114 protein-coding genes and 1 tRNA gene (2 of these 115 cut by a window edge) are annotated in these 109727 nt (G+C 65.1%); 67 read left to right on the top strand and 48 right to left on the bottom strand.

Features of this window, described 5'->3' with window-relative positions:
- From acnA to ACXAJV_RS00300, 3 genes are all read left to right on the top strand, one after another.
- Positions 1 to 1972, top strand: partial view of an aconitate hydratase AcnA gene (gene acnA / locus ACXAJV_RS00290; protein WP_475080609.1) — the 3' portion only. Its footprint begins 704 nt before the window's first position; the window shows 1972 of its 2676 coding nt (coding positions 705–2676); its start codon lies off the left edge, out of view; it ends in the stop codon at positions 1970 to 1972.
- Between the two features lie 121 nt (positions 1973 to 2093).
- Entirely contained in the window at positions 2094 to 2849 is a 756-nt protein-coding gene (locus tag ACXAJV_RS00295) for a DUF1223 domain-containing protein (protein WP_475080611.1), read from the top strand.
- Positions 2850 to 2925: 76 nt separating this feature from the next.
- Complete coding sequence (locus tag ACXAJV_RS00300; protein WP_475080613.1) at positions 2926 to 5070, top strand: DUF3857 domain-containing transglutaminase family protein; 2145 nt, start codon at positions 2926 to 2928, stop codon at positions 5068 to 5070.
- A gap of 26 nt (positions 5071 to 5096) precedes the next feature.
- On the opposite strand, the gene ACXAJV_RS00305 is transcribed toward ACXAJV_RS00300, so the two are convergent.
- Together ACXAJV_RS00305 and ACXAJV_RS00310 are read right to left on the bottom strand one after the other, a co-directional pair.
- Complete coding sequence (locus tag ACXAJV_RS00305; RefSeq protein ID WP_271187123.1) at positions 5097 to 5648, bottom strand: ActR/PrrA/RegA family redox response regulator transcription factor; 552 nt, start codon at positions 5646 to 5648, stop codon at positions 5097 to 5099.
- A gap of 40 nt (positions 5649 to 5688) precedes the next feature.
- A complete protein-coding gene (locus tag ACXAJV_RS00310; protein ID WP_475080616.1) occupies positions 5689 to 7011 on the bottom strand; it encodes an ActS/PrrB/RegB family redox-sensitive histidine kinase in 1323 nt (440 codons plus the stop codon).
- A 147-nt stretch (positions 7012 to 7158) separates the two neighbouring features.
- Here ACXAJV_RS00310 and ACXAJV_RS00315 point away from each other — a divergent pair, with 147 nt between their 5' ends.
- Positions 7159 to 7785 (top strand): SCO family protein, encoded by a 627-nt coding sequence (locus ACXAJV_RS00315; RefSeq protein WP_475080619.1) that lies wholly within the window; start codon positions 7159 to 7161, stop codon positions 7783 to 7785.
- A 45-nt stretch (positions 7786 to 7830) separates the two neighbouring features.
- Positions 7831 to 9096, top strand: coding sequence for a polyhydroxyalkanoate depolymerase (locus ACXAJV_RS00320; RefSeq protein WP_475080621.1), 1266 nt, complete (start codon positions 7831 to 7833; stop codon positions 9094 to 9096).
- A 112-nt stretch (positions 9097 to 9208) separates the two neighbouring features.
- Here the strand turns inward: ACXAJV_RS00320 and ACXAJV_RS00325 are convergent, their stop codons facing one another.
- Together ACXAJV_RS00325 and ACXAJV_RS00330 are read right to left on the bottom strand one after the other, a co-directional pair.
- Positions 9209 to 10783 (bottom strand): hypothetical protein, encoded by a 1575-nt coding sequence (locus ACXAJV_RS00325; RefSeq protein WP_475080624.1) that lies wholly within the window; start codon positions 10781 to 10783, stop codon positions 9209 to 9211.
- Between the two features lie 104 nt (positions 10784 to 10887).
- On the bottom strand, positions 10888 to 12879 hold the full coding sequence (locus ACXAJV_RS00330) for a transglycosylase domain-containing protein (protein WP_475080626.1): 1992 nt from the start codon (positions 12877 to 12879) through the stop codon (positions 10888 to 10890).
- Positions 12880 to 13006: 127 nt separating this feature from the next.
- Here ACXAJV_RS00330 and ACXAJV_RS00335 point away from each other — a divergent pair, with 127 nt between their 5' ends.
- The 3 genes from ACXAJV_RS00335 to ACXAJV_RS00345 all read left to right on the top strand — a co-directional run bounded on the left by ACXAJV_RS00335 (position 13007) and on the right by ACXAJV_RS00345 (position 13970).
- Complete coding sequence (locus ACXAJV_RS00335) at positions 13007 to 13420, top strand: hypothetical protein (protein WP_475080629.1); 414 nt, start codon at positions 13007 to 13009, stop codon at positions 13418 to 13420.
- Between the two features lie 48 nt (positions 13421 to 13468).
- Complete coding sequence (locus tag ACXAJV_RS00340) at positions 13469 to 13645, top strand: DUF1328 domain-containing protein (protein ID WP_475080631.1); 177 nt, start codon at positions 13469 to 13471, stop codon at positions 13643 to 13645.
- A gap of 136 nt (positions 13646 to 13781) precedes the next feature.
- Complete coding sequence (locus tag ACXAJV_RS00345; RefSeq protein WP_271187133.1) at positions 13782 to 13970, top strand: hypothetical protein; 189 nt, start codon at positions 13782 to 13784, stop codon at positions 13968 to 13970.
- Here the strand turns inward: ACXAJV_RS00345 and ACXAJV_RS00350 are convergent.
- Entirely contained in the window at positions 13964 to 15844 is a 1881-nt protein-coding gene (locus ACXAJV_RS00350) for a cation:proton antiporter (RefSeq protein WP_475080634.1), read from the bottom strand. The two genes, ACXAJV_RS00345 and ACXAJV_RS00350, sit on opposite strands and share 7 nt — an antisense overlap.
- Positions 15845 to 15912: 68 nt before the next feature.
- Between ACXAJV_RS00350 and ACXAJV_RS00355 the strand changes: the two genes are divergently transcribed.
- Positions 15913 to 16122, top strand: a complete 210-nt coding sequence (locus ACXAJV_RS00355) for a hypothetical protein (RefSeq protein ID WP_475080636.1) — start codon at positions 15913 to 15915, stop codon at positions 16120 to 16122.
- Here ACXAJV_RS00355 and ACXAJV_RS00360 read toward each other — a convergent pair.
- Positions 16119 to 16658, bottom strand: coding sequence for a hypothetical protein (locus ACXAJV_RS00360; protein WP_475080638.1), 540 nt, complete (start codon positions 16656 to 16658; stop codon positions 16119 to 16121). The two genes, ACXAJV_RS00355 and ACXAJV_RS00360, sit on opposite strands and share 4 nt — an antisense overlap.
- A gap of 62 nt (positions 16659 to 16720) precedes the next feature.
- Between ACXAJV_RS00360 and ACXAJV_RS00365 the strand changes: the two genes are divergently transcribed.
- Complete coding sequence (locus ACXAJV_RS00365) at positions 16721 to 17737, top strand: glycerophosphodiester phosphodiesterase family protein (protein ID WP_475080640.1); 1017 nt, start codon at positions 16721 to 16723, stop codon at positions 17735 to 17737.
- Between the two features lie 84 nt (positions 17738 to 17821).
- Here the strand turns inward: ACXAJV_RS00365 and ACXAJV_RS00370 are convergent, their stop codons facing one another.
- Entirely contained in the window at positions 17822 to 18034 is a 213-nt protein-coding gene (locus tag ACXAJV_RS00370; protein WP_271187138.1) for a cold-shock protein, read from the bottom strand.
- A 325-nt stretch (positions 18035 to 18359) separates the two neighbouring features.
- On the opposite strand from ACXAJV_RS00370, the gene ACXAJV_RS00375 reads away from it, so the two are divergent.
- The 5 genes from ACXAJV_RS00375 to ACXAJV_RS00395 all read left to right on the top strand — a co-directional run bounded on the left by ACXAJV_RS00375 (position 18360) and on the right by ACXAJV_RS00395 (position 22548).
- Positions 18360 to 18665, top strand: coding sequence for a hypothetical protein (locus ACXAJV_RS00375; RefSeq protein WP_291882241.1), 306 nt, complete (start codon positions 18360 to 18362; stop codon positions 18663 to 18665).
- A gap of 225 nt (positions 18666 to 18890) precedes the next feature.
- Positions 18891 to 19913: an aspartate-semialdehyde dehydrogenase gene (locus tag ACXAJV_RS00380; protein WP_475080643.1), complete on the top strand. Its 1023-nt coding sequence runs from the start codon at positions 18891 to 18893 to the stop codon at positions 19911 to 19913.
- Between the two features lie 148 nt (positions 19914 to 20061).
- On the top strand, positions 20062 to 20982 hold the full coding sequence (gene rarD, locus ACXAJV_RS00385) for an EamA family transporter RarD (RefSeq protein WP_475080645.1): 921 nt from the start codon (positions 20062 to 20064) through the stop codon (positions 20980 to 20982).
- A 101-nt stretch (positions 20983 to 21083) separates the two neighbouring features.
- Positions 21084 to 22046, top strand: a complete 963-nt coding sequence (locus ACXAJV_RS00390; protein WP_475080647.1) for an alpha/beta fold hydrolase — start codon at positions 21084 to 21086, stop codon at positions 22044 to 22046.
- Positions 22047 to 22305: 259 nt separating this feature from the next.
- On the top strand, positions 22306 to 22548 hold the full coding sequence (locus tag ACXAJV_RS00395) for a hypothetical protein (protein ID WP_475080650.1): 243 nt from the start codon (positions 22306 to 22308) through the stop codon (positions 22546 to 22548).
- Between the two features lie 235 nt (positions 22549 to 22783).
- On the opposite strand, the gene ACXAJV_RS00400 is transcribed toward ACXAJV_RS00395, so the two are convergent.
- From ACXAJV_RS00400 to ACXAJV_RS00410, 3 genes are all read right to left on the bottom strand, one after another.
- Positions 22784 to 23113, bottom strand: a complete 330-nt coding sequence (locus tag ACXAJV_RS00400) for a VOC family protein (RefSeq protein ID WP_475080652.1) — start codon at positions 23111 to 23113, stop codon at positions 22784 to 22786.
- Positions 23114 to 23348: 235 nt separating this feature from the next.
- Positions 23349 to 24488 (bottom strand): serine hydrolase domain-containing protein, encoded by a 1140-nt coding sequence (locus ACXAJV_RS00405; protein ID WP_475080654.1) that lies wholly within the window; start codon positions 24486 to 24488, stop codon positions 23349 to 23351.
- Between the two features lie 65 nt (positions 24489 to 24553).
- Complete coding sequence (locus tag ACXAJV_RS00410) at positions 24554 to 25411, bottom strand: PfkB family carbohydrate kinase (protein ID WP_475080657.1); 858 nt, start codon at positions 25409 to 25411, stop codon at positions 24554 to 24556.
- Positions 25412 to 25466: 55 nt separating this feature from the next.
- On the opposite strand from ACXAJV_RS00410, the gene ACXAJV_RS00415 reads away from it, so the two are divergent.
- Positions 25467 to 26315, top strand: coding sequence for an HpcH/HpaI aldolase/citrate lyase family protein (locus ACXAJV_RS00415; RefSeq protein WP_475080659.1), 849 nt, complete (start codon positions 25467 to 25469; stop codon positions 26313 to 26315).
- Positions 26316 to 26399: 84 nt separating this feature from the next.
- Positions 26400 to 26753 (top strand): arsenate reductase (glutaredoxin), encoded by a 354-nt coding sequence (gene arsC / locus ACXAJV_RS00420; protein WP_475080662.1) that lies wholly within the window; start codon positions 26400 to 26402, stop codon positions 26751 to 26753.
- Positions 26754 to 26768: 15 nt separating this feature from the next.
- Here arsC and ACXAJV_RS00425 read toward each other — a convergent pair whose 3' ends face one another.
- The gene (locus ACXAJV_RS00425; protein ID WP_475080665.1) at positions 26769 to 27293 is read right to left on the bottom strand and encodes a GbsR/MarR family transcriptional regulator; all 525 of its coding nucleotides are present in this window, start codon (positions 27291 to 27293) and stop codon (positions 26769 to 26771) included.
- Between the two features lie 170 nt (positions 27294 to 27463).
- Here ACXAJV_RS00425 and ACXAJV_RS00430 point away from each other — a divergent pair, with 170 nt between their 5' ends.
- On the top strand, positions 27464 to 27844 hold the full coding sequence (locus ACXAJV_RS00430) for a hypothetical protein (RefSeq protein ID WP_475080668.1): 381 nt from the start codon (positions 27464 to 27466) through the stop codon (positions 27842 to 27844).
- Here the strand turns inward: ACXAJV_RS00430 and ACXAJV_RS00435 are convergent.
- Complete coding sequence (locus tag ACXAJV_RS00435; RefSeq protein WP_475080670.1) at positions 27831 to 28733, bottom strand: hydrogen peroxide-inducible genes activator; 903 nt, start codon at positions 28731 to 28733, stop codon at positions 27831 to 27833. The two genes, ACXAJV_RS00430 and ACXAJV_RS00435, sit on opposite strands and share 14 nt — an antisense overlap.
- Positions 28734 to 28853: 120 nt before the next feature.
- Between ACXAJV_RS00435 and ACXAJV_RS00440 the strand changes: the two genes are divergently transcribed.
- From ACXAJV_RS00440 to rimM, 11 genes are all read left to right on the top strand, one after another.
- On the top strand, positions 28854 to 29399 hold the full coding sequence (locus ACXAJV_RS00440; protein ID WP_475080672.1) for a peroxiredoxin: 546 nt from the start codon (positions 28854 to 28856) through the stop codon (positions 29397 to 29399).
- A 152-nt stretch (positions 29400 to 29551) separates the two neighbouring features.
- Positions 29552 to 30073, top strand: coding sequence for an alkylhydroperoxidase, AhpD family (ahpD, locus tag ACXAJV_RS00445; RefSeq protein ID WP_475080675.1), 522 nt, complete (start codon positions 29552 to 29554; stop codon positions 30071 to 30073).
- A 131-nt stretch (positions 30074 to 30204) separates the two neighbouring features.
- Complete coding sequence (locus ACXAJV_RS00450) at positions 30205 to 30501, top strand: hypothetical protein (protein WP_475080678.1); 297 nt, start codon at positions 30205 to 30207, stop codon at positions 30499 to 30501.
- Positions 30502 to 30610: 109 nt separating this feature from the next.
- Positions 30611 to 31888, top strand: coding sequence for a dicarboxylate/amino acid:cation symporter (locus ACXAJV_RS00455; protein ID WP_475080680.1), 1278 nt, complete (start codon positions 30611 to 30613; stop codon positions 31886 to 31888).
- 61 nt (positions 31889 to 31949) lie between these two features.
- On the top strand, positions 31950 to 33197 hold the full coding sequence (locus ACXAJV_RS00460; RefSeq protein WP_475080683.1) for a glycosyltransferase: 1248 nt from the start codon (positions 31950 to 31952) through the stop codon (positions 33195 to 33197).
- A gap of 81 nt (positions 33198 to 33278) precedes the next feature.
- Complete coding sequence (locus ACXAJV_RS00465) at positions 33279 to 33581, top strand: hypothetical protein (RefSeq protein ID WP_475080685.1); 303 nt, start codon at positions 33279 to 33281, stop codon at positions 33579 to 33581.
- Between the two features lie 190 nt (positions 33582 to 33771).
- Positions 33772 to 33960: a hypothetical protein gene (locus tag ACXAJV_RS00470; protein ID WP_475080687.1), complete on the top strand. Its 189-nt coding sequence runs from the start codon at positions 33772 to 33774 to the stop codon at positions 33958 to 33960.
- A 120-nt stretch (positions 33961 to 34080) separates the two neighbouring features.
- Positions 34081 to 34782 carry a class I SAM-dependent methyltransferase gene (locus tag ACXAJV_RS00475; protein WP_475080688.1) on the top strand — a complete coding sequence of 234 codons (702 nt, stop codon included), beginning with the start codon at positions 34081 to 34083 and terminating at the stop codon, positions 34780 to 34782.
- Positions 34783 to 35019: 237 nt separating this feature from the next.
- Positions 35020 to 36576 (top strand): signal recognition particle protein, encoded by a 1557-nt coding sequence (gene ffh, locus ACXAJV_RS00480; protein ID WP_475080690.1) that lies wholly within the window; start codon positions 35020 to 35022, stop codon positions 36574 to 36576.
- A 39-nt stretch (positions 36577 to 36615) separates the two neighbouring features.
- Positions 36616 to 37062 (top strand): 30S ribosomal protein S16, encoded by a 447-nt coding sequence (rpsP, locus tag ACXAJV_RS00485; protein WP_475080692.1) that lies wholly within the window; start codon positions 36616 to 36618, stop codon positions 37060 to 37062.
- Positions 37063 to 37260: 198 nt separating this feature from the next.
- Entirely contained in the window at positions 37261 to 37806 is a 546-nt protein-coding gene (gene rimM, locus ACXAJV_RS00490; RefSeq protein WP_475080695.1) for a ribosome maturation factor RimM, read from the top strand.
- Between the two features lie 11 nt (positions 37807 to 37817).
- Here rimM and ACXAJV_RS00495 read toward each other — a convergent pair whose 3' ends face one another.
- Complete coding sequence (locus ACXAJV_RS00495; protein WP_475080698.1) at positions 37818 to 38327, bottom strand: hypothetical protein; 510 nt, start codon at positions 38325 to 38327, stop codon at positions 37818 to 37820.
- 126 nt (positions 38328 to 38453) lie between these two features.
- Between ACXAJV_RS00495 and trmD the strand changes: the two genes are divergently transcribed.
- The 3 genes from trmD (at position 38454) to ACXAJV_RS00510 (ending at position 40554) form a co-directional block, all read left to right on the top strand.
- Positions 38454 to 39194 carry a tRNA (guanosine(37)-N1)-methyltransferase TrmD gene (gene trmD / locus ACXAJV_RS00500; RefSeq protein ID WP_348509545.1) on the top strand — a complete coding sequence of 247 codons (741 nt, stop codon included), beginning with the start codon at positions 38454 to 38456 and terminating at the stop codon, positions 39192 to 39194.
- Positions 39191 to 39583, top strand: coding sequence for a 50S ribosomal protein L19 (gene rplS / locus ACXAJV_RS00505; RefSeq protein ID WP_291882159.1), 393 nt, complete (start codon positions 39191 to 39193; stop codon positions 39581 to 39583). The genes trmD and rplS overlap by 4 nt, the downstream gene beginning before the upstream one ends.
- Positions 39584 to 39843: 260 nt before the next feature.
- A complete protein-coding gene (locus ACXAJV_RS00510) occupies positions 39844 to 40554 on the top strand; it encodes an NAD-dependent deacylase (RefSeq protein ID WP_475080703.1) in 711 nt (236 codons plus the stop codon).
- A 161-nt stretch (positions 40555 to 40715) separates the two neighbouring features.
- Here ACXAJV_RS00510 and ACXAJV_RS00515 read toward each other — a convergent pair whose 3' ends face one another.
- Positions 40716 to 41126 (bottom strand): metallopeptidase family protein, encoded by a 411-nt coding sequence (locus tag ACXAJV_RS00515; RefSeq protein ID WP_475080704.1) that lies wholly within the window; start codon positions 41124 to 41126, stop codon positions 40716 to 40718.
- An 89-nt stretch (positions 41127 to 41215) separates the two neighbouring features.
- Here ACXAJV_RS00515 and mmcB point away from each other — a divergent pair, with 89 nt between their 5' ends.
- Positions 41216 to 41665, top strand: a complete 450-nt coding sequence (gene mmcB, locus ACXAJV_RS00520; protein WP_475080707.1) for a DNA repair putative endonuclease MmcB — start codon at positions 41216 to 41218, stop codon at positions 41663 to 41665.
- A 202-nt stretch (positions 41666 to 41867) separates the two neighbouring features.
- Here the strand turns inward: mmcB and ACXAJV_RS00525 are convergent, their stop codons facing one another.
- From ACXAJV_RS00525 to ACXAJV_RS00555, 7 genes are all read right to left on the bottom strand, one after another.
- Positions 41868 to 42557, bottom strand: coding sequence for a DJ-1/PfpI family protein (locus ACXAJV_RS00525; protein WP_475080709.1), 690 nt, complete (start codon positions 42555 to 42557; stop codon positions 41868 to 41870).
- 2 nt (positions 42558 to 42559) lie between these two features.
- Entirely contained in the window at positions 42560 to 43555 is a 996-nt protein-coding gene (locus ACXAJV_RS00530; RefSeq protein WP_475080711.1) for a GlxA family transcriptional regulator, read from the bottom strand.
- A 252-nt stretch (positions 43556 to 43807) separates the two neighbouring features.
- Complete coding sequence (locus ACXAJV_RS00535; protein WP_475080712.1) at positions 43808 to 44188, bottom strand: VOC family protein; 381 nt, start codon at positions 44186 to 44188, stop codon at positions 43808 to 43810.
- The gene (locus ACXAJV_RS00540; protein ID WP_475080715.1) at positions 44154 to 45230 is read right to left on the bottom strand and encodes a DUF4340 domain-containing protein; all 1077 of its coding nucleotides are present in this window, start codon (positions 45228 to 45230) and stop codon (positions 44154 to 44156) included. The genes ACXAJV_RS00535 and ACXAJV_RS00540 overlap by 35 nt, the downstream gene beginning before the upstream one ends.
- On the bottom strand, positions 45227 to 47074 hold the full coding sequence (locus ACXAJV_RS00545) for a Gldg family protein (protein ID WP_475080717.1): 1848 nt from the start codon (positions 47072 to 47074) through the stop codon (positions 45227 to 45229). The genes ACXAJV_RS00540 and ACXAJV_RS00545 overlap by 4 nt, the downstream gene beginning before the upstream one ends.
- Positions 47071 to 47814 (bottom strand): ABC transporter permease, encoded by a 744-nt coding sequence (locus ACXAJV_RS00550; protein WP_475080719.1) that lies wholly within the window; start codon positions 47812 to 47814, stop codon positions 47071 to 47073. Before ACXAJV_RS00550 ends, ACXAJV_RS00545 begins: the two co-directional genes overlap by 4 nt.
- A complete protein-coding gene (locus ACXAJV_RS00555; protein WP_475080722.1) occupies positions 47811 to 48560 on the bottom strand; it encodes an ABC transporter ATP-binding protein in 750 nt (249 codons plus the stop codon). Before ACXAJV_RS00555 ends, ACXAJV_RS00550 begins: the two co-directional genes overlap by 4 nt.
- Before the next feature lie 303 nt (positions 48561 to 48863).
- Between ACXAJV_RS00555 and ACXAJV_RS00560 the strand changes: the two genes are divergently transcribed.
- On the top strand, positions 48864 to 49199 hold the full coding sequence (locus tag ACXAJV_RS00560) for a DUF2794 domain-containing protein (RefSeq protein WP_475080724.1): 336 nt from the start codon (positions 48864 to 48866) through the stop codon (positions 49197 to 49199).
- 264 nt (positions 49200 to 49463) lie between these two features.
- On the opposite strand, the gene ACXAJV_RS00565 is transcribed toward ACXAJV_RS00560, so the two are convergent.
- A complete protein-coding gene (locus ACXAJV_RS00565) occupies positions 49464 to 50234 on the bottom strand; it encodes a Bax inhibitor-1/YccA family protein (protein WP_475080726.1) in 771 nt (256 codons plus the stop codon).
- A 211-nt stretch (positions 50235 to 50445) separates the two neighbouring features.
- Between ACXAJV_RS00565 and thpR the strand changes: the two genes are divergently transcribed.
- Positions 50446 to 50985 (top strand): RNA 2',3'-cyclic phosphodiesterase, encoded by a 540-nt coding sequence (gene thpR / locus ACXAJV_RS00570; RefSeq protein ID WP_475080728.1) that lies wholly within the window; start codon positions 50446 to 50448, stop codon positions 50983 to 50985.
- Here the strand turns inward: thpR and ACXAJV_RS00575 are convergent.
- From ACXAJV_RS00575 to ACXAJV_RS00590, 4 genes are all read right to left on the bottom strand, one after another.
- Positions 50970 to 51446 (bottom strand): low molecular weight protein-tyrosine-phosphatase, encoded by a 477-nt coding sequence (locus ACXAJV_RS00575; RefSeq protein ID WP_475080730.1) that lies wholly within the window; start codon positions 51444 to 51446, stop codon positions 50970 to 50972. The two genes, thpR and ACXAJV_RS00575, sit on opposite strands and share 16 nt — an antisense overlap.
- Positions 51446 to 52084, bottom strand: a complete 639-nt coding sequence (locus tag ACXAJV_RS00580; protein WP_475080732.1) for a histidine phosphatase family protein — start codon at positions 52082 to 52084, stop codon at positions 51446 to 51448. Before ACXAJV_RS00580 ends, ACXAJV_RS00575 begins: the two co-directional genes overlap by 1 nt.
- Positions 52085 to 52194: 110 nt before the next feature.
- Positions 52195 to 53331: a sensor histidine kinase gene (locus ACXAJV_RS00585; protein WP_475080734.1), complete on the bottom strand. Its 1137-nt coding sequence runs from the start codon at positions 53329 to 53331 to the stop codon at positions 52195 to 52197.
- A 205-nt stretch (positions 53332 to 53536) separates the two neighbouring features.
- On the bottom strand, positions 53537 to 54769 hold the full coding sequence (locus tag ACXAJV_RS00590; RefSeq protein WP_475080735.1) for an argininosuccinate synthase: 1233 nt from the start codon (positions 54767 to 54769) through the stop codon (positions 53537 to 53539).
- Positions 54770 to 55242: 473 nt separating this feature from the next.
- On the opposite strand from ACXAJV_RS00590, the gene glsA reads away from it, so the two are divergent.
- Genes glsA through pyrF form a run of 3 tightly spaced genes read left to right on the top strand, consistent with a single transcriptional unit; the run spans position 55243 to position 57918 of the window.
- Positions 55243 to 56520: a glutaminase A gene (gene glsA, locus ACXAJV_RS00595; protein ID WP_475080737.1), complete on the top strand. Its 1278-nt coding sequence runs from the start codon at positions 55243 to 55245 to the stop codon at positions 56518 to 56520.
- A gap of 60 nt (positions 56521 to 56580) precedes the next feature.
- Positions 56581 to 57207: a LysE family translocator gene (locus ACXAJV_RS00600; protein WP_475080739.1), complete on the top strand. Its 627-nt coding sequence runs from the start codon at positions 56581 to 56583 to the stop codon at positions 57205 to 57207.
- A gap of 9 nt (positions 57208 to 57216) precedes the next feature.
- Positions 57217 to 57918 carry an orotidine-5'-phosphate decarboxylase gene (gene pyrF / locus ACXAJV_RS00605; RefSeq protein WP_475080741.1) on the top strand — a complete coding sequence of 234 codons (702 nt, stop codon included), beginning with the start codon at positions 57217 to 57219 and terminating at the stop codon, positions 57916 to 57918.
- An 88-nt stretch (positions 57919 to 58006) separates the two neighbouring features.
- Here the strand turns inward: pyrF and ACXAJV_RS00610 are convergent, their stop codons facing one another.
- The gene (locus tag ACXAJV_RS00610; protein WP_475080743.1) at positions 58007 to 58597 is read right to left on the bottom strand and encodes a hypothetical protein; all 591 of its coding nucleotides are present in this window, start codon (positions 58595 to 58597) and stop codon (positions 58007 to 58009) included.
- 90 nt (positions 58598 to 58687) lie between these two features.
- A complete protein-coding gene (locus ACXAJV_RS00615; protein WP_475083260.1) occupies positions 58688 to 58885 on the bottom strand; it encodes a DUF1674 domain-containing protein in 198 nt (65 codons plus the stop codon).
- A gap of 88 nt (positions 58886 to 58973) precedes the next feature.
- On the opposite strand from ACXAJV_RS00615, the gene htpX reads away from it, so the two are divergent.
- The 7 genes from htpX (at position 58974) to ACXAJV_RS00650 (ending at position 68260) form a co-directional block, all read left to right on the top strand.
- Positions 58974 to 59870 (top strand): zinc metalloprotease HtpX, encoded by an 897-nt coding sequence (gene htpX, locus ACXAJV_RS00620; protein WP_475080746.1) that lies wholly within the window; start codon positions 58974 to 58976, stop codon positions 59868 to 59870.
- A 52-nt stretch (positions 59871 to 59922) separates the two neighbouring features.
- Positions 59923 to 61221 (top strand): RsmB/NOP family class I SAM-dependent RNA methyltransferase, encoded by a 1299-nt coding sequence (locus ACXAJV_RS00625; RefSeq protein WP_475080749.1) that lies wholly within the window; start codon positions 59923 to 59925, stop codon positions 61219 to 61221.
- Between the two features lie 72 nt (positions 61222 to 61293).
- Positions 61294 to 61953 (top strand): ribulose-phosphate 3-epimerase, encoded by a 660-nt coding sequence (rpe, locus tag ACXAJV_RS00630; protein WP_475080751.1) that lies wholly within the window; start codon positions 61294 to 61296, stop codon positions 61951 to 61953.
- 17 nt (positions 61954 to 61970) lie between these two features.
- Positions 61971 to 63725, top strand: coding sequence for a heparinase II/III family protein (locus tag ACXAJV_RS00635; protein WP_475080753.1), 1755 nt, complete (start codon positions 61971 to 61973; stop codon positions 63723 to 63725).
- Positions 63722 to 65656, top strand: a complete 1935-nt coding sequence (locus tag ACXAJV_RS00640) for an SDR family NAD(P)-dependent oxidoreductase (protein WP_475080755.1) — start codon at positions 63722 to 63724, stop codon at positions 65654 to 65656. Before ACXAJV_RS00635 ends, ACXAJV_RS00640 begins: the two co-directional genes overlap by 4 nt.
- A 63-nt stretch (positions 65657 to 65719) precedes the next feature.
- Positions 65720 to 67315, top strand: a complete 1596-nt coding sequence (gene purH, locus ACXAJV_RS00645) for a bifunctional phosphoribosylaminoimidazolecarboxamide formyltransferase/IMP cyclohydrolase (RefSeq protein WP_475080756.1) — start codon at positions 65720 to 65722, stop codon at positions 67313 to 67315.
- A 72-nt stretch (positions 67316 to 67387) separates the two neighbouring features.
- Entirely contained in the window at positions 67388 to 68260 is an 873-nt protein-coding gene (locus tag ACXAJV_RS00650) for a dienelactone hydrolase family protein (RefSeq protein WP_475080758.1), read from the top strand.
- Here ACXAJV_RS00650 and ACXAJV_RS00655 read toward each other — a convergent pair.
- The 4 genes from ACXAJV_RS00655 to ACXAJV_RS00670 form a co-directional block, all read right to left on the bottom strand.
- Positions 68251 to 73176, bottom strand: coding sequence for an NAD-glutamate dehydrogenase (locus ACXAJV_RS00655; protein ID WP_475080760.1), 4926 nt, complete (start codon positions 73174 to 73176; stop codon positions 68251 to 68253). The genes ACXAJV_RS00650 and ACXAJV_RS00655 overlap by 10 nt on opposite strands.
- 508 nt (positions 73177 to 73684) lie before the next feature.
- Positions 73685 to 74236, bottom strand: a complete 552-nt coding sequence (locus ACXAJV_RS00660; RefSeq protein ID WP_475080762.1) for an isochorismatase family protein — start codon at positions 74234 to 74236, stop codon at positions 73685 to 73687.
- The gene (locus ACXAJV_RS00665) at positions 74233 to 74856 is read right to left on the bottom strand and encodes a GNAT family N-acetyltransferase (RefSeq protein ID WP_475080764.1); all 624 of its coding nucleotides are present in this window, start codon (positions 74854 to 74856) and stop codon (positions 74233 to 74235) included. Before ACXAJV_RS00665 ends, ACXAJV_RS00660 begins: the two co-directional genes overlap by 4 nt.
- The gene (locus tag ACXAJV_RS00670; RefSeq protein WP_271187199.1) at positions 74853 to 75212 is read right to left on the bottom strand and encodes a hypothetical protein; all 360 of its coding nucleotides are present in this window, start codon (positions 75210 to 75212) and stop codon (positions 74853 to 74855) included. Before ACXAJV_RS00670 ends, ACXAJV_RS00665 begins: the two co-directional genes overlap by 4 nt.
- Before the next feature lie 354 nt (positions 75213 to 75566).
- Here ACXAJV_RS00670 and ACXAJV_RS00675 point away from each other — a divergent pair, with 354 nt between their 5' ends.
- Together ACXAJV_RS00675 and ACXAJV_RS00680 are read left to right on the top strand one after the other, a co-directional pair.
- Complete coding sequence (locus ACXAJV_RS00675; protein WP_475080767.1) at positions 75567 to 76553, top strand: LysR family transcriptional regulator; 987 nt, start codon at positions 75567 to 75569, stop codon at positions 76551 to 76553.
- Between the two features lie 7 nt (positions 76554 to 76560).
- On the top strand, positions 76561 to 76947 hold the full coding sequence (locus ACXAJV_RS00680; RefSeq protein WP_475080770.1) for a helix-turn-helix domain-containing protein: 387 nt from the start codon (positions 76561 to 76563) through the stop codon (positions 76945 to 76947).
- A gap of 128 nt (positions 76948 to 77075) precedes the next feature.
- On the opposite strand, the gene ACXAJV_RS00685 is transcribed toward ACXAJV_RS00680, so the two are convergent.
- Positions 77076 to 77150 (bottom strand) — tRNA-Gly (locus ACXAJV_RS00685).
- Between the two features lie 120 nt (positions 77151 to 77270).
- On the opposite strand from ACXAJV_RS00685, the gene ACXAJV_RS00690 reads away from it, so the two are divergent.
- From ACXAJV_RS00690 to ACXAJV_RS00715, 6 genes are all read left to right on the top strand, one after another.
- Positions 77271 to 77792 (top strand): prolyl-tRNA synthetase associated domain-containing protein, encoded by a 522-nt coding sequence (locus ACXAJV_RS00690; RefSeq protein WP_475080772.1) that lies wholly within the window; start codon positions 77271 to 77273, stop codon positions 77790 to 77792.
- A gap of 159 nt (positions 77793 to 77951) precedes the next feature.
- The gene (gene trxA, locus ACXAJV_RS00695) at positions 77952 to 78866 is read left to right on the top strand and encodes a thioredoxin (RefSeq protein ID WP_475080775.1); all 915 of its coding nucleotides are present in this window, start codon (positions 77952 to 77954) and stop codon (positions 78864 to 78866) included.
- 11 nt (positions 78867 to 78877) lie between these two features.
- On the top strand, positions 78878 to 79078 hold the full coding sequence (locus ACXAJV_RS00700) for a Trm112 family protein (protein ID WP_348509460.1): 201 nt from the start codon (positions 78878 to 78880) through the stop codon (positions 79076 to 79078).
- Positions 79078 to 79380: a gamma-butyrobetaine hydroxylase family protein gene (locus ACXAJV_RS00705; protein ID WP_475080778.1), complete on the top strand. Its 303-nt coding sequence runs from the start codon at positions 79078 to 79080 to the stop codon at positions 79378 to 79380. Before ACXAJV_RS00700 ends, ACXAJV_RS00705 begins: the two co-directional genes overlap by 1 nt.
- 45 nt (positions 79381 to 79425) lie before the next feature.
- The gene (locus ACXAJV_RS00710; RefSeq protein ID WP_475083262.1) at positions 79426 to 80379 is read left to right on the top strand and encodes a Gfo/Idh/MocA family protein; all 954 of its coding nucleotides are present in this window, start codon (positions 79426 to 79428) and stop codon (positions 80377 to 80379) included.
- 55 nt (positions 80380 to 80434) lie between these two features.
- A complete protein-coding gene (locus ACXAJV_RS00715) occupies positions 80435 to 80953 on the top strand; it encodes a DsrE family protein (protein ID WP_475080780.1) in 519 nt (172 codons plus the stop codon).
- Here the strand turns inward: ACXAJV_RS00715 and ACXAJV_RS00720 are convergent.
- Complete coding sequence (locus ACXAJV_RS00720; RefSeq protein WP_475080782.1) at positions 80950 to 82224, bottom strand: UbiH/UbiF/VisC/COQ6 family ubiquinone biosynthesis hydroxylase; 1275 nt, start codon at positions 82222 to 82224, stop codon at positions 80950 to 80952. The two genes, ACXAJV_RS00715 and ACXAJV_RS00720, sit on opposite strands and share 4 nt — an antisense overlap.
- Before the next feature lie 107 nt (positions 82225 to 82331).
- On the opposite strand from ACXAJV_RS00720, the gene ACXAJV_RS00725 reads away from it, so the two are divergent.
- The 5 genes from ACXAJV_RS00725 to xth all read left to right on the top strand — a co-directional run bounded on the left by ACXAJV_RS00725 (position 82332) and on the right by xth (position 88046).
- Positions 82332 to 84746 carry an FtsK/SpoIIIE family DNA translocase gene (locus tag ACXAJV_RS00725; RefSeq protein WP_475080785.1) on the top strand — a complete coding sequence of 805 codons (2415 nt, stop codon included), beginning with the start codon at positions 82332 to 82334 and terminating at the stop codon, positions 84744 to 84746.
- 66 nt (positions 84747 to 84812) lie between these two features.
- A complete protein-coding gene (locus tag ACXAJV_RS00730; protein ID WP_475080788.1) occupies positions 84813 to 85505 on the top strand; it encodes an HAD family hydrolase in 693 nt (230 codons plus the stop codon).
- An 81-nt stretch (positions 85506 to 85586) separates the two neighbouring features.
- Positions 85587 to 86255, top strand: a complete 669-nt coding sequence (locus ACXAJV_RS00735; RefSeq protein ID WP_475080791.1) for a LolA family protein — start codon at positions 85587 to 85589, stop codon at positions 86253 to 86255.
- A 333-nt stretch (positions 86256 to 86588) separates the two neighbouring features.
- Positions 86589 to 87197, top strand: coding sequence for a hypothetical protein (locus ACXAJV_RS00740; RefSeq protein ID WP_475080793.1), 609 nt, complete (start codon positions 86589 to 86591; stop codon positions 87195 to 87197).
- A gap of 36 nt (positions 87198 to 87233) precedes the next feature.
- Complete coding sequence (gene xth / locus ACXAJV_RS00745) at positions 87234 to 88046, top strand: exodeoxyribonuclease III (protein WP_475080795.1); 813 nt, start codon at positions 87234 to 87236, stop codon at positions 88044 to 88046.
- A 177-nt stretch (positions 88047 to 88223) separates the two neighbouring features.
- Here xth and ACXAJV_RS00750 read toward each other — a convergent pair whose 3' ends face one another.
- Positions 88224 to 88910: a response regulator transcription factor gene (locus tag ACXAJV_RS00750; protein WP_348509475.1), complete on the bottom strand. Its 687-nt coding sequence runs from the start codon at positions 88908 to 88910 to the stop codon at positions 88224 to 88226.
- A 255-nt stretch (positions 88911 to 89165) separates the two neighbouring features.
- Here ACXAJV_RS00750 and ACXAJV_RS00755 point away from each other — a divergent pair, with 255 nt between their 5' ends.
- Positions 89166 to 89666, top strand: a complete 501-nt coding sequence (locus ACXAJV_RS00755; RefSeq protein WP_475080799.1) for a L,D-transpeptidase family protein — start codon at positions 89166 to 89168, stop codon at positions 89664 to 89666.
- Here the strand turns inward: ACXAJV_RS00755 and ACXAJV_RS00760 are convergent.
- Complete coding sequence (locus ACXAJV_RS00760) at positions 89663 to 90340, bottom strand: YggS family pyridoxal phosphate-dependent enzyme (protein ID WP_475080801.1); 678 nt, start codon at positions 90338 to 90340, stop codon at positions 89663 to 89665. The genes ACXAJV_RS00755 and ACXAJV_RS00760 overlap by 4 nt on opposite strands.
- Before the next feature lie 49 nt (positions 90341 to 90389).
- Here ACXAJV_RS00760 and ACXAJV_RS00765 point away from each other — a divergent pair, with 49 nt between their 5' ends.
- Positions 90390 to 90974, top strand: a complete 585-nt coding sequence (locus ACXAJV_RS00765) for a thiamine phosphate synthase (protein WP_475080803.1) — start codon at positions 90390 to 90392, stop codon at positions 90972 to 90974.
- On the opposite strand, the gene ACXAJV_RS00770 is transcribed toward ACXAJV_RS00765, so the two are convergent.
- Together ACXAJV_RS00770 and ACXAJV_RS00775 are read right to left on the bottom strand one after the other, a co-directional pair.
- Positions 90946 to 91413, bottom strand: coding sequence for an NtrZ family periplasmic regulatory protein (locus tag ACXAJV_RS00770; RefSeq protein ID WP_291882012.1), 468 nt, complete (start codon positions 91411 to 91413; stop codon positions 90946 to 90948). The genes ACXAJV_RS00765 and ACXAJV_RS00770 overlap by 29 nt on opposite strands.
- Positions 91414 to 91516: 103 nt before the next feature.
- Complete coding sequence (locus ACXAJV_RS00775; RefSeq protein ID WP_475080806.1) at positions 91517 to 92665, bottom strand: porin; 1149 nt, start codon at positions 92663 to 92665, stop codon at positions 91517 to 91519.
- 357 nt (positions 92666 to 93022) lie between these two features.
- Here ACXAJV_RS00775 and ACXAJV_RS00780 point away from each other — a divergent pair, with 357 nt between their 5' ends.
- Genes ACXAJV_RS00780 through holA form a run of 4 tightly spaced genes read left to right on the top strand, consistent with a single transcriptional unit; the run spans position 93023 to position 97710 of the window.
- Positions 93023 to 93523 (top strand): DUF3576 domain-containing protein, encoded by a 501-nt coding sequence (locus ACXAJV_RS00780; protein WP_475080808.1) that lies wholly within the window; start codon positions 93023 to 93025, stop codon positions 93521 to 93523.
- Between the two features lie 32 nt (positions 93524 to 93555).
- Entirely contained in the window at positions 93556 to 96135 is a 2580-nt protein-coding gene (gene leuS, locus ACXAJV_RS00785) for a leucine--tRNA ligase (protein ID WP_475080811.1), read from the top strand.
- Between the two features lie 7 nt (positions 96136 to 96142).
- Positions 96143 to 96661: an LPS assembly lipoprotein LptE gene (gene lptE / locus ACXAJV_RS00790; protein ID WP_475080813.1), complete on the top strand. Its 519-nt coding sequence runs from the start codon at positions 96143 to 96145 to the stop codon at positions 96659 to 96661.
- Positions 96658 to 97710, top strand: a complete 1053-nt coding sequence (gene holA, locus ACXAJV_RS00795; protein WP_475080815.1) for a DNA polymerase III subunit delta — start codon at positions 96658 to 96660, stop codon at positions 97708 to 97710. The genes lptE and holA overlap by 4 nt, the downstream gene beginning before the upstream one ends.
- Positions 97711 to 97832: 122 nt before the next feature.
- On the opposite strand, the gene ACXAJV_RS00800 is transcribed toward holA, so the two are convergent.
- From ACXAJV_RS00800 to ACXAJV_RS00825, 6 genes are all read right to left on the bottom strand, one after another.
- Positions 97833 to 98762, bottom strand: coding sequence for a ParB/RepB/Spo0J family partition protein (locus ACXAJV_RS00800; protein ID WP_475080817.1), 930 nt, complete (start codon positions 98760 to 98762; stop codon positions 97833 to 97835).
- Positions 98759 to 99604: a ParA family protein gene (locus tag ACXAJV_RS00805; protein ID WP_475080820.1), complete on the bottom strand. Its 846-nt coding sequence runs from the start codon at positions 99602 to 99604 to the stop codon at positions 98759 to 98761. The genes ACXAJV_RS00800 and ACXAJV_RS00805 overlap by 4 nt, the downstream gene beginning before the upstream one ends.
- Complete coding sequence (gene rsmG / locus ACXAJV_RS00810; RefSeq protein WP_475080822.1) at positions 99594 to 100217, bottom strand: 16S rRNA (guanine(527)-N(7))-methyltransferase RsmG; 624 nt, start codon at positions 100215 to 100217, stop codon at positions 99594 to 99596. The genes ACXAJV_RS00805 and rsmG overlap by 11 nt, the downstream gene beginning before the upstream one ends.
- Complete coding sequence (mnmG, locus tag ACXAJV_RS00815; protein ID WP_475080824.1) at positions 100218 to 102077, bottom strand: tRNA uridine-5-carboxymethylaminomethyl(34) synthesis enzyme MnmG; 1860 nt, start codon at positions 102075 to 102077, stop codon at positions 100218 to 100220. It abuts the gene before it with no gap.
- A gap of 124 nt (positions 102078 to 102201) precedes the next feature.
- The gene (mnmE, locus tag ACXAJV_RS00820) at positions 102202 to 103518 is read right to left on the bottom strand and encodes a tRNA uridine-5-carboxymethylaminomethyl(34) synthesis GTPase MnmE (RefSeq protein WP_475080826.1); all 1317 of its coding nucleotides are present in this window, start codon (positions 103516 to 103518) and stop codon (positions 102202 to 102204) included.
- Positions 103519 to 103521: 3 nt separating this feature from the next.
- On the bottom strand, positions 103522 to 103785 hold the full coding sequence (locus ACXAJV_RS00825; protein WP_475080828.1) for a DUF6489 family protein: 264 nt from the start codon (positions 103783 to 103785) through the stop codon (positions 103522 to 103524).
- 49 nt (positions 103786 to 103834) lie between these two features.
- Between ACXAJV_RS00825 and ACXAJV_RS00830 the strand changes: the two genes are divergently transcribed.
- Positions 103835 to 104539 carry a dienelactone hydrolase family protein gene (locus ACXAJV_RS00830; RefSeq protein WP_475080830.1) on the top strand — a complete coding sequence of 235 codons (705 nt, stop codon included), beginning with the start codon at positions 103835 to 103837 and terminating at the stop codon, positions 104537 to 104539.
- A gap of 57 nt (positions 104540 to 104596) precedes the next feature.
- Here the strand turns inward: ACXAJV_RS00830 and ACXAJV_RS00835 are convergent, their stop codons facing one another.
- On the bottom strand, positions 104597 to 105229 hold the full coding sequence (locus ACXAJV_RS00835) for a glutathione S-transferase family protein (protein ID WP_475080832.1): 633 nt from the start codon (positions 105227 to 105229) through the stop codon (positions 104597 to 104599).
- Positions 105230 to 105372: 143 nt separating this feature from the next.
- On the opposite strand from ACXAJV_RS00835, the gene ACXAJV_RS00840 reads away from it, so the two are divergent.
- Together ACXAJV_RS00840 and ACXAJV_RS00845 are read left to right on the top strand one after the other, a co-directional pair.
- Positions 105373 to 106251, top strand: coding sequence for a glycerophosphodiester phosphodiesterase family protein (locus ACXAJV_RS00840; protein WP_475080834.1), 879 nt, complete (start codon positions 105373 to 105375; stop codon positions 106249 to 106251).
- Positions 106252 to 106316: 65 nt separating this feature from the next.
- The gene (locus ACXAJV_RS00845; RefSeq protein WP_475080836.1) at positions 106317 to 107294 is read left to right on the top strand and encodes a quinone oxidoreductase family protein; all 978 of its coding nucleotides are present in this window, start codon (positions 106317 to 106319) and stop codon (positions 107292 to 107294) included.
- A gap of 201 nt (positions 107295 to 107495) precedes the next feature.
- On the opposite strand, the gene rho is transcribed toward ACXAJV_RS00845, so the two are convergent.
- From rho to hemH, 3 genes are all read right to left on the bottom strand, one after another.
- On the bottom strand, positions 107496 to 108800 hold the full coding sequence (gene rho, locus ACXAJV_RS00850; protein WP_475080838.1) for a transcription termination factor Rho: 1305 nt from the start codon (positions 108798 to 108800) through the stop codon (positions 107496 to 107498).
- Positions 108801 to 109029: 229 nt separating this feature from the next.
- Positions 109030 to 109488, bottom strand: a complete 459-nt coding sequence (locus tag ACXAJV_RS00855; protein ID WP_475080840.1) for a CopD family protein — start codon at positions 109486 to 109488, stop codon at positions 109030 to 109032.
- On the bottom strand, positions 109485 to 109727 hold the final stretch of the coding sequence (gene hemH, locus ACXAJV_RS00860; protein WP_475080842.1) for a ferrochelatase. It continues 810 nt past the right edge of the window; 243 of the gene's 1053 nt are visible here — the last part of the coding sequence; its start codon lies off the right edge, out of view — the gene reads right to left on this strand; it ends in the stop codon at positions 109485 to 109487. The genes ACXAJV_RS00855 and hemH overlap by 4 nt, the downstream gene beginning before the upstream one ends.

Genomic DNA, 109727 nt, shown 5'->3' on the forward strand with positions numbered 1-109727 from the left:
AGCCGCGATGCTGGGCCAGCCGGTCTCCATGCTGATCCCGGAAGTCATCGGCTTCGAACTGACCGGCAAGATGCCGGAAGGCGCCACCGCCACCGACCTCGTGCTGAAGGTCGTGGAAATGCTGCGCAAGAAGGGTGTGGTCGGCAAGTTCGTGGAATTCTACGGCGAAGGTCTCGATCACCTCTCCCTGGAAGATGAGGCGACGATCGCCAACATGGCGCCGGAATATGGCGCGACCTGCGGCTTCTTCCCGGTCGACAACGAAACGCTCGAATACCTGCGCGCCACCGGCCGCGACGACAAGCGCGTCGCGCTGGTCGAGGCCTATTCGAAAGCCCAAGGCATGTTCCGCCCGGACTACGCGGAGGCTCCGGTCTTCACCGACACGCTGCACCTGGACATGTCGACGATCGAACCGGCGGTCTCCGGTCCCAAGCGCCCGCAGGACTGGATCGAGTTGTCCAAAGCCGCCGAAGGTTTCGCCAAGACGATGGCAGAAGAGTACGGCAAGGGCGACGAGCTGGACAAATCGGCACCGGTCGAAGGCGAGGACTATGTGTTCACCAATGGCGATGTTGCCATTGCCGCCATCACCTCCTGTACCAATACGTCCAACCCGTCCGTCATGCTGGGCGCCGGCCTGGTGGCCCGCAACGCGCTGGAAAAAGGTCTTACGGTAAAGCCCTGGGTGAAAACTTCGCTCGCTCCGGGGTCCCAGGTCGTCACCGACTATCTGGAAAAGGCCGGCCTGCAGGACGACCTCGACGCGCTGGGTTTCAACCTGGTGGGCTATGGCTGCACCACCTGTATCGGCAATTCCGGCCCGCTGCCGCCGGCGATCTCCAAGACCGTCAATGAGAATGATCTCGTGGCGACCTCGGTGCTTTCCGGCAACCGCAATTTCGAAGGCCGGATCTCGCCGGACGTGCGTGCCAACTACCTGGCCTCGCCGCCGCTGGTCGTCGCCTACGCCATCGCCGGCTCGCTGAAGGTCAACCTGACCAGCGACCCGCTCGGCCAAGACAAGGACGGCAATGATGTCTATCTGAAGGACATCTGGCCGACCTCGGCCGAAGTGGCCGAGGTGGTGCGCTCCGCAGTGACGCCGGACATGTTCGCCAAGCGCTATGCCGACGTGTTCAAGGGCGACGACGCCTGGGCCGGCATCGAGGTCTCCGGCGGCCTGACCTATGCCTGGGATCACACCTCCACCTATGTGCAGAACCCGCCCTATTTCGAAGGCATGACGATGGACCCGGAAGCCCCGGGCGATGTCGTCAACGCCAAGATCATGGGTCTGTTCGGCGATTCCATCACGACCGACCACATCTCGCCGGCCGGCTCGATCAAGGCTGACAGCCCGGCGGGTCACTACCTGCAGGAACGCCAGGTACCGGTTCTGGAGTTCAACTCCTACGGCTCCCGCCGCGGCAATCACGAAGTAATGATGCGCGGCACCTTCGCCAACATCCGCATCAAGAACAAGATGCTGGACGGTGTGGAAGGCGGCTTCACCAAGAAGGATGGCGAGCAGAAGTTCATCTACGACGCCTGCATGGAATACCAGGCCGAGGGCACGCCGCTGGTCGTGTTCGGCGGCAAGGAGTACGGCACGGGTTCGTCGCGTGACTGGGCTGCCAAGGGCACCCGCCTGCTGGGCGTGAAAGCCGTGATCGCCGAGAGCTTCGAACGTATCCACCGCTCCAACCTGATCGGCATGGGCGTGCTGCCCCTGCAGTTCGAGGACGGCCAGTCTTGGGAAGCCCTGGGCATGACGGGCGACGAGACGGTCACCATCAAGGGCGTTGAGGCCCTCGAGCCGCGTGCCGAGATGGAGATCGAGATCACCTTCCCGAACGGCGACAAGAAAGTCGCCAAGGCCCGGGCCCGGATCGATACCGAGAACGAGCTCGAATACTTCCGCAATGGCGGCATCCTGCACTACGTGCTGCGCAATCTGGCGCGGGACTAGGGGTTTTGCGGGCGGGCACGCAAGGCCTGCGGGCCCGCCCCCTTCCCTCTCACCGGCCCCTCTCGACGCCGTCACGTCCAAGTGATTGGCGCGCCCGGGCCGGGGTGATTATCTAGACAGCATGCGACAGCTGGTGTCCCTCTTCTTTGCCCTGGCGACTGCCGGGCCTGTCTTGGCCGGCGAACCGGATACGCGCGAAACCGCGTGCTGGTCGGAACGGCCGGTGCTTGTGGAACTCTTCACCAGCCAGGGCTGCCCGCTCTGCCCCGATGCCAACCGCTATCTGGGCGAGCTGGACCGCCACGAAAACGTCTTCACCCTCGCTTTCGCGGTGTCCTACTGGGATATGTATGGCTGGACCGATACCTATGCGCGGCCGGAATATGTCCAGCGCCAGCGCATGTACCTGCCCAGTCTCGATGTCAGCCGCCTCTACACGCCGCAATTCGTCGTCGATGGCATCACCGACGCACCGGGCTGGAACCGCGACAAGGTCTCCGGTGCCGTCAATGAACGCCTGTGCGCCATGCCGGACAGCCCGGTCATCCGTCTGGAAGATGGCCCGTTCGGCTCCTTCATGGTGTATCTGGACGGCGAAGCGCCGGAAGAAGAGCTCGATGTCTGGCTGGTCGCCTACGCGCCGGGCTGGGCCATGGTCGAGATCGGAGCCGGCGAGAATGAAGGGCTCGACATGCCGCACTACAACATGGTCAAGAGCCTGACCTATCTGGGCTCATGGTCCGGCGGCGAAGCCACTTTCATGGGCGAGAGCTTCCGCCGTTATGGCACGGTGGCCATTGTCCAGGGCGCAGGCGGCGGCCCGATCTACGGCTACGCCCAGGCCGAACCTGAAGACGAGGATGGACGGCAGCACTAGAGGCATTTGCGCTAATTTCAGCTTGAGCCCACCCAGTTCGTCGCCCTAAAGTAGTGCGGAGCCGGGGGGATACGGTATGTGGTGGCGTGTTGTTGCAGGTGTTGTGCTGGCGATTCCGCTGAGCATAGGGGCGGTTTTCGTTGCAGAGACATTTCAGCGCGGCCTGTCGGCAAACACTCTGGAAGACCGTGATGTCCTGCGTCCGCTGAGATTCGCCGAAGCCCCGGATCCCGAAGTCAGCTTTGCGCCGATACCGGACTTCGTCGTCGAGATCGATGTCCCGGCCGCAACAGAGCACAACAAGACCCCGCCCGACGGCGTTCTGCCTTTGCTGTTCGACTATCAGTTCTTCGCAGGCCCTCGCCACGCCGATCACTTTCATCGCCAGATCGTCGATACGGCAAACCAGGCCGGCGCCGACGCGATATCCCAGATCTCGATCCCGTTCGATCCGGCGCGCCAGTCCGTCCAACTTCATCATCTCGTGCGGACGCGCGACGGTGTCGCGGAAACACTGAACGACTCGGTCCGGCTTGAATTTGTTCGTCCGGACAGCGGACGGGAAACCGGCATGTTCAGCGGGCAGGTCACGGCGCTTCTTCGCGTACCGGGAATGCGCGCAGGCGACAGACTCGAGCTGGCCTACACAATCCGCGATCAGTCCCCGGTCACGGGACATCGCTACACGCTGGCGATCTCCTATGCTGATCAGATGGTTCTGTATGATCAGGTCCATGTGCGCTCTTCCTGGCCTCGCGGACCGCTGAATTTCAGCGGCCATGGCGGAGCGCCCGAAATGAGCGAGACGCACGAGAACGGGCGCACGATATTGTCATACGGTCCCGGACCGGTGGAGTTCACAGAGCCGGATTATCTGACCCCGCCCTGGCGTTACCCCTACCCCATCTGGGTCGGCACCCAGTACGAGAACTGGCATGAGGTCGCTGAGTGGGCCGCCGAGCTCTTCCAGCCGGTGAGCGATCCCGATGTCGACGCACTTGCGCAGACAATCATGCAGGCCCACCCGGACGAGGACGAGCGCATTATGGCCGCGTTGCGCCACCTGCAGTCGGAAATCGATTATTTTGCGATCATGCTGGGAGAAGGTGGATACCGCCCCCTTCACCCGGCGGAGACGCTGCGGTTCTCTGAAGGTGATTGCAAGGCGAAGACTCTCCTGCTGATCTCCCTGCTGCACGCAATGGGCATCGAGGCCGAAGCTTCGCTGGTCAGCACCACGACGGGCCGGGGTCTGGACGTCCTGCCTCCGACCCCACAGGTCTTCGATCATGTCATCGTCACGCTTGCCCGGGGCAATCGCCGCTACTGGCTGGATCCGACCGGCACCCCCCAGCACGGCAATCTGAGGGACCAACACCCCCTGGCCTGGGGATATGCGCTTATCGCAAACGACAACAGCTACGCCCTCACACAGGTCGAGCGTCCACTCGATCGTGTTCCCTTCCTCGATATCGAGGAGCGCTTCTCGATCGCTTCAGCTGATCGCGACGACCACCGGGCCGTCCTGCGCACGGAATGGATCTATCGGACCGCGATGGCCGACCTGATGCGCGCCGCCGTGGACTTCAACGGAGAGGATACCGTTCTGGCCGGAATCAACAGTTTCTACGCGGCTCGCTTTGCCGACATGACGCCCATTGGAGAAGCGACCCTGGAGGAAGATCCGGAATCCGGACATCTTGTCTTGTCTGCGGAGTATCAGGTCGAACTGTTCGACTTCAGCGCCGAGGACGCCCCGGAACCGACTTATGTCTTTGTTGCACACGGCCCGTCGCGTCAGATCGTCATGGCACCGCTGGAGAACCGGGAGGCCCCGCTTGCCATGCCCTATCCCTACGATGTGCGGCACCGCATCGTCATCAACCTGCCGGAGGGGGCAGAGGGCTGGATTCCCGACAGTGAGGAAGCGCTGGAATATGCTGCGGACCTGACCGTCGAGAATGATGTATTCGAGCTGATGGATGAGCGCCGCTACCACGCCGAACAGACGGTGCTGACGGCGCGAACCCGCGTCATGTCACCCGAAATCCTGCCGGAGCACTTCACCCGGGTTGGCAATGATCTGCAGACGGCAGACCAACTCGCCTTCATCGTCCTCGGCGAGCACATCAATGTCGCGATGGATCCGGGGCGCACACGCGGCCTGGTCACACCCAGTGCGCCGCCCATCATTCCGGGAGTGGCCCCGGCGAGACGATAGGGGCTGGAAGCGGCTGCGCTCTGATCCTAGCGCGGTGCGCGCTTGGCGAGGATGCGTTGCAGGGTGCGGCGGTGCATGTTGAGGCGGCGGGCGGTTTCCGACACATTGTGATCGCACAGTTCGAACACGCGCTGGATATGCTCCCAGCGGACCCGGTCGGCCGACATCGGGTTTTCGGGCGGTTCCGGCTTGTCTTCCGGATGGGCCAGCAGGGCCTTGATGATATCGTCGGCGTCGGCCGGCTTGGACAGATAGTCGACGGCGCCCGCCTTCACTGCAGCAACCGCCGTCGCGATATTGCCGTAGCCGGTAAGCATGACGACGCGGCAGTCCGGCCGCGAGGCGTGCAGCGATTTCACGACATCCAGGCCGTCGCCATCCTGCAGGCGCAGATCCAGAACCGCAAAGGCCGGCGGGTTGTTGCGCGCAACTTCCTTGGCCTCGTCCACGGATCCAACGGCGGACACAATGAAACCCCGGCCCGTCATGGCGCGGCCCAGCCGAGTCCGGAAAGGCGCATCATCATCGAGAATGAGCAGGGATTTGTCTTCGGGAAGCTGGTATTCGATCTCGCTCACACGTCCGTCCTCGTCATTATTCCGGTGTGCACAACCTTCACTAGCCCAGAGCGGGCGGAGCCTCCACCTCTTTGCGCGGCCAGCGGATCGAGACCACTGCGCCGCCCTGTGGGCCGGCATTGTCGAAACGCACCATGCCGCCGGAGTTTTCGATCATCGTCTTGGCAATGAAAACCCCCAGGCCGAGCCCGCCCTGACCCGGAGTTCCCGATCGGGTCGTCGTATAGGGTTCACCGATCCGCGAGAGAATATCGGGCGAGAAGCCGGGCCCGTCATCGATCACGCGGATATAAACATTGCCCGGGTCCCAGCGCCCCTCGACGGTGACGCGCGTATCGGCGAAATCGACGGCATTCTCGATGAAGTTACCGATGCCGTAGAGGATTTCCGGCATGCGCCGCAGGACGGGCGGTTCGGATCCCTGCCCCTCGGCGAGCTGCACCTCGACCATCGGCCCGAGACCGCGCAACGGCGCGCTGGCCTCTTCCAGCGCCGCCAGAAACTCGAGCCGGTCGTGACGGATATCGCTGACCGAGCGCTCCTGGCTGAGCCGTTTGAGAATGTCGCGGCAGCGGCGGGCCTGGGCGACCATCAGCTCGGCATCCTCGCGCAGAAGTTCATTGTCCTTGAGATCGCGCAGCATTTCCTTGGCCGTCAGCTGGATCGTGGCCAGGGGCGTGCCCAACTCGTGGGCGGCTGCGGCGGCCAGTGCGCCCAGGGCCGACAGGCGCTGCTCCCGCGAGAGCACGCTCTGCGTGGCAGCCAGCGCCGTAGCCATGCGCTTGCCCTCCTGGCTGACACGCCAGGAGTAGACAGCCGTGAAGGCGATCGAGATGAAGATGGCGGACCACAGGCCCAGAACATAGACGCCAGGCAGATGGATCTGGTCGCCGGCGAACCAGGGTAGCGGCAGGCTCCAGAGCCACATGGCGCCGGTACCGGCCATCGCCAGTGCGCCCACGCCGATCGACCAGCGCGGCGGCAGCGCGGCGACCGAGATCATCACCGGCGCGACGAGCATGATCACGAACGGGTTCCATAACCCGCCGGTCAGCATCAGCAGGATGCAGAGCTGGATAACGTCATAGCCCAGCTGGGCAAAGGCTTCCCAGTCCCGGGCAAAGCGTTGCGGCGGCACGGAAAGCGTCAGCCAGGTATTGATCCAGGCGCTGGCCAGGATCACGCCGAGGCAGAAGCCGATCGGCAGTTCGAAGCCGACCACGAAGTGTACGAGAAGAACAGTGAGGGTCTGACCGGCAACGGCCAGCCAGCGCAGCATCACGAGTGTGCGCAGGCGCAAGCGTCCGAAAACCGGGGTCAGCTGGGCGTCGCCGCCATATGGATCCCAATCGGTATCAACCATTCAGACCTCCCCCAGCAGCGGGCTGGCATGGACAGACGGGGCAAGCGCGCTTACCTTCGCATCTGCAACATTCCCTTCCGGCGAGGCTTATCATGCTTCGTCCGAGTCCGGATAGACACACGCACCGGACCCACAGATGGAGCGTCCATGCCGCGTCCCGTGATCTGGCTGCTGATTGCAGCCCCGGCCACGCTTATGATCGTGTTCTTCATTCTGGTCCTCACCCGGCCGGGCGCCGAAGCGCCGCGCCAGGCGGGTGTGCGCATCAGTGGCGAGGCCGATATAGGCGGCCCCTTCACCCTGGTCGACCAGACCGGGGCAACGGTCACCGAGGCCGATTTCCGCGGCAAGGCGATGCTGATCTATTTCGGCTACACCTACTGCCCCGATATCTGCCCGTTCTCGCTGCAGGTCATGGCCGCGGCGCTCGACCAGATGGAACCAGAAGAGCGCGAGCGGATCCAGCCCGTGCTGATCACCGTCGATCCGGAGCGCGACACGGTCGAACAGCTCTCCCAGTACGTCACGTCGCCCGCCTTCCCGGACGGGCTGGTCGGGCTGACGGGAACAGAGGAGCAGGTCGCCGAGGTCACCTCGGCCTACCGCGTGGTCTATCGGCGCGCCGGCGAGGGCGACGATTATCTGATGGACCACTCGTCCATCGTTTACCTGATGAATTCCGAAGGGGAATTCGTCGATGTGTTCACCCATGGCACCGACCCCGCCGCAATGGCGTCGCGGCTGCAAGACTTCCTTGAGGAAGAGGACGCATAGTCCCCGGTCCTGAGGGGGTCGCAACAACGCGCCTGAGGAGACGCCATGCTGTACTCCATGTATGAATTCAACCGCATCGCCATGACGCCCTGGCGTGCCGCTGCCAATGCCACGCGCCGCACCCTGCGCGCGCCGTGGAATCCGGTCGGCGAGACGATGGCCGGGCGCACGATCGCGGCCGCTGCGGAATTGTTCGAAAGCGTCACCCGGCGCTATGCAAAGCCGGAATGGATGATCGACAGCACGCAGATCAATGAGCGCTGTGTCGGTGTGTCCGAGGAGATCGTCTGGTCGAAGCCCTGGTGCGACCTTTTGCATTTCGAACGCGATCACGACGCGCTGGTAGCCGCACGCGGCAATGACACTCCTGATCCCAAAGTGCTCTTTATCGCACCCATGTCGGGTCACTACGCAACCCTTCTGCGTGGCACTGTGGAAGCATTCCTGCCCGATCACGAGGTCTACATCAGCGACTGGGCGGATGCCCGAACGGTACCGGTCATCGACGGCCGCTTCGATCTCGACGATTTCGTCGCCTATGTCCGCGAGATGATCACCGAGCTTGGCCCCGATGTACACGTCGTTGCGGTCTGCCAGCCCGGCCCGCCGACACTCGGTGCGATTTCGCTGATGGCCCAGGACAATGATCCGGCCCGCCCGGCTTCGATGACATTCATGGGCTCGCCGATCGACACCCGTCTGTCGCCGACCGTGCCGAACAAGCTGGCCGAGGAGAAACCCTTCGACTGGTTCTCCGGCAATCTGATCCACACGGTACCCGCGCCCAATCCCGGCGCTTTCCGGCGCGTCTATCCCGGCTTCCTGCAGCTGGCCGGCTTCATGAACATGAATCTCGACCGCCATGTCGACGCGCACTGGAACTTCTTCACCCATCTCGTCGAGGGCGATGGCGACAGCGCCGAGAAACACCGCACCTTCTATGACGAATATCTCGCGGTAATGGACCTGTCCGAGGAGTTCTACCTGCAGACGATCAGCGACGTGTTCCAGGGCCACAAGCTTGCGCGCGGCGAGCAGGAGCATCACGGCCGCCGGGTCGACCCGTCGAAGATTGTCGACGTCGCCTTGCTCACCGTGGAAGGCGAGAATGACGATATTTCCGGCATCGGCCAGACCCAGGCGGCGCACACGCTGTGCAGCGGTCTGGAAGAGGGCCTGCGCATGGACTGGATCCAGCCGGATGTCGGCCATTACGGCGTCTTCAACGGCCGCCGCTTCCGCGAACATATCGCGCCGAAGATGAAGGCCTTCATGCGCGAACAGGGTGCCGCCGCGCTCGCCCGCCGCTGAACGCACCGGGACGGATCCCGACTGACACGCCTTTTCGGCAACGCCACCATGAACACAAAAGAGGCGCCCGAACCATATCCGGGCGCCTCCATGTTTCCTGCCGGAGAAGCGCTTACTGCTGCGCTTCGGCGCTGAACGTGATCCCCAGCGCATTGTAATCGAACGTGTCGTTCTCGACCTGCTCGGCAATCGTGCCGATGCTGACCGGTTCCGGCGGCGTCACATCAATGGTCAGGCTGCCGCCGTTATTGATGAACTCGGTGAGCGCACCGGACAGTTGCGAAAGCAGCGGACGCGGGATTTCCGGCGGCGCGGACATCATGCCAATGCCGACCATGGCCGCAGCCTGCATCCGCAACTCATCGGTCGTGATGCCCTGGGCTGCGGCGCCGGCTTCAAGGGCCCGCTCGAGCAGGGACTGATCGACGATGCGAAGGGACATATTGTGCAGGATGATCGGTGCCATCATCTCCAGAACGGCATCGGCGTCTTCGGACGGCGCTTCCTTGGCGCCCTCGCCAAAGCGTTCGGCCATTTCCGGCAGGGCGGCATAGTATTCGTCATACCCGCCGAAATCCTGCGCGAACTCCATGCGAACACCGTCACGCAGTTCCAGATAGTTGTCGCCGACGGTCTGCATCCGGCCGGTGCTCTCGTCATAGACGGCACTGGAGGCCATGCTCAGCTCGAGGCTTTCATAGCCCAGCATGCCGATCGCGGTGGCGACCTGGGCACCGGCTTCCTGCGCCGCGTCCGGAACGATACGGGCGGAATCAAGCGCGAAGTCCCATGTATAGCGGGATCCGGCCTTGTCGATCGTGCCGACCAGATTATCGAGTGCAAAGCCGACGCCTTCCGCCGACCCTTCGAGCCCGCGCATGGCAAACCGGTCGAACAGGTCCAGCTGCGGCGAGAAGGCAGTGCGGTAATACGCACTCATCACCTCATCCTCGCCGGCCCCGCTCGCCATCGCTTCCATGAGTTCGGAATAGGCGCTGGACTGGAAGCCGGTCACGGACAGCTCACCCAGACGGAAACTCACGGGCGCGCCTTCGGACACGGCGTCTACGGAGACATTCATCAGCGCCATCCGGCCCAGCTCGACATCACCGAAGTCCTGCAGGACGAATTGTTCAACGGAAACGTCGAACGGGCCTTCGCCGTCATCGCCCTGCGCGCTCAAGCCTTCAAAGCCGAGGGCCTCGAAGCGATAGGCCGACCAGTCAGGATCCAAGTCGTCCTGTCCCGACAGCATGCGCGCCAGATCGGCCGCCATCGCTGTATTCGGGCCGTCGACCGCAATACGGGAAATTTCCACGCGGCTGTCATCGGCATCGACCATCGACAGCCCTTCGATCACGAAGGCATCGAACACCACTTCGTCATCGGCATTGATGCGCGGCGCCTCGAAGATCATGCGCGCGATGTTCATTTCCTCGGGGCCATCGACATCGACGCCCTCATTGTCGATATCGAGATCGCGGATCACGACATCGGACAGGATGTAACGGCCACCCGACCAGGACGCGTCGGCATAGCTGAAATCTTCGCTGGTGCTGCCGATGAGGCCCATACGCGTCAGCGCGGCCTCCGCATCGGCACGGCTCTGGGCCAGGGTGCTGCCAGCCGGCAATGCGGTCACGACCAGGCCGGACAGGGCGAGTGCGGGCAGAAATTGAAGTCTCATGAGTCCCCTCTTTCGATGACAGGAGTTCGTACCGGTCCCTCGGCTCGCAACCTAGCACCGTGCCTGCGCGACGTCCTGCGAAACTGGTGTGACTTTGCGGGGGATTACTCGCTGTCGGGTCCCCCCAGCCCCGCCAGGAAAGCGGCGATCGGGTCCCGCGGCTCCTCACGCTCGGCCGGGGTGGTCACTGCTTCGGCCTCGCCAGGCAGCGCTGCGACGGCCGGTCTGTCTCCGTCGGGGCGCGAATGCCCGCTGGCCAGGCCGCCGCGCGGCGCCGACTGCATGTAGGCGCTGAAGATCAGAGCCGGCGGGCCACCACCCGTGGCGTGATCGGTCGGCGCATTGTCGTCATTGCCGGTCCAGATAGCTGTGACCACGTCGGCGCCATAGCCGGCAAACCAGGCGTCGCGGAAATCATTGGTCGTACCGGTCTTGCCGCCGGTTTCCAGTGCCGGCACTGCCGCATTGCGGCCCGTGCCCCAGACCACGACAGCGCGCAGCAGATTCTGCATGCGCGAGACCGTACGCGCATCCAGCACCCGGCGATCGGCCGGTGGCGGGGTCTCGAACACCAGATCGCCCGCTTCGGTCTCGATGGACAGGATGCCGAAGGGCGAGACCCGGTAGCCGCCGTTGGCGAAGGGCGTATAGGCGCCAGCCAGCTCCAGCGGCGTAACTTCATAGGCACCCAGCGCCAGCGAGCGATCGGCCCGTATCGGGCTTTCCATGCCGAGCCGCCGCGTCAGGCGGGCGACGTGGCCGCGGCCGGTTTCCTCGGCAATCTGCACGGCAATGGAATTGGAAGAACGGGCAAAGGCCTCCCGCAGGGTCATCTCGCCACGATAGGTGTCGTTGTAGTTCTGGGGTTCCCAGTCGCCAACGCGCACCGGCCGGTCATCGCGCACATCGTCCGGCGACAAGCCGGCCTCGAAGGCCGAGGCATAGACGAAGGCCTTGAAGGCCGAACCGGGCTGACGGCTCGCCAGGATCGCCCGATTGAATTGCGAGCGGACATAGGAGCGCCCGCCGACCATGGCGCGCACCGATCCGTCATGCGCCAGCGAAACCAGCGCACCCTCACTGACACCGGCGGCGCGGGCCGGGTCGGCCAGCACGCTTTCCAGAGCGGCTTCAGCGGCGCGCTGGGCATCGACGTCAAGCGTGGTGTGAACCACCAGATCGCCATGGCTGGGGCCGGCGATTTCTCGGACGGACGGGAAAATCCAGTCGATGAAATACTGCGCGCCCGGGCTCGATGCGCCGCGCGATACGCGGATCGGTGTGCTGGCGGCCGCGACACGCTCGGCCTCGGTGATGCGGCCCGTCTGCATCATCAGGTCAAGCACGACCGTAGCCCTTGCCGCGGCACGGCTGGCGTCGTTGACCGGGCTGTAGCGCGAGGGCGCCTTCAGAAGCCCGGCGAGCAGCGCGGCCTCGCCCAGCGACACCTCGCTGGCGGGCTTGCCGAAATAACGCAGCGATGCGGCTTCGATGCCATAGGCTCCGCCGCCGAAATAGACGCGGTTGAGATAAAGCTCGAGAATTTCGTCCTTGGTGAACCGGCTCTCCAGCCAGAAGGCGAGCATCATTTCCTGCAGCTTGCGCCGCCAGGTGCGCTCGGGCGAGAGGAAGAGGTTTTTCGCCAGCTGCTGGGTCAGGGTCGACCCGCCCTGCACGATATGACCGGCCCGGATATTGGCCAGCATCGCGCGCGACAGGCCGATAACATCGACCCCGGGGTGGCTGTAGAAGCGCCGGTCCTCGACCGCCAGCACAGCATCGACCAGGTAGGGCGGCAGGTCTGCCACCGTGACTTCGTGACCGTGGGCCGATCCGCGGCGTGCGATCAGTCGGCCGCGATGATCCAGGAAGGCGATCGTGGACGAGCGCTCGACGGCGGCCAGGCTGGACGTGTCGGGCAGATCGCGCGCGACCGTTACCAGAAGGGCGGCAACAGCCAGGGCCCCGACGACACACAGGGCCGCAAAGACCCGCCATAAGGGCAGGCCCGGCTTGCCGCCACGCCGGCGCCTGCGGCGCGCGGGCGCCGGGCGGGCGCGATCGGCCGCAGGGGCATTTCGGGGCCGGCGGGCCATGGCATTTCCTGTGTGAATCCGGACGCCCTATCTGCCGCCGGCAGGGTTAATTCCCCATGAATAGCCGGTGGCAGGGAACGCCTCGCGCAGCTGCGCGTTGATTGATCGAGCGGCAAGGAGGCCCGTCATGTCCAGGCTGACACACTTGGCCAGCGCCGCGCTGGGAAGCCTGCTGATCGCAGGTTTTGTCCAGCCCCCGGTGCTCGAATTGCGATATCGCCCGCCAGAAACGGCGACCGCGATGCCGGTTTCGACCGCCACACTCGAAGCCCTGTCCGTAACGGACAGGACCGGGGTCGCCCGCGGTCACGTCATCACCGTCCTGCGACGGCCCGATGACAGCATCGCCGCTCTGGAAATCGCCTGGACGGGACCGGACGCCATGCCGGGCATGACGATCGAGCACGCAGTCGGCTTTCTCGACTATCGGCCGGACGCCAACACGATCGTCGCCCACCAAAGCTGGTCCGAACTCGTGGCCGGATACCGCGCAGCCCGCGTGGAACCGGCCCCGGAACCGCCGCGCGCCGGCACGATCTGACGCCGCCGGGTCCGTCACTGGATAAGAAGCTAGAAAAAGGAGTCCGTCATGCTCAGCTGGGCAATTCTGTTCTTCATTTTTGCGGTCGTCGCCGCTGTTCTGGGATTCGGCGGGATGGCCAGTGCTTTTGCCGGCATCGCACAAATCCTGTTCGTGGTGTTCCTGGCGCTGTTTGTCCTGGCGCTTGTCGCCCGGGCCATCCGCGGCCAGTCCCCGCCCGCCTAAACCGGACCGGCCATAAAAGGCCGGCTGGAAGAAAGACGCGCTCCGGGTCATCCGGGGCGCGTTTTTTGATGATCAGGCGGACTTGCGCAGGGCGGCGGGGGACGTCACCATTGGGGCTCCACAAGGGGTGCTTCCAATGACCGTAAAGCGTGTGTTTCTGGTGTGTGCGGCGCTGCTGGGCGCGGCAAGCCTGTCTGGCTGCGTCATCTATGAAGGCAGCGACGCGGTTTGCCCCCATGGCGACCCCAATGCGGACAACTGGCCCTATTGCGGCGGCGCCCGGCCGGGTGGCTCGCAACCGGTCGACGACTTCCCCGACTACTGACGCGCCGGACCGGTGGGCTCGCCGCTCTCCGCTCTGTCGTCGCGTGGCGGCGCGAAGCTGACGATCACACTTCCCGGTGCTTCCGGCGGCTCGCGCCCCGGCCCCAGCAGGATGAGTGTGCCGTTCGGCTGACGCGCCAGAACCAGGTCGGCATTTTCGTCCAGGTCCTCGAGATAGCGCGACAGCGGGTATTCCTCGGTCAGGCGCGTGGTGCGGAATCGCCAGCCGCGCCACCAGTCCCGCGCCAGCCCGTCATAGCCCCGGCCGCGCCGGATCAGGGTCCGGCCCCGGGCCGTGAACGCGATCGAGCGGGGATCGTCCTCGCCCCGCTCTCCCTCGTCGAGCCCTTCATGTGCCGACAGCTGGTAGACGCGCGACCGGCCCAGTTCGGGCGCATAGTCGATACAGACCAGGGCGTTGTAGGCATCATTGGGGGAGGCCGCGATCAGGGCCGAGAAACGCGACGGCTCCAGCCGCCACTCCGCAGCCTCTGACAAGACCTCACCATAATAGACATCATGCCCGTCCAGCCGGGCAGCCCGGAGGCGGCGAAAGCTGGTATCGGCGACCGTGTGCGGCACCTCGATCTTCTTCAGCACGCCCGCAAGACCCAGGCTCCAGGGATTGGCGCCGACGATCAGCAGTTTCTCCGGACCGGACTGCGACAGCCCGAACAGCCGGGCCAGCGGCGTCACGGCAAAGCCGCAGCCGACAACGCTGGCGAACACGGTGACGAAGACCAGCGGCGCCAGGATCGCCGCGTCCTCGCGGCCGGCCTCGACGAGCTCGGCGGCCAGGTGCCCGGCGGTTGCCGCCGCGACCACGCCGCGCGGCCCGATCAGGCCGACAAAGGCCGTTTCGCGCAAGTTCAGGCCGGAGTTCAGGGTCGCGAGAAAGATGCCGAGCGGCCGGGCAATCAGGATCAGCACCACCACGAAGGCCGCATGCCGCCAGTTCAGCTCTGCCAGGGCCGACGGGGTAAGCCCCGCAGCGAGCACCACGAAGACACTCGCGACAAGAATGGAGGCGATACCTTCCTTGAAGCGGCGCATCTCCTCAATCGAGGCCAGCCGGGAGTTGGCAACGACAAGGCCGAACACGGTCACGGCGACCAGGCCAGTCTCGTGCGCCAGCGCCTCGGCGGCGGAAAAGCAGACGAGCACCGAGGCCAGCACGAGCGGCGCCTTCATCTGTTCCGGCACCCAGCCGCGGCGGAAAGCCCGCGACAGGCCGAAACCGAAGGCTATGCCCAGCCCGGCCCCGATCACCGCGCCGAAGACCAGCGCCCCGGCTGCGCCGGCCCAGTCCTGGCCCAGCGCGGTCTGGCGCACGGCCTCGAACACGAACACGGCGGCGAGCGCGCCGATCGGGTCGTTGACGATGCCTTCCCATTTGAGAACCGAGGCGATGCGCGGCGGCAGGTTTGCCTGCCGCAGCAACGGCAGGACGACGGTCGGCCCGGTGACAGTCAAAAGCGCGCCGATCATTGCCGACAGGTCGAGCGCGAGGCCCGCCACATAGTGCAGCGCCAGTGTCGCCAGAATGCCGTTGAGCGGCACGCCCAGCAGGACAAGCCGCCAGACCGGTTTCGACACGCCGCGCAACTCGCGGAAATTCAGGGTAATACCGCCCTCGAACAGGATCACCCCGACCGCCAGGGCAATCATCGGCCGCAGATACCCACCGAAACTCGCTTCGGGATTCAGAAGCGGCGTGCCGGTGATGAGGCTGAAGACCGGCCCCAGCAGGAGGCCGGCGCCCATCATCAGCACGATGGACGGCCAGCGCAGGCGCCAGGCGAGCCACTGGGCGGCAACGCCTGAACCGGCGATGAGTGCGATGGTCAGGGTGAGGTCAGGCGGTGCGTGCATCATGGCGGCGTTGTTAGCGCGTTTCGAACCCGCCGTCGCCTGTGCGACGGCATACAGTCGGGGAGGCTGTCATGACCACGTTACCGCTCGAGTTCCAACTCGCCCTCGTTTCCTTCGCCGCGGCCCTGCTGATCGGCGGGCCGGTCACCCTGATCGGCGCATCGAACCTTGCCACGGCGGCACGCATTGCCGGCGGCGTGGTGCTGCGACGGCGGATGATGTCCGGGCTCGCGGTTACGCTTGCGAGCGGTGCGGGCCTGGCATCGGCCTGGCCCTTCTAGCCCTCGTCCTGTTCGGCCGGATCGTTGTGCAGGAAGTCGAAGCCGATGGACTGCCCGCCATAATCGCCATGCTCGAAGAGATCGGCGGCATCGCCGAACCAGCGCACCAGATGCGCGTGCAGCCGCTCGAACAAATCGAACAGCTCGGTGTCCGAGACCGGAAGGCCGATATCGAAGACCGGCCCGTTGGCGATGGCGATCTCCATGTGGTGCCCCTTCTTGGCGCAGGTCAGGACAAGCCGTATCCAGTCGCCCGTGCGCGACACCTTCACGGCGAGGCCGAAACTGATCGGTCCCAGCGGCAGGAAACCGGTTCCCGAAACCGAAAAGGCGCCGGAGCGATAGGGTTGGGGCACCCAGGCGCCCTGCGGCGGCACGAGGTGCACGCACACGCCCTTTTCATCGCCGAGATAACGGCAGAAGCCCGCCGACACATTCTCGGCGACACTGCGCACAATCGCATAATTGTCCAGGCTCAGCCGGCCATATCGCTCGGCCGCTTCGGTCAGCGTGTCGAAACGCGACTTGTCGCTCATTTGTCACTCCTCATGCCGCAAGGCTCGCGCTAGTGTGCCGCGCAACGTACGGGGAGGGGAAGATGCGCCGACACATCATTCTGGCCGGACTGGCCTTTTCGCTGACTGCCGGACTGGCCGCCTGCGGCGAGGAAGACACGGCAGCGCCGATGCCCTGGCAGACCCTGTCCGGCGAACCGCCCCTCGTGATTGCCCATCGCGGTGCCAGCGGCGAACGGCCGGAGCACACGCTGGCGGCCTATGAACTGGCTATCGAACAGGGCGCTGACGTGATCGAGCCCGACCTGGTGATGACGGCGGATGGCGTGCTCGTGGCCCGGCACGATCACTATCTGTCCACCACGACCGACATTGCCGACCGCCCCGAATTCGCCGATCGCCGCCGCGAGCTCGACGGCCGGGCCGACTGGTGGGTGGAGGATTTCACGCTTGCCGAATTGCGCACCCTGCGGGCCATCCAGCCCTGGCCCCAGCGCGATGCCGGCTTCAATGGTGAATTCCAGATTCCGACCTTCGAGGAGGTTCTCGACCTCGCCGCGGAACACGGCGTGCCGACAGAGCCCGAGGTGAAAGCCCCCGGACACTATGTCTCGATCGGTCTCGACCCGCTGCCCGAGCTCGTCCGCATCCTGCGCGCGCGCGGGCTCGACAGCGCCGATGCGCCAATGACCATCCAGTGTTTCGAGCCGGACTTCCTGGCGCGGCTGAATACCGAGATCGACACGCCGCTGGCGATGCTGGTCTTCCCGATGCAGGAGCTCGACCCGTCCGCCGACCCGCTGCAACCGAGTGTCGGCCTGGACGATCTGGCCGTCTTCGCCGATGCCGTCGGGCCTGCCAAGAGTCTGGTCATCACCGAGGCGGGTGAGGATACCGGCTTTGTTGCCCGCGCCCACGCGCTGGGCCTGGAGGTTCACCCCTGGACCTTCCGCGACGATGTCCCGCTGTCCGGGGACGTCGATATCGCCACGGAGCTGGAGCGCGTCTACCGGCTGGGCGTTGACGGCGTGTTCGCCGACTTTCCGGCCACCGCGGTGGCGGTGCGCGACGCCATGACCGGCGAACCGGCCGGCGAATAGGCTCCGGCCAACAGATAATCGGCAAAAGAAAACGGCGTGGAGATTGCTCTCCACGCCGTTCGATCTTCTGGATCCTGCTGCGCCTTAGTCGGCGTATTGCAGGTTGATCGCCTTCGGTCCCTTGCCGCGACGGTCCGGTTCGGTCTCGAAGGAGACCTTTTGGCCGTCGTTCAGCCCCGGCAGGCCAGATGCCTGGACAGCGGAGATGTGCACGAAGACGTCATTGCCGCCCTCGTCCGGGGTGATGAAGCCAAAGCCTTTGCTTTGGTTGAAGAATTTGACCGTACCTGTGGCCATGGGGAACCTTCCCTTGAATGCGTGCCCTGCGTGCGGGCATAGAAAAAATGCAATGTCAGCGCCCTGACACTGGTATTACGGACGTAGAAAGTCGGGGAAGGCTGAAGTCTAGGTGTCCGACGTGACCCCCTCACGGGCGCCACCGGGTAGGCGATCAGAATTCCGTCCGGCCTCTGGGGCCGCCCGTCGCCGCGGATATGCGCACGGATTTGCTCACAACGCAAATGAAACTCTTGTGGCATACGCAACAAAACCTTGCCGCCCACGCCAGTCCATGCAGCCGTGGCGGCTTGACCCCGCCGGAGGATCGCCTACTCCTGCGCGGATGAGCCGACGCCGCTTTCTCGACCGCACCCATCGCCAGCGCGACCGGCAGCGCCAGTCAGCCGGAGGCTTCAACCCCGGCGCGATGATCCGTCTGGCCGGTTTCGGGGCCGCCCTGATGGTCGGTGTCGCGGTCTATATCGGCTTCGCCCGCCAGGGCGAGACGATCTATGACGGCCGCTGGGGCGTCCTGCAACGGCTGATCACGCCGCTCTTTCTGGGCTTCAACGCACTCGATCTGATCGTCCTGCTGCTCGTCGGCCTCGTCGCCTGGCGCATCTGGTTGCGCATGCAGAAGACGCGCTAGCGCCATCCCTCGGCCAGACAGCTCGACACCGGCAAGAACACCCCACAAACCCGCAAAAGTGAAGTCGATCCGCCCACGCGACCGCCCGAAGATCGGGGGTAGCGAAAAATTTTACCCGCAACCCCGCTTTCCCTGAACTCCGCCCTAGCCTTGCCTCAATGAGGGGTTTAAGGCGTCACCTGTCGGCACGAGATCAACTCCGGGCATGCTGAAAGGTCAGTCAAGATGGGCGTGAAAGTCGCGGTTTTCGGTGCAACAGGTGCGGTGGGCAAGGAGATGCTCACCATTCTGGCGGAACGGCTGTTCCCCGCCGATGAAGTGTATGCACTGGCGACCCGCAAATCCATGGGCATGGAACTCTCCTATGGCGAGAAGACGCTGAAATGCCAGGACGTGGAAACCTTCGACTATTCCAAGGTCGACCTCGTCCTGATGTCCGCCGGTGGCGAGCCGTCGAAGGAATGGGCGCCGAAGATCGCCAAGGCCGGCGCCATCGTGGTCGACAATTCCTCGGCCTGGCGGATGGATCCGGACGTGCCGCTGGTGGTGCCCGAGGTCAATCTGGACGCCCTCGACGGCGTCAGGAAGAAGGGCATTGTCGCCAATCCGAACTGCTCGACCATCCAGCTTGTCGTCGCCCTGAAGCCGATCCATGACCGTGTCGGCATCAAGCGCGTCTCCTGCGCCACCTACCAATCGGTGTCCGGCGCTGGCCAGGAAGGCATGGACGAGCTGTGGACCCAGACCAAGGGTATCTACGTCAACGACCAGCCGACGCCGCAGAAATTCACCAAACAGATCGCCTTTAACGTCATCCCGCACATCGACGTCTTCATGGAAGACGGCGCCACCAAGGAAGAGTGGAAGATGACGGTGGAGACGAAGAAGATCCTCGACCCGAAGATCAAGCTCTTCGCCACCTGCGCCCGCGTTCCGGTCTTCGTCGGCCACTCGATCGCGGCGCATCTGGAGCTGGAAGACGAGATGTCGGCCGATGAGGCCCGCGCCCTGCTGCGCGAAAGCCCCGGCCTGATGGTGATCGACAAGCACGAGGACGAGGGTTACGTGACGCCGGTCGAATGCGTCGGCGAATTCGCCACCTTCGTGTCGCGCGTCCGCGAGGACCCGACGGTCGAGAACGGCCTCGCCCTGTGGGTGGTGTCGGACAATCTGCGCAAGGGCGCCGCCCTGAATGCCGTGCAGATCGCCGAAGGCCTGCTCAACAAGGGCCTGCTGAAAAACAGCTGATCCCGGCTACTGCCCGCCCGGCTCCATCCCGGAGCCGGGTGGCAGGCCTATACCGCGAGCGGCGGCATAGCGGACATGCGCAGGAAACGGGTCGCATTCCCGCAACGCGCATCCTATGTGCTGGAAACGCCGCGCGAGGGAGTGCCGCATGTCGTCCGAGCAGAATACCGACATCCGCCCCGCGCTCGCGGCCGGCCTGTCCAGTTATCTGATCTGGGGCGTGGCACCGCTCTTCTTCCAGGCGCTGGATTTTGCGAACCCGTTCGAGATTGTCATGCACCGTATCATCTGGGCGGTGCCAATTCTGGCGCTTGTGCTGGCGGTCTCGGGCAAGATGCGCCAGGCGATTGCCGTCCTGTCCGACCGCCGGACAATCCTGACACTGGTGGGCACCGCGGCCCTGATCTCGGTCAATTGGTGGATCTTCATCTTTGCGGTGAACTCCGGCCACGTGCTGCAGGCTTCGCTGGGCTATTACATCAACCCGCTGATGAGTGTGGCGGTGGGCGTGATCGTCCTGCGCGAACCGCTCGGCCCCTTCCGCATCGCCGCCATCGTGCTGGCTGCGCTCGGCGTGGCGAACCAGATCGTTGCTGTCGGCCAGGTGCCGTGGATCTCGCTGGCGCTGGCTACCTCCTTCACCGCCTATGGCTATCTGCGCAAGGTCGCAGCCGTTGACGGCCGGATCGGCCTGTTCTGGGAAACCTCCTTCAACCTGCCCATCGCGATCGTCGGGCTCACCATCCTGCAGCTGAACGGGCTGGGTCATTTCCAGGAGAGCCCGGTCCAGGCGCTGATGCTGATGGCGGCCGGTCTGGTGACGGTGGTGCCGCTGCTGCTCTACGCCATCGGCGTGCGCGGGCTGCACCTGTCGACCATGGGTCTGCTGCAATTCATCGCGCCCTCCATGCAGTTCGCCATCGGCGTGATGGGCGGTGAGACCTTCACCGCCTCCCACCTCGTCACCTTTGCCTTCATCTGGGCCGGTGTCGGCATGTTCGCCTACTCCACCCTGCGGCGGCAGAAGAAGCGGGCCATCGCCGCCGAGGCCCAGGCGGAAGCGGAATAGTCCATCCGGCTGCGGCCTTGACCAAGCCGAGTGCCTGTTCTCTCCTGCGCCGCAACAATAATCGCCTGATCCCCAACACGTTTCAGGACCGGAGAGGCCCGATGACCGATTTCCCCCCCGCCACGCGTATCGCCACGAACGGCATCACGCTTGCCGTTCACCTTGCCGGACCGGAGGACGGGCAGCCGCTCATCCTCGCCCATGGCTGGCCCGAACTCGCCTGGTCCTGGAAGAACCAGATCGGTGTGCTGGCCGAGGCCGGCTACCGGGTGATCGCACCCGATCTGCGGGGGTTTGGCGGGTCGGACTGTCCCGAAGACGCCGATGCCTACGATATCGACACGCTGGTGGGCGACCTGACCGGCCTGCTCGACGCGCTGGGCCATGAGACCGCCGTCTTCGCCGGCCATGACTGGGGCGGGATCATCGTCTGGCATGCCGCCATGCTGGCTCCGCAGCGGGTCGCCGGCGTCATCGGTGTCAACACGCCCCACCTGCCCCGCGGCGCCGAACCGCCGACGCACTATTTTCGCGAAGTCGGTGGAGAGGATCACTACATCCTGCGCTTTCAGGAGCCGCGCTATGCGGAAAGCCGGTTCGAAGGCCGCGAAGACGATTTCTTCGCTTTCATTTTTGGCGCTCCACCCTCAGGGCCGCTGGAAGAACACTTTCCCGCCATCACCCACATCCCCAAACAGTTCGAGGCGTTCAAGAGCAGACCTGAAGCCCGTATCGTCGTCAGTCCGGAAGACCGCGCCGTCTATGCCGATGCCTATCGCGCCACGGGCTTCACACCGGGCATCAATCTCTACCGGAATTTCGACGCCAACTGGCAGCGCATGGGCGGCGTCGACCACCGGCTTGGCATGCCCTGCCTGATGGTCTCGGCCGAAAAGGATTTCATGTTGCCGCCGAAGCTGGCCAGCTGGATGCCCGCCCTGTGCAAGGACGTGGAATTCCAGATCATCGAAGGCTGCGGCCACTGGACGATGTGGGAAGCTCCGGAACTGCTGAACGCCCACATGCTGGACTGGCTGCAACGGCGTTTTCCGGCTGAGGGCTAATTGGCTTAAGGCTCCAATTTCTATGCCCGCAGGCCATCGCGGCGGCCTGTCATCAAAATTTGATGCGTAAGACCTCCCCTTTGTGTAAGATTGAAGTTGGTGATTCTCCGCCGACGGGTGCGGTATCGCCGACCAGAAAGCTAGTTAGTAGATAGACAGATAGAAAAGAAGTGAGAGCCGAATGAAAAACAACCGACTTCGAGGCTGCTCTTTGCAATAAATTTGCATGGGTTTAGCCTCCAAAATACGGAGGCGACTTGTGAAAGTTGCTATTGGAAAAGACTTCGATGCGAATATCGAAGTTACAGAGTTTTACACCACTCGAGCATGGCTTGTTCGGGGATCGTTCATTACTGCTGCCCTCGCTTTGCTTGGGTCGGGTGCTTACGGGCTGTTGGCATCAGATTGGTCTGCCGTGTTCCGGGTTTGGAATATTTCTGGACCGGTAATGACCTTCCTGATGGGCCAATACTTCTCGACAGGAAAGCGTCAGCTGGAATAGGTGCAAGTTGGGTACTCGCGTCCAGATGGATTTGTCAGATCGTTCCTACGACCGCCTCAAGCGGCTGAAGGAAATTTCTGACTCTTCTTCGTATTCCGAGGTAATGCGGGACGCCTTGCGGCTCTACGAGTACTTGCTCAGTGCGCATGCCGACGGCTCATCCTTCATCATCAAAAACGGGGATGACGCCAAGAAGGTCGATATATTCTTACCCATATAGCCAATTGTTGGCGCGTCAGAACTGATCGACGAGAATGGTGCGGCCGTCCGGGTCTTTCAGCACGAAATGCGCCGGGCCCTCATCGCCGGACGTGCCGGTTTCCGGCTCGACACCCTTGTCCTTCAGCGCCTTTTCCAGCGCGCGGGCATCGGACGGGTTGAAGGTGAGCAGATCCTCTTCGAACATGCCTTGGAACAGGCCGATCTTGGCCTCGCCGCTCTTCAGGATCAGCCAGTTCTGCTCGACATCGCCGTCAAGCTTTTCAAACCCCAGCGCCTCGTAGAAGGCCAGCGATTTGCGGATATCCTTCACCGCCAGCGAAACCGAGAAATGTCCCAGATACATGCGCGTCTCCTGCCGTCTCCGGGTCACAGGCTAGCGGCAGAGTTCCAGGAAGTCTCGGAGAAACGGTAATTTATCCTTCCCCTTGATGGGGAAGGGGGACCGCGCCGAAGGCGTGGTGGATGGGGTGGCGGCGAGGTATCGGCAAACGCACGCAGAACAACGGACCACCGGGGTTCACCCCTTCCGGCCCAGCGCTACGCGCTGGCCCACCTTCCCCATCAAGGGGAAGGATGGTTCACAAACACCCGTAGACCGCCTCGATGATGCGCGTGGGGCGGGGGTCACCGGCGAGATAGTGCTGCTGGCGGTTCATCACATAGGCGCCGGTCAGGCGCCGGACCGGATCGGCGAAGGCACAGGACCCGCCCCAGCCGGAATGGCCCACGGCCTCCGGCGTCGGGCCGTAGAATTGCGTGCGGGTATTGCGCATCACGCCGGCCGCCCAGGACAGATCGAAAGGCAGCACCTTGTCGGGCCCGGCAACGCGCTCCTTCACCAGCGCCTCCAGTGTCGCCGCCGACAGGAAGCGCTTGTTGTCCAGCTTGCCGTCGAGCGCATAGACGCCCATCAGGCGTGCCAGGGCAGACGCGGTCGCATGGGCGTTGGCGGCGGGAAACTCCGCCTTGCGCCATTCCGTGGCGCCGCGGCGGCCAGGCGAGGACCAGGCCTTCAGGAAGGCCAGTTCGCGCGGCCGCGTCCGCTCGCCCAGATCGGGCACCTGGCGGGGCATGGCGTGCTCGGCCGTGCGGGCGTGCTCGCTTTCGGGCAGGCCGACATGGAAGTCGATCCCGGCCGGCCCGCAGATATCCTCGCGCAGGATGGCGCCGATCGACCGGCCGTCGGTACGGCGCGCCAAGGCATCGGCGATGAAGCCGAAGGTGACCGGGTGATAGCCCGAGCCGGTGCCCAGCTCCCACAGCGGCGCCTGGCGGGCCAGGCGATCCTCGATCTTGGCAGCATCGAACCAGTCGCCCGCATCCATCTCCTCGGCGATGCCCGACAGGCCGGCCTGGTGCGACAGCGCCTCGGCCACCGTGACCCGCGACTTCCCGCCCGCGGCGAATTCCGGCCAGTAGTCGGCCACCGGCAAATCGTACTGCAGGAGACCGCGATCGACGAGTTTGGCCATGACCAGCGCGGCAACCGCCTTTCCAGTTGAATAGACCGGCACCAGCGTGTCGGCCTGCCAGTCCCGCGATTTCTTGCGGTCGGCCCAGCCGGCATGGATGTCGACGACCGTCTCGCCATCAATGCGCAGGGCGAAACCGGCGCCGATCTCGTCCTGATCGGACCAGTTGGCGAGAAACGCGTCGCGGACGGGCTCGAAACCCGGCGCAACATGGCCGTGGACGGCGGGGAGTGTGTCGGTGGTCATGACGATCTGGCTAACCCGTTCCGGGGCACCCGAGCAAGGGCGATACTGAGGCGTCGCCGCCGTGCCTAGATCGCTTCGGCCTCATAGCGCACCAGGGGCTGGCGCAGCACATCCGCCGCGGCGACAATCGGCAGTTCCGGCGCCTTCCATTCATGCGCCCGCATCACGACGGAGACCGTGGCCGCCACGGCGTGTTCGAGCGCGGCTTTCGGTTCCGCTCCATTGACGATGGCGCCGACAAACGCCGCCGTCAGAACGTCGCCCGTGCCTTTCGGCGCATCGGGGATGCGTTCATGCGTGACCAGCCACGCCTCGCCATCGTCGACATACATCACGCCGATCTCGCCATGCCGCGGCAGGGAGGTGACAATCGCCGGACAGTCGAGCGCGCGCGCCGCGCGCACCATCGAAGCCAGATCGGTCAGCTGGCGCCCGGTGATATGGCCGAGCTCGAAAGCGTTCGGCGTCACCAGGTCGGCGCGGCTGACCAGCTGGTCCTTGATGCCGGCGGCGATGGCGGGCGGCACATAGAGCCCGCCCGGCGCATCGCCCATGATCGGGTCGACGACGACGATCGGCTCCCGGGCAAAGGCTCGGACACCGCGATTGACCCGCGATCCCTTGCGCACGACATCAATCACCGCGGCCGTATCGAAGATCTGGCCGACATCGGCGAAGTAGCCGGTCAGAACGACATCGGTGATGTCGAGCAGGCCCTGGTCGGAAATGCCGGACAGCACGCCCTGGAACATGTCCTGTTCCACCGGCCCGCCGCCGGGCGGTCCCCATCCGGGCTGGCGGCCATAAAGCACGGTCGGCACGAGCATGGTGTCGATGCCGGCCGCGTTGAGCACGCGCTCGGACACGCCGCCGCCCACGCGGGAGGCCGCCACGAGACTGGAAAGGATCAGCGCCATCGGCATGGTAAGTATGCTATATCCGATTTTCCCAAGAGCTGAAGCCCCATCCGGACCCTGTATGCGCCGACTGATCCGCTCCGCCCTCTTCGTTCCCGCCTCCAAGCCCCGCGCCATCGAGAAGGCCGCCCATGTCGGCGCCGACCTCCTGATCCTGGACCTGGAAGACGCTGTGGGTCCGGACGAAAAGGACGAAGCCCGCGCCCGGGTCGGGGAAGCACTCGACAGCTGGTCGGCCTCCGGCGCAATCCGCGCGGTGCGGGTCAACGCGGCCGATACAGCCTGGAATGCCGCCGACATGCGCGAAGCGGCCCGGGCCGACACCATCGTTCTGCCCAAGGTCAGCCAGGTGGGTGATCTGCACGCCGCACGCAGCGCGTTAAACACGCATGGGACCTCCATCCCGATCTGGGCCATGGTCGAGACGCCGCTGGGTGTGATGAATCTCAACGGCATTGCCGGCGCGACGGGGACCGGGCTGGCCGGCCTGATCGCGGGCACCAATGACCTCGCCAAGGACCTGCGCTGCACGGCCGGGCATGACCGCCTGGCGCTGGTGCCGCACCTGGCCGCCATTGTGTGCGCCGCGCGGGCCCGCGGGCTTTACGCGCTGGACGGCGTCTACAACCAGTTCCGCGACCCGAAGGGCTTCCGCGCCGAAGCTGAACAGGGCCGCACGCTGGGTTTTGACGGAAAGACACTGATCCATCCCGGCCAGGTGGACCTTGCACATCTGTATTTCGGCCCCACCTCTGCAGAGCTGGAACGGGCCGCCCGCATTGTTGCCGCCTTCGCCGATCCCGAGAACGCCGGAAAGGGCGTGATCTCGCTCGATGGTGACATGGTGGAACGCCTGCATCTGGACGCCGCCCGGGCCCTGCTGTCGGCCGCTGGCGACAATGACGCATGAGCCTGCCGTAGACGGCAAATGCAGATGAAGACTTGATGTCGAGTGGCAAGACCGGCTTTCATCACTCGACTTGAGGGAAGAAAAATGAGCGATTCGACGACCATCTGGCATAATCCGCGCTGTTCGAAGTCCCGTCAGACGCTGGCCTTGCTCGAGGCGCGCGGCGGCGATCTCACCGTTCGCAATTACATGGAGGACGCGCCCAGCGTCTCCGAGCTCAAGACCGTGCTGAAACAGCTCGGCTATACCTCGGCGCACGAATGGCTGCGCAAGAACGAGGCGGTCTATCGCGAACTCGGCCTGAAAGCCGTCGAGGACGAGGAAGCCGTTCTCAAGGCAATGTCCCAGAACCCCAAGCTGATCGAGCGGCCCGTCGTGATCCATGACGGCAAGGCCATGATCGGCCGGCCGCCGGAACAGGTGCTGGAGCTGTTCTAGGACCGCTGGCGCGGCTTACCCGCCCACGAATTTCGCGATCCGGGCGCCCAGCTTCATCAGCTTGATCAGCGTGCCCTGGGGCAGGGATTTCACCTGGCCGTACCAGCCGGTGAGATTGGTGACGAGTTCCTCCATCCGGCGCAGGCGTTCAGCGGCCAGCGCCGGCGTGTTGCCGTCGGCTTCGGCGGCATCGGCGCATTCCTGCAGGATCTGAATGGTGGGATCGATCTCGCGCTGCTTGCGGGCCTCGGCGATGGCCATGAGCATGTCCCAGGGTTCGTGCGTGGCGGTGAAGCGGTCACGCCGGTCGCCGAGCACCTGTTCGCGATTGACCAGACCGAGCGCCTGCAGCTCCTTGAGCGAGTTGGAGACATTCGACCGCGCGATCTTCAGCGTGTCGACGATTTCCTCGGCATCGAGCGGCTCGTCGGCCAGGTAGAGCAGAGCATGGATCTGCGCGATCGAACGGTTGACGCCCCAGCGGGCACCCATCTCGCCCCAGTGAAGGACGAAACGCTGCATCGGTGCGGACAGGTACATCGGCCGCCTTTCCTTGGTTTCTGCATAGAGAGAAACATGATGCGGCCGGGCCCGGCAATGTGGCGCGCTGACGCGTCCACGGGGTGAAGAATTAACTATGACCGGCTTCGCCGTTTCCTTTTCGGTTACCCGATATATGTTTCAATAGCAGATCGGCTCCCTGATATCCGTTGTTCATCGAGGGCAAGAGAACAATGAGAATAGCAATCGTCGATGATGATCGCGATGAGCATGTGCTCTTGACCGAGATTGGTGAACTGAACGCTCATGGCCGTTCGGTCGATGCATTTCTGCGATTCAAAGATTTCTTGAAAGCCGGTCCGAAACACTACGATCACGTCTTTCTTGATCGCTGCCTTCCGCCCGAGCGCGATTATGCGGACAATCTGGAACAGCTCGAGGCTGCCGGCTTTCAGGGCCACGTGATCCTGATCACCGCCAGCAAGCGGCCGACAGTTCTGCGGCGCTACGGCTTCAAGGTGTCCGGGCCGTTCGACAAGCTGGATCTGCTCGAGCCGGAAGCCTTGCAGGCCAGTCTCAGCCCGCTTTGACGAGGCTGTCGCGGATCGCCTCGCCGAGCTCAACCGCCTCATCCGCCCTTGCCGAGCCCTTGCGCCAGGCCACGCCGATCTCGCGGCCGGCAACGGGCGGATCAAAGGGCAGGACGGCGAGGCCCATCTGGTCGACCAAGCCGGCATCAACAGCCATACGCGGCAAAAGGGTGGCGCCCAGGCCTGACTTCACCATCTGCACCAGCGTGTGCAGGCTCGTCGCCGCAAAGTCCGAACGCGCCAGACCGGTGGAACAGACCGACAGCGCATGATCGCGCAGGCAGTGCCCGTCTTCCAGCAACAACAGGGGTTCGTCGGCCAGGTCCGACGGGGACAGCTTGCCCGCACCCGCGAGGCGATGGTCGGGCGGGCAGGCGAACAGGAATTCATCCGACCAGATCGCCTTGGTCTCGATCATCGGCGCTGAATAGGGCAAGGCGACAAGCGCGGCATCAAGGCGCCGGTCGCGCAGGGCGTCGAACAGCCGGTCGGTCAAGTCTTCGCGCAGGAAGACTTCCAGCCTGGGAAACGACCGCCTCAGCGCGGGCAGAACGCGCGGCAGCAGAAAAGGGGCAATCGTCGGAATAACACCCAGCTTGAACGGCCCGGTCAGCGGTTCTCCGGCGGCCTGGGCGGCAATCACCAGATCCTCAGCCTCGGCCATCACCCGGCGGGCCCGCTCCAGCACCACCTCGCCGGCCGGCGTGAGCGCCGCGCCGCGGGCGCCACGCTCGACCAGCACGGTGCCCAGGATCGTCTCCAATTCCTTGATTGCAGCAGACAAGGTCGGCTGGGTGACGAACACCGCCTCGGCTGCACGAGAGAAACTTCCGTGCTCTGCAAGGGCGATCAGGAATTGCAACTGACGAAGTGTGGGGAGCTGGGACATGGTATTGATAATAGCTATGGCTTGCCCAGAAACAATCCATTGGATTTGTCTGTTGCACTGCGTCACAAGGCCCTCATCACAAACGTCGGCACAAGCCGGCCGCACTCAATGGAGAGACCTATGCTGGGTATTGGCGACAAGCTTCCCGATTTCGAAGTCACCGGTGTGAAGCCGGGCTTCAACAACCACGAAGAAAACGGTGAATCGGCGTTCGAGCCGATCACCCAGGACAGTTTCTCCGGCAAGTGGAAGGTCATTGTCTTCTACCCGAAGGACTTCACCTTCGTGTGCCCGACCGAGATCGTTGCCTTCAACAATCTCAAGGACGAGTTCGAAGACCGTGACGCCGTCGTGCTGACCGGTTCGACCGACAATGAATTCTGCAAGCTGGCCTGGCGCCGCGAGCATCCCGATCTGGACAAGCTGGGTCACTGGCAGTTTGCCGACACGACCGGTTCCCTGGTCGACAGCCTCGGCATCCGCTCCCCGGAAGGCGTGGCCTATCGCTACACCTACATCGTCGACGATGAAGGCACGATCCAGCACGTCTACGCCACCAACCTGAATGTCGGCCGCAACCCGGAAGACACGCTGCGCGTCCTCGACGCCCTGCAAACGGACGAGCTGTGCCCGTGCAACCGCTCCGTCGGTGGCGATACCCTCTAAGACCCCCGGCTGACGGCGCGCCCTTGCGCCGTCGGTTGCCCCGGTGCCGGCTCCTTCGTGTGACCTGCCGGCCCGGGGCCCCCTTGTCCCCCTGAACACCAAGCGATTGCGGCCCGTCCGGCCGCGCGTGGTTTCCCCTGAAGGAGAACCCGATGAGCCTCGATGCGCTGAAAAATGACCTGCCCGACTACGCCAAGGACCTGAAGCTGAACCTGTCCTCGCTGGCGCGTGAAACCGATCTGGACGACCAGAAGAAGTGGGGTACTTTCCTCGCCTCTGCCCACGCCGTCGGCGAACCGAAGACGCTGGCCGCCCTGTCGGCGGCAGCGGAAGAGGTGCTGAGCCCGGAAGCCGTGGCCGCGGCCAAGTCCGCTTCGGCGATCATGGGCATGAACAATGTCTATTACCGCTTCCTGCACCTGTCCAAGAACAAGGAATACGGTTCGCTTCCGGCCAAGCTGCGCATGAATGTCATCGCCAATCCCGGCGTCGACAAGGGCGATTTCGAGCTGTGGTCGCTGGCCGTGTCGGCGATCAATGGCTGCGGCCTGTGCATCGACAGCCATGAAGCCGAGCTGCGTAAGCACGGCCTGACTGCCGCCCAGATCCAGACCGCCGTCCGGATCGCCGCGACCGTGAATGCGGTGGCGCATGTCATCGCCGCCGAAAACTGATTTTTGACGATATCGTGAAATTCCGATGCGTCTGAAGAACCCGGCATACCCGGTTGTTTTTCCGTAGAGATACGGGCGCGCAAGGGCCGGATTGCGCGCCCGTATAAGTTCCGTATAATGAGTGTATGTCAATGATCGACCATACGCTCGATCCGCTACCCAAGCGGGCCCATCGCACCGATAGCGGTGAACACGATGGCCGGATGTGGTTTTCTAGGGAGACCATGTCCCGGGCGTCGCATTATGCCGACGTGTCCTGGTTGCGGATTGCCCTGCCGGCGCTGGCCTCGCTGAGCCTGGTCGCAGCCGGCGCGCTGACCGCTGCCGGCCTGCCGAGCGCGCTGTGCCTGCTGGCCGGTCTGGCCGGTTCGGCCCTTACCCTGCCGGCCGCGCTTCTCAAAGCCACCTACGCGCCCCGCTCCCGCTAGCGTGCACTGCAGTCGCATTGCGGCAGCAAGATTGACGCTTTTCGCTCACCCACTAGTGTGCGGGGTCTGTTTGCGCGGCGTGGAGACCGCGTTCAGGGGGAGATAGGCCATGCGCTGGTGGTTCAAGATCAAACTGTGGCAACGCGTGCTCGCGGCGCTGGTTCTGGGGGTTGTGACCGGCCTCGTCATGTCCGGCACGATGGGCCAAGAGGCCGCCACCGCCTGGATCGAGACCTGGCTGCGCCCGGTCGGCGATCTCTTCATTCGCCTGATCCGGATGCTGATCGTGCCGCTGATCTTCACGACGCTGGTCGCCGGCATTCTTGCGATGGGGAAGCCCGCCAAGCTCGGCTCGCTCGGTCTCAAAACATTCGCGCTGTATATCGGGACAACCTTTTTCGCGAACGTCATTGGCCTGACTTTCGGCGCGTTGTTTCGCCCCGGTGAAGGGGTTGATTTCGTTGGGGTGGAAGCCGTTCCGGTTTCTACCGATCCCGGCATTGATCGTATTGAGCAAATCCTGTCGATAGTGCCAGAGAACCCCATCGCCGCACTCGTTGATGGCGATGTGCTGGCCATCATCTTCTTTTCGCTATTGTTCGGTGTCGGCGTTCTGGCCGTCGGCAAGGCCGGCAAGCCGGTGGCGGACCTGTTCAACGCGGCCTCCGACGTGGTGCTGAAAATCACCCACTATGTGATGGAAGTCGCGCCCTTCGGCGTCTTCGCCCTCGTCGCCTACACGGCGGCCAGCCAGGGCCTCGAGGCGCTGCAGGCCATCCTGACCCTGATCGTGGCCGTCTATCTGGGCCTGATCGTTCATGCCGTCATCACCTATGGCGTCCTGATCCGCGTGATCCTCAACCTGCCCGTCGTGCGCTTTTTCCGCGGCATGACCGACCCGATTGCCGTCGGCTACTCTACCGCCTCTTCGTCGGCGACCCTGCCGGTGACCATCGCGGCGGCTTCAGACAATCTGGGCGTCAAGAAGTCGGTCGCCGGCTCGGTCCTGCCGCTGGGCGCGACGATCAATATGGACGGCACCGCGCTCTATCTGGGCATTCTGGCGCTCTTCACGGCCCAGGCTTTCGGTTACGACCTGACCTTCATGAACTACGTCATGATCGCCTTCACGGCGGCCATCGTGTCGATCGGCGCTGCGGGCATCCCCTCGGCCTCGCTCTTCCTGCTGGCGATCGTGCTGGAAACCTTCGGCGTCACGCCGGAGCACACGGCGATCATTGTCGGCTTCATCCTGCCGGTCGACCGGATCATGGACATGGCGCGCACCGCCGTGAACGTGACCGGTGACGCCGCCGTCGCCACGGCCGTGGCCAAATGGGAAGGCGAGCTGGACGAGGAACGCTTCCGCGACCCGGCCGTCATCTGACGAATGAACCGTTTGCGCTCTGGTTGGCACCTTGTGTGAAAGCCAGAGCGGAGACGGCCGGATGAAAATCGCTATCCATACTTTCGGCACACGCGGTGACGTGCAGCCCTATATCGCGCTCGGGCTGGAACTGCAGGGACGGGGGCATGACGTCACCCTCTCCGTACCGCGTGACTTCACGGCCTGGGTCGAGGGCTTCGGTCTGGCCGCCCGCGCCTTCGATATCGATATGGGGGCCTATCTGCGCGAGGCCGACGCGCTGGGCCTGACGCGCAATCCGCTAAATGCCTTCCGCTATCGCCGCCGCATGGTCGACCCGATGATCGAGGCGACACTGCAGGAAGGGATAGAGGGTGCACGCGGCGCCGACATGGTGGTCGCCCATCCCAAATGCCTGTTCTCCGCAACCGGCGCCGAAGCCGCCGGCGCCGGCTTCGTGATGACAGCGCCGCTGCCCGCCATCGCGCCGACGCATGCCTTTCCCATGCCCGGCACGTTCGCAAAGGACCATGGGCGCTTCTGGAACCGCCTGTCCTGGCGGCCGCTGGACTTTGCCATGGCACCCTTCCGCAAGCGGGTGAATGCCGCACGCGCCGGGCTGGGCCTTGCACCCGTCGGCAGCGCGATCCGGCATGACATTTTCGCCGGCCGGCCCTGCTTGCGCCTGATCGCCAACTCACCTCTCATCGTGCCCCGGCCGGACGACTGGGACGCGCACACGCATCTCACCGGCTACTGGATGCTTGAGGACCCGGCACCGCTGGACCCGGCCCTCGAAGACTTCCTCAGTGCAGGCCCGGCGCCGGTCTATGTCGGTTTCGGATCGATGGTGTCGGGCCGTGCGACAGAGCTGGCCAAGGCCGCCATCGAAGGCTTGCGGCGCGCAGGATTGCGCGGTGTCATCGCGCGCGGCTGGGCAGAGCTGCCAGCCTCACCCGGCCGGGACATACACGTCATCGACAGCGCGCCGCACGGCAAGCTCTTCCCGCGCTGCCGGACCATCGTCCATCATGGCGGCGCCGGCACGACAGCTGCCGCCCTGACCGCCGGGCGACCCGGCCTGATCGTTCCTTTCATGGTCGATCAGCCCTGGTGGGGAGAGCGCCTGCGCGAGCAGGGGCTGGGGCCTGCAGCCCTGAAGCCCGGCAAGTTCACAGCCCGGCGCTTTGCGCGGGCACTCGGCACGATCGAGACGAACGATGCCTGGCACGCCCGCTGCCGCACAATGGCCAGGGGGCTGGCCGCCGAGAACGGTGTGCATGCCGCAGCAAACCTGATCGAGCAGGCGCCGACGGATCATCCAGGCTGATGCGGTCCGGACGGGTGATCCACGCCGCGTTTGCGGACGTATCCTCCTTGTCCGTCGCGAACAGGAGAAGGAATCCCCCAAATGTCCCGCCTTTTCCTGCTCGCATTATCCCTGGTTCTGGCGGCCCTGATCGCCCTCGCTGTCAGAACCGGGGATTTTTCTGCCGCCGGCGACTGGCTCTTCTCGCGTCCCTGGGGCCGCGTGACCCTGGCCGACCTCTATATCGGCTTCATCCTGTCCGCGATCGTGATCGGCTTTTTCGAACGGCGCTGGTTACTGCGGATCGTCTGGATCGCGCCGGTCTTCGTGCTGGGCAATGTCTGGACGGCGATCTGGTTTGCCTGGCGTGCGCCGGAACTCTTCCGCCGTCTGGCGGCCTCTTGAAACCGGGCGGCCCCTTCCCCATCTCAGCGCCACCGGCCGGTTCCGCCGCAGTTCGATGCGAATTGTCGAAGTCTTAACGACGCCCTCAATGGAACCGATGCCGGAAAGGTTTCGTTAAACGATTCAACGCTGAAATCGCCCGTGTAGCGACACGGGAAGCGGTTTTACCGCCGCAAGTGGAGTGAAGACGATGAGCAAGGCTGACTACGGACTGGGAACAATTGCGAAATCCGCACTGATCTGGCTGACCGCCGGATTGGTCTTCGCATCCGTTTTCGGCGCCCTCCTGTCGGCCAGTGCAGACCGTCCGACCGTCAGCTTCCGCGAAGCCACGCCCCAGCCTGTCGTGTCGATCCACAACGCCAAGGCCGCCGGCTGATCGCGTTCGTCACAACTGCCCGCATCTGACCGCACAAGAATCAGGCGGGCTTCATTGCGCTTGCCTTTACAAGCACGACCGCACGCCCCATGTGTTATGTTATTACATTTTGGGGAAGACATGTCCGACCGTCAAATCCATCCCGCCTTCGAGGGCGACATGGCCACCAGCTATGACGCCCGCAATGAGCCCCTCAAACCCCTGCGCGACGCGCTGCAGCTGATCCTGGGCCAGCTCTTCCTGCGGGACCTGCCCGAGGAGGCGGACATTCTGTGCGTGGGCGCAGGAACCGGTCTGGAAATCGCGGCGCTGGCCGAGCTGGCACCGGGCTGGCGTTTCACCGCTCTCGACCCCTCCGCGGATATGCTGGCGATATGCCGGGAGCGGATGGAGGCCGCCGGCCTTTCCGGCCGCTGCCGGACCGTGACCGCCTATATCGACGAGCTGGACGACGGGATCGCGTATCACGCCGCGACCTCCATTCTCGCCTCCCATTTCATCACCGACCGGACCGGGCGGCAGGCCTATTTCTCCGGCATTGCCGCGCGCCTGCGCCCCGGCGCCTTGCTGGTCAATGCCGACCTGTGCGGTGACCGCGCCAGCCCGACCTTTGACGCGCTCGAGCAGGCCTGGCTGAGCATGCTCAGCGTGACCGGCATGAATGAGGACGGGCGGGAGCTTTACCGCGACATGCTCAAGAAGTCGGTTGGCCTCCTGGCACCGGACGATCTGGCCGGCCTCATCGCCTCGGCGGGCTTCACGCCGCCGGTGCGCGTCTATCAGGGCGGGCTGATCCACGGCCATTTCGCGCACCGCGCCTGATCGGCACGGACCCCAGGACGCTTGACTCTTCCCGCCCTGCCGCGTATTGCCCCGCCTTCATCACGCAAGCTCACACGCTTGTCTTACCGGCACATCCGTCCCACCTGACGGGGGAGGCCGGCGAGAACCCCGCTCGGCGAAGTCTTCGCTCAGCGGGGCTGCGACGCTTTGCGCGTGCGGCTGATCGCACGTTCGGGCGGCGGCCTTGCAGGATGAAACGGAATTGAGGACGAACGCATGTTCGACGCACTGACAGAACGACTTGGCGGCGTATTCGACAAGCTCACCGGCCGCGGTGTGCTGTCGGAGAAGGACGTCGACGCGGCGCTGCGCGAGATCCGCGTCGCCCTGCTCGAGGCCGACGTCGCCCTGCCGGTGGTCAAGGATGTCGTTGCGAAAATCCGCGAGCGCGCCGTCGGCGAAGACGTGATCCGCGCCGTCGCACCGGGCCAGCAGGTCGTCAAGATCGTCCATGATGCCCTGGTCGACCTTCTGGGCGGCGAAGGCGAACAGCCCGGCCTGATGGTCGAGGGCGAACCGCCGGTCGCGATCCTGATGGCGGGTCTGCAGGGCTCGGGCAAGACCACCACCTCCGCCAAGCTCGCCAAACGCCTGCAGGACGTCCACAAGAAGAAAGTCCTGCTCGCCTCGCTCGACACGCGCCGCCCGGCGGCCATGGAACAGCTGCAGCAGCTGGCCGGACAGGTCGGCGTCGGTTTCCTGCCGATCATGGCGAACCAGCGCGCCGTCGACATCGCCAAGCGGGCGATGAATGCCGGCAAGCTGCAGGGCTATGACGTCGTCATTCTCGATACCGCCGGCCGGACCTCGATCGACGAGGACATGATGGCCGAGGCGAAATCGATCGCCGACGTCACCCGCCCGCGCGAAACCCTGCTGGTCGCCGATGCGCTGACCGGCCAGGACGCGGTGGAGACCGCCAGACGCTTCCACGAACGCCTGCCGCTGACCGGCCTGGTGCTGACCCGGATGGATGGTGACGGCCGCGGCGGTGCGGCGCTTTCCATGCGCCATGTTACCGGCCTGCCGATCAAATTCCTCGGCGTCTCGGAAAAGCCGGACGGTCTGGACGCGTTCGACGCGAAACGCCTGGCCGGCCGCATTCTGGGCCGCGGCGATATCGTCTCGCTGGTCGAGAAGGCCGCCCAGGATGTCGACCAGGACAAGGCCGAACGCCTCGCCAAAAAGATGGCCAAGGGCAAGTTCGACCTCGACGATCTGCGCGAACAGTTCGGCCAGCTGAAGAAGATGGGCGGTCTGGGCGGCATCATGGGCATGCTGCCGGGCATGAACAAGGCCGCGAAATCGCAGATGGCAGCCGCCGGCATGGACGACAAGATGCTCTCCCGCCAGGAGGCGATCATCCTGTCGATGACGCCGCAGGAGCGGGCCAAGCCGGAAATCCTCAAGGCCTCGCGCAAGAAGCGCATCGCCGCCGGTTCCGGCGTCACCGTCGCCGACGTCAACAAGCTCATCAAGATGCACCGCCAGATGGCCGACATGATGAAGAAGGTCGGCAAGAAGGGCCGCGGCGGCCTCGCCGGCATGATGGGCGGAATGCCCGGTGGCATGGGTGGAATGCCGGGCGGCATGAACCCGGCCGATATGGGCCAGGCGACCCAGGATCTGCTGGGCGGCAAGGCGCCCGCAGGCGCACAATTGCCGGGCCTTGGCGGCTCCGGCTCGAGAAATTCAGGCCCGTCACTGCCCGGACTGGGCGGCGGCGGCCCCTTGGGACCCGACGGCCTGCCGCTCGGCCTCCCGAAGAAATAGTTCCCGTTTCAAAGCTTTAGACCCGAAGGAAATCGAACAATGGCTCTGAAAATCCGTCTCGCCCGTGGTGGCGCCAAGAAGCGTCCCTACTACCGCATCGTCATTGCCGACAGCCGCGCCCCGCGCGATGGCCGTTTCATCGAGAAGATCGGCTCCTACAATCCGATGCTGCCCAAGGATGGCGAGCGCGTGAAGATCGACATGGAAAAGGCCAAGGCCTGGATCGCCAAGGGCGCCAAGCCGACCGACCGCGTCGGCCGCTTCCTGAACCAGCTCGAGGCGGATGCCTGGGCCTGGGAACACGGCAATAACCCGAAGAAGGGCGAGCCGGGCGAGAAGGCCAAGGAGCGCGAAGCCGAGCGCCTTGAGAAAGAAGAAGCCAAGAAGGCTGCCGAAGAAGAAGCCAAGGCTGCTGCCGAAGCCCCGGCTGAAGAGCCGGCTGCTGAAGCCGAGGAAGCTCCGGCCGAAGAAGAAAAGTCCGAATAGGACTTTTCCGGCCCGCCGACGACACCCCTCCTCCCCCTTGATGGGGGAGGGGGACCACGGCACAGCCGTGGTGGAGGGGGTGGGAGAGAGGTGTTGGCGAGTTTGCCCGCACCGGGGTTCACCCCTTCCGACCCGCGGCTCCGCCGCGGCCCACCTTCCCCATCAAGGGGAAGGATGGTTTGAGCCGGACCCAAAACCATGACCCAGACCGCCGACGACCTTGTCTTCATCGCCGCCATTGCCGGTGCGCATGGTGTGAAGGGCGAATGCAAGGTGAAGAGTTTTGCCGGCGAGCCGGACGCCGCCTTTTCCTACGGCGCGTTCCGCGATGCCGATGGTGCGGTCCTGCTGACGCCCAAGAGCTGGCGCGCGGTGAAGGAAGGTTTCATCGTCCGCTTTGCTGAAAACCTGACCCGCGACCAGGCCCAGGCCCTCAAGGGCACGCGGCTTCACATCCCCCGTGCGGCCCTGCCGGCGCTGGAGGATGATGAATTCTATCATGCCGACCTGATCGGCCTGAAGGTGCAGGCACTGGACGGCAGCGCCATGGGCACGCTGCGGGCGATCCATGATTTCGGATCGGGCGACCTGCTGGAAATTACCGGCACACCGGGCCGCAACGGCGCCTGGATGCTGCCCTTCACCCGCGACTTCGTGCCCCATATCTCGATCGCCGACGGCGTGATCACCATCGACCCGCCCGAAGAGGTCGGCTCGAAGGCCGAGGAAGAGGCGGGGGAGTAGCGGCGCGAGGCCTACGGCCCGCAGCGCCATTCGCCTTCGACCACCATGCGGGCGCCATCATCGCCGAGATAGACCAGACGCGCCGGCATGGGCGGGGATTCCTCGCCATTGGTGTCCGGCTCGCCCGTCACGATCACATCCACCGTCAGGCCGCCCCCCGCCAGGGTCTCGCCGTCGAGCAGCGCATTGAAGCCGCCCGGCGTCTGGCTGCGCACCGGTTCGATGCGGCCATCGACCTTGATCACGCCTTCGGAAAACGCCTCGTCCATCACATTCGCCCGCACCAGCATCACCGGCTGGCGGCTGTCATCGATATCGAAGGCACAGGCCAGCTCGCCCGGCAGATCCGTGCCGCGGATATCATCCGCGGTGAGCGTGCCGATCTCGACCGATGGCGCGGCGTCCCCGGCCGTGCCAGGCCCGGTCGCCCCTTCAGAACAGCCCGCCAGCGCAAGGGCGCTGACAAGGCCCAGCCCCAGAAGGCGGCAAGCCGTGGCGTGTGTACGGAACAGGGGGATCATGTCAGCATCTCCGGATCAGGTTTCACCCCGATCAACGGCCCCGCCGCCGCTTTGTTCCCGGACACACACCCATCGGGCTGCTAATCCCCTCCCCATTCCCCCCCATCCCTGCTAAACCCGCGCGCCATGACTGATGCGCCCGCCCCTTCCCTGCCGTGGACTGCAACGGCCCTGACCCTGTTTCCGGAGGCGTTTCCCGGACCGCTTGGCGTGTCGCTGATCGGCGCAGCTGCGAATCGTGGGTTGTGGGCGCTGGAAACTGTGGACATCCGGGATTTTTCCCGTCATAAGCACCGCTCCGTGGACGACACCCCGGCCGGCGGAGGCGCTGGTATGGTGCTCAGGCCGGATGTAGCCGCGGAGGCGATTGATACGGTGCAGTCTCGCTGGCAAGGCGGGAAACGGCCGTTGATCTATTTGACGCCGCGAGGACGACCGCTCTCTCAATCCCGGGTCCGGGAATGGGCGGCCGGTTCTGGCGTTGTCGTATTCTGCGGCCGGTTCGAAGGGCTCGATCAACGGGTCATCGACAGTCGCGGGATGGAAGAGGTCAGTGTCGGCGATGCCGTTCTGGCCGGTGGCGAAGGCCCTGCCCAGGTTCTCATCGAGGCCTGTGTGAGACTTCTCCCCGGCGTGCTCGGTGATCCGGCCTCGGCCGAAGATGAGAGTTTCGAGGGCGATCTCCTCGAATATCCTCACTATACGCGTCCGCGCGTGTTCGAGGATGAAGAGATCCCCGAAGTCCTGCTCTCGGGGCACCATGGCCGGATAGAGGCCTGGCGCCGGGAACAGGCGGAAGAGATTACGAAGGCGCGGCGCCCCGACCTCTGGGCGAGGTACGTGGCGCGCAAGGAGAATGCACGATGAACATGATCGAGCAGCTTGAAAAAGAAGAAGCCGCCCGCGTTCTGGGCGAGAAGACCATCCCGGATTTCAGCGCCGGCGACACGCTGCGCGTCCATGTTCGCATCAAGGAAGGCGACCGTGAGCGGATCCAGGTGTTCGAAGGCGTCTGCATCGCCCGCAATGGCGGCGGCCTGAACGAGAGCTACACCGTCCGCAAGATTTCCTTCGGTGAAGGTGTCGAGCGCGTTTTCCCGGTCTACTCGCCGAATGTCGAGCTGATCGAGATCAAGCGGAAGGGCAAGGTCCGCCGCGCGAAGCTGTATTACCTGCGCGACCGTCGCGGCAAGTCGGCCCGTATCGCCGAACGCGTCACCGGCCGCGGCATCGAGAAGCGCGAAGCCAAGAAATAGGCTTCCGCCCTCGCGCGATTTCAAAGACCCCGCCGGGAAACCGGCGGGGTTTTTTGGTTTGCGTTTGTCGGCGAAAGCGTGGCTCCCCCCTCTGCCCGGCCCTCTCCCCAGGGAGAGGAGTTCCGGCGGAGCGCGGCAGCAGGAAAACCCCTTCTCCCCGGGGGAGAAGGTGCCCGAAGGGCGGATGAGGGGGAAAGCCCGGTGCCTCCGGAACACCCGCCCCCTTCACCTCCCCCGCCAATCCCGCTTAACTCGGCCCCATGACAGGCTCGCTCGTCATTCTCACCGGCGCCGGGATCTCGGCGGAGTCGGGGCTGGGCACGTTCCGCGATACGGACGGGCTGTGGGCGAAGTTTGACTGGCAGGCGCTGGCCACGCCGGAAGCCTTCGCGGCCGAGCCTTTCAAAGTGCATGAATTCTACAATGCCCGCCGCGCCAATCTGGCCGACGCCTCACCCAATGCGGCGCACGCGGCCCTGGCCCGGCTGGAACGCGACTGGCTGGCGCGCGGCGGCGATTTTCTGCTGGTCACCCAGAATGTCGACGATCTGCACGAGCAGGCCGGCTCGCAGCGCCTCATTCACATGCATGGCGAGCTGAAGAAGATGCGCTGCGAGGCCTGCCACACGGTCACCGCGGCCTTCGACGCGATCGGCACGGACACGCCTTGTCCGCGCTGCCAGCAGCCCGGCTTCCTGCGGCCGCATGTCGTGTGGTTCGGCGAGATCCCGCTGGAGATGGATCTGATCTTCCAGGCGCTGGAGGCCTGCACCCATTTCGTCGCGATCGGCACGTCCGGCACGGTTTATCCCGCCGCCGGCTTCTCCGAGATCGCCCGCCGCGCGGGGGCGCATCTCACCGAGATCAACCTGGCGGAAACCGACACCTCGCCCGTCTTCGACAGCCACATCACCGGCCCGGCCAGCGCCGCCGTACCCGCCTGGGCGGAAGCGTTTCTGGCGCAGGGGTGAGGCACATTCATCCTCGCCCTTGATGGGCGAGGGGGACCGCTGCGAAGCAGCGGTGGAGTGGGTGGGGGCGAGGTGCCTGAACTGACAAGCACCGGGATTCACCCCTTCCGTCCGGCTGTGCCGGACACCTTCCCCGTCAAGGGGAAGGATGGCAGCGCAGACTAGCCCTCATCCTCGATGCGGTGCATGTCCTCGTCGGAGAGGCCGAAATGATGGCCGATCTCGTGCACCAGGACGTGGGCGACCAGCTCGCCAAGCGGGATGTCGCCGCGCTCGGCCCATTCATCCAGGATCGGACGGCGGAACAGGAAGACCCGGTCCGGTTCCGGTGAAGGGTCGATCACCGATTTGCGGGCCAGATCGACGCCGATATAGACGCCGGTCAGTTCGAACGCATCCTCCATGCCGAGCGCGTTGAGGGTTTCACCATCGGCAAAGTCGGCGACGAAGATCTCCACCCGGCCGCACATCTTGCGGAAACCGTCGGGCAGGCCGTCCCAGGCCCGGCCGGCAAGGGCTTCGAAATCTTCCAGGGAGGGCGGCAAAAGGTCTTGGGGCAGTGGCTGGGTCATGGCCCCCGTATACCGGCCGCGGCGGGCGCTGTCAGTCCGTTTCCGCGGCAGGCTTGCGCCGCGAACAAATATGGAACATGCTTTGCGCCATGGACCTGTCCGACGTTGCCTCCGCCGCCAATCCGGATATCGACGACGCCCAGGCGCTGATGCGCGGGGCGGCGCGCCTGCTCTGGCAGATGGGCTATAGCGCGATCCCGGAATTCATCCTGCCCGACGGCCGCCGCGCCGATCTCGCCGCGCTCGGCCGCAAGGGTGAGATCACCATTGTCGAGGTCAAGTCCGGCATTGCCGACTTCCGCGCCGACAACAAGTGGGAGAATTACGCCGGCTATTGCGAGCGGCTCTACTTCGCCGTCTCCCGGCGCTTCCCGCACGACCTCATCCCGGACCATGCCGGCCTGATCATCGCCGACGGGTTCGGCGGGGCAGTGGTGCGCGAAAGCCCGGTCCTCGCCCTCGCCCCGGCCCGCCGCAAGGCCCTCACCCTGCGCTTCGCCCGCGCCGCCGCCGACCGGCTGATGCGGGTGGAGGAGTAAGAGCTTACTTTCCGGCCTATCCCACCTGTCATTCCGGCAGAATGGCCCGCGCAGGCGGGCCGAAGGGCCGGAACCTATACGCTCGCTTTTGACCGGAAGCAGGCTCGACATACGCGACAGCCCAGCCAGCACCGGGATTATGGGTCCCGGACTTGCGCCCGGCCTTCGCCGGGCATCCATCCGGGATGACAACGCTTGCCCCCTACACCGCCTCAGTCGCCCGCATCTCGCGCAGCAGGCCTTCGAAAGCCTCGACGCGGGGGGCGAAGCGTTGTTCGACGGCGCCGCGGACCTGCGCACCGGCCTTGTCCGGACTGCCGCAATCGACGGGTGGGTGCGGATCGTATTCCAGGCCCAGCTGGATCGCCTGGGCGACAGTCTCGCCGGCCAGTTCCACAGCGACAGTGAAGGCGAAGTCGATCCCCGCCGTCACACCGCCGCCGGTGAAGAGATTGCCGTCGCGCACCACACGCGCCGTCACCGGTTCCGCGCCAAAGGCCGTCAGCAGCTCATGATAGCGCCAGTGTGTGGTCGCCTGGCGTCCCGCCAGAAGACCCGCCGCGCCCAGGATGAAGGCGCCGGTGCACACCGAGGTGACATAGCGCGCCTGAGCGCCCTGGCGTTTGACGAAATCGACGATCTCCGCGTCCTGCATCGCCGCATCCACCCCGAACCCGCCGGGAATGCAGATCAGGTCGAGATCGGGGCAGGTATCGATCGTCGTGTCCGGCAGGATGAAGGGCCCGCAATCGGTGCGCACGGGATCCAGCGTCTTGGCGACCAGGTGGACTTTCGCGCCGGGCACGCGGGAAAGCACCTGCAACGGACCGGTGAAGTCCAGCTGGGTGATGTCGTCGAACAGCAGAAAACCGATAGTCAGCGTGGCGGTCATGATCAGGCCTCTTCTTTCAGGGGGGAGGTGAAACGGGCGCGGTAATCGCTCGGCGACACGCCCAGCTGGCGCATGAAGGCGCGGTCCATGCGCTGGTGCGTGCCGAAGCCGCAGGCCAGCGCCACCGTGTCGATCCGCTGGCGGGTCTCGACCAGAAGGCAGCGCGCCAGATCGATCCGCACACGTTCGACGAAGGCGGCCGGCGAGGTGGTCATCTCGCGGCGGCACAGCCGGCTCAGCGTGCGCGGCGAAACGGCGAGCGTGTCGCACATCGCGGCAACCGACCAGTCGCGCTCCGGCGCCGCCCGCACCGCCTCGGCCAGCCGCGCAAGGCGCCGGTCATCGGCGCCCTGGGCCGCCAGATCGGCGGAAAACTGCGCCTGCCCGCCGGACCGCATGCGGTAGACGACATTCTCGCGCGCCACGGCCAGGGCCAGATCGCGGTCGTGATCGGTCTCGATCAGGGCCAGGGCGAGATCGATCCCCGCCGTCACGCCGGCCGAAGTCCACACCTTGCCATCGCGGATGAAGATCGCATCGGGTTCGACCTCGAGCGCGGGATAATAGCGCTGCAGCCGCGCCGCCGAGCGCCAGTGCGTGGTGACACGGCAGCCGTCCAGATGTCCCCGGCGCGCCAGCAGGAAAGCCCCCGAACACACCGAGGCGACGCGGCCCGCGCTGCCAAAGGCGGTGTCGATGAAGGCCTGGACATCCGGTTCGTCCAGCGCCGCGCGCACGCCCGGCTCCTCGCCGCCCGCAACAATCGCCGTGCAGCCCGGCCCTAGCCGCCCGGCCGCATCGGCCGCGCTGTCCCCGGCGATCACGGCCAGGCCCGACGAGCTTTCCACACTGCCAGCACGGGGTGCGGCGACGCGGATATCGTAGAGTCGGCGGCCGGCTTCATGATTGGCGGCCGAGAACATGGCCAGCGGCCCGGTGAGGTCGAGCAGCTGGAAGCCGGGATAGATCAGAAAGACAAGGCTGTGCGGCGTATCCATACCCGCCACCCTAGCCTCACCGCGCGCTGGCCCAAAGGCCATTCATGGGGCAAATCGGGCCATTCAACGCAGATCCGGCGCCTTTTGTCCTTCCCCTTGATGGGGAAGGGGGACCGCGCCGGAGGCGTGGTGGATGGGGTGGGGGCGAGATGCAGGCAGAACAACGGACCACCGGGGTTCACCCCTTCCGACCCAGCGCTGTGCGCTGGCCCACCTTCCCCATCAAGGGGAAGGACCTCGAGACTGCCGCCCCTAAGCCTCCGGCTTCACGCGCCAGGGCGGGTCGATGCGGTTTTCGCCGGCATGGTAGATCTTGATCTTGTGGCCGTCGGGATCGGCAAGGATCGCCTCGCGCCACAGCCAGGACCGATCCTCCGGCTGTGTCTCGAAGACCAGGCCCTTCGCCTCCAGTTCGCGCACGCGCGCATCCATATCGGCATCTTCCAGATAGATCACCGCGCCGGGATGGACCGGCCCGGTCTCGACATGGATGGAAAACGTGGTGTCGCCCTCGGGCGCCAGGAAGCGGCAATAGTGCGGACTGTCGACCAGGAGCCGGAAACCGAGCTGAAGGTAAAAAGCCTTCGAGCGCGGGATGTCACGGACGGGGAGGGTTATCTGGTTCAGCTGCATCGGTTTCGGTCTCCCGCCTGGAATCGGCAATCTGGTCCAGCGGCCGGATCAGACGGTCCAGCGTCAGGTCCGACAGGAGGAAGGCCCACCCGTCGGCTACCGCATTGATCGCATCGGCTGCGTCGCGGGCATCATCGGTCAGAGCTTGCGCCCGCAACACCGCCCAGCGGGTGTCCCCCAGCGCCAGCACGTCCAGGCTTACGCGCACACCGCCAAAGGTCTCGGCGATATGACGGGCGACGACCTCGCCTTCAAGACGCGAGGCTGCGCGCACGTCACGAAAACGCACCCGCGCCAGTGCGCTGGCCGGACCATTGCCCGCAGCTGCCGTGATCAGCATCCAGCCGCCCGGCTGGCGCAGGGCAAAGCTGCGCACACTCGGCGAAGGCCGCTCCAGCCGGTAGGCCGGTCCACGTTCCGGCGTGATGACGCTGGCGGCGATCGCATTGGCGCCGAGTTCCAGGAAGTCCAGATCCAGCCAGTGCGCGGCCTCGGCGATCGGCGGCAGGCTGGCGGCTGTTTCCCCCGGGCGCGCGGCATAGGTGCGGTTGCGGCCCGGAAAGCGCACATAGATGCCGGTCCCGGTTTCGCGTCCGATGAGGATATCGACCCGCACGGCGCCGGAGGCATCGCGCACGGTCACCCGGGTCGCCTCACCCTCTTCACCCCGGCCGCCCAGTCCCAGGCGTGCATGCTTGGCGGGATCCGCGGTGCGCGCGCCGGCATAATCCAGCCCCGCCAGGAAAGCGTCGAGCTCGGCCAGCCGGCTCGCGATCACGGGATGCCCGTCGCGGCTGGGCATGACCCAGCCGGCCTCGCTGCGCGTCAGGGTGAAATGATCCCCGGCACTGTCGATCTCGATCTCGGCGGCCTCTGTCACCGCCTGCGGCCAGCCGGGCAGGACCGGGCCGGAAACCTCCGGCTGCCAGGCCTGGCGCGCCTGGTTCCAGGTCAGCCCGGCGGCGAGGCCGAGAAGCCCCAGCGCCAGCACGCCTGCAAGGGCGAGCCGGTTGCGGCGCTGGCGGTCCATCGGGCGGCTCATGACGGTCTCCCCCGGCGGCGGCGCACCAGCGCACCGGCAATCCCGGCCAGGATGATCAGCACCGGCGGCACGCCGATGGTCCAGAATTGCAGCGTGGCGTTCAGCGCATCGATATCGCGGCGGAAATCCCGCTCGACGGCGCGCAGCTCGGCCCGCGTCTCGGCGATCTGGTGACGCAGGCGTTCGGCCTCCTCGCGCTGGGCCGCGCCGGAAGCCGACAGGAAGGCCGAGGCCTGGCCCGAACCGGTCAGACTGTCCAGCTGCGCCTCGGCATCGGCGATTTCCTGTTCCAGCGCATCCTGGATTTCCAGATAGCGGGTCTCCGCCGCCTCGCGCAGCCGGTCGACCCGGCTCATCGGCCGCAGCGAGGGCGTGCGCGAGCGCACCTCGATCAGCGCCCGGTCACCGGCCGCCATGTCGATCAGGTTCAGCGCCAGGGTGAGATTGTCGGCCACCATCATATCGCCCACCGCCGGGTCGGAGCGGACGTAGTAAGTATCGTCCAGCCAGTCGGCATCGGCCACCAGTGTGATATCGACCGGCGCATCGGCCTGGCCGACATGATCGGCCGGGCTGAACAGCGTGTCGCCTGCGGGCGGACCATCCGGGAAGGCGGTCTCCGGCAGGCCGGACAGGCGCGCCGCCAGCACCAGCGGTGCCGGTGCGGGCTGATAACCGCGCAGAAGATCGTCGGGCCCCGGCGCACCGGCAGCGATATCGGCGTCGATGGCGGCACCTTCCGGTGAGGTGACCACCAGCGGCGTCACCGTCATGCCGGGCTGGCCCACCGGTTCCAGATAGCCGGGCGAGCCGAAATTGATCCCCAGATCGAGCGTTGCCGTGGCCAGATCCTCGCCGGACAGCTGGGCCTGGCCGACCGAGAACCACAGCGGATAGGCGCGGCGGCGCGCCCGCCCGTCGGCATCGACAATCTCGACCGGCAGACCGAGCGCCCGGTCCATGGCGACGCTCTGGGCGTCATAGCGCACGCCCCAGCGCGCCAGCAGCAGCCCCAGATCCGAGGATCGCCGCGCGCGGATCGGCGGCAGACCGTCCGGTCCAGGCCGCATGGCGACATGCGCCAGCGGGTCGATAAAGGCGAGCAGCCGCCCGCGGGTCAGCACATGCTGATCGATACGGTAGAGCTGGGCCTCGCTCAGCTCGCCCGGATGCAGCAGCAGGAGCGCATCGGCTTCGGGCAGGTCCTGGAAGTCACGATCCACCCAGACAATCTCATAGGCGCCGCTCAGCTCGGTGACGAAACGGTTGGGCGCGCCGGTATCCGGCGTGATCGGCAGGCTGGTGACAACGGCGATTCGCGGCCGGCGCGGCCGTTCCAGATCGGAGATGACACGGGTGAGATCGTATTCCAGCCGCGCCTCGGAATCCTCGCGGAAAACCGGGATCACCGCCTGCTCGTCGATGGAATTGCGCGCCACGAGACCGAAATAGAGCGAGGTGCCGCTCTCGGTCGGCACGGCATCCAGCCCGGCTTCCAGCGCGGCATCCTCGTCCGGCGAGAAGGGCTGCGGGTCGATCTCGGTCAGCCGGATCATGCCGCCGGACCGGTCGGCATAGGCTTCCAGCATTTCGCGCACCCGGCTGGCATAGGCGCGGATCGCGGGATACTGGGCGGCCTCGGCGCGGGAATAATAGAAGCGCCACTCCACCGGCTCGGTCAGGCGGCCGATCACTTCCTCCGTGCCCGGCGAGAGGCGGTAGAGGCCCTGTTCGGTCAGGTCGAGCCGCCAGCTGCGCAGGGTCAGCCCGGCAATCTGATTGCCCGCCAGGAAGATCAGGGCGAGCGCCAGCAGCATCAGCGGCATGAAGAGGGTGCGCTTCATCGGCCACCTCCGCGCCGTTCGGACACCAGCACGCCGCCCATGGTCAGGCAGATGCCGATCAGGCCGAGGAAGTAGACCAGGTCCGCCAGGCCGATCACGCCATTACGGAAGGCGTTGTAATGATCCAGTGCCGACAGGCCGGCGACGAATTCGGTCACCACCGCCGGCGCGCTGGCACCCAGAACGGACAGCACGAAAGGCAGGCCGGCCATGGTCAGCAGGAAGGCCGCGCCGGCGCCGAGCACGAAGGCGACGACCTGGTTGGCCGTGGTCGCCGACAGGGCCTGGCCGACCGCCAGATAGGCACCGGCCAGAAGAAGCGTGCCCAGATAGGCGGTGGCGATGGCCGCATTGTCCGGCTCGCCGAGATAATTGACCGCGATCCACATCGGGAAGGTCAGCGCGATGGCCAGCGCCGCCATCGTCCAGGCGGCAAGAAATTTCCCGCCCGCCGCCGCCCAGAGCGGGATCGGCAGGGCCATCAGGAATTCCAGCGTGCCGCGATCGCGCTCTTCCGCCCAGGCCCGCATCGCCAGCGCCGGCATCAGGATCACCAGCAGCCAGGGCAGATAGTCGAACAGCGGCGCAAGATCGGCGCGGTTGGTGTCGAAGAAGCGGCCGACATGAAAGGCAAAGGCCGGCGCGGCAAAGCCGAACACGGCCAGGAAGACCCAGGCCAGCGGGGTCAGGAAATAGGCGCCCAGCTCGCGCCGGTAGATGGCCCAGAGTGTGTGGATCACGCCGCCGCCTCCGGCGTGCCGTCATCATCGCCGGGCGTCAGGGTGAGCTGCCGGAAGGCCGCCTCGATCTGCCGCTCCGGTGCCAGCTCGGCCAGTTCGCGCGGCGAGCCATCGAACAGCAGCCGGCCGCGGGCGATCACGATAGCGCGCGAGCACACGGCAGGCACTTCTTCCAGGATATGGGTGGAGATGATGATCGCCTTGTCCGGCGCCATGTCGCGGATCAACTGGCGCACCCCGTCTTTCTGGTTGGGATCCAGCCCGTCGGTCGGCTCGTCGAGAATCAGCACCGGCGGATCATGGGCGATGGCGGCCGCCAGCGCGGCGCGGCGCTTATAGCCCTTGGACAGCGTGCCGATGGGCTGATGCTCATAACCACCCAGATTGGCCCGCTCCAGGGCCAGCGCGGCAGCGCGTTTCAGACTGTCTCCGGAAAAGCCGCGCGCGCGCAGGCTGAAAGCGACGAAATCGCGCGGCGACATGGCCGGATAGGCGGGCGCACCCTCGGGCAGATAGCCCAGCCGGGCCTGTGCTTCCAGGCGTGCCGCGACGCAGTCATGCCCGGCAATCGAGGCGCGGCCCTCATCGGCTTCCAGCGCGCCGGCCAGCATGCGCATCGTGGTGGTCTTGCCCGCGCCATTGGGACCGAGAAAGCCCAGCACCTCGCCGCGCTCCAGCGTGAAGGAGACGTCGTCGACGGCGCGGCGCGGTCCGAAATCCTTGGTCAGATGGTCGGCAACCAGCATGTAACGCTCGGAGACTCAAAGCTGAGAGGGCCCTAGCGTTAGCGTGCCGGCGCGCGCTTGGCCAGAGGCGAAACAGGCGGGCGAAAGGCGGGGGTGGGGGTGTCGACCGGATCGCCGCTCCTTGACCCGGGGGGCTGGGGGGGCTGTCTAAATCCAGGATCCGGAACGTTGACGCGACCGGCCGACGCGTTGGACGGTGACTTTGCGGTATGGCGGGAACTGGCCGGGAATGTGGCGACTTTGCGGCACCGCGTGAAATGTTTGTAAGCTGTAAACGGCCATTCAACCCATGGGAGAATGCGGATGACAGCAAGCCCCCACAGCGTGCGTCCGGCGCCACAATCGGTGATGTGGCAACGCCGGGAACTGGACATCATCCTGCGCGTCTACGGCCATTTCGTCGGCCGCGGCGAGTGGAAGGATTATGCGATCGACGGGCTGAAGGACCAGGCCGTCTTCTCGATCTTCCGCCGGCACAGCGAGATGCCGATGTATGCCGTGATCAAGACGCCCGCCGACACCCAGCGCCAGGGCGCCTACAAGGTGGTCGGCATGGACGGCCAGATCCTCAAGCGCGGCCACGACCTGGCCCAGGTCCTGCGCGTCTTCGACAAGAAACGCTTCCACGTGGTGGATTGAAACTTCAGCGACACTTGTCATCCCGGATGAATGCCCCGCGAAGGCGGGGCGCAAGTCCGGGACCCATAATCCCGGTGCCGACCCAGCTGTCGCCTGCGTCGAGCCTGCTTTCGGCAGAGAGCGAGCGTATGGGTCCCGGCCCTCCGGCCCGCCTGCGCAGGCCATACGGCCGGGATGACAACCCCTGTTTCGCTCGCACCACAGCCACAAAAAAGCCCCCGGAGTTTTCCCCGGGGGCCGTTTTCTGTGCGATGTCCGCCGATCCTATTCGCGGCTGCCGAGCAGCGAGAGGATGATCTGGAACATGTTCACGAAAGCGATGTAGAGGTTCAGCGCGCCCATATTGGTGAGCACGGCCATCGAGCGCTGATCGCCCGCCACCTGGTAATACATCACTTTCAGGCTCTGGGTTTGCCAGGCCGTCACGCCCGCCATCAGCAGCAGCACGCCGAACTGCAGCAGCAGTTCCAGGCCGGCGGAGTGGAAGAAGAAGGCGTTCAGCACACCCAGGATGATCGCGCCGATCATGCCCATGAACAGGAAGGCCTGGATCGGCTGCAGGTTGATCTTCGTCGTGTAGCCGAACACCGACAGGCCCAGGAAGGCACCGGCGGTGATGGTGAAGGCCTGGACGATGGTCGCCCAGCTGATCGCCAGCGTGCGGCCGCCTGAGGTGGTGATCCCGTCCGGCGCAGCGCCGCCCGCCATCACGACCCAGATGCTCAGACCCGTACCGATCAGGGCGACGATCGCCCAGTAAAGCAGGGCCGAACCGGTCGGCGAGGGATTGCGCATGAAGAACATCGAGCCGAACAGCAGGGCCAGCGGACCCCATTGCACGACAAAGAGCAGCGGCGTGCCATAGACCAGCGCCGTCAGCGGCGCGACGGTGCCGACCGCATAAGCCAGAGCGGCCGAGATCAGCAGGCCCAGGCCCATCTTGTTGTAGACGCCGAGCATGAATTTGCGCAGGCCGGCATCCCGCGACATGTCCATCGCCTGGCTACCGGAATAAGTGCGGGAAAAATCGTTCATCGTTACGTCTCTCTCGTAGTCAGGACGTGTGAAACCACACGCCGCGCGCCGACAGGGCGCTTTGTCCCGCAATATCGGTCTGACCGGCCCAAATGGCAAGGCGGGACGCGGCGGGGGTCGCGTCCCCCTGTCAGGTCCTGACAGGTCCTGCGCACCATTGCAGACATGGCGCAAAATGTCCTAGGGATCGGGCAGTCCGGAGTGTCCGCCCATGTCCCTGCGCCTGTTTGCCGCCCTGCCCGTGCCGGAGGAGATCGGAGCCGGCTTGTTGCGCCTGCAAAAAGGCGTGCCGGGCGCGCGCTGGCGGCCGGTGGAGAATTTCCACATCACGCTGCGCTTTTTCGGCGAAATCGACGAGCGCATGGCCGAAGACCTCGATGCCGAGCTGGCGAATATCCAGATGGCGCCCTTCACCGTGCGGCTCAAGGGGGCGGGCTGGTTCGGCAAGACCGATCCGCGCGCACTCTGGCTGGGCGTCGAGGCCGGCGAGGCTGTTGCCACGCTGGCGGGCCGGTGCGAACGGGCGGCGCGGCGCGCCGGTCTGAAGCCGGAAACGCGCAATTTCCACCCGCACATGACGATCGCCTATCTCAAGGGCACGCCCGTGGACAAGGCCAACCGCTTCACCCAGCGCGCCAGCGATCTGGAGACCGAAGCCTGGATGGCCACGCATTTCAGTCTTTACTCCAGCTGGATCACCCGCGGCGACGCCAATATCTACGAAGCCGAGGCCGACTACCCGCTCGCCTGACCGGGCTCGTCACGCAAGGCCGCGATCAGCCCGTCAATACCGGCCTCGACCAGGTCGAGTACATCCTCGAACCCGGCATCGGCGCCATAATAGGGGTCCGGAACATCGTCCATCTGCGTGTCAGGTGCCCAGTCCATCAGGCGGGAGACCCGGCCCGACACGCCTTTCGGCGCAAGGCGGAGCAAATGGCTGTGATGACCGCTGTCCATGGCCAGGATATGGTCGAAACGGGTGAAGTCTTCCGCGACAACGGCCCGCGCCACCAGCCCCTCGAAACTGTAACCGCGGGCGGCGGCCGCCGCCTGGCTGCGCGGATCCGGCGGCTCGCCTTCATGCCAGCCGCTGGTGCCGGCGGAATCAACCCGCCAGTCCAGCCCCAGCGCCTCGATCCGCGCCCGGGCGACCGCTTGCGCCGTCGGCGAACGGCAGATATTCCCGGTGCACACGAAGAGAAGCCGCATCACTCGGCCTCAACGCTGAAGGCGCCGGGCAGCACGGTGAGCTGCCAGTCGCCGCCGGACTGGTAGAGCCAGTAGATATCGCCATAGGCGGTTTCCGGCAGGCGGCCCTCTTCGCAGCCGGCCGTTTCGGCGGCGGCGGCACCGGCGAACTCGACCAGCCACAGGCAGGACGTGTTGGAATGCTCGCCGGCGAGCGTCCAGCGGACTTCGCCGCCCCGGGCCTCGGCAAAGGCCGCCGCGCGCTGGCGTCCGATCGTCGCGCCGGGCGTGCAGTCGCCGGTATGGCCATCAACCGCCTGGTGCGCGATCACCTCGGCATGTCCGGCCGCAGCGGTCAGCCGGGTGCGGCAGGCAGCGCTGGCATAGGCCCGGTCGACCGGCATCTCGCCCAGAAGGTCCGACAGCCGTGCGACCATCGCCTCACCCGTCTCGCTGAGCGGACATTCCATACCATTGCAGTCCGGCGAGATCTTGTAGGCGTGGCGTACCACCAGGATGTGGCGGCCGGACACGGCGATATCGGCCTGCACATCCGCCGGCGCCAGTTCCAGCAGGGCCGGACGGTCGAAGTCCGCCGCTGCGGCATCCTCCAGACCGGCAGCCGTCAGCAGGAGTGCGGAAAGATAAGTCGTGATCATGATGAGCCTCCCCTTGAACCCGGCGAGACTAGCGGCCGCAGCCCGGCTGGCCAATGACCCCTCCATGACCAAGCGGACAGGTTGAGATGCCCGCCCCGGCAGGCCGCAGATCAGACCTCGTCCGTATCCGGCTCGATCTGGACGACCATGCTGGCAAATGCGCGCGTGCCCTCGCCCGGCGCGCTCTCGAAGACCAGCTCGCCTTCCATCAGATCGACCAGGCGGCGGCAGATCGACAGGCCGATCCCGCGGCCCGACCCGGTGCGCAAGGTGCGGGTCTCGGTGGCAAGGTCCAGCTCTTCCGGCGACATGCCGGTCCCGGTATCGGAGACGGTAAAGGTCAGGCGCGCATGGTCGGGATCGACCGGCACGGCCTTCACATCGACCGTGATCCGCCCTTCCGGGGTAAACTTGATCGCGTTGGAAACCAGATGCGTGAGGATCTGCTTGATCCGGCCCGGATCGCCAATCATCGGCTGTTTGACATCATCGCCACAGGCCGGGCCCAGTTCCAGGCCGCGCTCGGCCGCCAGCGGCGCAAACAGACCGGTCACCGACCGGATCAGCTCGCACGGCTCGAACACCGTGCTGCGCAGTTCCACCTTGCCATTTTCCAGCTGTGACAGGTCCAGAACATCGCGGACCCGGTTCAGCGTCGACTGCGCCGATTGTTCCAGCGTGGTCAGCAGGCGGCGCTGTTCGGCATCCATCTCGGTATTCGCCAAGAGGCTCGCCAGGCCGAGAATTCCGTTCAGCGGAGTCTGCAGCTCATGGCTCAGCCCCAGGAGGAATTCCGATTTCGACTGGCGCAGGGCGCGCTGCATCTCGGCCTCGGTCTTGAGTTCCGCCTCCAGCGTGTCACGCGAGGACAGTTCGTCCTGCATCCGGTTCGCCGAATACCGCATGCGCGACAGCAGACGTCCCAGCCGACGGATCAGCATCACGAAGCCGATCAGCATCAGGCCGACGGCAATCGCATCGCTCAGGGGACGGATGCGGTGGCCGGCGAAATCCACCCACGCAGCAAGCACGTCCGGCGACAACACCAGCGGGCCGGCAATGTGTAGCAGGACGTCGGCGAGATAGTAGGCGGACCACAGGATGATGCCGCCGGAAAGCACCTGCACGGCGCGCACGGCGCCGGCGAACTGGATCGACCGGGCATGCGTCCACAGATATCCGGCCGCGACGGTTCCGGTCGCGACGAACAGCAGATCCAGCAATATCGTCAGCAGGGGCGAGTGCATGTCTTCACTCGTCCCCGACCGGGGAACACTTGGTCAAACGCCCGCTCTACTCCATATCCGCCACCGGCCTCGCTGCCAGCGGCCAAGAACCCTTGCCCCCGGGGGGGCCGGTGTAAAGCACTGGCCGACGCAATGAATTTTTCATTCATCGCGCCGGACTGCGATAATCAGGCGGCAGGAACAGGGAAATTGCCTCCTGCCGGGATCAGTCGTTGCGGCCAAGACGGCGCTTGCGGCGCGCCATCAGCTGCAGGCGCAGCGCATTGAGGCGGATGAAGCCCTCGGCATCCTTCTGGTCGTAGACATCGTCTTCCTCGAAGGTCACATGCGCCTCCGAATACAGCGTGTGATCCGAGGAGCGGCCAACGACATTGACCGAGCCCTTGTAGAGTTTCAGACGGACATCGCCCGTGACATATTCCTGACTCTTGTCGATCGCCGCCTGCAGCATTTCGCGCTCCGGCGAGAACCAGAAGCCTTCATAGAGCAGCTTGGCATATTTCGGCATCAGCTCGTCCTTCAGGTGCGCGGCACCACGGTCGAGCGTGAGCTGTTCGATGCCGCGATGAGCCGCCATCAGGATGGTGCCGCCCGGCGTCTCATAGATGCCGCGCGACTTCATGCCGACGAACCGGTTCTCCACCAGGTCCAGCCGGCCGATGCCGTGCTTGCGGCCCAGCTCGTTCAGTTCTGTCAGGAGGGTGGCAGGGGAAAGCGCCTTGCCGTTCACGGCCGTCGCATCGCCGCGCTCGAAGCTGATCGTGACGTATTCCGGCGTGTCCGGTGCTTCGACCGGGTCAACCGTGCGCTGAAAGACGATGTCGGACGCTTCCTCGGCCGGATCCTCCAGCACCTTGCCTTCCGACGAAGTGTGCCAGAGATTGGCGTCGACCGAGAAGGGCGCCTCGCCGCGCTTGTCCTTGGCCACCTGGATACCGTGCTGTTCAGCATAGCCGATCAGCTTGGTGCGCGAATTGAGATCCCATTCCCGCCAGGGCGCGATCACGCGCAGGTCCGGATCCAGCGCATAGACGCCCAGCTCGAAACGTACTTGGTCATTGCCCTTGCCGGTCGCGCCATGCGCCACGGCGTCGGCGCCGGTTTCGTGGGCAATCTCCACCAGACGCTTGGAGATCAGGGGACGGGCGATCGAGGTGCCCAGCAGGTAAAGGCCTTCATAGACCGCATTGGCGCGCACCATCGGGAAGACGAAGTCACGCACGAATTCCTCGCGTAGATCCTCGATGAAGATGTCCTTCACGCCGGCCGCCTCGGCCTTCTTGCGCGCCGGCTCCAGCTCCTCGCCCTGGCCCAGATCGGCCGTGAAGGTGACGACTTCGGCGTCATAATGGTCCTGAAGCCATTTCAGGATCACCGAGGTGTCGAGACCGCCGGAATAGGCAAGAACAACCTTTTTCACAGGCTTTTTGGCAGGCATGGCGCATATCCTTTTCGTCTGCCGTTCGCCTACCGCCAAGCCCGTGCGCACGCAAGGGGAATGAGCGGGCGCGCGCACTCCCCACTGCAACAAACCCGCCCCCTCCACATTTTTCCCGGCTGGAAGCGCATCGCTTGAGATGACCTTCGGTAGATCCCGGATCTGCAGCCCGCTACCGCGGGCTTCCGTCCGGGAAAAATCGAGAGAGGCGAAAGAGAGGGTGCAAACGTCTTAACTTCCACCGTCACCCTGACGAAGGTCAGGGCCCAGTTCGTAAGGGCGGATGACCGCGATCTCGCACCTATCCCTCATGATGGCGCCGCCCGATTTGAGCCCCTGCAGCCCAAATCTCCCTCTATGAACTGGGTCCTGACCTTCGTCAGGATGACGGCGGATGGGGGCCGCACGGAGCAAAACCGGACAAACCGCCAACCCCGCTTTGACACGCACCAAATCCGCGCCATGCTCGCCGCATGAACCGGTCCGGACTGTCCCGATTTTCCCGTTTTCGCGGGCGCCGTGCGCGCTTTGAGCATGATCGCAGCGACCGGGCGGCGCACGATGAGCGGCTGCGCGCGCTGTGCCGGACCGCCAAACAGGCCGGTATCGGCACGACGAAGACGCTGGCGGAGCGGCTGGCGCGCGAGGGAATCGATCTTTCCATTCCGCGCCTTGCCGGTCTGAAAGCGGCGCTGGACGGGGAGGCCCGTGCGCTGAAACCGGACGCGTTCGAGGCTGGCGCCGAAATTCCGGCGGACGCGCTGCGTCTGGTGGAGCGAACGCTGGACGGCCAGCTCGCCATTGCCGGTTTCGGCGGATTTTCCGGCCGTATCGCCAACCTGTTCGACTATGCCCGCGAGAACCGGGCCGGCACGGTGGCGAGCTATATCCCCGAACTGGCCCGCCAGGAGCCGGACCGGTTCGGCCTGGCCGTGTGCAGCCTGGACGGCCAGCGTCTGGCCCTGGGCGATGCGGAGCAGGCCTTCTGCCTGCAATCGGTGGTGAAACCGCTGAATTATGCCCTCGCCCTGGCGCTGAACGGCGAGAACCAGGTGCACCGCCATGTGGGCCGCGAGCCCTCAGGCCGCCGTTTCAACGAGCTGGCGCTGGATCCGGACAACCGGCCGCACAATCCGATGATCAATTCCGGCGCCATCATGTGCGCCGCCATGATCCGCCCCTCGCGCGCCATTGCCGACCGGCAGGCGCTGGTACAGCGCTTCGTCGCCTCGGCGGCGGGCGGGGCAGCGTGCGGCTTTGACGAAGCCGTCTATCACTCCGAACGCCAGACAGCGGCGCGCAATCTCTCCCTGGTCAAGCTGATGGACGAGCATGATGCCTTTCCCGAGGGCAGCGATACCGGTGCCGCGCTCGATCTTTATTTTCGCACCTGTTCGCTGACGCTGGATTGTCAGGGCTTGTCAGTGGCGGCCGCCATGCTGGCCAATGGCGGCGTGTGTCCGCTCACCGGTCACCGGGTGATCGACCCGCGCATCGTGCGCAACACGCTGTCATTGATGCTGACATGCGGCATGTACGACTATTCCGGCGAATACGCTTTCTCGGTCGGCCTGCCCGCCAAGTCCGGCGTGTCCGGCGGTCTGATGATCGTCATACCGGGTATCGCCGGTATCGCACTGTTCTCGCCACGGCTCGACCGGCAGGGCAATTGCGTGCGCGGTATCGAGTTTTCGCGGCGCCTGATCGAGGACTACCCTTTCCACATCTTCGCCGGCGTCGCGACCGACTGAACCGGCTCGCCAGGGCCGCGGGATGGCGCCATAGTGCCGCAAACCGGCCCGGAGTCTGCCATGCTCGACCTCTCGCTTTTCCCGCTTTTCCTGGCCGCCGGCATCGCCCTGGCCCTGACACCCGGTCCCGACATGGCCTTCACCCTCGCCACCGCCGCCTCGCGCGGGCCGCGCGCCGGTCTGGGCGCCGTCGCGGGCATCTGCACCGGCGGCCTGGTGTGGACGATGGCAGCCGCCGGCGGGCTGGCGGCGCTGATCGCCGCCTCCGAACATGCCCTGACAGCCGTGCGCTATGCCGGCGCCGCCTATCTGATCTGGCTGGGCTGGAAAACCTTCCGCAGCCTGGACGCGCCGATCGAGGCCGAGGGCGCCGGCAGCGCCGCGCGGGCCTTCCGCCGCGGCCTGGTGACCAATCTGCTCAATCCCAAGATCGGCCTTTTCTTCCTGGCGTTGCTGCCGCAATTCACCAATGCCGAGCTCGGCCCGGTCTGGCTGCAGATGCTCACGCTGGGACTGGTCTTCTTTGCCATTGGCGGCGTCGTGCTGACCGTGATCGTATTTGCCGCCGGCGCCGCCCAGAAGCAGCTGAAATCCTCGCGGATTTCGCGGCGCGTGCTCAACGGCATCGCCGCCACGGCCTTCGGCGGACTCGGTCTGCGCTTGATCTTTTCAGGCAATGCGACCTAGAAGACGCCCATGTCACACACCGCAGATTCCCGCCTCATAGTCGCGCTCGACGTGCCGACGACCGACCAGGCCTGGTCGATCGTCGAGGCCGTCGGCGATGCCGTCAGCTTCTACAAGATCGGTCTCCAGCTGCTCCCCGTGGGCGGAATGGACCTCTGCCGCCGCCTCAAGAGCGCCGGCAAGGACGTCTTTCTGGACTTCAAGCTGCATGACATTCCCGCCACGGTGGAAAAGGCGACCCGGTCGATCACCGCCGGCGGCGCCGACCTGCTCACCGTGCACGCCGAACCGCCAGTGATGCGCGCCGCCGTCGCCGGGCGCGAAGGTTCAGGCCTGCGCATTCTCGGTGTCACCGTGCTGACCAGCTATGACGACGCCATGCTGGCCGAGATGGGCTATGCCTATGGCGCCCGCGATCTCGTCCTGCGCCGCGTGGAACAGGCGCTTGAGGCCGGTGTTGATGGTGTCGTCGCCAGCGCTCACGAGGCGACCGAGATCCGCCAACGCTTCGGCGATGATTTCCTGATCGTCACCCCGGGCATCCGTCCGGCCGGCGCCGAAATCGGCGACCAGAAACGCGTCGCCACCCCGGCCGCAGCCCTCGCCCAGGGCGCCACCCACCTCGTGGTCGGGCGCCCCGTCAACGCCGCCGAAAACCCCGCCGCCGCCGCGCGGGCGATTGTCGAAGAGATAGCCGGCGTTCCGGCCTGAGCGCTTCACGCTTTTCTGCTGTCATCGCGGATGGATAGACGCCATTCCGGCCGCTCCCATCCGCCGTCACCCTGACCGGGCGGCAAGCCTAGTCGTAGGGATAGGCCCTCGCCGGAGCGTGGGCGCGGCGCGTATCCATGGCGCGCACCTGGCGGGTCGTGTGCGTGAGGCCGGCAAAGCGCGTGCGCACCTCGCCCGAGGCGGAAATCAGGACGATCCCGCGATAGCTGTAGAGCGGGGTGAAGGGACGCTCGACCCCACCGGCCAGGGAGCCGGTGAAGAAGCTTTCGTCCAGGGTGACGGTCTCGCGGCGCGCCGGCGCGAAATCCGCGGTCTGCGTCACCGCATGTCGCGGAATGTCGCTGTAACGGGTCTCGTATGTGGCCGCTGTTTCATACGCATGATGGACTTGTGCAGCCTCGATGTGACGGGTCTGGCGCGGCGCCCCTTCCAGCCGGGTCACATCGGCGGAAAACCCTGACGATTGAGGGCGTTGCACCTCATCCGGCATCTGCGTGAAACGGCAGGCAGGGCCAGTATAATCCCCGGCCAGGGCCTGGCGGATATCCTCGGGCGAACACTCCCGCGCCGGCGCGGTGCCGGATTGCGCAAATGCCGCCGGAGCCGCCAGGAGCGCGGTCGCCAAAACCATGAAAACAGGGCGAAAAACTTGTGCCATTCCGGCACAGTATCGTGTGCAACCGGTGTTGCGAAGCCCTTGCACCCGGCACGCGAAACCGGGGACACGGGCTCAACTATCCGCACCCCCTCAAAAGTCGCTTAGAATGCCCTTCTTCTCCCAGTCGCCATAGCGGGTGGGTTCCGGCCCGCTCCGGCGTCCGCCGGTTTCCGGCGGCAGCTCGGCGGCCTCCTGCGCCTTGCGGCGGGCCTCGGCCTCTTCCAGCGCCCGCCGGGCGGCCGGGCTCAATGTCTTGCCGGGCGCAGCTTCAGCAGGGATTCCCGCCATGCCCGTCCCGTCTTGCCGTTCTTTCTGGGTCATCCCATTTATCTAGTCCGACAGGGGCCTGTCGCCAAGAATGGATACTGCCACAACCATGACTGCCAACGGATTACGTACCTTCCTCCTGCTCGCCGGCATGACCGCCCTCTTCATGGCGATCGGCTATGTGCTGGGCGGTGCCGCCGGCGCGATGATCGCCCTGGTCATCGCCGGGGCCATGAACCTGTTTGCCTGGTGGAACAGTGCCGACATGGTGCTGCGCATGCACGGCGCCCGCGAGATCGGTCCGGACGAACGCCATCCGCAATTGCGCCAGTATGCCGCCGATGTCGAACATCTCGCCCGCCGCGCCGGCCTGCCCGTGCCGCGCGTCTTTGTGATCGAGAGCGACCAGCCCAACGCCTTCGCCACCGGCCGCGACCCCGGTCACGCCGCCGTCGCCGCGACGACCGGTCTGCTGGCCCGGCTCGACCGGGAAGAAGTGCAGGGCGTGATGGCGCACGAGCTCGCCCATGTGAAAAACCGCGACACGCTGACCATGACCGTCACCGCCACCCTGGCCGGCGCGATCGGCATGCTGGCCAATTTCGCGCTCTTCTTCGGTGGCGGAAACCGCGCCGGGCTGATCGGCTCGATCGCCCTGATGATCTTTGCCCCCATGGCCGCCATGCTGGTGCAGAGCGCGATCAGCCGCGCCCGCGAATACGAGGCCGACCGGATCGGCGCGCAGATCATGGGCAAGCCGATGGCGTTGGCCAGCGCGCTGGAAAAGATCGAGCGCACGGCCCGCCGCACCATCAATGACAGCGCCGAACGCAATCCGGCGACGGCCCACATGTTCATCATCAACCCGCTGAACGGCCAGCGGATGGACAATCTCTTCTCCACCCACCCGGACACCGCCAACCGGATTGCCAGGCTGCGCGAAATGGCCGGCGCCGCCGCCCCGGTCCGCTCCGGCCCCTGGGCGCCACGCGGTCCGTGGGGGTAGGGGCGGCACGGCGCATTAGACGGGCGCGCCTGCGCGTGCTAGCTCCCGCGCCATGAAAGACGGATTGCCCCCGCGGCGCTGCGCCGCCCTGGCCTATGCCACCATCCTGCGCGACCGGCGCGCCCTGGAACCCGCGCTGGAGCACACGCCCGGCTATCGCAAGATGAGCGACCGGGACCGGGCCTTTGCGCGCGCCATCCTGGCGACCACATTCCGCCGCCTCGGCCAGACCCGCAAAGTGCTCGACCACTTCCTCGCCAAACCGCTCGAGGAAACCACGGAATATGCTGCCGCCCTTCTGGTCACCGGCGCAACCCAGCTTCTGTGGATGGACGGCCCGCCGCACGCGGTCGTCTCCACCACGGTCGCCCTGTGCCAGGACACGACCGAGACCTACGGGTTGAAGGGCGTGGTCAATGCCGTCCTGCGCAAGGTCAGCACGGAAGGAGCGGACCTCGCTGCCCGTACCGCCCCGCGCGACAATCTTCCCGACTGGGTCTCGCGTTCCTGGCGCAAGGCCTATGGTCCGGGCGCGCTGTCGCGCATCACCAATGTGCAGATGCAGCCGCCGCCGCTGGACCTGACCGTGAAGAACCCGCTGGAGCGTGAACGCTGGGCCGAAGCGCTTGGCGCGGAAGTCCTGCCGAACGGCACGCTGCGCCGCAGGGAGATCGGCGATATAACGCAATTGCCCGGCTTCCGAGAAGGGGCCTGGTGGGCCCAGGATGCCGCCGCCGCAATCCCGGCCACCCTGCTGGGCGTAAAGTCCGGCGATCACATCGCCGATCTGTGCGCCGCCCCCGGCGGCAAGACGCTGCAGCTCGCCGCCCTGGGTGCCCGCGTCACAGCGGTCGATGACAATGAGGGCCGGCTGAAACGCCTGCGGGACAATCTCTCGCGCACCGGGCTGCGCGCGGCCGTCGCCGTCGAAGATGTCCGCCGCTTCCGGCCCAAGGGTCCGGCCGATGCGGTCCTGCTGGACGCGCCCTGCACCGCCACAGGCACAATGCGCCGCCATCCCGAGGCCGGCTGGATCAAGAAGCCGGGCGATGTGCAGCGCATGTCCAAGCTGCAGCTGGAAATGGCCGGCGCCGCCGCCCGCATGCTGCGTCCGGGCGGTTGGATGGTGATCTGTACCTGTTCGCTGCAGCCGGAAGAGGGCGAACAGCTTGCCGCCCGCCTGCTGGAGACCCGCAAGGATCTGAAGCCCGTCGCAATCCAGGACGGTGAAGTGCCCGGACTGGCCGAAGCCATCACCCCGGAAGGCTGGCTGAGGCTGACCCCGGCCCTGTGGGCAGACCGCGGCGGAATGGACGGGTTTTTTGCGGCGCGGTTCGAAAAGAGCAGTTAACCGGCCGCCTGCCGCAATGGACGGACCACAGGCCGTCTTGCGCCGCTCCGGCCCCCCTGTTATCGGACTTGCATGGGCGCTTCCGTAATCATCTCGCCGTCAATCCTTTCGGCCGATTTCGCCAAGCTGGGCGAAGAGGTTCGTGCGATTGACGAAGCCGGGGCCGACTGGATCCATGTCGATGTCATGGACGGTCATTTCGTACCCAATCTGACGATCGGGCCGGGCGTCATCAAATCCCTGCGTCCGCACTCGCAAAAACCGTTCGACGTGCATCTGATGATCACGCCGGTCGACCCGTATATCGACGCCTTTGCCGAGGCCGGGGCCGACCTGATCACGGCGCACCCGGAAGCCGGCCCGCACTTTCACCGCACCGTCCAGAAGATCCGCAGCACCGGCAAGAAGGCCGGCGCCGCGCTCAACCCGTCCACCCCGGGCGAGACTCTGGACTATGTCCTCGACGAGCTCGACCTGGTGCTGGTGATGAGCGTCAATCCGGGGTTTGGCGGCCAGAGCTTCATCGACAGCCAGCTGCGTAAGATCGAGGGCCTGCGCCAGTCGATCGACCGCCGCGGCCTGTCGACCCTGATCGAAGTGGATGGCGGGGTGAATCCGGACACGGCGAAAGCCTGCATCGCGGCCGGCGCCCACGCGCTGGTCGCCGGATCGGCGGTATTCCGCGGCGGGCCGGACGCCTATCGCGACAATATCACAGCGCTTCGCGGCTGATCGCCATGGCGAGCGCGGTGCGTCTATCCGATTATACCGCAGCCACCCTCATGGCGCTGCGGCGCGAGGCTTCCTCGACGTTGCACGCCATAGGTCTGCCCTCCGGGCTGAGCGATCTGGGCGGGCTGCCCGACGCGCTCAGTGTCATGCCGGAAGACGTCTACGCCCCCAATCGCGAGCGCGGCGAAGCGATTCTGAACGGTCGCTTCACCCTGGCCGGGGAAAGCCTGTCGACTGACGGTCCCACCGCCGCCTGGCTGCAGCCGGCACCGACCCGTGCCTTTGCCCGCCGCCTGCACGCTTTCGGCTGGATGCGCGATTGCCTGGCGGCCGATCCGGAAACCGGGCCCGACGCGATCCGCCGCTATGTCGACAGCTGGATCGACAATTTCGGCCGCTGGAACAGTTTCGCCTGGTCACACGACATCCTGTCAATGCGCCTGTTGAACTGGCTGCGCTGCGGCGATGCCCTGTTCAATGGCGACGAGGACAGCCGCAGGGCGCGGCAGACCCGTTTCCGCTCCCTGCTGCGCCAGGCGCGCTATCTGCAGCGCTCGATCGCGATCGCGCCGGACGGCACGACCCGCCTGCAAAGTGCCGCGGCGCTCACGCTGACCGGGCTGAGCCTGCCGGGCCGCGATGCCTTGCAGCGCGCCGGCTTCCAGGCGCTTGCCCGCGAGGTCCAGCGCCAGATCCTGCCCGATGGCGGCCATGTGACCCGCTCGCCGCGCGCCTGCGCGGAAGCCCTGATCGACCTCGTCACGGTTCGCGAGGCTGCCCAGGCCGCCGGTGCCGACCTGCCCCAGGACGTGCGCCGCGCCATCGACCGGCTGGCGCCCATGGTCCGTTTTTTCCGCATGTCGGACAAAGGCCTTGCCAGTTTTCATGGCGGTGGCGAAGGCGATCGCCACGCGCTCAAGGCCGCCCTTGATCACGACGACACCCGCGCACGCCCTTTCGGCTTTGCGCCCCATTCCGGCTATCATCGCGCAGAGGCCGGCGAAGCCACCGTGCTGCTCGATGTCGGCAATGCACCCAAGGGCCCGCTGAGCACCGGCGCACACGCCAGCGCCCTTGCTTTCGAACTGTGCACGCCCGGTGGCCGCCTGGTGGTGAATTGCGGCTGGCATGACGACCAGCCGGCCAGCTGGCGCGAGGCCGTGCGCGCAACCGCTGCCCACTCCACTCTCATCCTCGACGAGACATCTTCGGCCCGCCTTTTCCCGCCCGGCTGGAAACGCGACCTGCTGGGGCCGCGCCTCGCCACCGCGCCCGCATCGGTCACGGCCCGGCGCAATGAAGAAGAGATGGGCATCTGGCTGGAAGGCATCCACGAAGGCTATCGCGAGGATTACGGCCTGTCGCACCGGCGGCGGATATTCCTGGCGGCCGATGGCGGCGATGTGCGCGGTGAGGATGCGCTGTTCCGGCCCGTCAATGATGGTGCGCCGGACGATGTCGATGTGCGCTGGCGCTTTGCGATCCGCTTCCATCTTCACCCCGATGTCCGCGCCTCCCTGTCGCGGGACTCCATGAGCGCGCTTCTGGTCCAGCCCAATGGCGACGGCTGGCGGTTCCGGACCGATGGCGGTCCGATCCGGCTGGAGCGTTCTGTGTATCTGGCTGCGGGCGCACCTCCACAACGCGCGACACAGATTGTAGTACAGGGAGAAGCAGAACCCTTTGGTGCCGGGGACCGGCCGCCCAATCGCGTTCGCTGGGCTTTTCAGCGTCTCGGCCAGGTCGGCGGCGCAGAAGGGGAAACCGGATGAGCACACCGCGTCCTCAGGACGGACGCCGCAGGCGAGCGCGTCAAACCGTTTCAGGCAATCTGACCGCGACGCGGAACCAGTTGTCGATGGTGGCGGTGGCGCTGTTCGATCTCGCCGCCGGTGCGTTCTCGATGTGGGCCGCAGTCCTGCTGCGCTACCGGTTCGAGCCGGCCGGTCCGCCCGACCAGGTGATGCTGCAGTCGGTGGCCGTCTTTGCGCTGGCCTGTGCGATCGTTTTTCCGCTGGAAGGTCTGCATCGCGGCCTGTGGCGCTATACCGCCCTGAACGATGCGGCCCGTATCGTCCGCTCGGTCCTGGTCGCCAATCTGGTCTTCCTGCCGATGCTGTTCCTTATCAACCGGCTGGACGGTTTCCCGCGAACCTCGATCCTGATCGACATCCCGATCCTGATCGGTCTGTTGCTGGCGCCGCGCTTCCTGCTGGCCGCCGTTCGCACCCAGGGCCTGCGTGGCGTGCTGCAGGTGGAAGACCGCTCCAAACCCGCCGCGATCCTGGTCGGCTCGGAAGCCGATCTTGATGAGGCACTGCGCGACATTGTCCGGCGCAACGGGTCTGCGCCTTTCCGGCCGAAGGGCCTGATCGAACCGGGTTCGCAGCTTACCGGTCACGCCATTCGCGGCGTTCCCGTGCTGGGTGGTCTGCATGCGCTGACCCCGGCACTTAACCGGCTGTCCCAAGCCGAGACCCTGGCTCCGCGTCTGGTTCTGGCCGGCACGAATACCGATGTTGAAGTGGTCAACGAGCTGATCCGCGTGGCCGCCCGCACCGGTGCCAAACTGTCCCGCGCCCGCCCGTCCGAGGGGCCGGGCGCCTTCTCGCCGGTGGAAGCTGCCGACCTCCTGAACCGCCCGCCGCGGCCGCCAAACCTGGAGCCGGCCCGGCCGCTGATCGAGGGCCGCCGCGTGATGATCACCGGCGCCGGCGGCACGATCGGTTCGCAGCTGGCCCGGCTGGCGGCGACGCTCAATCCGGAAAAGCTGATCTTCTTCGACGCGTCCGAGGCCAATCTCTACGAGATCGATCTCGAATTCGCCCGCCACCGGCCGCACATGCAATGGCGCGCGATGCTGGGCGATATCCGCGATACCCAGCGTCTGGAAACCGCTTTCGCCGAAGAGCGCCCGGATGTCGTTCTGCACGCCGCGGCACTGAAGCACGTGCCGATGAGCGAGCTCAATCCGGGCGAGGCCGTGCGCACAAACGTCATCGGTACGGTCAATACGATCGAGATGGCCAAACGCCATGGAGCCCGGATTGTGGCCCTGATCTCGACCGACAAGGCCGTCGATCCGGGCAATGTCATGGGCGCGACCAAGCGCGCCGCGGAACTCTATGCCCGCTCGGCCGCTGCCGACGGTTCGCAGACCCGCATCTGCGTCGTGCGCTTCGGCAATGTGCTCGGCTCGACCGGCTCCGTCGTGCCGCTGTTCGAGCGCCAGATCGAGGCCGGCGACCCGGTCACCGTGACCGATCCGGACGCCACCCGCTATTTTATGACAGTCGAGGAAGCCTCTGGCCTCGTGCTCGATGCCGCGGCGCAGACCGCTTTCGATGCCGCCCTCAATGGTGCGCTGTACGTGCTGGATATGGGCGAGCCGGTCTCCATCCTGCGCCTGGCGCGGCAGCTCCTGCGTCTGCGCGGCCGCGACCCCGATGCACCCGGCGCAATCTCCATCGTCGGCCTGCGGCCCGGCGAGAAACGCCACGAAAACCTCGTCTATGCCTTCGAACGGCGCGAGCCGACCGCCATTGACGGCGTGTGGTCGATCACCGGCCCGGTGCTCGATACGGAGGCGGTGGCCGCCGAGCTGGAATGCCTGCTCGATGCCGCCCGCAGCGGCGATGCCGCAGCCGTTTCCGAAGCCTTGGGCGCACTGTGCGCCCTGCGGCCTGCGACGGCCGCGGATTGACTTGCAGCGCCGTGATGGATACCTCGCCGCGCACATCCGGATGGTTACAACGGAGCCCCAACCATGTCCGACCTTGATCTTGCGCCTCTGCGCCGCGCCCTGATTTCCGTGTCCGACAAGACGGGATTGGTCGAGCGGGCTCGCCAGCTCGTCGACGCCGGCGTGGAAATCCTCTCCACTGGCGGCACACTACGCGCCCTCAACGAAGCCGGTATCGCGGCCCGCGACGTGTCCGAAGTGACCGAGTTTCCCGAAATGATGGATGGCCGCCTCAAGACGCTGCACCCGCGCGTGCACGGCGGCCTCCTCGGCCGGCGTGACAATGGCGAAGACCGGTCCGCAATGGCCGATCACGGTATCCCGAACATCGACCTGCTCTATGTCAATCTCTACCCGTTCGAGGAAACCGTCGCGAAAGGTGCTGAAGAGGCCGACTGCGTCGAGAATATCGATATCGGCGGTCCGGCCATGCTGCGCGCCGCCGCCAAGAACCATGCCTGGGTGAGCGTTTGTACCGATGGCGAGGACGTCGATGCAGTGCTCGCCAGCATGGAGGCCCATGAGGGCCACACGACGCTCGAGCTGCGCAAGCGCCTGGCTGCCAAGACCTATGCGCGCACGGCCGCCTATGATGCAGCGATCTCGAACTGGTTTGCCGACACGCTGGACGATGCCAGCCCGGCCTGGCGCGCCTTCGGCGGCAAGCTTGCCCAGCCGCTGCGCTATGGCGAGAACCCGCACCAGAGTGCTGCCTTTTACGCAACCCCGGAGAACCGGCCCGGCATCGCCACGGCCCGCCAGGCGCAGGGCAAGGCACTCAGCTTCAACAATCTGGCTGACGCCGACGCCGCCTTCGAACTGGCCGGCGAGTTCGACCCGGCCGACAAGGCAGCTGTTGTGATCGTCAAACACGCCAATCCCTGCGGCGTGGCCACGCACGACGATCTCGCCGTCGCCTATGAGAAGGCCTTCGCCGCCGACCCGATTTCCGCGTTCGGCGGCATCGTTGCCATGAACCGCAAGCTCGACGCCGACACGGCCGGCGAGCTGGTGAAGATCTTCACCGAAGTGGTGATCGCACCGGACGCCGACGAAGACGCGCTGTCGGTGCTATCCGGCAAGTCGAACCTGCGGGTCCTGCTGACCGGCGGCCTGCCCGACGCGAAACAATCCGGCTGGCTGACCAAGACGGTGGCCGGCGGCCTGCTGGTCCAGGAACGCGATACGGCGATGATCTCGGTGAAGGATCTCCGGACCGTGACCCAGCGCGAACCCACCGAAGCCGAGCTGGCCGATCTGATGTTCGCCTGGAAGGTGGTCAAGCACGTCAAGTCCAACGCGATCGTCTATGCCCGCAACCTGTCCACGGCTGGTATCGGCATGGGCCAGACCAGCCGTCTGGAAGCGGCCCGGTTGGCGGTTCGCAAGGCTGAAGCAACAGCGCAGGAAAACGGCTGGGACGAGCCGCGCACGCAGGGTTCGGTCTGTGCATCCGACGCCTTTTTCCCCTTCGCCGACGGCTTGCACGCTGCCGCCGAGGCTGGCGCCACCGCCGTGATCCAGCCGGGCGGATCGATCCGCGACGAAGAAGTCATCGCCGCCGCCGATGAGGCGGGCATTGCAATGGTGTTCACGGGCATGCGCCACTTCCGCCACTAGTCCACGCCACGCGACTGCGCGTGAATCCCTTTTTCATTGACCCTGGCCGGCCCCGCCCGCCAGGGTCTTTTCATGTCGGGAAACACGATCCTGCGCGGCGGACTGGCCACGCTCATCCTTTTGCTCGCCGGGCTGGGTGGCTGCGCGATCGGGCAGGCAACCGGACTCACCGCGCCCCGGCGCGATATCGCCGAACAGGTCACCCTGATCAGGCCGCACACCACGATCGAGATACCCCCGGATGCCAACACGCCGGTGCCCGCGGCGATCCTGCTGCATGGCTGCGGAGGCCTGCGCCAGGTACAGCCGGACTATGCCGCAGCGCTCCTGGAGGCCGGTTATGGCGTGATTACGGTGGATTCCAACAGCGCGCGCGACATCGGACGGTTTGCCGCCATGAGCCAGGTCTGCACCGCGCTGCGTCTGTGGGGCCGGGAGCGGGCTGCGGATATCGAAGCGGCATTGGTGCTGGCCCGCGAGGACCCGCGCATCGACGAAGCCCGCCTCGCCCTGATCGGCTGGAGCCATGGCGGCTGGACCGTGCTGGATGCGCTGGACTATGGGGGCGAGGGTCGCGTACCCGCCAGCCTTACCGGCGCGGAGATACCGCCCCTGGCCGGTGTCCGTTCGGCCATCCTGCTCTATCCCTATTGCGGATTTCCGGTACGGGCCGACGGCCGGCGCTTTCCGTCAGACATTGCCGTCCATGCCATTCTGGCCGGACGCGACATGGTCGCCCCCCCAGGTGATTGTGTGAAGCTGTTCGAGCGTGCAGACGCCGCCGGTCACCCGGTCGATCACGTCATCTTGCCCGGCGTGACCCATGCCTTCGACGAGCCGGCGGCACCGCTGGATCCGCGGATGGAATACGATGCGGACGCGGCAGCCCGTGCGCGCGCCCGCATAGTCGATATTCTCGACCGCGACCTGCGCGATCAGGGCTGAGCGACAGCCGCCATCTCGCCGATCTGGGTCGAGGCGATCGCCAGCTTGGAGAGAGTCCAGGTGCCCGACTCGTCCAGCTGCCGCTGCACCGAGTCGACCCGGCCGGCCTCTTCCTCATTGACCGTGTTCCAGGCCTCCACAACCGCATCGGCCCAGTCGCGGGAGGGATTCTCGATACCCGCTTCCAGCGATCCGCCCGCCTGGCGGGCAAAGCGCATCATCGACGCCGTCACCGCCTGCTGGTTGGCATAGAAGTCTTCCATCAAGCGCCGTACAGCCAGACGATCCCAGTGCAGGTCGGAGGAGACCTCCTGGCCGAGACCGCGCAGACGGTCGAAGCGGAAACGCGCACCGGCCGCGTGGTAGATGTAGGCGGTCGAGGCGAGCGGCCAGTCGAAATCATTGGCCATGTCGATCACATCTGTCGACGAGGTCAGCGGCCGCAATTCGGCAACCGACTGGGCCAGATCAGCCGGAGCACCGGCCTTCACGAAGGCGGATTTGCGCTTTTTCACGCCGGCGCGTTCGTGGTCGGAAATGATCTCGTGCACCATGGAGCGCAATTCCTGCACGCCCGGACGGTAGGAGGCGATCACGTCGGAGATCGAGCTGGCATTGGCCGTGGCCTCGTTGCGGCCGCGGCGGACGAGCCAGTAGGTCTGGCGGCGCAGGAGGCGGATGATTTCCTCGTGTAACTTGATCTGCACATCGGCCGGAGCCTCATTGTCCAGCGCATTGATCGCCGCCGTCAGTTCGGCAAAGCCGAAAATGCCCCGGCCCGCCTCAAAACCGCGCGCGATCGCCGGCACGGTCGCCGTAGTGGAATCGATCGCCCGGTGGATGAAGGTCGGCCCGCCCAGATTGATCATCTCGTTGGCCAGAACCGTCGACACGATTTCGCGCTTCAGGCGGTGGCCATCCATGGCGGCCGAGAATTTGTGGACACCCTCCGGGAAGTAGTTTGTCAGCATGTCCCGGAAGTGCGGATCGTCCGGCACGTCCGAGGCGACCAGCTGATCGAACAGGGTGATCTTGGCATAGGAGTTGAGAACCGCCAGCTCGGGCCGGGTCAGGCCCTGGCCGCGCCCCTTGAGTGCGCGCATGCCCTCGGAGGAGGGCAGGCCCTCGACTTCGCGGTCCAGACGCCCCTGTTTCTCCAGAGCCAGCATGAAACGCTCATGCGCATCCAGATCGGCCTTGGCCGTATGCTCGGCCATGGAAAGGGCGAGCGTCTGGTCGTAATTGTGGCGCAGTACGTGTTCGGCGACATCGTCGGTCATCGATTCCAGCAGCGTGTCGCGGTCTTCACGGCTCATATCGCCATTTCGAACCATCGGACGCAGCAGGATCTTGATATTCACCTCGTGGTCGGAACTGTCGACGCCGGCCGAGTTGTCGACAAAGTCGGCATTGGCCCGGCCGCCATGACGGCCGTATTCGATCCGCGCCGCCTGGGTGAAGCCCAGATTGGCGCCTTCGCCGATGACCTTTGCCTGCACCTGGTCAGCATTGACGCGAAGACCGTCATTGGTCTTGTCGCCCACTTCCCAATGCTGCTCATGCGTCGCCTTGGCGTAGGTGCCGATACCGCCGAACCACAGGAGTTCGACTTCGGCCTTCAGCAGCGCATGCATCAACTCGGTCGGGCTGACCGCATTCTTGGTCAGGCCGGTCAGCGCCTTGATCTCCTCGGTCAGTCTGATCGACTTCTCGCCGCGCGAGAAAACGCCGCCGCCCTTGGAAATCAGCGAAGTGTCATAGTCCTGCCAGGAAGTGCGCGGCAGGTCGAACAGACGCTTGCGCTCATTCCACATCGTCTCCGGATCGCCCGGATCGGGATCGATGAAGATGTCGCGGTGGTCGAACGCCGCCACGAGACGGGTCTGTTTGGACAACAGCATGCCATTGCCGAACACATCGCCGGACATGTCGCCCACGCCGATCACGGTGAAGGATTCGGACTGGATGTCCTTGCCCATCTCGCGGAAGTGACGCTTGACGGATTCCCAGGCACCGCGTGCCGTGATGCCCATCTTCTTGTGGTCATAGCCGGCCGAGCCGCCCGAGGCAAAGGCGTCGCCAAGCCAGAAATCGAACTCGTCGGTCGCCAGCCCGTTGGCCGTGTCGGAGAAGGTCGCGGTACCCTTGTCGGCGGCAACGACGAGGTAGGGGTCCTCATCATCCCAGCACAGGGTGGCATCGGGGTGCTTGACCACGTCGTCGACAATATTGTCGGTGAGGTCGAGCAAGCCGCGGATGAAGGTCTTGTAGGCCTCGCGGCCGGCTTCGAAGATCTCGTCCCGGCTGCCATTGCGCGGCAAGGCCTTGGGATAGAAGCCGCCCTTGGAGCCCACCGGCACGATGACGGCATTCTTCACCTGCTGCGCCTTCACCAGGCCCAGCACCTCGGTGCGGAAATCGTCGCGCCGGTCCGACCAGCGCAGACCGCCGCGGGCGACCGGACCGAAACGGATGTGAACGCCTTCCACGTCCGGTGCCCAGACGAAGATTTCGCGATAGGGCTTGGGCAGCGGCAGCTCTTCGAGCAGTTCGCTGGCAATCTTGATCGAGATCCGCGCCTTGGGCTGACCGTCGGCGCCGAGCTGGTAGAAATTGGTCCGCAGCGTGGCGCGGATCAGATGGAAAATCCGGCGCAGGGCGCGGTCGTGATCCAGGCTCTTGACGCCGTCCAGCGCCTTGCCGATCCGCTCCTCCACATCCCAGACTGCATCGGAACGCGTCTTGCGATCATCGGTAAAAGCCGGATCGAACTTGACGCGAGCCAGTTCCAGCAGGCCGCGGGCAATATCCGGATAGGCGGCCAGCGCCTCTTCCTGGATCGCCTGGGACGGGTCGAGCCCGGTCTGCTGACGATAACGCGCGCAGGTGCGCAGGAAGGCGGCTTCCCGCCACGTCACGCCGATCTCGACGATCAGGCGGTTGAAACCGTCATCCTCGGCGCGGCGGTCAGCCATCGCCAGAAGCGCATCCTCGAGCACAGGCGCCAGCGTCTTGACGTCCTGGCCCTTGAGCGCATCGGACTTCATCTCGAAGTCGTGCACATAGGCGCGATCGACACCCTGGCCCCCGCTGGCGCGGCGATCCACCGGGAAACCGGTCTCCTGCACCACGTAGAGGCCCAGATTCTCCAGTACCGGCATCACCCGGGACAGCGAGACCGGCTTGCCGACGCGGTAGATTTTCAGCCGCAATTCGTTGTCCGGATCATTGGCTTCGCGATAGACGCGCACGGCTACCTGGCTCGGATTTTCCAGGCTTTCCAGCTTGATGACGTCTGCGAGGGCGTCTTCCGGATCGTAGAGCTCGCGATAACCGGCTTTGAAGGCGTCCTGATAGGCCGGCATGCGCAGGCGGATATCCTCGGGCGCATTGCGGCGCACATGGGTTTCCAGATCGTCTTCCCAGGTGCGGGCCAGACGGGCGACACGGCGCTCCAGTTCGCCGACTTCCGGTTCCGGGTGGTCGAACGGGTTGAGCCCGATGATGTAGTGCACCCGGGCCAACGAACCGTCGCCGAACTGCGGATAGAAAGCCGAGAGGCGGCCTCCGAACGCATCGCGGATCAGCTCGCCCGCCTGCTCGCGGACTTTCGAGGAGTAGCGTTCGCGCGGCACGAAGAGCAGCGCCGACACGAAGCGGTCGAACTGGTCGCGGCGGATAAACAGCTTGGTGCGCGGCCGGTCATGCAGGTGAAGAATGCCGAGGCAGATTTCCAGCAGATCGTTCTCATCTGTCTGGAACAGCTCGTCGCGCGGGAAATTCTCGACCGTATTGCGCAGCTTCTTGGCGCTGTGGGTACCGGGCGTCTTGCCGGCACGCTCGAGCACGCGGCGCACCTTGCGGCGGATCAGCGGCACTTGGGCGGCGGACTGGTCGTAGGCCTCGGCGGTGAACAGGCCGACAAAGCGCATCTCGCCGATCACGGCACCGTCTTCGCGGTAACGCTTCACGCCGATATAATCCATGTAGACGCGGCGGTGGACACGCGACTTCATATTGGCCTTGGCGACAATGATCGGGCTGGGTTCGCGCAGGAAGGTCTCGATGGCCGGCGTTAGAACCGCAGGCTCGGACCCCTTGCGCAGGACATGACGATCAGGATCGCGCAGCACGCCGCGGCCGGTCTCGGATCGCACGCGCGGATGACGCTGGGCCATGCCGCCGTTTTCGTCGACCTCGAAGTCATAGATGCGGCAACCCAGGAAAGCGAAGTGATCGTCGCGCAGCCAGCGCAGGAATTCGCAGGCTTCCGTGAGCTCTTCCGGCGAGGCATTCGTGGTGGCCTGGGCGAGATGGGCAATGGCCTCATCCATCTGCGCGCGCATGTCGGCCCAGTCCTCGACCGTCACACGGACATCATCGAGGGTCGCGGTGACCCCTTCGATCAGCGTGCGGCGAGACAGATCATCCAGCGGCGGCAGATGCACCTGGATCATCGACTCGGCGAGGCAACGCCCGCCCCGGTCGACCCTGGCACCGTCATTCTCACGGCGCACCTGAACGATCGGGTGGAACATGGCCAGGATGTCATAACCCTGGGCACCGATTTCGCCCATTACGCTGTCGACGATGAAAGGCCGGTCACGGCCGATGATCTCCAGCACATCGCGCGGCAGCTCGCTGCCGTCATCGCGGGTGGCCGTGCGCATCCGGACGAGGATCTCTTCGCCACTGCGTTGTTCGCCGTAATGCCAGAAGTCGACGCACATGGATGCCAGATCGGCGGCCGCGACCTGTTCCAGGTCTTCGGCCAGGGCATCGTCGTAAATCTGCGAAAAGAAGGACGTGCCCGCCTCTCCGCACTCGCTGCCATAGCGATCCTGCCAGCGCGAACGCGCGGCCTCCATGAATTCGTCACGGGTGTACGCGTGCGCGACTCCGACGACCGCCCCCATGTGGCGCTCCCTGTGGTCTGTTGTGGTTCTTGAGGCGAGCCTAGCCCTGTTTTCCCCGCACGCAAGCCATCTACACCGTTGAAAACGCAAACAAGCCATTCTTTTTGGCAAGAGCGCAGATTTTTGGGGAAACGGGGCCGTTCTGGCCCGGATTTTGAGCCGCAGCGGCGGTGACGATAGCGGCACCGCCGGGTAGGGACAGGGAACCCGGCGGTGCCTGGCAGACCTCATCGGCAGGCTGGGGGGACGCTCGTTTGAGGCCTGATCGTCTGGAGCGGTCGTCATCCTGCCCGCTCGAGGGGAGGAGAACAGGGCAGGGCGGCCACTCGTGACTCATGTAGGAAGGCGGGGACTGAATCCAAGACCGTCAGTGTCGAAAATTGCCGGCTCGGACACAGCAGTTTCCGCCGCGTTCGAAAACCGATATGGCGCGCGACATTCTCCACGCCAAGGGCACGGTCCGTCACACTCTCGTGAAGCCCGGCGGCGACCCGGCCCGGAAAGCGGGTCAGCCTGCCGTTTCGGCCAGACGTGGCCACTGGCGGCCGATGGCATCCAGGCTCAGTGAAGGCGCCAGACGACCCGCCAGATCAAATGCCAAGGCCCGGGTTTCCGCGACATCGCGCGGCGCAACGGCCAGCGCCCCCACGGCTTCGGGCACCAGGGTCAGCAAGATGTCGCGGGTCTGGGCATCGAACAGCGTCGCCAGGATCGAAAAGGGCGCGGAAAATCCGACCAGAAGACAGTCCCGGCCGGTATTGCGCGCCATGAACTGATGAAAATAGCTGTCTGAAAACGCCGAAAGACCCCGCCGGACGAAAACCGCTTCCCGCGTCAACGGCCGCAGGGCGGGAACCGGCGTACGATCCGCACGCTCACCGTCTGTCATGGCATGCTGGCAATGGCAGATCGACCAGCCATCGGCCCGGGCCCGGCGCAGCAGCGCCTCTATCCGGGTAATGGCTGCATGATTGTCCGCATCGATCCGGCCGTCCGGGCCCTCGACGCGGTCACGCTGGCAATCGAGCAGGGTCAGCGCCGGTTTGTGGGCGTTCGTCATGCCGCTTCCTCCTCCGATTTCTTCTTGTCCTTCCTGGCCTGTTCCTTTTCGGCCTCGAGCCGTTCGAGCGACAGGTCGAACGGGCCGGGCCGGTCCCATGCGCCGTCCGGCCGGATCAGGACCATCGGATCCGTATCCGCCGTGATGGCATTGGCCGGCGGGATCAGCTCGCGCTCGATCTCGACATAGGCATAGTCCGAGAAATGGAATTCCGGCCGGTCAGGCCGGACCCGAAATCCGTGCGTTCGCCAGTATTTCACCCGATTGAGCTGGGCATGTCCGATGACGCGGCGATAGCCGCGGCGGGCGCTGTAGCGCAGAGCCTCCTGCATCAGCACCCGCATCACACCGTCGCGGCGGTATTGCTGCAGTACAGCCGCACGCTCCACTTTCGCGAAATCGGCAAACCAGCGCAGGCGCAGCACGCCGACGGGCTCTCGGCCCTTCCATGCAATCAGGTGCGAGGCAGCCACCAGGTCATTGCCGTCATACTCTTCGGCATAGGGCGCTTCCTGCTCCCCCAGATAGATGACGCCGCGCAGCGTCATCGCCATGACGACCTGGTCGAGCGTGCGCGCCACTGTGACGTCGATTACTGTCCCGTCCGTCGCATCCGTCATCGCGGCGCCTCCCAGTCCCCGAGGATACTGTGCCGCAGCAGCATGGCGCCGAGCTTGTCGGGAAAGCCGGTGCTGCCATAGAGCGGATTGACCCCGTCCGGCCTTGCACATTCCTCGAAGCCGAGCCGCCGCATCAGCGCCTGCCCCTCAGTTGTGCGCGCCCGGGCATAGACCCGTACATCCGAATAAAAGCCGCGCCAGCCCACCAGCAGCGCCCGCAGCGCTGCCGCCTGGGCGTGCGGTGTGCGTCCGGCCAGCCCCCAGGACAGGAGCGCGGCTGCCTTTTCGTCCAGACCGCACACCCAGTCGCGCCGCGCATTGGCGAAGCCGAACTCGCCAGCGAGCAGCGCAGACACGCCAATTTCACTAAGCGGAATAGAGGCGACGAATCCGTCAGGGGTGCCATTCCATACGCGCATGTGAAGCGATCTTTGTGTCCAAGCCTGAACGCGTGCAATGTCTTCTGCGTTCGCGATTTCGCCCTCGATCAGGGCGTCTGCAAGCGCATGGAATGTGTCGATCCTGTCGAGGCTGACAGGCTCGAAACCCACTGATGTAAAAGCCTGATCCAACCGCTCCAAGGGAAATTGAAACCCGCTTCGGGTTTGACTAGTGTGGGTCGCCTGAGTCACCGTCGCGCTCCTCGTGCCAAAACGGTTGCCCATTGGTTAACATCCCGCCCAGATGGCGACTTCTGCAAAGTTGGAATAGTGGATAGTCAGGAAACAGATACCCTTCTCCGGCGAAACCTGTTCGACTGGGACGATCTGCAGATTTTCCACGCCGTGGCGACGACGGGGTCGATGAGTGCAGCCGCCACGGCGCTCGGCTGTCAGCAATCCACCATTTCCAAGCGCATGCGCCAGCTCGAAAGCCGGCTGGGAAGCCAGCTGATCGCACGGCACGCCGGCGGGATCATGCTCACACCCGCGGGTGAAAATGCCTTCGACTATGTGCTCACCATGCAGCGCTCCGCACATCAGCTCGAGAGCCAGATTGCCGGTCGCGACCACGCAATGGAAGGCGAAGTGTCGCTGCGCGCTCCCGACGGGCTGTCCAGTTTCTGGCTCGCAAGGCATGTGCCGGAATTCCAGCGAACCCATCCGGCAATCGACTTGAAACTGCTCGGCGATCACTCGGCTGCGACGGGGGAGAATGCCTCGTCCCTGGCCGTCACCTTCGTACCAGAAAAGACGATGGACACGCAGGCCGAGCTATTGGCCACCCTGCACTATATGCCTGTAGCGTCTCGGGAATTCATTGAAACCTACGGTGCGCCCCGGTCCCTTGTCGATGTCATGAACCTGAGGTTCGCGACGCTGGAACAGTATGACCGCTCGCTCTCGTTGTGGGGCGAAAAAGCCGAGGCAGCAGATACCCTTATTAAATATTCCTTCCGCACCGACCTCAGTTCGGTGTTATTTGAGGTGGTACGTCATGGTGGCGGTATCGCCATGGCACCAACCTATCTTGCCGCCCTTTATGCCGATGAATTGGTAGTACTGGATTACGACTTTCATCAGGACATCAGGGTGTGGCTCAAATATATGCCCGGCAGTCGGGGAATTGGCAGAATAAAGTGTGTTGGCGACTGGATCGTCGACATCTTCAATCGTAGAAACAATCCTTGGTTTCGCGAAGAGTTCTGTCATCCGCGTGAGTTCTGCGGCATAGAAATCATTAGACCACAACCGTGAGGATGCCATGAGCGCCAGGGGCCCAACGAGTATTGATCAGCATGTCGGAGCGCGTCTGCGCCTGCGCAGAAGCCTGATGGAAATGAGTCAATCCGAGCTGGGCGAAAAGCTGGGCGTCACCTTCCAGCAGGTTCAGAAGTACGAGCGCGGCACCAATCGCATTGGCGCCAGCCGGCTTTTTCATGTCGCCAAAGTCATGCAAGTTCCGGTCTCCTACTTCTTCGAAGGCCTTGAAGAAGATGGTTCCTCCGAACTGAAAGGGCCCGAATCCGACACGCTGTACGATTTCATCGCCAGCCCGGACGGTCTTGCCCTGGCCCAGGCCTTTGCCGGCATCAAGGACCAGACGGTCCGCCGCCGCGTCATCGACCTGCTACGCTCGCTGGCTGACTAGGCGTCAGCGAGGTCATCCATTATCCGGAAAGGCCGCGCCTTCGGGCAGCGGTCTTTTTCGTTTGTGCGGGCGCAGGGCTGACCTGGGGAAACGGCCCGAAACGGACACTCTATTCTGGAAGGAGAGAATGGAGCGGGCGATGAGATTCGAACTCACGACATTCACCTTGGCAAGGTGACGCTCTACCCCTGAGCTACGCCCGCTCACGATGTGCGGGGGCAAGCCCCGCCGGGGAGCGGGGTATATCGCGCAAACGCCGGATAATTGCAAGCACCTGATTCCGTCGACTTGCACATGGCTGCATCTCGCGCTTCAACAGGCACATGCCAGCGACACGCCAACAGCTTTTCGACCGTCTCGACGCCCTGGGTATCGCCCATGAAACCGTCGATCATCCGCCTGTGTTCACGGTCGAGGAAGGCCGCGATATCAAGGCGAAGATGCCGGGCGGGCACACCAAGAATCTCTTCCTTGCCGACAAGAAGGGCCGGATCATCTTGATCTCTGCGCTCGGCCACACGCAGATCCCGGTCAACCGGCTCCACCGCCTGCTAGACTGCGGCCGCCTGTCCTTCGGCAAGCCGGAGCTGATGGAAGAGGTTCTGGGCGTAACGCCCGGCTCCGTCACCGCGTTCGCACTGATCAATGATGTCGAAAAGCGGGTCCATTTCGTGCTCGACGCGGCCCTGACGCGCCACGACCCGGTGAATTTCCACCCGCTCTCCAATGACGCCACGACCGCGGTGAGCTGTGCCGACCTGATCCGCTTCGCCGAGGATACGGGCCACCCGGTAGAGATTGTCGATTTCGACGCACTGTCCGCAGAGGCAGGCGCGGCGCAGTGACGCCTTGCATCGCAGCGCCGGCAAGGCCAACTAGGACACAACACAGCGATGCGACTGTCCGTGTGCCGTCCGCATCGTGTCTTTGAACATTCCGGACCGGGCCGGTTTCCAAGCGGAAGCCTCCCGGTCTAGGGTGACGCGAACACAAGGAATTTGGTCATGAGCGCAGATCTGACCCTGGGAACAGGCGCGCCGGCAGGCGATATCGTGAAGGACTCCACCGATCAGGCCTTCATGCAGGACGTGGTCGAACCGTCGCGGGAAGTCCCGGTCATCGTCGATTTCTGGGCGCCCTGGTGCGGTCCCTGCCGCCAACTGGGTCCGGTGATCGAAAAGGCCGTGCGCGATGCGGGCGGAGAGGTGCGCCTGGTCAAGATCAATATCGACGAGAACCCCGGCATCGCCCAGCAATTGCGCGTCCAGTCCATCCCGGCTGTCTTCGCCTTCAAGAACGGCCAGCCGGTTGACGGTTTCATGGGTGCGCTGCCGGAAAGCCAGATCAAGGACTTCATCCAGCGCATTTCCGGCAAGGGGCCCAGCGAGGCCGAGCTGAAAGCGATGGTCGACACCGCCCTGGCAGCGCTTGAGGCCGGCGATCTGGGTGGTGCATCCCAGGACTTCGCCGCCGTGCTGCAGGCCGATCCGGGACATCCCGGCGCGCTGGCCGGTCTGGCCCGTGTCTGGCTGAAAAATGGTGATACCGACAAGGCCCGCGAAATTCTCGACCACGTCCCCGAGGACCGCGCCGGCGACCCCGCCGTTGAAAGCGTGCGTGCCGCTCTCGAGCTCGCCTCCGGTGCTCCTGCAGACGACAGCGAAACGGCTGCCCTGCGCAGCCGCGTCGAGCAGGATCCGTCGAACCTTGAGGCCCGTTACGAGCTCGCCGAGGCCCTGGTCGCCGCCGGCGATCACAAGGGCGCCATCGACCAGCTGATCGCGATCACCGCGCTCGATCAGGAGTGGAACGACCAGGCCGCCCGCACCCTGCTGCTGAAAGTCTTCGACGCGGCAGGCCCGGCCAGCGAGGTGACCCGCGAGGGCCGCCGCCGCCTGTCGGCCATCCTGTTTTCGTAAGGAAGAAGACGATGAGCGAGAACCAGACCGCACCGCGCGAGATTGATCCCAAACTGCTGGAAATCCTGGTCTGCCCGGTCACACGCGGCCCCTTGAAGTATGACCGCAAGGCCCAGGAACTGGTGTCGGACAGTGCCGGTCTGGCCTATCCGATCCGCGACGGGATTCCGATCATGCTGCCCGACGAAGCCCGCAAGCTGGAGCGTGACTGATGGCGCGCCCCTGGCCCGAGCAATTGCGTTTCTCCCGTGCCGACAAGGCCCTGCACGTCGCCTTTGACGACGGCAAGCGCTTTGCCATCCCCTTCCAGACCCTGCGGGTCGAAAGCCCCAGCGCCGAAGTCCAGGGACATGGCCCTGGCGAAAAGCGGATCGTGACCGGCAAGGAGAATGTGCTCGTCACGGCCGCCGAGCCCGTCGGCCGCTATGCCGTACGTCTCGTCTTCGATGACGGCCATGATTCCGGCCTCTTCACATGGGATTATCTCTATGCGCTGGGTGAAACCGCGCACTAGCGGCCTTTGACTGGAGGCTGCGCGATGACCGGAATTCGATGGGGTATGATCGGCTGCGGATCCGTTGCCGAACGCAAGAGCGGCCCAGCCTTCTCTCGCGTCACGGGGTCCCGCCTCACATCCGTGACGTCCCGATCACCTGATCGAGCCCGGGATTATGCTGCACGGCATGGGGTCCCACACGTCTACGAAACTCCAGGAGACCTAGTTGCGTCAGAGCAGGTCGATGCGGTGTATATCGCGACGCCGCCGGCCAGCCATCTCGAACTCGCGCTGATGGTCGCGGCGGCAGGGAAACCCTGCTGCGTTGAAAAGCCCATTTCGGTCAATCACGCCGAGGCCGATCGCATGCTGCGCGCTTTCTCGGATGCCGGCCTGCCCCTCTTTGTTGCCTATTACCGCCGCTCGCTGCCGCGTTTCGAATCCGTGCGCGCCTGGCTAACGAGCGAAGCCATCGGCGCAGTACGCCACGTACACTGGAGCCTGACGCGCAAGCCATCCGCGTCGGACCTGAGCGACGACCTTGGATGGAGAGTCGACCCCCGACAGGCACCAGGCGGCTATTTCGACGACCTTGCCGTGCACGGGCTGGATCTCTTCGATCACTTTTTCGGCCCTATCGCCGATGTCTCGGGATTCACCAGCCGGCAAGCCGGGCTCTACCCGGTTCCGGACGCCGTAGCCGCATGCTGGCGTCATGAAAGCGGGGTAACCGGCTCGGGCCACTGGAATTTTGCTGCCGGTGAATTGATCGACGAGGTGAGGATATCGGGGTCACACGGCCATATAGAGTTTTCCATCCTGGCAGAAGCACCACTCGTGCTGAGCTCGCCGGAGGGTGTCCAGAGCCACACGATCCCCCATCCGGAGTTCATCCAGGAACCGCATATTGCAGCGATGGTGCAGCATCTGACCGGTGGAGCCGCTCATCCTTCTACCGGCGAAAGTGCGGCGCGGACCGCGCGAGTTTGCGACCGGATACTTGCTCTGCAATATTGACACAGGGCGACGTACCGCTCTCCCGGGCCGCATCACGCACTGTTGAGGAAAAGCCATGTTTCTTACCACTTCCGTGTCGCTTGTTGCGACCAGCCTGATTGCGGCGACGGCCTGGGCCGGCCCCGGTGACTTCGCGCCCGGCCCCGTCATCGAGGAGTTCGGCCCGGTTGCCCCTGTCGAAGGCGCTCTGCCGATCCCGGAGGGCACTGAATTCCGGATCAGTTTCGACACCAAGGACCAGGCCGCCGAAGGCGAGCTCAATTCCAAGCTGACCGCTGCAGCGCGCTTCCTGAACATGCAGGCCGCCGCGGGCGTGCCCGTCGAGAACATCCACCTGGCGATCGTGGTTCACGGCACGGCCGTCCACGATGTGACGCGCGATAGCGCCGGCGCCAATGCCGATCTTGTTGCCGCCCTGGTGGAGACCGGTGTCGAGATCTTCGTCTGCGGCCAGAGCGCGGTCTGGTACGACGTCTCAGCCAGTGATCTCCTGCCGGGCGTATCCATGTCCCTGTCGGCCATGACGGCTCACGCTCTGCTGCAGGCCGACGGTTACACGCTCAACCCGTTCTAGGCCGCGTCCAAGCGCTGGCCTTTCAGGAGGCGCGGCGGATCGCCGGTCTCGCCGCCGGCCTGGCGCATGAAGAAACGGCGCGCCGGCGGGATGCTGTCGACGATCGACAAGCCGATGCCGCGAAGCTGCCGGATCGGCTCGATATCGTTCGAAAACAGGCGGTTGAAGAAGTCGGTGCCCGCTGCCAGCGTGGCACTGTCGAATTTTCGCCAGTCTTCATAGCGTCGCAGCGTCGTGACCGCCCCGATATCCAGTCCGACCCGCCTGGCCTCGCCGCAGACTTCTGCCAGCGCGGCCGCATCGCGAATGCCCAGATTGAAGCCCTGACCGGCCAGCGGGTGAATGCCGCGCGCGGCATCGCCGACAAAGGCAATGCGGTCATCGCAGAATTGTTCGGCATAGCGCAGTCCCAGCGGATAGGCGAAACGCGGACCTTCCGGCCGGACATCGCCCAGGAAATCGCCGAACCGCGCTTCCAGCTCCTCCTGGAAGACCTCGTCCGGAGCCTCCTTGAGCGCATCGGCAATCGCATCCGGCTCGGTCCAGACCAGCGAGGAGCGGTTGTCAGTCAGGGGCAGGATGGCAAAGGGGCCTGACGGCAGGAAATACTCGTAGGCCGTGCCATTGTGCGGCTCGGCATGACGCACGGTCGCCACCAGGCCTTTCTGGCCATAACCCCAGCCGGCCGTGCGGACACGTGCCTGATCGCGCAGGCGCGAGAACTTGCCGTCGCAGGCGACCAGCAGCTTGCCGGACAGGCGTTGCCCGTCGGCCAGGACAAGATCGATCCCGCCCTTGCGGTGTTCATAGCGATCGGCCCGCGCCGGTGCGATCAGCGTGATCTGCGGCCGCGCCTGCAGCGCCTTGACGAGCGCCTGGCGCGAGCGCCGGTTCTCGGCCATCCAGCCCAGCGGCTCCCCGTCCGGGCCTTCGGAAATCTCGTTGCGGTCGAAATGCAGCGTGTGCGGTCCCGGGCCGCCGGGCTTGTCGCCACCATAGGGCCGCCCGTCACAGACGAGGATATGCTCGATCCGCTGGGCATGCTCACGCAGGTGCTCGGCCACCCCCAGCGCCTCGAACATGCGCCAGGAGGTATAGGCCAGCGCCGAGGCACGCCCGTCAAAAGTGGGCGCCAGCTGGTCGGAAAATTCCAGCGCATCCACCACCGCAACCGACAGACCGGCCTGGTCCATGGCCAGGGCCAGCGTCATTCCGGCCAGGCCGCCACCGGCGATCACGACATCGCCATCAAAAAGGGGTTTGCTTGTCATGGAACGCAGAATACGGGGTTTGAGTTCTGTGAAAAGCGGTCAGAGCGCCGCAGCGCATTCAGTTTCTGTTTACCCTGCGGGAAGACTTCCCCGCTAGGACGGTGTTCATGAGCCGCAAAGCCGCCGCCGACGCCAACACCGGGGATACGAACCGCGCCGCCAAACCGCTTTGGCGGTTGCGCCTGCACGATCTTGTCGCGGGCGGGCTGATGCTGGCGGCCGGCCTGTTCCTGCTACTGTCCCTGCTGTCGCACAATGTTCTTGATCCCAGCTGGAATGTTGCAGCGGAGGGCGAGGTGCGAAACTGGATGGGCCGCTGGGGCGCCTCCCTGTCGGACATGCTGCTGCAATCGGTCGGCTGGGCCGCGGGCGGACCGGCGATTGCCCTGACCATCTGGGGCGCGATCCTCGTCTGGCGCACGCCGCAGCCCCGCCCGCGTTCGGTTGCCGGCTTCCGCTGGTTTTTCGCGGCCCTGGGCACGGCCGGTTTCGCAGCCGCCGTGAGCGCGCTTCCTGTCCCCAATGCCTGGCCCTTCGCCTCGGGCATGGGCGGCGCCATGGGCGATATTTTCCTTAACACGCTGGCAGCTCTACCTGCCCGCTTCGATCTGCCGGGCGCGACAGGGGTGGCGGCGGGCTTTGCTCTCCTCCTGTCGATTGCAGGTATTTTCCTGACCTTCGGCCTGCGTTCGCGCGATATCGCGGCGGCCGTCGATGCCGCGGGACTGGCCTGGGCGACGGTGCGCGTCTGGCTGGATGCTCTACACGGCCGGATTGCAGGCTTCTCGGGCGATGACGGCCCGGACGACGAGGATCACCGTCCCGTGCGCGAGGAGCCGGTCCTGCGCCGCGCCATGCGGGCCGCGGATGACACGCCGGCACCGGCCACCGCCCGGGCACGATCCGAGGAAGCCGAGCTCTCAAGCGCTGTGAAGGTGGCGCCGGGCCGAAGGGCGAAACAGTCCGACCGCGATGTCCGCGAGGCGCAGGGTGCGCTGCCCTTCGTCAAGACCGACGGGTTCAAACTGCCTCGGCTCGACCTTCTGGCGAAACCGTCGGTGCGCAATGACGCAGTCGACGAGATGTCCCTGCGCCAGAATGCCGAGCTGCTGCAGGGCGTGCTGTCCGATTTCGGTGTGAAGGGCGAGATCGTCCAGGTGCGCCCGGGGCCGGTCGTCACGCTCTATGAGTTCGAGCCTGCACCAGGTGTGAAGTCCTCGCGCGTGATCAATCTTGCCGACGATATCGCGCGCTCGATGTCGACCATGGCCGCCCGTGTCGCGGTCGTGCCTGGCCGCAATGCGATCGGTATCGAACTGCCCAACCCCAAGCGCGAGACCGTCTATCTGCGCGCCCTGTTCAATTCGAAGGCCTTCGAGGACGCCAAAGCGGAACTGCCCTTTGCTCTCGGCGAGACGATCGGCGGCGAGCCCTTCGTGGCCGACCTTGCCCGCATGCCGCACCTGCTGATCGCGGGTACCACGGGTTCGGGCAAGTCGGTGGGTATCAATGCGATGATCCTCTCCCTGCTCTACCGGCTGCCGCCGGAAGACTGCCGGATGATCATGATCGACCCGAAAATGCTGGAACTCTCCGTCTATGACGGCATCCCGCACCTTCTCACCCCGGTCGTGACCGATCCGAAAAAGGCCGTCGTCGCCCTGAAGTGGGCGGTGCGGGAGATGGAAAGCCGCTATCTGCGCATGTCCAAGATCGGCGTTCGCAACGTGTCCGGCTTCAATGAGCGCGTCGCCGAGGCCTTGAAGACCGGCGAGGAACTCTCCCGCACGGTCCAGACCGGCTATGACAGGGAAAGCGGCGAACCGGTCTACGAGACCGAGACGATTCCTGCTGAGAAAATGCCCTATATCGTCGTGGTGATCGACGAGATGGCCGACCTGATGATGGTCGCCGGCAAGGAGATTGAGGCCGCCGTTCAGCGCCTGGCGCAGATGGCGCGCGCTGCGGGTATTCACCTCGTCACGGCCACCCAGCGTCCCTCGGTGGACGTCATCACCGGCACGATCAAGGCCAACTTCCCGACCCGGATCTCCTATTCGGTCACCTCGAAGATAGACAGCCGCACCATTCTCGGCGAGCAGGGTGCGGAACAGCTGCTGGGCATGGGCGACCTGTTGTACATGGCCTCGGGCGGACGCGTGCGCCGCCTGCACGGCCCGTTTGTCTCCGACCGTGAAGTCGAGGAAATCGCTGCCTTTCTGAAGAAACAGGCGCCACCCGAATATATCGAGGCCGTGACCGCGGGCAGCGATGATGACGAGGATGGTATCCCCGGTCTCGACACGGGCGATGAAGGTTCCGGCGACCAGCTGTTCGACCAGGCTGTGGCTCTTGTCGCCCGCGACCGCAAGGCCTCGACCTCCTACATCCAGCGCCGCCTGCAGATCGGCTATAACCGTGCGGCCACCCTGATCGAGCGCATGGAAGACGAGGGCATGATCGGCCCCTCCGACCACGCCGGCCGCCGCGAGATTTTCCTGCCGGAGAATGACGGGGTTTAGGGCATTGCCTTCCGGTGCAAGGCCGGTCACTTTCCCGCGCCCGCAGCAATCCGGAGCGCGACTGTCATGATCACCACCCTGGCCTTCGATGCCGACGATACGCTCTGGCACAATGAGCGCTTTTACCGTCTGACGGAGGAGAGCTTTACGGCGATGCTGGCCGATTTCGCGGACCCGGATCACCTGTCGGAGCGGCTGCTGGAGGCGGAGCGGCGCAATCTCAAACGCTATGGCTACGGCATCAAGGGTTTCGTCCTTTCGATGATCGAGACAGCGGTCGAGGTGACGGAATACCGGGTGCCAGCGAGCACGATCCGGCAGATCCTGGATGCCGGTCACGACATGCTGGAGCACCCTGTCGAGTTACTGCCCCATGTGCGTGACACAGTGGAAGCATTGAGCCCCCATTACCGCACCATAATCGTCACAAAGGGTGACCTTATGGACCAGGAGCGCAAGATTGCGGCGTCCGGTCTGGCCGACCTGTTCGACGGGATCGAGATCGTCTCGGAGAAGACCCCGGACATCTACCGGACGATTTTCGACCGGCATGGCGACGGCGCCGACCGCGCGATGATGATCGGCAATTCGATGCGCTCGGATGTGGTGCCGGCGATCGAGGCGGGCAGCTGGGGCGTTCACGTGCCGCACGGGCTGACCTGGGCGCTCGAGCATGCCGAAGCACCCGCCGAACACCCCCGCTTCCGGGAGATCGGCGATCTGGGCGGATTGCCCCGCCTGCTCGAGGCGCTGCGCTGAGCTGCAGCGATGGCAGCGGGCTGACGGAAGAATGAACATCCAGGCCTTGCTCGCGCCCAAATCCCGGGCCAGCTTGCGCCCATGATTGCTCTGCTTTTCTCCCTCGCCCTGCTTCAGCAGGACCCCGCGGCCGACGCTCCCGCCGAGGCTGTGCAAACACCGGCAGCCGAAGAGGCCGTCGCAGCACCGCAGGCCAGTCTCGACCGCGAGGCGGCGCTGGCCGGTATCAATGCCTATCTCAACGGTATCGGGACCCTGCGCGCCGATTTCGTGCAGGTCGCACCGGACGGCTCGGCGGCGACCGGCGAGCTGGCCATGTCCCGTCCCGGCCGGTTGCGCTTCGAGTATGACGAGCCGACGCCGATCCGCATCATTGCCGACGGCACCACGGTCGCGATCGAGGACAGCGCCCTGGAAACCGTCGATCGTGGTCCGCTGCGCTCGACACCGCTCTGGTGGCTGCTGAAAGAGGATATCGATATCGCCCGTGACGCCGAACTGGTGGGCATGGAGAGCGAGTTCGGCTTTCTCTATGTCACGCTGCGCGACCCGAGCGAGGAAATGGCGGGCGAGATCATGTTTGTCTTCGCCGAGCCCAGCTATGAGCTGCGCGAGTGGTTCGTGACCGATGCGATGGGCGATATCACCCGGGTCAGCCTGAATAATGTCGAGACCGGCATGCGGCTGAACCCGCGCCTGTTTGTCATTCCGGAGCCGGAAGACCGCCGGGATTCGCGGCGCAACCGGTAAATTGGTTGATGTTTTTCTGCCACAGGCAAATCCTTTCTCATTTTTTATTTGCAGAAATCCGGACGATGTGGCGTTATTGATACGCTGACTGAGAGGCAATGGATCGGCGTCGTCCCCCCGCTTGCAGATCCCTTCTCGGTCGCGCCGGACTGATCCCCTCCCGGCGCTGCGCTGTAAAAAGACATGCGCACGGCTTGGCGCCCGGTCTCTCCCCCCTCGAGACCGGGCGCCTTTCGTTTCAGCCTCCCGTCATTTCAGGTTGCCATCATTCGCGAACCCTCGCGGCACACCTTCCCCCTGTCAAAGACAGGCCCGGATCGCTAAATACGGTGCATGCATTTCCAGGACGAAGACGAGGGCGCGGATATCCCGCGCCTGCTCGAAGAAATTCCGCTGCTCTACAAGGCCCGGGCCTTTGCCGAGAGCCTCAACGCCAATACCTGGTTCTCCCGTCTGGGCGAGCCGCTGGACGCGCGCGAGCATGATCTGGCGCGAACCTATCTGGACGGGCTGGGTTTTCCCGAAGCCGAACCGGCCCTCTTGTCGGACTGGGACGAGGCCGCCGGCGCCGCCGAATCCCAGGACCGCGACCCCATGGGCTGGGAAGCCGAGGAGATGCTGCGCACCGGCCTGGTTTCCCGCGTCCTCGAACGGCTGGACGAGGAAGCGGTGCATGCCGCCCTCACCCTGGTGGCCCAGAAGACCGGCGATACGGCCCGCGATGCGGTCGAAGAGGCCGCGGCACTGGCGGATGTCGAGGATATCGGACTGGTGCATGCGGCGGCCGGCGCCCTGGCCCAGGCGGCCAATGGCGCCGTTCTGGTGGTGCTCGCCGAGGCCGAGGACGATCAGCCACCCCACCCCTTCCTGGCACGCTGGCGCCTGTTCGCCCGCGGCCGCTGGCCGGTCGGCCTGGCCGGCGCCACCTACAATATTCTCTGACCGCCGCCCGGCCGATCGCCCGCACAAGGACTGCCCATGACCGCCTTTACGCTCGCCAGCTGGAACATCAACTCCGTGCGCCTGCGCGCGCCGCTCGTTGCCGACTGGGTCCGCCAGGCCGATCCCGACGTGCTGTGCCTGCAGGAGATCAAGTGCCTGAACGAACAATTCCCGGAAGAGGCGTTCCGCGAAATGGGTTTCCGGCATTTCCACGTGCGCGGCCAGAAAGGCATGCATGGCGTGGCGATCGCTTCGAAATTCCCGCTGGAGGATCTTGGCGATGAAGACCTGTGCCCAAAGGCCGAGGCGCGCCACCAGCGGGTGATGGTGGAAGGCATCGAGCTGCACAATTTCTACATTCCCGCCGGTGGCGACGAGCCGGACCCGGCGATCAATCCGCGCTTTGCCCACAAGCTGGGCTTTCTGGACCGGATCGAAGCCTATTTCACGGCGCGCGCGGCCGAGAATCCGCCCCTCGTCCTGGTCGGTGATTTCAACATCGCGCCCTATGAGCACGATGTCTGGTCGCACAAGCAATTGCTGAAAGTTGTCTCCCACACGCCGGTCGAGACCGAAGCCCTGGAGCGCATCCGCCAGGCCGGCGATTTCGCCGATGTGGCGCGCGAGCTGATCCCGATGGAGGAGAAGGTCTATTCCTGGTGGAGCTATCGTGCGCGGGACTGGCGCAAGGCCAATCGCGGCCGCCGTCTGGACCATATCTGGGCCGCCCCCGCCGTGCGCGAGCGGGCGCTGGCCGGCGGCCGTGAGGCCTTCCGGATCTGGGAAGATGTGCGCGGCTGGGAGAAGCCCTCAGATCACGCCCCGGTGGTGCTGCGGATCGGCGGCTGAACCGGAGTTCATCGCAAACGGTTGAAATCGGCCCGTTTCCCGGGGGAGAGGGATTGAGGGAGCTGGGTGAGACACCGTCCTTCGCGTTTCTAGGCAGACACCAGGATTTCCCCCTCATCCGCCCTTCGGGCACCTTCTCCCAAGGGAGAAGGAAGACGATGTCTACTCCATTTCGTTTTACCCCTGCAGCCTGTAACCACCGCTTTCGGTGACCAGAAGCCGGGCATGGGCCGGATCGGGCTCGATCTTCTGGCGCAGCCGGTAGACATGGGTTTCCAGCGTGTGGGTGGTGACGGCGGGATTATAGCCCCAGACCTCGTGCAGCAACTCGTCGCGCGGCACCGGCTTGCCGCCCGCGCGGTAGAGGTATTTGAGGATATTGGTCTCTTTTTCCGTCAGCCGGATCTTCTTCTCGTCGGCCGTCAGCAAGAGCTTCATCGCCGGCCGGAATTCGTAGGGCCCGATGCGGAAGACCGCGTCCTCGCTCTGCTCGTGGCTGCGCAGATGGGCGCGCACACGGGCCAGCAGGACGGAGAATTTGAACGGCTTGGTGACATAGTCATTGGCGCCGGATTCCAGACCGAGGATCTGGTCGGCATCGGTATCCTGGGCGGTCAGCATGACCACCGGTGCGGACACACCATTCTTGCGCATCAGCCGGCAGGCCTCGCGCCCGTCCATGTCCGGCAGTTCGACATCCAGCAGCACCAGATCGGCGCGTTCCGCCTTGGCCGTGGCCATGCCTTCGCTGGCCGTGCCGGCGCTGAGCGTGCGGAATTCCTCGTGAAGCGCGAATTGCTCGACCAGCGCCTCGCGCAGATCCTCGTCATCGTCCACGATCAGAATCGTTTTCTGTGCGCTCATGATGCGATCATGCCCTTTTCCGGCCGCAAGGCAAATTCTGCCCACCGGCAGGATGTGCCCGGCAATATTTGCTTAAGCATAGTGAAATGTCCCGTATTTCCATCACGAATTCTGGTACCGAAATTGCTTGTTTCTTCGTGAGTCCGCAGGCCGGACACCCATCCGTGGTGGGGGAGGCGAAGCGGATGCCTGTGCCATTTCCGGCACAAGAGCGTCCCTCGCCGACCACCTCTCTTTTTCATCTAAGCTGGCATCATGGATTGGCAAGTCTCACGAACCGGGCAGATCGACCTCGGCGGCCGCACCGTACGCGCAGCCTTGGGAAAAGGCGGCATCACGGAGGCGTCAGACAAGCGTGAGGGCGATGGCGCCACGCCGCTGGGCCGCTATGCGCTGCGCCGTGTGATGTACCGGGCCGACCGGGTCACGGCGCCTGACACGGCCTTGCCGGTGCGGGCGTTACGCCCCGATGATGGCTGGTGCGACGCGCCGGAAGACCCCGCCTATAACCGCCCGGTCCGCAAGCCCTATCCCGCCTCGCATGAGGATCTATGGCGCGAGGACGGGCTGTACGACATCATTCTCGTGCTTGGCCATAATGACGATCCGCCCGTGCCCGGTGCGGGATCGGCGATCTTCCTGCACTGCAAGCGCGGCGATTACGAACCCACGCTGGGCTGTGTCGCGCTTGATCCCGACGATGTGCGGGCCCTGCTGGCGCAGGCGAAGCCGGGCGACACGCTGACGATCAGCTAAACTTGCCGATCTCCGAAGAAGGCTGTGCCGACGCGGACCGATGTCGCGCCCAGCGCGACGGCCGTCTCGAAATCGCCGCTCATGCCCATGGACAGCTTCTCGACCCCGTTCTCGCTGGCGAGCGTGTCTAGCAGGGCAAAGTGGAGACCGGCCGGCTCCTCGACCGGCGGAATACACATCAGACCCTCGATCTCGAAGCCGTAGTCCTGCCGCATGCGCGCCAGGAAGTCCGGCAGCTCGGCCGGGGCGACACCCGCCTTCTGGGCCTCCTCGCCGGTATTGACCTGTACATAGAGCCGCGGCGTGCGGCCCTGCGCGTCCATCGCCTTGCGCAGCGCCGCCGCCAGCTTGTCGCGGTCGAGCGTCTCGATCACATCGAACAGGGCAACAGCGTCACCGGCCTTGTTGGATTGCAGCGGTCCGATCAGGCGCAGTTCGAGATCGGGATAGTCGGCGCGGCGGGTAGACCAGTGGGCCTGGGCCTCCTGCACACGGTTTTCGCCGAACACGCGCTGGCCCGCCGCGAGCGCGGCATCCAGCCGCTCTTCGCTCTGGCGTTTCGAGACGGCCACCAGGGTGATATCACCCGGGCTTCGTCCTGCCGCACCCGCCGCGGTGGCGATCGTGTCAAGAAGGGCCTCACGGTTTGCGGAGATTGCGGATTTGTCGCTCATAATGCCGCCATATGACGCCCCGGCGAGCTTGGCAAGACACGCGCTTGCCGTGCAGGGCGCACGCGGGACCGGTCTGCCGGCGCTGCTGGCACTGACCGATCCGGCCCGCACGCCGGATCCGGAGGCCTTTGCCGCTGCCGTCCCCGTCGGCAGCGCCGTGATCTACCGGCATTTCGGCGAGCCGGACCGTTTGGAGACGGCCACACGGCTGGCCGCGATCTGCCGTGCGCGGGGCAATTGGCTGCTGGTTTCAGGAGATCGGGACCTGGCCCGGCAAGCCGGGGCCGATGGCGTGCACTGGCCGGAACGGCAGATCGCCGAAGCCGCCGCCTGCCGTGCGCGGGGCGATGCGGGCCTCTTCACAGCCGCCGCCCATTCCTGGCGGGCGCTGGCCCGGGCGCGCCATGCCGGTGTCGATGCAGCCCTGCTGTCGGCGGTTTTCCCCAGCCAAAGCCCCAGCGCCGGGCGGCCTTCAGGGATCTGGACCGCAGCCGCGATGGCGCGGTCAACCGATCTGCCGGTCTATGCGCTTGGCGGCGTCAATGAGCGCACGGCAAAACGGCTGACAGGTCTCGGGTTTTCAGGAATTGCGTGTGTCGGCGCGATCAGAAACGCAGGGCCGACTCGAACTTGATTTCCGGCTCGCGGCGATCCTGGCGGTTCTCGCGAAGCGTGAAATACTCGCTGTCCGGCGCGGCAAAGCGGACCTGGCCGCCCAGGCGGAAGCGTTCGCCGAGATTGACGAAGGCACCGGCGCTGACATCTTCGGTTTCGAAGCGCGTATCGGAATGGTCTTCCACGCCCAGCGTGATCCCCCAGCGGCCGCCGGCGGATTCCCAGTCGAACGTATCGGGTTCTTCCAGGCCCGGATGAGCCGCTTCATTCATGGACAGGGTGAAGGCTTCATACCATGGCGTTTCCGCCTCGGACGTGGCCGGTGCCGGCGCGGCAAGCGCAGCAGCGGTATCGTCCTGGGCGAACGCCGCAGGCGCACACAGGCACAGGGCCGCAGCCGTCACGACCGCAGGCGCCGTCTTGCCAATGATATCAAACGGATAGCTCCGCCCGCTCATCGCACTCTCCCTCACACCAGACGGTTTTACCGTATCGCACCCATCCGTCCCAAGAAGATTCTACGGCGGTTACAACAGTTTCACGCCGCCTGTGGCGGATTTGTCAAAACTGCCAGCCGAGCTCGAAAAACCCGACGGTGTCCTCGTCCCGGACGCGGGTCCGGCCGGCCGGTGTCAGCACCGGATCCCGGCGCCTTGCGCTGCGCAGCCCGACGCCCGCAAGCCAGTGCTCGCCGATGAGACGCGATCCGCCTGCCTGCCAGCTGGTCCCGTCGACGTGAACGGCATCGTCGGAAAAGCCTGCATATTCAAGCGTAAACAGCCAGGGACCGGCTTCATACCCGGCTGAAGCCGACCAGGCCTGATAACCCTGATCGCCGGCCAGCCCGTTATCACTGACCAGAGTGCGCAGCCCCGCCGACCAGTCGCCATGGCGCCAGGATAGGCCCGCATCCCAGGCGAGAAGGCGCTCGAAACCCGGCCGGCCCGTCGCATCAGCGCCGCTGGCGACACCGAAAGAGGCCTCGACCTGGTGATTGCCGCGGCGGATGGCATAAATGAGACCCACCTCGGCCATGTCGTCGAAGACGGGGCTGACCAGGCCGGCCGGTCCGTATTCGCGATGGCAGACATCGACGCCACAATCGCGCTCGGCGGGTGTGAAGGACGCCGAAGCCCGCAAGGTGCCGATCGTGCTTTCCTGTCCGAGGGCAACGGAGCGGAACAGGATTTTCGGCGACCAGCCCGAGGCTAGATTGTCCGTGCGCGCACCCGACAGACGATCTGTCGCGACCCGGCCGCCATCGGCGCGGCTGAGGCGAAAAGCGGCCGGACCGCCGGCCGTGTCCAGCTGGGCAGCGCCGGGCCCGTAGCCGAGACGCAGCTCGCCCCAGCCCGTATCATAATAGAGATAGGCCTCTTCCAGCGCCGTGCGGGTGGCGCCGCCGAACGCTGCGCCGCTGCTGCGATAGCCGCTCGCCGGGCTCACCCCCGTGGCACAATCGCCGCGCCCGGCCGGACAATTACCCGCAAGCCCGCCCCATCCGCGGCGGCCGCTATCCCGCTCGATCCGCCCGCCAAGGACCAGGCCATAGCGACGGCCGGCATCGGTGAAGCCTTCGACGGTCAGGGCTGTATCGATGTCGAAAAGCGGCGTGTCAGCGCCATCACCGGACGCAAGGACCGTGCCGGCATCAAGCTCGAACCGCGTCTCGAACGCCGCACCGAAGCCACTGTTTTCACTGGAAAACATACCGGAAGACGAGCCCGTTTGAGGGGATGCCGGCGGGGCCGCAAGCGCTCCGGACAGAGCGGCGATCAAGGTCGCGCTGAGTGTCCGTACCATGTCTCGCGGTCCCGCCGATCGGCCCCGTCCCCCCGGACGTCGCGCATCTAAAGGAGGTCAGCACGCCCGTCCGGTCAAGCACCCCGGACGGCTTGCGGAAAACTTGGCGCGGAGTTGTTGCGATACTGCCACGCTCGCAACGGGTGCCTTTCGGCGCTGGCGTGTCCCGTTTCGCATGTTATACAAATCGCCAAAGCAAAGAGCGCGTCCGCGTTCACGGTTCCCCGCGTGTTACCGCTGTCTGTTTCGAAGGAGTCTCGGCTTATGTCCGACCGTCGGATTCTTGGAGTAGCTCTCTCCTCCGCCATTCTTGCCCTGTCGGCCTGTGCCTCGAACAATGCGGCCGAGCAATCCGCCGCGTCGGAGAGCCGTTCGGGCCTGCGTCTGCCGTCCCTGCCCAACCCGCTGGGTGGCAGCAGTCGCCCGGTCGAGGTCGAGGGTATCGGCGTCAACGGTTTCCTGTGGCGCGCCAGCCTGGACACGATCTCCTTCATGCCACTGTCGGAAGTCGATCCGTTCGGCGGCGTCATCATCACGGACTGGTATGCCAATCCGCAGATGCCGACCGAGCGCTTCAAGCTGACGGTCTACATTCTCGATACGCGCCTTCGCGCCGACGCGCTGGCCGTCAATGTCTTCCGCCAGGTCCGCAATGACCAGGGCGAGTGGACCGACGCGCAGTCCGGCGACGACACCGCCTACGAGATCGAGAATGCGATCCTGACCCGGGCCCGACAGCTGCGTATCTCCCAGCTGGAAGGCTAGTGACGCCGCAAGGCCTCGCAGCGAGCATGACCATGAGCCGATACAATCCCCGCGAGGCCGAACCGAAATGGCAATCGGCCTGGGCGGAGCGTGATGCCTTCCGTGCGGACGGACCCAAGTCCGGAAAACCGAAATACTACGTCCTGGAGATGTTCCCCTATCCGTCAGGGCGCATCCATGTCGGCCACTCCCGGAATTACACGATGGGCGACGTCGTGGCCCGCTACAAGCGGGCGCGCGGCTTCGATGTGCTGCATCCGATGGGCTGGGACGCCTTCGGCCTGCCGGCAGAGAACGCCGCCCGTGACCGCGGTGTGCACCCGGGCAAGTGGACCTATGGCAATATCGACGTGATGCGCAAACAGCTCCAGCGTCTGGGCCTGGCCCTGGACTGGAGCCGCGAAATCGCGACCTGTGACCCGGCCTATTATCGCCACCAGCAGGCAATTTTCCTGAAATTGTGGGACAAGGGCCTCGCCTATCGCAAAACGGCGAAGGTCAACTGGGACCCGGTCGACCAGACGGTTCTGGCCAATGAACAGGTAATCGACGGCAAGGGCTGGCGCTCCGGCGCCGAGGTCGAGCAGCGCGAGCTGGACCAGTGGTTCTTCAAGATCACCCAGTATGCCGATGTGCTGACCGATGCCATCGAAGATCTCGACCGCTGGCCGGACAAGGTCCGCACCATGCAGTCGAACTGGATCGGCCGGTCGCGTGGCGCCGAAGTGTGTTTCCCGCTGACCGACACCCGTTTCGGCGAGACGATCGACGTTTTCACCACCCGCCCGGACACGCTGTTCGGGGCCAGCTTCCTGGCCCTGGCGCCCGATCATCCGATCGTGAAGGCGCTGGCCAAGGACAATCCGGACATTGAGGCCTTCTGCCAGGATTGCGCCCGCATGGGCACGACGGAGGAAGAGATCGAGAAAGCCCCCAAGAAGGGCATCGATCTGGGCATCAAGGTCCGCCACCCGTTCGACGACAGTTGGGAAATCCCGGTCTGGTCGGCGAATTTCGTGCTGTCTGGCTATGGTACGGGCGCCATTTTCGGCTCGCCTGCCGGCGACCAGCGCGACCTAGACTTCGCCCGCAAATACGATCTGCCGGTCAATCCGGTGGTGCTGCCGCCCAACACCGATGCCGCAACGCACGCGATCGAGGACGAAGCCTTCACCGGCCACGGCACGATCTATAATTCGCGCTTCCTGGACGGTCTGGAAACGCCGGACGCAATCGAACGCGCCATCGAGGAACTGGAAAAGCTCGGCCTCGGCAAGGGCGCGACCAGCTATCGCCTGCGCGACTGGCTGGTCTCGCGCCAGCGCTATTGGGGCTGTCCGATCCCGATCGTGCATTGCACCGATTGCGGCGCTGTGCCGGTACCGGAAGACCAGCTGCCCGTGGTCCTGCCCGAGGATGTGACGTTTGACCAGCCGTCCAATCCGCTGGAACGCCATCCGACCTGGAAAAATACGGACTGTCCGAAATGCGGCAAGCCGGCGCGCCGGGAGACCGACACGCTGGACACCTTCGTGTGCTCGTCCTGGTATTTCCTGCGCTTCACCTCGCCCTGGACCGAGGACGCGCCTTTCGCGCCCGCAGAGGCCGAGCACTGGATGCCGGTCGACCAGTATGTCGGCGGTATCGAGCACGCCATCCTGCACCTGCTCTATGCCCGCTTCTTCACGCGCGCGCTCAATGATTGCGGCCTGATGAAGCTGGAGGGCGGCGAGCCCTTCGCCGGCCTGTTCACCCAGGGCATGGTGACGCACGAGACCTACAAGTCGGCCGATGGCAAATGGCTCGGTCCCGACGAGATCGAGGAACGCGACGGCGCTCAGATCGAGATCGCCACCGGCAAGCCGGTGACCGTCGGCGCGATCGAGAAAATGTCCAAGTCGAAGAAGAATGTCGTCGACCTGGATGCGTTCATCGAGAGCTATGGCGCCGATGCGGCGCGCTGGTTCGTCCTGTCGGACAGCCCGCCCGAGCGCGATGTGGAATACACTGACAGCGGCGTGGAGGGCGTCTGGCGCTTTATCCAGCGTCTGTGGACGACGGTCACCTCCCTGCCCGAAGGCGCCCCGGGGCCCGCAGCGATTGCGGCTGACGCCACAGGGGACGCGCTGGAGATCCGCAAGATTGCGCACAAGGCGCTGAAATCCGTTACGGATTCCATCGAGGGCTTCCGCTTCAACTCGGCCGTTGCCCAGGTTCACGACCTGGTCAATGCGCTGCGCAAATTTGAACCGTCCGACCCATCCGGCGTTGCCGCGAAAGCGGAGGGCCTGGGTATTCTCGTGCGCATGATCGCCCCCTTCGTCCCGCACCTGGCCGAAGAATGCTGGGCGATGCTGGGCGGTGAAGGCCTGGTGATCGACGCGGCCTGGCCGGAAGCCGATCCGGCGCTGCTGGTCGAGGACACGGTGACACTGCCGATTCAGGTCAATGGCAAGCGCCGGGCCCAGATCGATGTGGCCAAGGGTACGCCGGAAGATGTGGTAAAGGAACTTGCCCTGTCGCATGACGGGGTGGTGCGCGCCACCGAAGGGCTTACAGTGCGCAAGGTGATCGTGGTACCGGACCGGATCGTCAATATCGTCGTGGGGTAGGAAAACCATGCGTACCAGCCGTCGAGTGATACTGGGCTCTCTGGCAGCCTCCTTCACGCTGGCGCTGAGCGCTTGCGGTTTCTCCCCGATGTACGGATCGAGCGCTGTCGGCAACACGCTTTCCCAGATCCGCGTCGAGACGGGCGATGAACGGGTCGACTTCCTGCTTCAGGAAGCTCTGGTCGACCAGATGGGCTCGCGCTACGCCGATGGCGATCTGACACTGCGGACCGAGACCGACCTGGGTGCGACAGGGCTGGGCGTGGGTGCCGATGCTATTGTCCGGCGTTTTTCCATCCGGCTTGAAGTCGACTATGCACTCTATCGAGACGGAGAGGTCGACCCGGTTCTCGTAGGCACGACCTATGGCGAGGCGTCCTACAATCTTTCAAGTTCTGTCTACGCCTCCATGATCTCCGAACAGGATGCCCAGGCGCGTGCCGCGCGGATGGCCGCTCAGCGCGTCTCCATGCAGCTTGTGCGCGCGCTGGACGAGATCCAGACGCAGGGGCCTGCGACGCGATGAAGGTATCGGCCCGCGACGCCGATGCGCGCGTCCGGACCCCGGATCCGGCCATCAAGGCCTATCTGATCTACGGGCCGGATCGCGGGCTCGCTCACGAGCGCGCCGGCACACTGGTCAAGTCGATCCTGTCCGATCCGGATGATCCTTTTGCGCTGACTCTCCTTACCGAGGAAGACCTCAAATCCGACCCGGCCGCGCTGGCGGATGCGATGGTCGCGATGTCGCTGACCGGCGGTCAGCGTCTGGTCCGGGTCCGGCTCAGCGGCGAGACCGGCGGCGGGCCGGTTGCGGACGTGGTTTCCGAGATTGAGAGCGGCTCTCTCGCGCCACAAACCGTGCTGGTGGTCGAGTCCGGAGACCTAACGCCGCGTGGGAAGCTTCGAAAAACCTTCGAACCGGCAAAAAAGGCTTTATCTATAGCGTGTTATGCCGATGATGCGCGATCACTCGGAAACCTCGCTGAAGACCTACTTAAGGCTGAAGAGCTCTCACTTGCTTCTGATGCGCGCATGGTCTGGCTGCCGCGGCTCGAGGGCGATCGCGCACTCGCCCGGGGCGAGATCGACAAGCTGATTCTCTACAAGGGTCTCCGCGGCCAGCGCGCCCAGGGCGAGGACATCGTGACGCTCGAGGATGTCGAGGCAATCGCTGCCGACCAAGGCGAAGCCCAGTTGGACGCCGTCATCGAGCCCGCACTGCTCGGCCGGCTTGCGGAGGCGGACAAGGCCTATGTCCGGTCCGTCAGTGCAGGTGGCAGCCCGGTCGCGATCCTGCGCGCTCTGCAGCGACGGCTCGACCAGATCGGCGTCGTGCAGAGCTCCGGTGGCGATGATGCCGCCCTGGCGCGTTCAGGTGCGCCGCGCTTCGGCCCGCAGGCCAATGCCTTCAAGCGTCAGGTCGGCCTGTGGCGCGGCCGGCGGCTGGAGCATGCACGGCAGCTTGCCTTCCAGGCCGAGCGGGATGTCAAACGGTCGGGAAGCCCGGTCGAGGCCCTGGTCAGCGAACTTCTGATCCGTCTGGCGCGCGGCGCCGCACAGGCGAGCCGGTAGAGCAATTTCATCGCCATTGAAGTCGATGCAATTGCTCCAGCTTTTTAGTGGTCGCATTTTCGAACCGCAAAACCGGTTCCCACTTTTGCTGAAAATGCTCCAGCTACCCTTCCTTGAGGGGCTCAGGCGGTGCGGTTTCCGGACAGCCGGCGGCAGACATCATCGAGCTGTTCGAGCGTCTTGTACTGCACCCGGATCTCGCCGCCCTTGCTGCCATGACGGATATCGACGGACAGGCCGAGACGGGCTGTGACGTCGGACTCCAGCGCCCGTGTGTCAGCATCCTTGTCACCAGGCTTGGACGCCTTGCCCGCCTTGCTGTCAGCGGCTTTTCCGGACTGGGCGTCGCGGGCCAGACGCTCGGTCTCGCGCACGGACAGGCCCTTTTCGACAATGGTGCGGACAAGCGCTTCCGGGTCGGGCGCGGTGGCGATCGCCCGGGCATGCCCCGTGCTGATTTCACCACTGGCAAGAGACGTCAGGACGGCCTCCGGCAGGGCCAGAAGGCGGACCATGTTGGCGACATGGCTGCGGCTTTTCGAGACGGCGCGCGCGACATCGTCCTGGGTGTGACCGAAGCGGTCGATCAGCTGGCGGTAGGCATGGGCCTCTTCCACCGGGTTGAGATCCGAGCGCTGGACATTCTCGACAATGCCGATTTCCAGCGTTTCCTTGTCGGTGAGCTCACGGACAAGTGCAGGAATATCGTGCAGGCGGGCCTTCTGGGCCGCGCGCCAGCGGCGTTCGCCGGCAACGATCTCATAGGCTTCGCCGTCGCCCTTGATCGGCCGCACGAGGATCGGCTGGACCACGCCCTTTTCGGCGATCGATTCCGACAGGGCTTCCAGCTCTGCCGCAGTGATCGTCTTGCGCGGCTGGTCCGGGTTCGGCCGGATCAGCTCGATCGGCAAAGTGCGCACACCATCGCGCGAGCGCGGCGCGGAAGCTGGTACTTCGGCACCTTCGGGCGCGGCATAGTCCTCGGTCTCGACCTCACCCAGCAAGGCGGAGAGACCCCGGCCCAGACGGCGGTTCTTGTCAGTGGATGTCATGCGGCTTCACCCTGCTCTTCCCGGCGGCGTTTGCGCTCTTGCTGGACGATTTCCTTGGCCAGGCTGATATAGGCCTGCGACCCCGTGCACTGCAGATCATAGAGCAGCACCGGCTTGCCTACGGAGGGGGCTTCAGAGACCCGCACATTGCGCGGGATCATCGTCTTGTAGACCTTGTCGCCGAAATGCTCGCGTACATCGGCGGCAACTTCAGCGGAGAGATTGTTGCGGCCGTCATACATGGTCAGCACGACGCCCTGGATCTCCAGTTTGGTGTTGAGATGGCCGCGAACACGCTCGACCGTGCGCAGGAGCTGGGACAGGCCCTCAAGGGCAAAGAATTCGCACTGCAGCGGCACCAGGATGGCGTCGGCGGCGGTGAGCGAATTCACCGTCAGCACGTTCAGCGAAGGCGGACAGTCGATCAGGATATAGTCCAGCCCGTCCTCATCCTGCGACAGGGCAGCAATGCTCTGGTCGACGGCGCGCTTGAGCCGGTAGGAGCGGCGTTGATCGTCGGCCAGTTCCAGCTCGACCCCGGACAGGAGCTGGTCGGACGGCACGATGGACAGGCCCGGCACGACGGTCGGCACGAGGGCCGACTTCAGCGGGTCGCCGCCCACCAGCACGTCATAAGATGTCAGTGCACGCTTGCTCGGCGGCACGCCCAGCCCCGTGGACGCATTGCCCTGGGGGTCCAGATCGATGATCGCGACCTTCTGGCGGATCGCCGCCAGGGCGGTGCCCAGATTGATGGCGGTGGTGGTCTTGCCCACGCCGCCCTTCTGATTGGCGATGGCGATGACGCGGGGCGCTCTGCGGCGCTCGTTCTTATCGGACACGCTCGACCTCTTTGATGCGCAGGATCACACCGTCGCTCGTCTGACTGGGTATGACTTCAGGATCGACTGTCCAGCTTTTACGGGCTTCGGTCAATTCATCCCGGTACTGGCGACCCTTGAAGAAGAGGCCTTCAGCCCCGTTTTTCAACAGGGGCGCGGTATAGCCCAATAATTTATTCAACGGCGCGAAGGCCCGTGCGGTGACGAGATCGAAACCTTCGCCCGGATCGATCGTCTCCACCCGCTCCGAGCGCGCCTCGGCGTCGAGGCCCAGCTCGCCGATCACCTTGCGCAGGAAAGCGACCTTTTTGCCCACGGAGTCGACCATGACGACACGGGCCGCCTGGCCCCGATCCCGGAAACCCAGTGCCAGGGCGATGCCCGGAAAGCCGGCACCAGCACCCAGATCGGCGACGAGACGCGTTTCACGTGAAACAAGCGGCATCAGCTGGAAGCTGTCCAGGGCATGACGCTCCCAAAAATGATCGAGCGAACTGCGCGCCACGAGATTGGTGTGAGCGCTCGTCTCGACGAGGATCTGCCGCCAGCGGTCGAAACCGTCGAGCGTTTCACGTGAAACACCCGTACGGGCCTGGAAGTCGTCGCGTGTCACCTAGCTGGCCTCTTTGCTGAGCCGCTTCACATGCGCCAGAACCGCCGTCAGGGCGCCCGGCGTGACGCCCTCGATGCGGGAGGCCTGGCCCAGCGTCTCGGGACGCGCGCGCTCCAGCTTCTCGCGGGCCTCGTTCGAGAGGCCGCCGACGGCGCGATAATCCAGATCACGGGGAAGCCGCACCGCCTCATCCCGGCGAAACGCAAGAATGTCGGCCTGCTGGCGATCAATATAGCCGGCATAAAGCGCGTCGATCTCGATCTGCTCGACAATGTCCGGCGCTACATCGGTCAGCGCGGGCCAGATCGGCGCGAGATCGCTCCAGGCAATATCCGGATAGGCGAGCAGCTCGCTCGCCATGCGGCGCTTGCCGTCCGCGTTGACAGAGAGACCGTGCGCCTTGGCCTCGTTCGGTGTCAGGGTCAGCCCCTGTACCTGGCCGCGCGTCGCCTCGAGCGCCGCCATCTTGCCGGTGAAGCGTGTTTCACGTGAAACAGACGCCGCCCCCAGCGCGATCGCTTTCGGCGTGAGACGCTGATCGGCGTTGTCGGCGCGCAGGGTGAGCCGGTATTCGGCGCGCGAGGTGAACATGCGATAGGGCTCGCTGACCCCGCGCGTGATCAGATCGTCGATCATCACACCGATATAAGCATCCGACCGGCTGAGCACGAAAGGCTCGCGCGCCTGGGCGGACAGCGCCGCATTGAAGCCGGCCATCACGCCCTGGGCGGCCGCCTCTTCATACCCTGTCGTGCCATTGATCTGACCCGCCAGCCAAAGCCCCGCCACGGCGCGCACCTGAAGTGTCGCGTCGAGCTCGCGCGGATCGACATAGTCGTATTCGATGGCATAGCCATAGCGCTTGACCTTGACCTGTTCGAGACCCGGCAGGGTCTTCAGGAAGGCGTCCTGGACATGGTCGGGCAGCGAGGTGGAGATGCCATTGGGATAGACGGTGTCATCCTCCAGCCCCTCCGGTTCCAGGAAAACCTGGTGGCTGGTCCGGTCGGCGAAGCGCACCACCTTGTCCTCGATGGACGGGCAATAGCGTGGCCCGCGCCCGGCAATCGCGCCGGAATAGACGGCCGAGTGTTCGAGATTGGCAGCGATGATGGCGTGCGTTGCTTCCGTGGTGCGGGAGATGGCGCAGGTGATCTGCGGCACCTCGATCCGGTCGGTCAGGAAAGAGAAAGGCACCGGCGTCTCGTCGGCCGCCTGTTGTTCCAGTGTGTCCCAGTCGATCGACGATTTCTTCAGCCGCGCCGGCGTCCCGGTCTTGAGACGACCCATTTGCAGCTTGAGCCCGTAGAGCGTCTCGCCCAGACCGACCGACGGCGCCTCCCCGGCGCGGCCGGCCGGGATGCGTTCCGCACCGCGATGGATCATGCCGCGCAGAAAAGTCCCCGTCGTGAGCACGACCGACGCGGCGGCATATTCATTACCCTGCGCATCCACCACCCCGACACAACGGCCCCCATCGATGATCAGGTCTTCGACAGCCGCGGCCCGGATCTCCAGATTGTCCGTCACGCCCAGAGCCGATTGCATCGCGGCCTTGTAGAGCGCCCGGTCGGACTGCGTCCGCGGACCGCGCACGGCGGGACCCTTGGAGCGATTGAGCAGACGGAACTGGATCCCAGACGCGTCCGCCACGCGGCCCATAACCCCGTCCAGCGCGTCGACTTCGCGCACCAGATGGCCCTTGCCCAGTCCGCCAATGGCCGGATTGCAGGACATCTCGCCAATCGTGTCGAGACGATGGGTCAGCAACAGGGTCGACGCGCCCAGACGTGCGGCTGCGGACGCGGCTTCACAGCCGGCGTGCCCGCCCCCGATGACGATGACATCCCATTGCTTCATGACCGGATCGATCCCGACGCTCTGACTTGCGGAAAAGGTCGGCCTACATAATGCCCGCAGGCCGTAGAGTCGAGGGGCGGACCCGTGTGTTTCACGTGAAACACGCCACGCGGGTCACGCAACCCTATTTGCCGATGCAGAACTGGCTGAACACCCGGTCCAGAACATCCTCGACATCGACGCGGCCGGTCAGGCTTTCCAGCGCCCGCACCGCCAGCCGCGCATCCTCGCCCGCCAGCTCCGGCGCATCGGCCAGACGCTCGCGACAGCGTTCCAGCGCAGACAGAGCGGTTTCCACCGCACGGCGATGCCGGGCCCGGCTTAGTGCCGGCAGTTCCCGAGCACTGAGGCGCTCGCGCACGATCTCCTCGATCTTCGCCTCGAGCATGTCGACACCATCCCCGGACTTGGCCGAGAGACGGTAGGCGCCGTCCGAACGCTTCTGCGGCGCCAGGTCAAGCTTGTTGAGAACAAGCAGATCGTCATCCTTCAGGCGCCCGCGCAAATCGAGCAGATCTTCGTCGGAGCGGGCATCGACCACACCGATCCGCAAATCCGCATTATCGGCGCGATCCAGCGCTCGCCGCACACCCTCGGCCTCGATCGCATCGACCGCCTCGCGCAGACCCGCCGTGTCGGAAATGATGACCGGGAAGCCCGCCATGGTGACGCGGACCTCGACCACGTCCCGCGTGGTCCCGGGAATATCCGTTACGATGGCCGCTTCGCGCCGTGCGAGCCGGTTCAACAGGCTCGACTTGCCGGCATTCGGTGCGCCGATCAGTGCGATGGAGAAACCCGTCCGCACGCGCTCGCCGCGCCGGCCATCATCCAGATGCGCCTCCATCGACGCGATCAGCCGGCTCACCGGCGCATGTGCCACGTGGGACAGCGCGTCGGGGACATCGGCCTCATCGGGGAAATCAATCTCCCCCTCGATCGAGGCCAGGGCGACAATCAGGTCCTCGCGCCAGCCTTCATAAAGTTCCCGCAGAGCCCCGGACATCTGGGCCAGGGCCTGCTGCCGCTGGCCTTCGGTCTCGGCCTCGATCAGATCCGCCAGGCCCTCGGCCTCGGTCAGGTCCAGCTTGTCATTCTCGAAGGCCCGCCGCGTGAACTCTCCCGGCTCGGCCGCCACCGCGCCGCTCTCGTCCAACGCAGACAGCGCGGCCTCGATCACGGCCGGTCCGCCATGCAGATGCAGCTCGACACAATCCTCGCCGGTGAAGCTTGCCGGTCCCGGAAACCACAGTACCAGTGCCCGGTCGATGATGGAGGCATCGGGCGCGCTCAGCGTACGCAACGCAGCCCGGCGCGGTTCCGGCCTGGGCAGGCCCACCAGCGCATCCAGCATCCCGCCCGCAGCCGGACCGGACAGGCGGACAACCGCCACGCCGGAGCGTCCCGGCGGCGTCGACAGGGCATAGATTGTCGTGTTCACGGTCTAGCGATCCTTGCTGCTGCCCGTCTTGCCGCCGGCAGCGGGCCCGGCCGCGTTGCGCATCAGCTCCATGAACTGGTTCGTCATCTGGCCGCCAAAGGCCGACCATTGACGCATCAGAACCTCCGGGTCCAGCTGATCCATATTGGCTTCAGCCCGTTTCTGCATTTCCGTCATCAGGCTCTCATTGAGCGCCGTGACGTCCGGCAGGCCGAGAAAGCTGCGCGCTTCCTCCGGTGTGCATTCGATCTCGATGTTGACCTTCATGGCCGCCTCGCAGGATGGTGGGTCCTCTTCCAATGAACAGGAGCATGACATGACAGGTCAAGACATCCGCATCACCGGGCCGGCCGGCGCATTCTCGGCCTATCTGGCCAAACCGGCGAGCGGTACCGGACCCGGCATCGTCGTCCTGCAGGAAATCTTCGGCGTCAATCACGTGATGCGCGAGATGTGCGACCGCCTGGCCTCGCAGGGTTTCATGGCGCTCTGCCCCGACCTGTTCTGGCGGATCGAGCCGGGTGTCGACATCACCGACAAGAGCCAGGCCGAACTCGACAAGGCTTTCGATCTGATGGGCAAGTTTAATCCGGATACCGGTATCGAGGACGTCCAGGCGAGCCTCGACCATGTCCGCAAGATGGATGGCTGCACCGGCAAGGTCGGCGCCATCGGCTTCTGCCTCGGCGGTCTGATGGCCTATCTCACAGCAGCCCGCACCGACAGTGATGCGACCGTCGGCTATTACGGCGTCAACATCCCGAACTTTCTCGACGAAGCCGGCAAGATCTCGAAACCGTTGATGCTGCACATCGCCGGCCGCGACGAGTTCGTACCGCCGGAAAGCCAGGCTGCGATGCATACCGGTCTCGACCCGCATCGGCAGGTCACCCTGCATGACTATCCCGATGACGAGCACGCCTTCTCGCGCATCGAGGGGGCCCATTATAATCCCGAGAGCGCCCATCTCGCCGACAGCCGCACGCTGGAATTCTTCCGGAAAAATCTGAAGTCCGAATAGGCCAAGCCTGCCGGTCCCTGCCTTTCAAGGCAGGGACCGCAGACGCGACCCGTCGATCTACTCCACCGCCGTGGCGGCGATCCAGCTCTCCTGTTGGGTAAGGCGATTGAAATAGGCCTGCACGTTGTCGGGCGCACCGTCGAACTGGCGCATCACCTTGATCAGGTAGAGCATGTAGACGATCGAGATGTCGGCAGCCGTGAACCGGTCACCGGCCAGATATTCGCGGTCTCCAATCCCATGTTTCCCAATAAATTCAAGTATATGGTCGACTTCTAACCGCGCCCACTTCGCGAGTTTCGGATCGCGCGCCTTTTCCGGCAGCAAGACCGTATGCGCCAGCAGCAGGCTGACCGGCATCATCATCCCGGCTTCGCCGAAATGCAGCCATTGCAGATACCGTCCATAGTCGGCCTCGTCAGGTGTCACCTCCAGCGGAGACGGTCCGTAGCGGCCAAGCAGGTATTGCACGATCGCCAGCGACTCCAGGACGATGGTGCCCTTGTCGTCCAGCGCCGGGATTTTCCGCAGAGGATGGATTTCGGCATAGGCATCGTCGCCAGCCGGGCGCGAGTCGAACTTCACGGGCACAATCTCGTGCGGCAAACCCATTTCCTGCAACAGCCACAACACCCGGATCGAGCGCGTGCGCGGTGCGTGATAAACGCGAATTCCTGACGTATCGGCCATGGCCGGTCTCCCCTTTATCGCTATGTGTCCTGTCCTACCGTTCCACGGCGATCTTGCGCCGCCGTGCTGAATTTCAGCATGTCACAGATACAACTCTGTCGCGCACGTGGGATAGTGTCTCCCGACATTTTCCGGAGACACCCATGCTGAAGCGCCTCATTCCCTCCCTTCTCGTCCTGGCCGCCGCCTGTTCGCCGTCCTCGCCTTCGACCGCGGAAACCGGTCTGGCCGCGCCGGCGATCCAGCTCGACTGTTTCCGCGAGACCGGGGCCGCCATGCTCGCCGCACACCGCGCCGGCCCGGCGCCTGGCTATCCGGAAAACGCGCTTTCCACGCTGCGCCGCCTTGCCGAGCTGGGCGTGCTCTATGCCGAGATCGATGTACGCCGCTCCGCCGATGGCGTGCTTTTCCTGCTGCATGACGACACGCTGGACCGCACCACGACGGGAGCCGGCTCGCTGGACGGTCTCGCCTGGGAGGCGCTCTCCCGTACCACCCTGCGCGATCCGGACGGCATGATTGTCGAGGACACCATCCCGACCCTCACCGATGCCCTGACGGTGGCACGCGAGGCCGGCCTGGTTCTCAATCTCGACCTGAAATCCGTCTCCCCCGAAGAGATCGTCGGCTTTGTCCACGACCACGACGCGCGCGATGAAGTCGCCATCATCGCCTATTCCATCGACCAGGCCGCCGCGATCCACGCCCTCGATGACGGCCTCCTCCTGTCTGCCCCCAATGACCCCGCCGCCCTGAGCGCAGCCGGCGCCAATCTTGAGGCCGTCTATATCTGGACCGGGGTGGGGGCCGCGGACGCCAACCAGGACGCTCGCCTCGCCGAAGCCGGACTGGAAACCTCCGCCGGCCTGTTCAGGCTCGAAAACGGCGATCCCGCTGTTTACCAGACGGCCGCGGCAGCCGGTGTGGAACTACTCTCGATCGACGATGTCGACACGGCTGTTGTCGCGCTGGGCGGTGCGGACGCGCTGCAGGCTCAGATCGCGGCCTGTCCGGCTCAATAGCCTCAGCTCTGGTGTTTCACGGGAAACATCTTATCTGACAGGAGGTTGATACGGGAGCACGCGCAATGAGCATCCAGGCGATCCGCATTCACGAGACCGGCGGACCAGACGTGATGCGTCTGGACACTGTCGATCTCGCCGATCCGCGACCGGGTCAGATCCGGGTCCGGCACACGGCCATCGGCGTGAATTTCATCGATACCTATCATCGCTCCGGTCTCTACCCCCTGCCCCTGCCCAGCGGGATCGGCCTGGAAGCCGCCGGCATCGTCGAGGCCGTCGGCGACGGCGTGACAACGCTGAAGGAAGGCGACCGGGTCGCCTATGGATCGGGGCCCATCGGCGCCTATTCCCAGGCTCATATCCTGCCGGCCGGGCGGGTTGCCAGAATCCCCGATAGTGTCAGCGACGAACAGGCCGCAGCCCTCATGCTGAAGGGCATGACGGTGCGCTATCTCTTCAAGGACACTTATGCGCTCAAGACCGGCGACACGATCCTCTTCCATGCCGCCGCCGGCGGGGTCGGCCAGATCGCCTGCCAGTGGGCGGCCGACATGGGCGTTGCGCTGATCGGTACCGCCGGCAGCGACGAGAAATGCGAGATCGCGCGGCAGAAGGGCGCGGCGCATGTGATCAATTATTCCCGCGAGAATGTCGTCAAGCGCGTCCGCGAGATCACCGGCGGCCGCGGCGTGCCGGTCGTCTATGACGGTGTCGGCAAGGATACGTTCGAGATGTCGCTGGACTGTCTGGCACCGCGCGGTCTTCTCGCGACCTTCGGGAACGCGTCCGGACCGGTGACCGGCGTCAATCTGGGCATCCTCACCCAGAAGGGCTCGCTCTATGTCACCCGGCCTTCGCTGATGCATTATGTGGCGTCAGACGATGATCTCGCCGCGAACACCGCCGATGTCTTCGACGCCGTCGCCCGCAGCGCCATCTCGATCGACATCAACCAGCGCTATGCCCTGGCCGACGCCCAAAAGGCGCATGAGGACCTGGAGGGACGGCGGACGACGGGTGCGAGTGTGCTGGTGCCGTAGGAAAACCGGGACACTATTGTCATCCCGGCCGGATAGCCCGTACAGGCGGGCTGGAGAGCCGGGACCCATACGCGCCGCCGTTGGCCGGAAGCGGGCTCGATATCCGCGCCAGCTGAATGAACACCGGGATTATGGGTCCCGGACTTGCGCCCCGCCTGCGCGGGGCATCCATCCGGGATGACAAACGTTGGCGATTCAGACCTACGTATTCATCGAGTCGAAGAATTCGTCATTGGTCTTGGTCTGACGCAGCTTGTCGAGCAGGAACTCGATCGCGTCCTGGGCGCCCATCGGATTGAGGATGCGGCGCAGCACGTACATTTTCTGCAGCTGGCTGCGGTCGACGAGGAGTTCCTCTTTCCGGGTGCCGGACTTGAGGATGTCGATGGCCGGGAAGACGCGCTTGTCGGCGACCTTGCGGTCCAGCACGATTTCCGAGTTACCCGTACCCTTGAACTCTTCGAAGATCACTTCGTCCATGCGCGAACCGGTATCGATCAGCGCCGTGGCGATGATGGTCAGCGAGCCGCCATTCTCGATATTCCGCGCGGCACCGAAGAAGCGCTTGGGCCGCTGCAGGGCGTTGGCGTCGACACCGCCGGTCAGCACCTTGCCCGAGGACGGAACGACGGTGTTGTAAGCGCGGCCCAGACGCGTGATCGAGTCCAGCAGGATAACCACATCGCGCCCATGTTCGACCAGGCGCTTGGCCTTCTCGATCACCATTTCGGAGACCTGGACGTGACGCGTTGCCGGCTCGTCGAAGGTGGAGGCGATCACCTCGCCCTTCACCGTGCGCTGCATGTCGGTCACCTCCTCCGGGCGCTCGTCGATGAGCAGCACCATGAGATAGCAGTCCGGATGGTTATTCTCGATGGAGTGGGCGATGTTCTGCAGCAGGACGGTTTTACCGGTCCGCGGCGGCGCGACGATCAGGCCGCGCTGGCCCTTGCCAAGCGGGGCGACGATATCGATCACCCGGCCCGAGCGATCCTTCACCGTCGGATCCTGCGACTCCATCTCGAAGCGGCTCTCGGGGTAGAGCGGCGTCAGATTGTCGAAATGCACCTTGTGGCGGGCGCTTTCGGGATCCTGGAAATTGATCGAGGAGACTTTGAGCAGCGCGAAATAGCGCTCGCCGTCGCGCGGGCTGCGAATCTCGCCCTCGACCGTATCGCCGGTGCGCAGGCCGAATTTGCGGATCTGGGTCGGCGAGACATAGATGTCGTCGGGACCGGCCAGATAGTTGGATTCCGGCGAGCGCAGGAAGCCGAACCCATCCTGGAGGACTTCCATAACCCCGCCGCCGTGGATTTCGACACCGCGTTCAGCCAGCGCCTTGAGGATGGCGAACATCATGCCCTGCTTGCGCAGAGCCGAGGCGTTCTCGATCTCCAGGGCCTCGGCGAACTGCAGGAGTTCGGTCGGCTTCTTTTCCTTGAGATCCTGCAGGGTCATCCGCTCCAGGCCTTCGAGCGGGGCGGGCAGGGAAGTTTCGTCGGTCATGATGGGTCTATCTATCAGACATTACGGGCGACCATCCCGGGACCGGGAGTTGTCGCGTTCAAACAATAGGTGTGCCGGCTACCCGGAAACGACCTGTGACATGTGGAATGGGCTGGCGCGTCGTCGGACCAATGTCCTGCGCCACGCAAAGAAAGGATCCATAAGAGGAGTTACGCAAAGCCTTGCCACGCCTTGCCATCCCCGTCAAGCACAAGCGCGGGGCGGTCCGCTATTTCAGCGCCACCACCGCGATCGGCACAATCAAGAAGGCGAGCAGGAAGGGCACTTCATTGAGCATGCGATAGCGCTTGTCCGACCAGTCATTCGTGCCTTCGGCAAACAGGCGGGCCCGTTTGGAATAGACACCGTGCATCGCCGACATCGCCAGCACGAGTGCAAACTTGGCCATCCAGGCCCAGTGCAGGAAGATCGTCCAGCCGCCCGCCCGCTCGGCATTCGACCAGACCAGAAGCAGGCCGAACAGCCAGGTCGCACCCATGGCCGGGTTCATGATGCCCTTGAGCAGACGGCGTTCCTGGATTTTCAGCGTCTCGTCCAGCTCGCCGCCCGGCTGGGCGCCGCAGTGATAGACGAAAAGCCGCGGCAAATAGAGCATCGCCGCCATCCAGGCGATTACCGCCAGGATGTGAAGGGCCCGCAACCAGTCATACGCCGCCGCCAGGATCATACTGTTTCCAATTCCCCGCTCCGGCAGGGACATCCGGACCAATTTACCGGACAGATCCGCCCGCCCGTATCGCATCGCGGACCGGGCGCCCCCGCCAGGGCAGACTTCACCAATGTCGCCAGGGATTCAATAAAAACAGCATCCAGACCCAACGCCGGCACACGGACATAGGATGTCACACCGTGCTCGCGGGCCAGATCGCCATATTCCTCGTCGAGCTCGACCAGCGTCTCGATATG

Source organism: Maricaulis sp. ABE4_448 (assembly GCF_056160825.1).

Excerpts from the sequence above, each read along its gene's own strand:
- ACXAJV_RS00295 (WP_475080611.1), top strand. The coding sequence starts at position 2,094 with ATGCGACAGCTGGTGTCCCTCTTCTTTGCCCTGGCGACTGCCGGGCCT.
- ACXAJV_RS00300 (WP_475080613.1), top strand. The coding sequence starts at position 2,926 with ATGTGGTGGCGTGTTGTTGCAGGTGTTGTGCTGGCGATTCCGCTGAGC.
- ACXAJV_RS00310 (WP_475080616.1), bottom strand. The coding sequence starts at position 7,011 with ATGGTTGATACCGATTGGGATCCATATGGCGGCGACGCCCAGCTGACC.
- ACXAJV_RS00315 (WP_475080619.1), top strand. The coding sequence starts at position 7,159 with ATGCCGCGTCCCGTGATCTGGCTGCTGATTGCAGCCCCGGCCACGCTT.
- ACXAJV_RS00320 (WP_475080621.1), top strand. The coding sequence starts at position 7,831 with ATGCTGTACTCCATGTATGAATTCAACCGCATCGCCATGACGCCCTGG.
- ACXAJV_RS00325 (WP_475080624.1), bottom strand. The coding sequence starts at position 10,783 with ATGAGACTTCAATTTCTGCCCGCACTCGCCCTGTCCGGCCTGGTCGTG.
- ACXAJV_RS00330 (WP_475080626.1), bottom strand. The coding sequence starts at position 12,879 with ATGGCCCGCCGGCCCCGAAATGCCCCTGCGGCCGATCGCGCCCGCCCG.
- ACXAJV_RS00335 (WP_475080629.1), top strand. The coding sequence starts at position 13,007 with ATGTCCAGGCTGACACACTTGGCCAGCGCCGCGCTGGGAAGCCTGCTG.
- ACXAJV_RS00340 (WP_475080631.1), top strand. The coding sequence starts at position 13,469 with ATGCTCAGCTGGGCAATTCTGTTCTTCATTTTTGCGGTCGTCGCCGCT.
- ACXAJV_RS00345 (WP_271187133.1), top strand. The coding sequence starts at position 13,782 with ATGACCGTAAAGCGTGTGTTTCTGGTGTGTGCGGCGCTGCTGGGCGCG.
- ACXAJV_RS00350 (WP_475080634.1), bottom strand. The coding sequence starts at position 15,844 with ATGATGCACGCACCGCCTGACCTCACCCTGACCATCGCACTCATCGCC.
- ACXAJV_RS00355 (WP_475080636.1), top strand. The coding sequence starts at position 15,913 with ATGACCACGTTACCGCTCGAGTTCCAACTCGCCCTCGTTTCCTTCGCC.
- ACXAJV_RS00360 (WP_475080638.1), bottom strand. The coding sequence starts at position 16,658 with ATGAGCGACAAGTCGCGTTTCGACACGCTGACCGAAGCGGCCGAGCGA.
- ACXAJV_RS00365 (WP_475080640.1), top strand. The coding sequence starts at position 16,721 with ATGCGCCGACACATCATTCTGGCCGGACTGGCCTTTTCGCTGACTGCC.
- ACXAJV_RS00370 (WP_271187138.1), bottom strand. The coding sequence starts at position 18,034 with ATGGCCACAGGTACGGTCAAATTCTTCAACCAAAGCAAAGGCTTTGGC.
- ACXAJV_RS00375 (WP_291882241.1), top strand. The coding sequence starts at position 18,360 with ATGAGCCGACGCCGCTTTCTCGACCGCACCCATCGCCAGCGCGACCGG.
- ACXAJV_RS00380 (WP_475080643.1), top strand. The coding sequence starts at position 18,891 with ATGGGCGTGAAAGTCGCGGTTTTCGGTGCAACAGGTGCGGTGGGCAAG.
- rarD (WP_475080645.1), top strand. The coding sequence starts at position 20,062 with ATGTCGTCCGAGCAGAATACCGACATCCGCCCCGCGCTCGCGGCCGGC.
- ACXAJV_RS00390 (WP_475080647.1), top strand. The coding sequence starts at position 21,084 with ATGACCGATTTCCCCCCCGCCACGCGTATCGCCACGAACGGCATCACG.
- ACXAJV_RS00400 (WP_475080652.1), bottom strand. The coding sequence starts at position 23,113 with ATGTATCTGGGACATTTCTCGGTTTCGCTGGCGGTGAAGGATATCCGC.
- ACXAJV_RS00405 (WP_475080654.1), bottom strand. The coding sequence starts at position 24,488 with ATGACCACCGACACACTCCCCGCCGTCCACGGCCATGTTGCGCCGGGT.
- ACXAJV_RS00410 (WP_475080657.1), bottom strand. The coding sequence starts at position 25,411 with ATGCCGATGGCGCTGATCCTTTCCAGTCTCGTGGCGGCCTCCCGCGTG.
- ACXAJV_RS00415 (WP_475080659.1), top strand. The coding sequence starts at position 25,467 with ATGCGCCGACTGATCCGCTCCGCCCTCTTCGTTCCCGCCTCCAAGCCC.
- arsC (WP_475080662.1), top strand. The coding sequence starts at position 26,400 with ATGAGCGATTCGACGACCATCTGGCATAATCCGCGCTGTTCGAAGTCC.
- ACXAJV_RS00425 (WP_475080665.1), bottom strand. The coding sequence starts at position 27,293 with ATGTACCTGTCCGCACCGATGCAGCGTTTCGTCCTTCACTGGGGCGAG.
- ACXAJV_RS00435 (WP_475080670.1), bottom strand. The coding sequence starts at position 28,733 with ATGTCCCAGCTCCCCACACTTCGTCAGTTGCAATTCCTGATCGCCCTT.
- ACXAJV_RS00440 (WP_475080672.1), top strand. The coding sequence starts at position 28,854 with ATGCTGGGTATTGGCGACAAGCTTCCCGATTTCGAAGTCACCGGTGTG.
- ahpD (WP_475080675.1), top strand. The coding sequence starts at position 29,552 with ATGAGCCTCGATGCGCTGAAAAATGACCTGCCCGACTACGCCAAGGAC.
- ACXAJV_RS00450 (WP_475080678.1), top strand. The coding sequence starts at position 30,205 with ATGATCGACCATACGCTCGATCCGCTACCCAAGCGGGCCCATCGCACC.
- ACXAJV_RS00455 (WP_475080680.1), top strand. The coding sequence starts at position 30,611 with ATGCGCTGGTGGTTCAAGATCAAACTGTGGCAACGCGTGCTCGCGGCG.
- ACXAJV_RS00460 (WP_475080683.1), top strand. The coding sequence starts at position 31,950 with ATGAAAATCGCTATCCATACTTTCGGCACACGCGGTGACGTGCAGCCC.
- ACXAJV_RS00465 (WP_475080685.1), top strand. The coding sequence starts at position 33,279 with ATGTCCCGCCTTTTCCTGCTCGCATTATCCCTGGTTCTGGCGGCCCTG.
- ACXAJV_RS00470 (WP_475080687.1), top strand. The coding sequence starts at position 33,772 with ATGAGCAAGGCTGACTACGGACTGGGAACAATTGCGAAATCCGCACTG.
- ACXAJV_RS00475 (WP_475080688.1), top strand. The coding sequence starts at position 34,081 with ATGTCCGACCGTCAAATCCATCCCGCCTTCGAGGGCGACATGGCCACC.
- ffh (WP_475080690.1), top strand. The coding sequence starts at position 35,020 with ATGTTCGACGCACTGACAGAACGACTTGGCGGCGTATTCGACAAGCTC.
- rpsP (WP_475080692.1), top strand. The coding sequence starts at position 36,616 with ATGGCTCTGAAAATCCGTCTCGCCCGTGGTGGCGCCAAGAAGCGTCCC.
- rimM (WP_475080695.1), top strand. The coding sequence starts at position 37,261 with ATGACCCAGACCGCCGACGACCTTGTCTTCATCGCCGCCATTGCCGGT.
- ACXAJV_RS00495 (WP_475080698.1), bottom strand. The coding sequence starts at position 38,327 with ATGATCCCCCTGTTCCGTACACACGCCACGGCTTGCCGCCTTCTGGGG.
- trmD (WP_348509545.1), top strand. The coding sequence starts at position 38,454 with ATGACTGATGCGCCCGCCCCTTCCCTGCCGTGGACTGCAACGGCCCTG.
- rplS (WP_291882159.1), top strand. The coding sequence starts at position 39,191 with ATGAACATGATCGAGCAGCTTGAAAAAGAAGAAGCCGCCCGCGTTCTG.
- ACXAJV_RS00510 (WP_475080703.1), top strand. The coding sequence starts at position 39,844 with ATGACAGGCTCGCTCGTCATTCTCACCGGCGCCGGGATCTCGGCGGAG.
- ACXAJV_RS00515 (WP_475080704.1), bottom strand. The coding sequence starts at position 41,126 with ATGACCCAGCCACTGCCCCAAGACCTTTTGCCGCCCTCCCTGGAAGAT.
- mmcB (WP_475080707.1), top strand. The coding sequence starts at position 41,216 with ATGGACCTGTCCGACGTTGCCTCCGCCGCCAATCCGGATATCGACGAC.
- ACXAJV_RS00525 (WP_475080709.1), bottom strand. The coding sequence starts at position 42,557 with ATGACCGCCACGCTGACTATCGGTTTTCTGCTGTTCGACGACATCACC.
- ACXAJV_RS00530 (WP_475080711.1), bottom strand. The coding sequence starts at position 43,555 with ATGGATACGCCGCACAGCCTTGTCTTTCTGATCTATCCCGGCTTCCAG.
- ACXAJV_RS00535 (WP_475080712.1), bottom strand. The coding sequence starts at position 44,188 with ATGCAGCTGAACCAGATAACCCTCCCCGTCCGTGACATCCCGCGCTCG.
- ACXAJV_RS00540 (WP_475080715.1), bottom strand. The coding sequence starts at position 45,230 with ATGAGCCGCCCGATGGACCGCCAGCGCCGCAACCGGCTCGCCCTTGCA.
- ACXAJV_RS00545 (WP_475080717.1), bottom strand. The coding sequence starts at position 47,074 with ATGAAGCGCACCCTCTTCATGCCGCTGATGCTGCTGGCGCTCGCCCTG.
- ACXAJV_RS00555 (WP_475080722.1), bottom strand. The coding sequence starts at position 48,560 with ATGCTGGTTGCCGACCATCTGACCAAGGATTTCGGACCGCGCCGCGCC.
- ACXAJV_RS00560 (WP_475080724.1), top strand. The coding sequence starts at position 48,864 with ATGACAGCAAGCCCCCACAGCGTGCGTCCGGCGCCACAATCGGTGATG.
- ACXAJV_RS00565 (WP_475080726.1), bottom strand. The coding sequence starts at position 50,234 with ATGAACGATTTTTCCCGCACTTATTCCGGTAGCCAGGCGATGGACATG.
- thpR (WP_475080728.1), top strand. The coding sequence starts at position 50,446 with ATGTCCCTGCGCCTGTTTGCCGCCCTGCCCGTGCCGGAGGAGATCGGA.
- ACXAJV_RS00575 (WP_475080730.1), bottom strand. The coding sequence starts at position 51,446 with ATGCGGCTTCTCTTCGTGTGCACCGGGAATATCTGCCGTTCGCCGACG.
- ACXAJV_RS00580 (WP_475080732.1), bottom strand. The coding sequence starts at position 52,084 with ATGATCACGACTTATCTTTCCGCACTCCTGCTGACGGCTGCCGGTCTG.
- ACXAJV_RS00585 (WP_475080734.1), bottom strand. The coding sequence starts at position 53,331 with ATGCACTCGCCCCTGCTGACGATATTGCTGGATCTGCTGTTCGTCGCG.
- ACXAJV_RS00590 (WP_475080735.1), bottom strand. The coding sequence starts at position 54,769 with ATGCCTGCCAAAAAGCCTGTGAAAAAGGTTGTTCTTGCCTATTCCGGC.
- glsA (WP_475080737.1), top strand. The coding sequence starts at position 55,243 with ATGAACCGGTCCGGACTGTCCCGATTTTCCCGTTTTCGCGGGCGCCGT.
- ACXAJV_RS00600 (WP_475080739.1), top strand. The coding sequence starts at position 56,581 with ATGCTCGACCTCTCGCTTTTCCCGCTTTTCCTGGCCGCCGGCATCGCC.
- pyrF (WP_475080741.1), top strand. The coding sequence starts at position 57,217 with ATGTCACACACCGCAGATTCCCGCCTCATAGTCGCGCTCGACGTGCCG.
- ACXAJV_RS00610 (WP_475080743.1), bottom strand. The coding sequence starts at position 58,597 with ATGGCACAAGTTTTTCGCCCTGTTTTCATGGTTTTGGCGACCGCGCTC.
- ACXAJV_RS00615 (WP_475083260.1), bottom strand. The coding sequence starts at position 58,885 with ATGGCGGGAATCCCTGCTGAAGCTGCGCCCGGCAAGACATTGAGCCCG.
- htpX (WP_475080746.1), top strand. The coding sequence starts at position 58,974 with ATGACTGCCAACGGATTACGTACCTTCCTCCTGCTCGCCGGCATGACC.
- ACXAJV_RS00625 (WP_475080749.1), top strand. The coding sequence starts at position 59,923 with ATGAAAGACGGATTGCCCCCGCGGCGCTGCGCCGCCCTGGCCTATGCC.
- rpe (WP_475080751.1), top strand. The coding sequence starts at position 61,294 with ATGGGCGCTTCCGTAATCATCTCGCCGTCAATCCTTTCGGCCGATTTC.
- ACXAJV_RS00640 (WP_475080755.1), top strand. The coding sequence starts at position 63,722 with ATGAGCACACCGCGTCCTCAGGACGGACGCCGCAGGCGAGCGCGTCAA.
- purH (WP_475080756.1), top strand. The coding sequence starts at position 65,720 with ATGTCCGACCTTGATCTTGCGCCTCTGCGCCGCGCCCTGATTTCCGTG.
- ACXAJV_RS00650 (WP_475080758.1), top strand. The coding sequence starts at position 67,388 with ATGTCGGGAAACACGATCCTGCGCGGCGGACTGGCCACGCTCATCCTT.
- ACXAJV_RS00655 (WP_475080760.1), bottom strand. The coding sequence starts at position 73,176 with ATGGGGGCGGTCGTCGGAGTCGCGCACGCGTACACCCGTGACGAATTC.
- ACXAJV_RS00660 (WP_475080762.1), bottom strand. The coding sequence starts at position 74,236 with ATGACGAACGCCCACAAACCGGCGCTGACCCTGCTCGATTGCCAGCGT.
- ACXAJV_RS00665 (WP_475080764.1), bottom strand. The coding sequence starts at position 74,856 with ATGACGGATGCGACGGACGGGACAGTAATCGACGTCACAGTGGCGCGC.
- ACXAJV_RS00680 (WP_475080770.1), top strand. The coding sequence starts at position 76,561 with ATGAGCGCCAGGGGCCCAACGAGTATTGATCAGCATGTCGGAGCGCGT.
- ACXAJV_RS00690 (WP_475080772.1), top strand. The coding sequence starts at position 77,271 with ATGCCAGCGACACGCCAACAGCTTTTCGACCGTCTCGACGCCCTGGGT.
- trxA (WP_475080775.1), top strand. The coding sequence starts at position 77,952 with ATGAGCGCAGATCTGACCCTGGGAACAGGCGCGCCGGCAGGCGATATC.
- ACXAJV_RS00700 (WP_348509460.1), top strand. The coding sequence starts at position 78,878 with ATGAGCGAGAACCAGACCGCACCGCGCGAGATTGATCCCAAACTGCTG.
- ACXAJV_RS00705 (WP_475080778.1), top strand. The coding sequence starts at position 79,078 with ATGGCGCGCCCCTGGCCCGAGCAATTGCGTTTCTCCCGTGCCGACAAG.
- ACXAJV_RS00710 (WP_475083262.1), top strand. The coding sequence starts at position 79,426 with ATGATCGGCTGCGGATCCGTTGCCGAACGCAAGAGCGGCCCAGCCTTC.
- ACXAJV_RS00715 (WP_475080780.1), top strand. The coding sequence starts at position 80,435 with ATGTTTCTTACCACTTCCGTGTCGCTTGTTGCGACCAGCCTGATTGCG.
- ACXAJV_RS00720 (WP_475080782.1), bottom strand. The coding sequence starts at position 82,224 with ATGACAAGCAAACCCCTTTTTGATGGCGATGTCGTGATCGCCGGTGGC.
- ACXAJV_RS00725 (WP_475080785.1), top strand. The coding sequence starts at position 82,332 with ATGAGCCGCAAAGCCGCCGCCGACGCCAACACCGGGGATACGAACCGC.
- ACXAJV_RS00730 (WP_475080788.1), top strand. The coding sequence starts at position 84,813 with ATGATCACCACCCTGGCCTTCGATGCCGACGATACGCTCTGGCACAAT.
- ACXAJV_RS00735 (WP_475080791.1), top strand. The coding sequence starts at position 85,587 with ATGATTGCTCTGCTTTTCTCCCTCGCCCTGCTTCAGCAGGACCCCGCG.
- ACXAJV_RS00740 (WP_475080793.1), top strand. The coding sequence starts at position 86,589 with ATGCATTTCCAGGACGAAGACGAGGGCGCGGATATCCCGCGCCTGCTC.
- xth (WP_475080795.1), top strand. The coding sequence starts at position 87,234 with ATGACCGCCTTTACGCTCGCCAGCTGGAACATCAACTCCGTGCGCCTG.
- ACXAJV_RS00750 (WP_348509475.1), bottom strand. The coding sequence starts at position 88,910 with ATGAGCGCACAGAAAACGATTCTGATCGTGGACGATGACGAGGATCTG.
- ACXAJV_RS00755 (WP_475080799.1), top strand. The coding sequence starts at position 89,166 with ATGGATTGGCAAGTCTCACGAACCGGGCAGATCGACCTCGGCGGCCGC.
- ACXAJV_RS00760 (WP_475080801.1), bottom strand. The coding sequence starts at position 90,340 with ATGAGCGACAAATCCGCAATCTCCGCAAACCGTGAGGCCCTTCTTGAC.
- ACXAJV_RS00770 (WP_291882012.1), bottom strand. The coding sequence starts at position 91,413 with ATGAGCGGGCGGAGCTATCCGTTTGATATCATTGGCAAGACGGCGCCT.
- ACXAJV_RS00775 (WP_475080806.1), bottom strand. The coding sequence starts at position 92,665 with ATGTTTTCCAGTGAAAACAGTGGCTTCGGTGCGGCGTTCGAGACGCGG.
- ACXAJV_RS00780 (WP_475080808.1), top strand. The coding sequence starts at position 93,023 with ATGTCCGACCGTCGGATTCTTGGAGTAGCTCTCTCCTCCGCCATTCTT.
- leuS (WP_475080811.1), top strand. The coding sequence starts at position 93,556 with ATGAGCCGATACAATCCCCGCGAGGCCGAACCGAAATGGCAATCGGCC.
- lptE (WP_475080813.1), top strand. The coding sequence starts at position 96,143 with ATGCGTACCAGCCGTCGAGTGATACTGGGCTCTCTGGCAGCCTCCTTC.
- holA (WP_475080815.1), top strand. The coding sequence starts at position 96,658 with ATGAAGGTATCGGCCCGCGACGCCGATGCGCGCGTCCGGACCCCGGAT.
- ACXAJV_RS00800 (WP_475080817.1), bottom strand. The coding sequence starts at position 98,762 with ATGACATCCACTGACAAGAACCGCCGTCTGGGCCGGGGTCTCTCCGCC.
- mnmG (WP_475080824.1), bottom strand. The coding sequence starts at position 102,077 with ATGAAGCAATGGGATGTCATCGTCATCGGGGGCGGGCACGCCGGCTGT.
- ACXAJV_RS00825 (WP_475080828.1), bottom strand. The coding sequence starts at position 103,785 with ATGAAGGTCAACATCGAGATCGAATGCACACCGGAGGAAGCGCGCAGC.
- ACXAJV_RS00830 (WP_475080830.1), top strand. The coding sequence starts at position 103,835 with ATGACAGGTCAAGACATCCGCATCACCGGGCCGGCCGGCGCATTCTCG.
- ACXAJV_RS00835 (WP_475080832.1), bottom strand. The coding sequence starts at position 105,229 with ATGGCCGATACGTCAGGAATTCGCGTTTATCACGCACCGCGCACGCGC.
- ACXAJV_RS00840 (WP_475080834.1), top strand. The coding sequence starts at position 105,373 with ATGCTGAAGCGCCTCATTCCCTCCCTTCTCGTCCTGGCCGCCGCCTGT.
- ACXAJV_RS00845 (WP_475080836.1), top strand. The coding sequence starts at position 106,317 with ATGAGCATCCAGGCGATCCGCATTCACGAGACCGGCGGACCAGACGTG.
- rho (WP_475080838.1), bottom strand. The coding sequence starts at position 108,800 with ATGACCGACGAAACTTCCCTGCCCGCCCCGCTCGAAGGCCTGGAGCGG.
- ACXAJV_RS00855 (WP_475080840.1), bottom strand. The coding sequence starts at position 109,488 with ATGATCCTGGCGGCGGCGTATGACTGGTTGCGGGCCCTTCACATCCTG.